The 113,239-nt window shown below is 72.5% G+C and carries 102 protein-coding genes, 1 other RNA gene, 1 pseudogene and 1 riboswitch (2 of these 105 running past the window's edge); of the genes and pseudogenes, 58 read left to right on the forward strand and 46 right to left on the reverse strand.

The features are described 5' to 3' along the window. The 3 genes from C4J65_RS07955 to C4J65_RS07965 all read left to right on the forward strand — a co-directional run. A protein-coding gene (locus C4J65_RS07955; protein WP_115741767.1) for a sensor histidine kinase crosses the window boundary here: on the forward strand, positions 1-37 show its end. It extends 1,241 nt beyond the left edge of the window; only the last 37 of its 1,278 coding nucleotides appear in the window; its start codon lies off the left edge, out of view; its stop codon occupies positions 35-37. Then, positions 22-675, forward strand: a complete 654-nt coding sequence (locus C4J65_RS07960) for a response regulator transcription factor (RefSeq protein WP_115741768.1) — start codon at positions 22-24, stop codon at positions 673-675. Before C4J65_RS07955 ends, C4J65_RS07960 begins: the two co-directional genes overlap by 16 nt. Positions 676-834: 159 nt before the next feature. Then, positions 835-2,355 carry a DUF1996 domain-containing protein gene (locus tag C4J65_RS07965; RefSeq protein WP_115741769.1) on the forward strand — a complete coding sequence of 507 codons (1,521 nt, stop codon included), beginning with the start codon at positions 835-837 and terminating at the stop codon, positions 2,353-2,355. A gap of 76 nt (positions 2,356-2,431) precedes the next feature. Here the strand turns inward: C4J65_RS07965 and C4J65_RS07970 are convergent, their stop codons facing one another. Further along, positions 2,432-2,875, reverse strand: coding sequence for a hypothetical protein (locus C4J65_RS07970; RefSeq protein ID WP_115741770.1), 444 nt, complete (start codon positions 2,873-2,875; stop codon positions 2,432-2,434). A 135-nt stretch (positions 2,876-3,010) separates the two neighbouring features. Between C4J65_RS07970 and C4J65_RS07975 the strand changes: the two genes are divergently transcribed. The 5 genes from C4J65_RS07975 (at position 3,011) to C4J65_RS07995 (ending at position 7,887) form a co-directional block, all read left to right on the forward strand. Beyond that, entirely contained in the window at positions 3,011-3,520 is a 510-nt protein-coding gene (locus C4J65_RS07975) for a tetratricopeptide repeat protein (protein WP_205350971.1), read from the forward strand. Positions 3,521-3,588: 68 nt separating this feature from the next. Further along, positions 3,589-5,520: a hypothetical protein gene (locus C4J65_RS07980; RefSeq protein ID WP_115741772.1), complete on the forward strand. Its 1,932-nt coding sequence runs from the start codon at positions 3,589-3,591 to the stop codon at positions 5,518-5,520. Positions 5,521-5,641: 121 nt separating this feature from the next. Next, positions 5,642-6,697 carry a PDR/VanB family oxidoreductase gene (locus C4J65_RS07985; RefSeq protein WP_205351130.1) on the forward strand — a complete coding sequence of 352 codons (1,056 nt, stop codon included), beginning with the start codon at positions 5,642-5,644 and terminating at the stop codon, positions 6,695-6,697. A 66-nt stretch (positions 6,698-6,763) separates the two neighbouring features. Beyond that, on the forward strand, positions 6,764-7,456 hold the full coding sequence (locus C4J65_RS07990) for a TetR/AcrR family transcriptional regulator (RefSeq protein ID WP_115741773.1): 693 nt from the start codon (positions 6,764-6,766) through the stop codon (positions 7,454-7,456). Further along, positions 7,453-7,887, forward strand: coding sequence for a hypothetical protein (locus C4J65_RS07995; protein ID WP_115741774.1), 435 nt, complete (start codon positions 7,453-7,455; stop codon positions 7,885-7,887). Before C4J65_RS07990 ends, C4J65_RS07995 begins: the two co-directional genes overlap by 4 nt. A 36-nt stretch (positions 7,888-7,923) precedes the next feature. On the opposite strand, the gene C4J65_RS08000 is transcribed toward C4J65_RS07995, so the two are convergent. From C4J65_RS08000 to C4J65_RS08025, 6 genes are all read right to left on the reverse strand, one after another. After that, the gene (locus C4J65_RS08000; protein ID WP_115741775.1) at positions 7,924-8,277 is read right to left on the reverse strand and encodes an isomerase; all 354 of its coding nucleotides are present in this window, start codon (positions 8,275-8,277) and stop codon (positions 7,924-7,926) included. 47 nt (positions 8,278-8,324) lie between these two features. Further along, entirely contained in the window at positions 8,325-13,739 is a 5,415-nt protein-coding gene (gene pulA / locus C4J65_RS08005; protein WP_162833075.1) for a pullulanase-type alpha-1,6-glucosidase, read from the reverse strand. Positions 13,740-13,946: 207 nt separating this feature from the next. Further along, on the reverse strand, positions 13,947-15,629 hold the full coding sequence (locus C4J65_RS08010; protein ID WP_115741777.1) for a glycoside hydrolase family 13 protein: 1,683 nt from the start codon (positions 15,627-15,629) through the stop codon (positions 13,947-13,949). Between the two features lie 113 nt (positions 15,630-15,742). Next, positions 15,743-16,654: an ABC transporter permease subunit gene (locus C4J65_RS08015; protein ID WP_115741778.1), complete on the reverse strand. Its 912-nt coding sequence runs from the start codon at positions 16,652-16,654 to the stop codon at positions 15,743-15,745. 13 nt (positions 16,655-16,667) lie between these two features. Continuing rightward, on the reverse strand, positions 16,668-17,672 hold the full coding sequence (locus tag C4J65_RS08020; protein ID WP_115741779.1) for a sugar ABC transporter permease: 1,005 nt from the start codon (positions 17,670-17,672) through the stop codon (positions 16,668-16,670). A 116-nt stretch (positions 17,673-17,788) separates the two neighbouring features. Further along, the gene (locus C4J65_RS08025; protein WP_115741780.1) at positions 17,789-19,060 is read right to left on the reverse strand and encodes an extracellular solute-binding protein; all 1,272 of its coding nucleotides are present in this window, start codon (positions 19,058-19,060) and stop codon (positions 17,789-17,791) included. Positions 19,061-19,451: 391 nt separating this feature from the next. Between C4J65_RS08025 and C4J65_RS08030 the strand changes: the two genes are divergently transcribed. Continuing rightward, positions 19,452-20,486, forward strand: coding sequence for a LacI family DNA-binding transcriptional regulator (locus tag C4J65_RS08030; RefSeq protein ID WP_003976582.1), 1,035 nt, complete (start codon positions 19,452-19,454; stop codon positions 20,484-20,486). 94 nt (positions 20,487-20,580) lie between these two features. Continuing rightward, positions 20,581-21,444: a phosphatase PAP2 family protein gene (locus C4J65_RS08035; RefSeq protein WP_115741781.1), complete on the forward strand. Its 864-nt coding sequence runs from the start codon at positions 20,581-20,583 to the stop codon at positions 21,442-21,444. Between the two features lie 116 nt (positions 21,445-21,560). On the opposite strand, the gene C4J65_RS08040 is transcribed toward C4J65_RS08035, so the two are convergent. Then, positions 21,561-24,557 (reverse strand): bifunctional [glutamine synthetase] adenylyltransferase/[glutamine synthetase]-adenylyl-L-tyrosine phosphorylase, encoded by a 2,997-nt coding sequence (locus C4J65_RS08040; protein ID WP_115741782.1) that lies wholly within the window; start codon positions 24,555-24,557, stop codon positions 21,561-21,563. 174 nt (positions 24,558-24,731) lie between these two features. Here C4J65_RS08040 and C4J65_RS08050 point away from each other — a divergent pair, with 174 nt between their 5' ends. The 3 genes from C4J65_RS08050 (at position 24,732) to C4J65_RS08060 (ending at position 25,777) form a co-directional block, all read left to right on the forward strand. Further along, positions 24,732-24,995, forward strand: coding sequence for a type II toxin-antitoxin system prevent-host-death family antitoxin (locus C4J65_RS08050; protein WP_115741783.1), 264 nt, complete (start codon positions 24,732-24,734; stop codon positions 24,993-24,995). After that, a complete protein-coding gene (locus C4J65_RS08055; RefSeq protein ID WP_115741784.1) occupies positions 24,992-25,246 on the forward strand; it encodes a Txe/YoeB family addiction module toxin in 255 nt (84 codons plus the stop codon). The genes C4J65_RS08050 and C4J65_RS08055 overlap by 4 nt, the downstream gene beginning before the upstream one ends. An 84-nt stretch (positions 25,247-25,330) precedes the next feature. After that, a complete protein-coding gene (locus C4J65_RS08060; RefSeq protein ID WP_115741785.1) occupies positions 25,331-25,777 on the forward strand; it encodes a VOC family protein in 447 nt (148 codons plus the stop codon). Positions 25,778-25,805: 28 nt separating this feature from the next. Here C4J65_RS08060 and C4J65_RS08065 read toward each other — a convergent pair whose 3' ends face one another. The 3 genes from C4J65_RS08065 to C4J65_RS08075 all read right to left on the reverse strand — a co-directional run bounded on the left by C4J65_RS08065 (position 25,806) and on the right by C4J65_RS08075 (position 28,990). After that, on the reverse strand, positions 25,806-27,581 hold the full coding sequence (locus C4J65_RS08065) for an NAD+ synthase (protein ID WP_115741786.1): 1,776 nt from the start codon (positions 27,579-27,581) through the stop codon (positions 25,806-25,808). Between the two features lie 117 nt (positions 27,582-27,698). Continuing rightward, a complete protein-coding gene (locus C4J65_RS08070; RefSeq protein WP_115741787.1) occupies positions 27,699-28,325 on the reverse strand; it encodes a DUF305 domain-containing protein in 627 nt (208 codons plus the stop codon). Then, entirely contained in the window at positions 28,322-28,990 is a 669-nt protein-coding gene (locus C4J65_RS08075; protein ID WP_115741788.1) for a DUF3105 domain-containing protein, read from the reverse strand. Before C4J65_RS08075 ends, C4J65_RS08070 begins: the two co-directional genes overlap by 4 nt. Positions 28,991-29,281: 291 nt before the next feature. Between C4J65_RS08075 and glnA the strand changes: the two genes are divergently transcribed. Then, complete coding sequence (glnA, locus tag C4J65_RS08080) at positions 29,282-30,643, forward strand: type I glutamate--ammonia ligase (protein WP_003976572.1); 1,362 nt, start codon at positions 29,282-29,284, stop codon at positions 30,641-30,643. A gap of 45 nt (positions 30,644-30,688) precedes the next feature. On the opposite strand, the pseudogene C4J65_RS36515 reads toward glnA, so the two are convergent. Beyond that, positions 30,689-30,835: pseudogene (locus C4J65_RS36515) on the reverse strand (DUF1772 domain-containing protein); the annotation flags it as partial. 55 nt (positions 30,836-30,890) lie between these two features. Continuing rightward, positions 30,891-31,817 (reverse strand): LysR family transcriptional regulator, encoded by a 927-nt coding sequence (locus C4J65_RS08090; RefSeq protein WP_115741789.1) that lies wholly within the window; start codon positions 31,815-31,817, stop codon positions 30,891-30,893. A gap of 70 nt (positions 31,818-31,887) precedes the next feature. Between C4J65_RS08090 and C4J65_RS08095 the strand changes: the two genes are divergently transcribed. Then, the gene (locus C4J65_RS08095; protein ID WP_115741790.1) at positions 31,888-32,832 is read left to right on the forward strand and encodes an NAD-dependent epimerase/dehydratase family protein; all 945 of its coding nucleotides are present in this window, start codon (positions 31,888-31,890) and stop codon (positions 32,830-32,832) included. A 15-nt stretch (positions 32,833-32,847) separates the two neighbouring features. Further along, on the forward strand, positions 32,848-33,732 hold the full coding sequence (locus C4J65_RS08100; protein ID WP_115741791.1) for an aldo/keto reductase: 885 nt from the start codon (positions 32,848-32,850) through the stop codon (positions 33,730-33,732). A gap of 47 nt (positions 33,733-33,779) precedes the next feature. Here C4J65_RS08100 and C4J65_RS08105 read toward each other — a convergent pair whose 3' ends face one another. After that, the gene (locus C4J65_RS08105) at positions 33,780-35,870 is read right to left on the reverse strand and encodes a serine/threonine-protein kinase (RefSeq protein ID WP_115741792.1); all 2,091 of its coding nucleotides are present in this window, start codon (positions 35,868-35,870) and stop codon (positions 33,780-33,782) included. A gap of 508 nt (positions 35,871-36,378) precedes the next feature. Between C4J65_RS08105 and C4J65_RS08110 the strand changes: the two genes are divergently transcribed. The 3 genes from C4J65_RS08110 (at position 36,379) to C4J65_RS08120 (ending at position 38,307) form a co-directional block, all read left to right on the forward strand. Further along, on the forward strand, positions 36,379-36,603 hold the full coding sequence (locus C4J65_RS08110) for a hypothetical protein (protein WP_115741793.1): 225 nt from the start codon (positions 36,379-36,381) through the stop codon (positions 36,601-36,603). Positions 36,604-36,758: 155 nt separating this feature from the next. Further along, the gene (locus C4J65_RS08115) at positions 36,759-37,586 is read left to right on the forward strand and encodes an MBL fold metallo-hydrolase (protein WP_115741794.1); all 828 of its coding nucleotides are present in this window, start codon (positions 36,759-36,761) and stop codon (positions 37,584-37,586) included. Further along, positions 37,579-38,307, forward strand: coding sequence for a hypothetical protein (locus tag C4J65_RS08120; protein ID WP_240330384.1), 729 nt, complete (start codon positions 37,579-37,581; stop codon positions 38,305-38,307). Before C4J65_RS08115 ends, C4J65_RS08120 begins: the two co-directional genes overlap by 8 nt. Here C4J65_RS08120 and C4J65_RS08125 read toward each other — a convergent pair. The 5 genes from C4J65_RS08125 to C4J65_RS08145 all read right to left on the reverse strand — a co-directional run bounded on the left by C4J65_RS08125 (position 38,291) and on the right by C4J65_RS08145 (position 42,828). Then, positions 38,291-38,512, reverse strand: a complete 222-nt coding sequence (locus tag C4J65_RS08125; protein WP_115741795.1) for a DUF397 domain-containing protein — start codon at positions 38,510-38,512, stop codon at positions 38,291-38,293. The two genes, C4J65_RS08120 and C4J65_RS08125, sit on opposite strands and share 17 nt — an antisense overlap. Further along, positions 38,509-39,360 (reverse strand): helix-turn-helix transcriptional regulator, encoded by an 852-nt coding sequence (locus C4J65_RS08130; protein WP_115741796.1) that lies wholly within the window; start codon positions 39,358-39,360, stop codon positions 38,509-38,511. Before C4J65_RS08130 ends, C4J65_RS08125 begins: the two co-directional genes overlap by 4 nt. 121 nt (positions 39,361-39,481) lie before the next feature. Then, entirely contained in the window at positions 39,482-40,354 is an 873-nt protein-coding gene (locus tag C4J65_RS08135) for an alpha/beta fold hydrolase (protein ID WP_115741797.1), read from the reverse strand. 73 nt (positions 40,355-40,427) lie between these two features. Beyond that, a complete protein-coding gene (locus tag C4J65_RS08140) occupies positions 40,428-41,654 on the reverse strand; it encodes an MFS transporter (RefSeq protein WP_115741798.1) in 1,227 nt (408 codons plus the stop codon). Between the two features lie 121 nt (positions 41,655-41,775). Beyond that, complete coding sequence (locus tag C4J65_RS08145; RefSeq protein ID WP_115741799.1) at positions 41,776-42,828, reverse strand: endonuclease/exonuclease/phosphatase family protein; 1,053 nt, start codon at positions 42,826-42,828, stop codon at positions 41,776-41,778. A gap of 318 nt (positions 42,829-43,146) precedes the next feature. Here C4J65_RS08145 and panB point away from each other — a divergent pair, with 318 nt between their 5' ends. From panB to C4J65_RS08160, 3 genes are all read left to right on the forward strand, one after another. Further along, positions 43,147-44,022 (forward strand): 3-methyl-2-oxobutanoate hydroxymethyltransferase, encoded by an 876-nt coding sequence (panB, locus tag C4J65_RS08150; RefSeq protein ID WP_115741800.1) that lies wholly within the window; start codon positions 43,147-43,149, stop codon positions 44,020-44,022. A 275-nt stretch (positions 44,023-44,297) separates the two neighbouring features. Further along, a complete protein-coding gene (locus C4J65_RS08155) occupies positions 44,298-45,329 on the forward strand; it encodes an ATP-binding cassette domain-containing protein (RefSeq protein WP_162833076.1) in 1,032 nt (343 codons plus the stop codon). Then, positions 45,326-46,213: an ABC transporter permease gene (locus tag C4J65_RS08160; RefSeq protein WP_240330385.1), complete on the forward strand. Its 888-nt coding sequence runs from the start codon at positions 45,326-45,328 to the stop codon at positions 46,211-46,213. Before C4J65_RS08155 ends, C4J65_RS08160 begins: the two co-directional genes overlap by 4 nt. 21 nt (positions 46,214-46,234) lie before the next feature. Here C4J65_RS08160 and C4J65_RS08165 read toward each other — a convergent pair whose 3' ends face one another. Next, complete coding sequence (locus tag C4J65_RS08165; protein WP_115741802.1) at positions 46,235-49,645, reverse strand: BTAD domain-containing putative transcriptional regulator; 3,411 nt, start codon at positions 49,643-49,645, stop codon at positions 46,235-46,237. A gap of 162 nt (positions 49,646-49,807) precedes the next feature. On the opposite strand from C4J65_RS08165, the gene C4J65_RS08170 reads away from it, so the two are divergent. Next, positions 49,808-50,605, forward strand: a complete 798-nt coding sequence (locus C4J65_RS08170; protein ID WP_115741803.1) for a site-2 protease family protein — start codon at positions 49,808-49,810, stop codon at positions 50,603-50,605. A gap of 6 nt (positions 50,606-50,611) precedes the next feature. Here the strand turns inward: C4J65_RS08170 and C4J65_RS08175 are convergent, their stop codons facing one another. Both C4J65_RS08175 and npdG read right to left on the reverse strand, forming a co-directional pair. Beyond that, a complete protein-coding gene (locus C4J65_RS08175) occupies positions 50,612-50,812 on the reverse strand; it encodes a hypothetical protein (RefSeq protein WP_016326075.1) in 201 nt (66 codons plus the stop codon). 53 nt (positions 50,813-50,865) lie between these two features. Then, positions 50,866-51,585, reverse strand: coding sequence for an NADPH-dependent F420 reductase (npdG, locus tag C4J65_RS08180; protein ID WP_115741804.1), 720 nt, complete (start codon positions 51,583-51,585; stop codon positions 50,866-50,868). A gap of 131 nt (positions 51,586-51,716) precedes the next feature. Between npdG and C4J65_RS08185 the strand changes: the two genes are divergently transcribed. Together C4J65_RS08185 and C4J65_RS08190 are read left to right on the forward strand one after the other, a co-directional pair. Beyond that, positions 51,717-52,331, forward strand: coding sequence for a vWA domain-containing protein (locus tag C4J65_RS08185; protein WP_115741805.1), 615 nt, complete (start codon positions 51,717-51,719; stop codon positions 52,329-52,331). 723 nt (positions 52,332-53,054) lie between these two features. Then, complete coding sequence (locus tag C4J65_RS08190) at positions 53,055-54,350, forward strand: MFS transporter (protein WP_115746347.1); 1,296 nt, start codon at positions 53,055-53,057, stop codon at positions 54,348-54,350. Here the strand turns inward: C4J65_RS08190 and C4J65_RS08195 are convergent, their stop codons facing one another. Next, positions 54,351-54,593, reverse strand: coding sequence for a hypothetical protein (locus C4J65_RS08195; RefSeq protein ID WP_162833077.1), 243 nt, complete (start codon positions 54,591-54,593; stop codon positions 54,351-54,353). 57 nt (positions 54,594-54,650) lie between these two features. Here C4J65_RS08195 and map point away from each other — a divergent pair, with 57 nt between their 5' ends. Then, positions 54,651-55,508 (forward strand): type I methionyl aminopeptidase, encoded by an 858-nt coding sequence (gene map, locus C4J65_RS08200; RefSeq protein ID WP_115741806.1) that lies wholly within the window; start codon positions 54,651-54,653, stop codon positions 55,506-55,508. A 163-nt stretch (positions 55,509-55,671) separates the two neighbouring features. Further along, the gene (locus C4J65_RS08205; protein ID WP_115741807.1) at positions 55,672-56,319 is read left to right on the forward strand and encodes a biliverdin-producing heme oxygenase; all 648 of its coding nucleotides are present in this window, start codon (positions 55,672-55,674) and stop codon (positions 56,317-56,319) included. Position 56,320: 1 nt separating this feature from the next. On the opposite strand, the gene C4J65_RS08210 is transcribed toward C4J65_RS08205, so the two are convergent. After that, complete coding sequence (locus C4J65_RS08210) at positions 56,321-56,965, reverse strand: PhzF family phenazine biosynthesis protein (RefSeq protein ID WP_115741808.1); 645 nt, start codon at positions 56,963-56,965, stop codon at positions 56,321-56,323. A gap of 306 nt (positions 56,966-57,271) precedes the next feature. Here C4J65_RS08210 and efeO point away from each other — a divergent pair, with 306 nt between their 5' ends. Genes efeO through C4J65_RS08230 form a run of 4 tightly spaced genes read left to right on the forward strand, consistent with a single transcriptional unit; the run spans position 57,272 to position 61,533 of the window. Beyond that, entirely contained in the window at positions 57,272-58,426 is a 1,155-nt protein-coding gene (efeO, locus tag C4J65_RS08215) for an iron uptake system protein EfeO (RefSeq protein WP_115741809.1), read from the forward strand. A 14-nt stretch (positions 58,427-58,440) separates the two neighbouring features. After that, positions 58,441-59,709, forward strand: a complete 1,269-nt coding sequence (efeB, locus tag C4J65_RS08220) for an iron uptake transporter deferrochelatase/peroxidase subunit (RefSeq protein ID WP_115746348.1) — start codon at positions 58,441-58,443, stop codon at positions 59,707-59,709. 2 nt (positions 59,710-59,711) lie between these two features. Further along, positions 59,712-60,584, forward strand: a complete 873-nt coding sequence (gene efeU / locus C4J65_RS08225) for an iron uptake transporter permease EfeU (RefSeq protein ID WP_115741810.1) — start codon at positions 59,712-59,714, stop codon at positions 60,582-60,584. Beyond that, positions 60,544-61,533: a hypothetical protein gene (locus C4J65_RS08230; protein WP_162833078.1), complete on the forward strand. Its 990-nt coding sequence runs from the start codon at positions 60,544-60,546 to the stop codon at positions 61,531-61,533. Before efeU ends, C4J65_RS08230 begins: the two co-directional genes overlap by 41 nt. A 15-nt stretch (positions 61,534-61,548) precedes the next feature. Here the strand turns inward: C4J65_RS08230 and C4J65_RS08235 are convergent, their stop codons facing one another. The 6 genes from C4J65_RS08235 to C4J65_RS08265 form a co-directional block, all read right to left on the reverse strand. Next, complete coding sequence (locus tag C4J65_RS08235; protein ID WP_115741811.1) at positions 61,549-62,280, reverse strand: bifunctional DNA primase/polymerase; 732 nt, start codon at positions 62,278-62,280, stop codon at positions 61,549-61,551. Between the two features lie 105 nt (positions 62,281-62,385). Continuing rightward, positions 62,386-63,060, reverse strand: coding sequence for a TetR/AcrR family transcriptional regulator (locus tag C4J65_RS08240; protein WP_115741812.1), 675 nt, complete (start codon positions 63,058-63,060; stop codon positions 62,386-62,388). A gap of 70 nt (positions 63,061-63,130) precedes the next feature. Next, a complete protein-coding gene (locus C4J65_RS08245) occupies positions 63,131-63,793 on the reverse strand; it encodes a response regulator transcription factor (protein ID WP_162833550.1) in 663 nt (220 codons plus the stop codon). Positions 63,794-63,824: 31 nt separating this feature from the next. Continuing rightward, positions 63,825-64,805 (reverse strand): small ribosomal subunit Rsm22 family protein, encoded by a 981-nt coding sequence (locus C4J65_RS08250; RefSeq protein ID WP_115741814.1) that lies wholly within the window; start codon positions 64,803-64,805, stop codon positions 63,825-63,827. Positions 64,806-65,237: 432 nt separating this feature from the next. Beyond that, positions 65,238-66,338, reverse strand: a complete 1,101-nt coding sequence (locus tag C4J65_RS08260; protein WP_240330625.1) for a serine hydrolase domain-containing protein — start codon at positions 66,336-66,338, stop codon at positions 65,238-65,240. Between the two features lie 41 nt (positions 66,339-66,379). Beyond that, entirely contained in the window at positions 66,380-67,666 is a 1,287-nt protein-coding gene (locus C4J65_RS08265) for a multidrug effflux MFS transporter (RefSeq protein WP_115741816.1), read from the reverse strand. 140 nt (positions 67,667-67,806) lie between these two features. On the opposite strand from C4J65_RS08265, the gene C4J65_RS08270 reads away from it, so the two are divergent. Beyond that, positions 67,807-68,856: a Gfo/Idh/MocA family oxidoreductase gene (locus C4J65_RS08270; protein ID WP_162833079.1), complete on the forward strand. Its 1,050-nt coding sequence runs from the start codon at positions 67,807-67,809 to the stop codon at positions 68,854-68,856. On the opposite strand, the gene C4J65_RS08275 is transcribed toward C4J65_RS08270, so the two are convergent. Continuing rightward, positions 68,843-70,525: an alkaline phosphatase D family protein gene (locus tag C4J65_RS08275; RefSeq protein ID WP_115741818.1), complete on the reverse strand. Its 1,683-nt coding sequence runs from the start codon at positions 70,523-70,525 to the stop codon at positions 68,843-68,845. The two genes, C4J65_RS08270 and C4J65_RS08275, sit on opposite strands and share 14 nt — an antisense overlap. A gap of 132 nt (positions 70,526-70,657) precedes the next feature. Here C4J65_RS08275 and C4J65_RS08280 point away from each other — a divergent pair, with 132 nt between their 5' ends. Next, positions 70,658-71,509, forward strand: a complete 852-nt coding sequence (locus C4J65_RS08280) for an SDR family oxidoreductase (protein ID WP_240330386.1) — start codon at positions 70,658-70,660, stop codon at positions 71,507-71,509. A gap of 237 nt (positions 71,510-71,746) precedes the next feature. Here C4J65_RS08280 and C4J65_RS08285 read toward each other — a convergent pair whose 3' ends face one another. Next, a complete protein-coding gene (locus C4J65_RS08285; RefSeq protein WP_115741819.1) occupies positions 71,747-72,073 on the reverse strand; it encodes a nuclear transport factor 2 family protein in 327 nt (108 codons plus the stop codon). A gap of 153 nt (positions 72,074-72,226) precedes the next feature. On the opposite strand from C4J65_RS08285, the gene C4J65_RS08290 reads away from it, so the two are divergent. Further along, a complete protein-coding gene (locus tag C4J65_RS08290; protein WP_115741820.1) occupies positions 72,227-72,769 on the forward strand; it encodes a DoxX family membrane protein in 543 nt (180 codons plus the stop codon). Between the two features lie 30 nt (positions 72,770-72,799). After that, on the forward strand, positions 72,800-73,141 hold the full coding sequence (locus tag C4J65_RS08295) for a MazG-like family protein (protein ID WP_115741821.1): 342 nt from the start codon (positions 72,800-72,802) through the stop codon (positions 73,139-73,141). Between the two features lie 58 nt (positions 73,142-73,199). Here C4J65_RS08295 and C4J65_RS08300 read toward each other — a convergent pair whose 3' ends face one another. Together C4J65_RS08300 and C4J65_RS08305 are read right to left on the reverse strand one after the other, a co-directional pair. Continuing rightward, a complete protein-coding gene (locus tag C4J65_RS08300) occupies positions 73,200-74,207 on the reverse strand; it encodes a polysaccharide deacetylase family protein (protein WP_115741822.1) in 1,008 nt (335 codons plus the stop codon). A 37-nt stretch (positions 74,208-74,244) separates the two neighbouring features. After that, a complete protein-coding gene (locus tag C4J65_RS08305) occupies positions 74,245-75,252 on the reverse strand; it encodes a glycoside hydrolase family 11 protein (RefSeq protein WP_115741823.1) in 1,008 nt (335 codons plus the stop codon). A 314-nt stretch (positions 75,253-75,566) separates the two neighbouring features. Here C4J65_RS08305 and C4J65_RS08310 point away from each other — a divergent pair, with 314 nt between their 5' ends. Further along, positions 75,567-76,616 carry an LLM class flavin-dependent oxidoreductase gene (locus C4J65_RS08310; RefSeq protein ID WP_115741824.1) on the forward strand — a complete coding sequence of 350 codons (1,050 nt, stop codon included), beginning with the start codon at positions 75,567-75,569 and terminating at the stop codon, positions 76,614-76,616. 330 nt (positions 76,617-76,946) lie between these two features. Here the strand turns inward: C4J65_RS08310 and rnpB are convergent. Then, an RNA gene (rnpB, locus tag C4J65_RS08315) (RNase P RNA component class A) lies at positions 76,947-77,349 on the reverse strand. Between the two features lie 223 nt (positions 77,350-77,572). On the opposite strand from rnpB, the gene C4J65_RS08320 reads away from it, so the two are divergent. The 4 genes from C4J65_RS08320 (at position 77,573) to eda (ending at position 80,515) form a co-directional block, all read left to right on the forward strand. Continuing rightward, positions 77,573-78,334, forward strand: coding sequence for a MerR family transcriptional regulator (locus C4J65_RS08320; RefSeq protein WP_115741825.1), 762 nt, complete (start codon positions 77,573-77,575; stop codon positions 78,332-78,334). Then, entirely contained in the window at positions 78,331-78,957 is a 627-nt protein-coding gene (locus tag C4J65_RS08325) for a hypothetical protein (RefSeq protein ID WP_115741826.1), read from the forward strand. The genes C4J65_RS08320 and C4J65_RS08325 overlap by 4 nt, the downstream gene beginning before the upstream one ends. A gap of 39 nt (positions 78,958-78,996) precedes the next feature. Beyond that, positions 78,997-79,779: a peroxide stress protein YaaA gene (gene yaaA, locus C4J65_RS08330; protein WP_115741827.1), complete on the forward strand. Its 783-nt coding sequence runs from the start codon at positions 78,997-78,999 to the stop codon at positions 79,777-79,779. A 73-nt stretch (positions 79,780-79,852) separates the two neighbouring features. Beyond that, positions 79,853-80,515 carry a bifunctional 4-hydroxy-2-oxoglutarate aldolase/2-dehydro-3-deoxy-phosphogluconate aldolase gene (gene eda / locus C4J65_RS08335; protein ID WP_115741828.1) on the forward strand — a complete coding sequence of 221 codons (663 nt, stop codon included), beginning with the start codon at positions 79,853-79,855 and terminating at the stop codon, positions 80,513-80,515. Here eda and C4J65_RS08340 read toward each other — a convergent pair. The 3 genes from C4J65_RS08340 to C4J65_RS08350 are packed head-to-tail and all read right to left on the reverse strand — an operon-like array spanning position 80,490 to position 83,594. Next, positions 80,490-81,974, reverse strand: a complete 1,485-nt coding sequence (locus C4J65_RS08340; protein ID WP_115741829.1) for a bifunctional RNase H/acid phosphatase — start codon at positions 81,972-81,974, stop codon at positions 80,490-80,492. The genes eda and C4J65_RS08340 overlap by 26 nt on opposite strands. Before the next feature lie 10 nt (positions 81,975-81,984). Beyond that, a complete protein-coding gene (locus tag C4J65_RS08345) occupies positions 81,985-82,728 on the reverse strand; it encodes a C4-type zinc ribbon domain-containing protein (RefSeq protein WP_162833551.1) in 744 nt (247 codons plus the stop codon). Beyond that, positions 82,725-83,594 carry a Nif3-like dinuclear metal center hexameric protein gene (locus tag C4J65_RS08350; protein WP_115741831.1) on the reverse strand — a complete coding sequence of 290 codons (870 nt, stop codon included), beginning with the start codon at positions 83,592-83,594 and terminating at the stop codon, positions 82,725-82,727. Before C4J65_RS08350 ends, C4J65_RS08345 begins: the two co-directional genes overlap by 4 nt. Before the next feature lie 232 nt (positions 83,595-83,826). Here C4J65_RS08350 and C4J65_RS08355 point away from each other — a divergent pair, with 232 nt between their 5' ends. Next, on the forward strand, positions 83,827-85,107 hold the full coding sequence (locus C4J65_RS08355) for a hypothetical protein (RefSeq protein ID WP_115741832.1): 1,281 nt from the start codon (positions 83,827-83,829) through the stop codon (positions 85,105-85,107). Between the two features lie 97 nt (positions 85,108-85,204). After that, on the forward strand, positions 85,205-85,372 hold the full coding sequence (locus tag C4J65_RS36300) for a hypothetical protein (protein ID WP_115741833.1): 168 nt from the start codon (positions 85,205-85,207) through the stop codon (positions 85,370-85,372). Positions 85,373-85,495: 123 nt separating this feature from the next. Here C4J65_RS36300 and C4J65_RS08365 read toward each other — a convergent pair whose 3' ends face one another. After that, positions 85,496-86,380: a MaoC/PaaZ C-terminal domain-containing protein gene (locus C4J65_RS08365; RefSeq protein ID WP_115741834.1), complete on the reverse strand. Its 885-nt coding sequence runs from the start codon at positions 86,378-86,380 to the stop codon at positions 85,496-85,498. 207 nt (positions 86,381-86,587) lie between these two features. Here C4J65_RS08365 and C4J65_RS08370 point away from each other — a divergent pair, with 207 nt between their 5' ends. The 4 genes from C4J65_RS08370 to C4J65_RS08385 all read left to right on the forward strand — a co-directional run bounded on the left by C4J65_RS08370 (position 86,588) and on the right by C4J65_RS08385 (position 90,197). Continuing rightward, a complete protein-coding gene (locus C4J65_RS08370) occupies positions 86,588-87,514 on the forward strand; it encodes an ABC transporter ATP-binding protein (protein WP_115741835.1) in 927 nt (308 codons plus the stop codon). Next, on the forward strand, positions 87,511-88,227 hold the full coding sequence (locus tag C4J65_RS08375) for an ABC transporter permease (protein ID WP_115741836.1): 717 nt from the start codon (positions 87,511-87,513) through the stop codon (positions 88,225-88,227). Before C4J65_RS08370 ends, C4J65_RS08375 begins: the two co-directional genes overlap by 4 nt. Positions 88,228-88,264: 37 nt before the next feature. Next, a complete protein-coding gene (locus tag C4J65_RS08380; protein WP_115741837.1) occupies positions 88,265-89,479 on the forward strand; it encodes a sensor histidine kinase in 1,215 nt (404 codons plus the stop codon). Positions 89,480-89,564: 85 nt separating this feature from the next. Continuing rightward, entirely contained in the window at positions 89,565-90,197 is a 633-nt protein-coding gene (locus C4J65_RS08385; protein ID WP_115746351.1) for a response regulator transcription factor, read from the forward strand. A gap of 184 nt (positions 90,198-90,381) precedes the next feature. Here C4J65_RS08385 and C4J65_RS08390 read toward each other — a convergent pair whose 3' ends face one another. Further along, positions 90,382-91,848, reverse strand: coding sequence for an MFS transporter (locus C4J65_RS08390; protein ID WP_162833080.1), 1,467 nt, complete (start codon positions 91,846-91,848; stop codon positions 90,382-90,384). 266 nt (positions 91,849-92,114) lie between these two features. Between C4J65_RS08390 and C4J65_RS08395 the strand changes: the two genes are divergently transcribed. The 5 genes from C4J65_RS08395 (at position 92,115) to C4J65_RS08415 (ending at position 97,116) form a co-directional block, all read left to right on the forward strand. Next, a complete protein-coding gene (locus tag C4J65_RS08395) occupies positions 92,115-93,872 on the forward strand; it encodes an MFS transporter (protein WP_115741839.1) in 1,758 nt (585 codons plus the stop codon). Between the two features lie 129 nt (positions 93,873-94,001). Further along, positions 94,002-94,670 (forward strand): class I SAM-dependent methyltransferase, encoded by a 669-nt coding sequence (locus C4J65_RS08400; protein ID WP_115741840.1) that lies wholly within the window; start codon positions 94,002-94,004, stop codon positions 94,668-94,670. Between the two features lie 22 nt (positions 94,671-94,692). Next, positions 94,693-95,679: an N-acetylmuramoyl-L-alanine amidase gene (locus C4J65_RS08405; protein WP_115741841.1), complete on the forward strand. Its 987-nt coding sequence runs from the start codon at positions 94,693-94,695 to the stop codon at positions 95,677-95,679. Positions 95,680-95,837: 158 nt separating this feature from the next. Continuing rightward, positions 95,838-96,722, forward strand: coding sequence for a DUF5336 domain-containing protein (locus C4J65_RS08410; RefSeq protein ID WP_115741842.1), 885 nt, complete (start codon positions 95,838-95,840; stop codon positions 96,720-96,722). Positions 96,723-96,822: 100 nt separating this feature from the next. Next, on the forward strand, positions 96,823-97,116 hold the full coding sequence (locus tag C4J65_RS08415) for a hypothetical protein (protein WP_115741843.1): 294 nt from the start codon (positions 96,823-96,825) through the stop codon (positions 97,114-97,116). Between the two features lie 13 nt (positions 97,117-97,129). Here C4J65_RS08415 and C4J65_RS08420 read toward each other — a convergent pair whose 3' ends face one another. Genes C4J65_RS08420 through C4J65_RS08430 form a run of 3 tightly spaced genes read right to left on the reverse strand, consistent with a single transcriptional unit; the run spans position 97,130 to position 100,445 of the window. Beyond that, on the reverse strand, positions 97,130-98,227 hold the full coding sequence (locus tag C4J65_RS08420; RefSeq protein WP_115741844.1) for a prenyltransferase: 1,098 nt from the start codon (positions 98,225-98,227) through the stop codon (positions 97,130-97,132). Next, positions 98,224-98,958, reverse strand: coding sequence for a class I SAM-dependent methyltransferase (locus tag C4J65_RS08425; RefSeq protein ID WP_115741845.1), 735 nt, complete (start codon positions 98,956-98,958; stop codon positions 98,224-98,226). Before C4J65_RS08425 ends, C4J65_RS08420 begins: the two co-directional genes overlap by 4 nt. Next, on the reverse strand, positions 98,952-100,445 hold the full coding sequence (locus C4J65_RS08430; protein WP_115741846.1) for a glycosyltransferase family 4 protein: 1,494 nt from the start codon (positions 100,443-100,445) through the stop codon (positions 98,952-98,954). The genes C4J65_RS08425 and C4J65_RS08430 overlap by 7 nt, the downstream gene beginning before the upstream one ends. A gap of 202 nt (positions 100,446-100,647) precedes the next feature. Here C4J65_RS08430 and C4J65_RS08435 point away from each other — a divergent pair, with 202 nt between their 5' ends. After that, complete coding sequence (locus C4J65_RS08435) at positions 100,648-101,310, forward strand: TetR family transcriptional regulator (RefSeq protein WP_115741847.1); 663 nt, start codon at positions 100,648-100,650, stop codon at positions 101,308-101,310. A gap of 12 nt (positions 101,311-101,322) precedes the next feature. Here C4J65_RS08435 and C4J65_RS08440 read toward each other — a convergent pair whose 3' ends face one another. Further along, positions 101,323-101,994 carry a phosphotransferase gene (locus tag C4J65_RS08440; protein ID WP_115741848.1) on the reverse strand — a complete coding sequence of 224 codons (672 nt, stop codon included), beginning with the start codon at positions 101,992-101,994 and terminating at the stop codon, positions 101,323-101,325. A 101-nt stretch (positions 101,995-102,095) separates the two neighbouring features. Further along, positions 102,096-102,187, forward strand: a riboswitch (cobalamin riboswitch). A gap of 129 nt (positions 102,188-102,316) precedes the next feature. Between C4J65_RS08440 and C4J65_RS08445 the strand changes: the two genes are divergently transcribed. The 6 genes from C4J65_RS08445 to C4J65_RS08470 all read left to right on the forward strand — a co-directional run bounded on the left by C4J65_RS08445 (position 102,317) and on the right by C4J65_RS08470 (position 108,612). After that, positions 102,317-103,576, forward strand: coding sequence for a prenyltransferase/squalene oxidase repeat-containing protein (locus tag C4J65_RS08445; protein ID WP_115741849.1), 1,260 nt, complete (start codon positions 102,317-102,319; stop codon positions 103,574-103,576). Next, positions 103,573-104,232, forward strand: coding sequence for an SCO2322 family protein (locus C4J65_RS08450; protein WP_115741850.1), 660 nt, complete (start codon positions 103,573-103,575; stop codon positions 104,230-104,232). Before C4J65_RS08445 ends, C4J65_RS08450 begins: the two co-directional genes overlap by 4 nt. A 34-nt stretch (positions 104,233-104,266) precedes the next feature. Then, a complete protein-coding gene (locus C4J65_RS08455) occupies positions 104,267-105,418 on the forward strand; it encodes an energy-coupling factor transporter transmembrane component T (protein WP_115741851.1) in 1,152 nt (383 codons plus the stop codon). After that, a complete protein-coding gene (locus C4J65_RS08460; protein WP_115741852.1) occupies positions 105,415-107,106 on the forward strand; it encodes an ABC transporter ATP-binding protein in 1,692 nt (563 codons plus the stop codon). Before C4J65_RS08455 ends, C4J65_RS08460 begins: the two co-directional genes overlap by 4 nt. Then, positions 107,103-107,954: an ECF transporter S component gene (locus C4J65_RS08465; protein ID WP_115741853.1), complete on the forward strand. Its 852-nt coding sequence runs from the start codon at positions 107,103-107,105 to the stop codon at positions 107,952-107,954. The genes C4J65_RS08460 and C4J65_RS08465 overlap by 4 nt, the downstream gene beginning before the upstream one ends. A gap of 244 nt (positions 107,955-108,198) precedes the next feature. Beyond that, positions 108,199-108,612, forward strand: a complete 414-nt coding sequence (locus C4J65_RS08470; protein WP_115741854.1) for a lytic transglycosylase domain-containing protein — start codon at positions 108,199-108,201, stop codon at positions 108,610-108,612. Positions 108,613-108,764: 152 nt separating this feature from the next. On the opposite strand, the gene C4J65_RS08475 is transcribed toward C4J65_RS08470, so the two are convergent. Beyond that, entirely contained in the window at positions 108,765-109,187 is a 423-nt protein-coding gene (locus C4J65_RS08475) for a CPCC family cysteine-rich protein (protein WP_115741855.1), read from the reverse strand. Next, positions 109,184-113,239, reverse strand: partial view of an RHS repeat-associated core domain-containing protein gene (locus C4J65_RS08480; RefSeq protein WP_240330387.1) — the 3' portion only. It continues 2,925 nt past the right edge of the window; only the last 4,056 of its 6,981 coding nucleotides appear in the window; the start codon falls outside the window, past its right edge — the gene reads right to left on this strand; the stop codon is at positions 109,184-109,186. Before C4J65_RS08480 ends, C4J65_RS08475 begins: the two co-directional genes overlap by 4 nt.

Consider the following 113,239-nt stretch of genomic DNA (forward strand, 5'->3'; position numbering starts at 1 on the left):
CATGGTCACCATGGAGATCCCTTGCGCGTTGTCCTAGCCGAAGACCTGTTCCTGCTGCGCGACGGACTGGTCCGGCTTTTGGAGGCCCACGACTTCGAGATCGCCGCGGCCGTCGAGACCGGCCCCGAGCTGTCCCGGGCGCTGGCCGAACTGCGGCCGGACGTGGCCGTGGTCGACGTCCGGCTGCCGCCCACGCTCACCGACGAGGGCCTGCAGTGCGCGCTGCAGGCCCGCCGCGACCGGCCCGGGCTGCCGGTGCTGGTCCTCTCCCAGCACGTGGAGCAGTTGTACGCGCGCGAGCTGCTGGCCGACGGGAGCGGCGGTGTGGGGTACCTGCTCAAGGACCGGGTGTTCGACGCGGAGCAGTTCGTGGACGCCGTACGGCGGGTGGCGTCGGGCGGTACCGCGATGGACCCGCAGGTCATCCAGCAGCTGCTCAGCCGGCGCGCGGCGGAGGACCGGCCGCTGGAGCGGCTGACGCCGCGCGAGCTGGAGGTGCTGGAGCTGATGGCGCAGGGCCGGACCAACGCGGCGATCGCCGGCAAGCTCGTCGTCACGGAGCGGGCGATCGCGAAGCACACGGCGAACATCTTCGCGAAGCTGAGCCTGGAGGTCTCGGACGACGACAACCGCCGTGTCCTGGCGGTTCTGGCGTATCTGGACCGCGGCCGCTGACCCTGTGACGCGTCCCGGGGGCCCCACCGGCCCCGGCAATTCCCGAGACGGGTGAACACCTCTGGAGCGGCTTCCGTATGGATGGGAGCCGCTTCACTCCTGTCGGGCGCCCTCGATGCCCCGCAAGCGATGCCCCCGCAAGGAAGTTTGAGGAGTTCCATGGGACGCAACACAAGAAAACGCCGTACGCCGCTGGCCACCAAGATCGTAGCCGGGGCGGCGGCCCTGGCGGTCGGCGGGGGCGGGCTGGTCTGGGCCAACTTCTACGCTTCGGCGCACGAGGATCACGGGGGTCACAACCGGACCAGGTCGGCCGGCGCGCAGGTCGCGACGATCGACTGCCCCGACGTCGGCCAGCAGATCCGTGAAGTGCCGGACCGGGCGCGCGGGGAGGTGGACGGCGAACTGGCCACGATGGACAGCCAGATCACCAACGCCTACCAGCGCCTCGCCACCACCCGGCGGGCGCAGGCCGGTGACGCGCAGTTCGTCCAGAACACCATTCTGGGCCCGCTCAAGGACCGGCGGAAGGCGATCATCGACCGGATCCAGCTGGAGATCAACCGGGCCGGCGGCAAGGCCGACGGCAACCTGGACGAGCTGGCCGGGTGCCAGGGGCGTCCCGCGGACCAGCAGAACGGCGGCGGCCAGAACGGCGGCGGTCAGGACGACGGCCAGGACGGCGGCCAGAACGACGATGGCCAGAACGGTGACGGTCAGGGCCAGGAGGGCAACGACGACAACGGCAACGGCGTCGCGGGTCCGGTCGCCGAGGACTTCGTCGACATCAACGACGTCCAGCCGAACTCCCGCAACAGCCGCAACGGCCTGGCCGCCGACGGCGACGGCGGTTCCACCGGCAGCTTCACCACGGACTGCGGCGTCAACGAGAACAACCTGTTCAACAGCGACAACCTGATCGCCGCCCCGGGTGTCGACAACGGCGCGCACCACACGCACGACTACGTCGGCAACCAGGACAACGACGCCTTCTCCAGCGACGAGGATCTCGCCAACGCGGACACCTCCTGCCAGAACCAGGGCGACAAGTCCACGTACTACTGGCCGGTGCTGCGCCTCCAGGACGGCACGCAGGAGTTCGACGCGAACGACCAGGGCGGTGGCGCCGAGGGCAACGTCGGCAAGATCCTCAAGCCGGCCGAGGCCCAGATCAGGTTCGTCGGCAGCCGGCAGGGCGACGTCGTCGCGATGCCGAAGTTCCTGCGCGTCATCACCGGTGACGCCAAGTCCTTCACCAACGGCGACGCCAACGCCAACACCTCGTGGAGCTGCTCCGGCTTCGAGGACCGTCAGGTGACGGACAAGTACCCGCTGTGCCCCGACGGCAGCCAGGTGCTGCGCACGGTCAACTTCCAGAGCTGCTGGGACGGCCAGAACATCGACAGCGCCAACCACCGGGACCACATGGCGTTCGTCCAGGAGGACGGCAGCTGCGCGAACGGCTTCCAGGCCGTGCCCCAGCTGCAGATACGCCTCGCGTACGACATTCCCACCCCGACCGTCGAGAACGGCCAGGTGCAGAACCCGTACGCCGTGGACAGCTTCCCGGAGCAGCTGCACAAGCCGATCACGGATCACAACGACTTCATCAACGTCATGGACGAGGACCTGATGAACGAGGTGGTCGACTGCATCAACCGCGGCGAGGACTGCCAGTAGCGGTACCGGCCCGGTGGCAAGGAGGGGGCAGGTGACGGATTTCCGTCACCTGCCCCCTTCGCGCGTCCGCGTCCGGTCAGCCGGAATGCCCGGCGTGCTCGCCGTGCCCGGCCGAGTGCCCACCGCCGCCCCCGTGCTGCACACCCTGTTCCAGGGTTCCGCCGAGCGTGCCGCGCAGCTCCGCCACCACGTCCTCGTGGCCGACGGCGACCCATTTGCGGCCGACGAGGTAGAAGCCGCCGTAGTCCTTGGCCGTGTTGATCCACTCGCGCTGGCCCCGGTCGGTGGCGAAGGTGGCCAGGACGTACTTCCCGTCGCCCTTTCCGCACAGGGCCTGGCGGATGGTGTCGGCGTCGGTCTGCATGTTCGGGGTGCACTCGGCCTCGGCGGCCAGGTGTTCCAGGCTGCCGGTCGCCGTCGCGGGCACGGTGTCCGCGCCGTCCCCGCCGGCGCCGCAGCCCGTCAGCGCCAGGACCGCCGCAAGGGCGGCCGGCGCGAGCATCGGTCGGGTCAGCCTCATGTGTTCCTCCGGTCCGCTTCGGCGACATGCCGCACGGAGCCCCGGCGAGGGGCTCCCGCCATCGATACGGGCGCGGGGCGCGAAGTACTCAGGAGTCCGGGTGCCGTTGTGCGGGCGCCGTGCGAGAGTGGGCGCGTGGACCAGGACTGGGAAGAGCGTGTGACGGCCGCCTGGGCGGCGTTCGACGACTACGCCGAGGAGGACGCCGCCGACTTCCGGGCGGTCGTCGACGCCCTCGCCGACGAGTTGCCCGCGGACAGCCCGCTGGGCCTGTTCGAGCGGGCCTGCGCCTGGGACTCGACGGGCCACTCCGACCGGGCGGTGCCGCTGTACCGCGAGGCGCTGGAGCGCGGGCTCGGCGAGGTCAGCCCCTACAAGGGGCGCCGGGCCAAGATCCAGCTCTCCAGCTCGCTGCGGAACACCGGTCACCCGGAGGAAGGCGTGAAGCTGCTCTCGCCGGAACTGGTCGCCCCGTCCGACGAGTTGGACGACGCCGTGCGGGCCACGCTCGCGCTCTGCCTGTCCAGCATGGGCCGCGACCGTGAGGGCCTGTCCCTGGTGCTCGGCGCGCTGGCGCCCCATCTGCCGCGCTACCAGCGCTCGATGGCCACCTACGCGCGGCTCCTGGTGGAGCCGGAGGAGTAGCGCGGCTTCCGTGCCCGGCCGGGGCGGTCGTACGGTGACCATCGCCCCGTTCGCTCGTTCTGCTGAACGTGCAGCCACAGGATGTCGCCCCGCGCCCCGCACCGTCCTCCGCCTCCCCGGCCGACCCGGTCGTCGACGTCGAGCAGGCCGAGGCCGCGCTCGTCGAGCACTATCCGCGCCTGGCGCGGCTGGCCTATCTGGTGCTGCCCCCGGGTCTGGGCCGGGGCCGCCGCGTCCTGACCGCGCACGCCCTCACCCAGCGTGCCCTGCCCCGGAACCGGACGACGACCCCGGTGATCCCGGCCCAGTCCACCGGCCGCGAGGTCGACCCCGGGTACGCACTGGTCCGGCTGCGGGTGGTGCGTACGGCGCTGGAGGCGGGGCTCCCGCTGCGGCGGCGGGCGTGGCCCCGGCGGTCCCAGTTGCCGCCGCTGCTGCCCCACGTCAGGGGCCTCAAGCTCTTCCCGCGCTCGGGCGGCGCGGACGAACTCGCCCTGGACCAGCGGCTGTCCGAGCTCTCCGGGCCGGGCCGGGCGGCGTACGTGCTGCGCGGTCTGGAGCGGCTCCCCGACGACGGGGTACGGCAGGTGCTGCGGGCCGCCGGGGTCGCCGACGCGGACGCCGCGCTGCGCGAGGCCGACGGGGTGCCGGGGCAGTACGGGCTGCTGGGCTCCCCCGAGTTCGACCCCTGCTCGTTGCAGGCCCGGCCGACCGATCTGCTGCGTCGGCGACAGCACACGAAGGCCGCGCTGGTCGCCGCGGCGGCGCTGGTGGTGTGCGGGGCGCTGCTCGGCCTGCCCGGGGACGGCTGGGGCCCGGACGGTGCCGCCGCGCCGCCGTACGCGCAAAACCCGGCGGCCGAGGCCGCGCTCGATCCCGGCAGGCTGACGAAGGCCGCGCCGGCCGCCTGGGAGACGTCCGCACGCACGGACTTCTCGGTATGGCCGGCGCGCGGTGACCTCACCGGCGACACGGAGCTGCTGCGCCGCGCCCTGGCCGTCTGGGCGCGGCCCGGCGAGAGCGTGGGGGTGTCCGCGACGCCGGGGACCCAGACCGGGGGTCCGGCCGGTCCGCCGCAGCTGCTGTACGCGGGGGACGTGGACACCGCGCGGGTGGTGATCCTGCACGACGGTCTGCGCCTGGTCCGGTACGCCGAGCCGAAGGACGGTTCCGCCGGTGCCGCCCTGGACTTCGCGCGGACCGACGGGGCCGGCCGGGCGGCGGCGACCGCGGTGGTACTGGGGCGCACCGACGGCAACGTCCGCTATCTGACGGCGCCCTGGGTGACGAAGGCGGCGGCGCGCGATCTCGTCGAGCCGGAGTCCGGTGCCAAGGAGCTGACGCTCACCGACGGTGTGACGTCCCCGCTGTCCAGCCCGGTACAGCAGGGGGCCGGCGCGTGCACGTCGTGGAACGTGCTGGAGCTGACCGACGGCTCGGACACCCGGGTGGTCACCGACCTCGGCGAGCTGGTGCCCGCGCGTCTCACCACCGGGCGCCCCGGTGCGGCGAAGGACGCCTCGGGCGCGAAGGCGCTGGGCACCTGGGCGCCGTACGCGTGCTCGCTGGGCGCGGTGCGCGGGCAGGGGGTGCGGTCGGTGAACGCCTGGGAGTTCGCGACGCAGCCGCTGCCCGACGGGACGGGGTCGGGCGCCTGGGTGTGCACCCGCGCCGAGACCTGGCGCGGCGAAGGGGCCCGGGTGCTGGCGCAGTTCCGGACGCCGGGCGGCGTGCGGGGCGCGGTGGCGGCCAAGGCGCAGGGCGTGCCGGCCTGCGGCGAGCGCGACCCGCACGTGCTGGCCGGGGTGCTGTGGAAGTCGGCGGGCGGGCACTGGTACCTGCTCGCGGCGGGCGGTCCCGACACCGGGTCGATCGAGGCGACGGGCGGCATCAGCGATTCCGCCGACGGCAACCTGCTGACGGCCAGGGCCGAGCAGGGCGCGCGGGCCGAGCTGACGGGAACGCTGGACGGCGGGCGGACGATCGGCGGCCTGCGCTAGCCGACCGTGCACACCGCCGGAACCCTTGCTGACAGTTGCGTCAACAAGTACCGGCAGAGGGGTTCCTCACGGAACTACCCGCCAGTACATTGACGCCATGTCCAACATGCCCGTCCCCCTCATGGCACGGCTGCGGAAGCCGACGGCCCTGCTCCTCGCGGCCGGTGCCGCGCTCGTCGTCCGCCTGGCGGTGCGGCGCCGTGTCCAGGGCCCGCCGCCGCCCGTGCTGGATCCGCCGGTCTCCGGGCGGCCCCGCTCCCGCGCGCTGACGCTGCTGGTGACCGCGCACGAGCGGCTGGCCGACGGGGTGGTCCGGCTGCGTCTGGAGGGGACCGGCCTGCCGCGCTGGGAGCCGGGCGCCCACCTGGACCTGGTGCTGCCCTCGGGGCTCGTACGGCAGTACTCGCTGTGCGGCGACCCGGAGGACACCTCGTCGTACACCGTGGCCGCGCGGCTGGTGGAGGACGGGCGGGGCGGCTCGCGCGAGGTGCACGAGCAGGTGCAGGAGGGCACCGAACTGGAGGTGCGCGGACCGCGCAACCGCTTCCCGCTGGTCGAGGCGCCCGCCTACGCGTTCGTCGCCGGGGGCATCGGTATCACGCCCGTGCTGCCGATGCTGCGGGCCCTGCCGGAGGGCGCCGACTGGCGGCTGCTGTACGGCGGGCGGACGCGGGCGTCGATGCCGTTCCTGGAGGAGATCGAGAAGCTGGACCCGGACAACGGGACGGTCACCGTCGTCGCCGAGGACGAGGACGGGCGACCCGGTCTCGACGCCTTCCTGGCGGGCCTCCCCGAGGGCGCGGCCGTGTACTGCTGCGGCCCGGAGGGCCTGATGGCGGCCGTCGCCGAACGCCTCCCGGCGGGCGCCGCACTGCACCTGGAGCGGTTCGCGCCGCGTACGACGGCCGACGGCGACGCGGAGTTCGAGGTCGAGCTGCGGCGCAGCGGGCGCACGCTGACCGTGCCCGGCGACTCCTCGGTGCTGGCCGCCGTGCGCACCGAGCTGCCGAACACCCCGTACTCCTGCGAGCAGGGCTGGTGCGGGACCTGCCAACAGAAGGTGCTGGAGGGCGAGATCGACCACCGGGACGAGCTGCTGACCGACTCGGAACGCGGTGACTCGATGCTCATCTGCGTGTCCCGGTGCCTCGGCACCCGGCTCGTGCTCGACATGTGAACGCCGATGAATGCCGATGCCCGGTCCGGCCCGTTCGAGGCCGGATTCGATCGGTAAGGTGTTCGTATGACTACCGGGGTGCGCCGCAGGATGGGCGTCGAGGAGCGGCGGCAGCAGTTGATCGGCGTCGCGCTCGATCTGTTCAGCCGCCGCTCGCCCGACGAGGTCTCCATCGACGAGATAGCCTCGGCGGCGGGCATCTCGCGCCCGCTGGTCTACCACTACTTCCCCGGCAAACTCAGTCTGTACGAGGCCGCGTTGCAGCGTGCCTCGGACGATCTGGCGGCCCGGTTCGCGGAGCCGCGCGAGGGCCCGCTGGGGGCGCGGCTGCTGCGGGTCATGGTCCGCTACTTCGACTTCGTCGACGGGCACGGCCCGGGTTTCTCGGCCCTGATGCGCGGCGGCCCGGCCGTGGGCTCGACCACGACCAACGCGCTGGTGGACTCCGTACGGCAGGCCGCGTATGTCCAGATCCTTTCGCACCTGGACGTCAGCGAACCGCCCGCGCGGCTGGAACTGGTCGTCCGCTCCTGGATCTCGCTCGCCGAGTCGACCGCGCTGCTCTGGCTGGACGGGCGCCGCATCCCGCGCGCCGAACTGGCGGCGCAGCTCGTGCAGGACTTCGGCGCGCTGGTGGCGGTGAGCGCCGCCCACGACGAGGAGATGGGCGCCCTGATGCGCCGCGTCCTGGCGGACGAACCCGCCGACGGCCCCTTCGCGGACCTGGTGGACCGGCTGCTCACGCTGACGGCCCGGTGAGTGCCCTGCCGGAGTGGGGACTGGTCGTGGAGACGACCGTGGGCGCCGGGGAGCGCAAGCACACGGAGGCCCAGGTGGTGGGGCACGTCTCCGGGTCCCGTCAGGAGGCGCTCGGGGAACTGGAACGGCGGGCGCGGAGCTACTCCCCCACCCATCCCCTCAGCCCCCGGCGGCGTCGCCTGCTGCGGGTCGGCGACGGGTTCCTGCTCGTCGTGGACGGGGCCTGGCAGTCGTTCGTCACCCGGTTCACAGTGGCGGAACTGCTGGAGGACTCCGCGGCGCCGAAGGCCCCCGAGCCCGTGGTCGAGGCGTCCACGGAGCCGGTCGCCGAGGCGGCCCCGCCCGCCCCCGTTCTCCCGCCGGAGCCCGAACTGGACGCGGACGGGGTGCCGGTACGGCCGGCCTGGCTGGGCCGCCGCGACCTGCCGTGAGCCCCTAGACCCGCCCCGCGACCCGCCCGGCGGGGCCTACTCCTCGTACTTCCGGTACGACGGGTCCAGGTCGCGGACCTCGGCCGACAGGTGCAGCCGGAGGCCGTCCCTGGGGGGCACGTGCTCGCGCAGGAGTTCCACCACGGCCTCGGTGAGCCGGGCCTTGGTCGCGTCGTCGCGTCCGGCGAGGAGGGCGATCGAGACGTTGACGATGGCGTGCCGCTCGAGTTCCGCGCCGACGGCCTCGTCCTCGGTGCGCGACACCCTGGTCTTGCACGCCTCCAGCCGTGCGGCGGCCGTCTCGACGACCACCGGGTGCAGGGCGAGCGCGAACTCCTCCCAGTCGACGTCGTCGAGATAGGGGGAATGCTCGACACTGATCTGCGGCATGGGTGCTCCTGTTCTGCGGCGGACAGGAGCACCCTAACCGCGGGGCGCTAGCCGGCGCGGGTGAAGACCGCCACCGTGCGGGCCGGCACCGTGAAGGTGCCCGTTTCGTCCGCGTAGGCCGCCTTCTTCACGGCCACGTCCGCTCCGGACGCCTGCACCGGGTGCAGCCGGTAGCCGGTTCCGGCCGCCTCGGTCACCCGTTGCCGCTGCTCCTGCGGGGTCGCGTTGAAGACCACGACCAGGTCACCGAGGCGCATGGTGATCACGCCGGGTGTCTCGTCCCTGCCGGAGAGCGGGAAGGAGAGCCGGGACTGCACCTGCGCGGCCGTGGCGAGGGAGAAGTCCTGCTCGCCGCTGCGGATCCGCAGCAGGTCCCGGTACGCCGCCGAGGCGCCGTTGATCTGCGGGCAGCCGACCTGGACGTCGCTCAGCAGGGGCTTGGCGTACGGCCACTTGTCCTGGTTGTCCGCGGCCGGCGGCAGCCCCCGGCCGAAGCCGTTGCCGTCGGCGCAGTCCCAGTGGAGGGCGTTGAACCAGTCGCCGCTGTCGTAGGAGTTGCGGTCCAGCGACTTGGAGCGCAGCAGGTCGGTGCCCGCCTGGGAGAGCGCCGGGCCCTGCGAGAGGGCGGCGGTCGCCATGGCGAGGACCTGCATGCGGGCCCGGTCGTCGGCGGAGGTGTCCTTCGGCAGCTTGAAGGCGAGCGCGTCGAACAGGGACTCGTTGTCGTGCGCGTCGGCGTAGGCGAGGGCGTCGCCGGGTGCCGCCGCGTATCCGGCGGGGGCGCCGTTGTAGTCGACCTCGGAGCCCTTGACCTCCTTGCCGTCGGTGTCGGTGAAGGCGTAGTCGGCGAGGTTGCCGGTCAGCCCGACCTTGATCAGGTCCTGGTAGTGCAGCAGGCGGGCCTTCTGCTCGGCCTCGGTGCCGTTGTTCTCCGAGCCGTTGGGGTCGGTGTAGAGGCCGGAGGCGAAGCCCTGGACGCCGGGGTCCTCGTCGAAGGGGCCGCCGCCGCGCACGGCGTCGCGGGCCCGGTCGGAGAAGGTGGCGATGCCGGTGCCGGCCATGTTCTTCTGGGTGGCCTGCACGAATCGGGCGTCGTCGGCGACCTCGCCGAAGTTCCAGCCCTCGCCGTACAGGATGATCTTCTTGCCGTCGACGCCGTCCTTCTTGAGGGTCAGCTCGTCCAGCGCCTTCCTGACCGCGAGGATGTTGGCCTTCGGGTGGTGGCCCATGAGGTCGAAGCGGAAGCCGTCGACCTTGTACTCCTTGGCCCAGGTGACGACCGAGTCGACGACGAGCTTGCCCATCATGGCGTTCTCGGTGGCGGTGTTGGAGCAGCAGGTGCTGTTGGCCACCGAGCCGTCGGCGAGCAGCCGCTGGTAGTAGCCGGGCACGATCCGGTCGAGGACGCTGGTCCTCGCCTGCCCGCTCGCGGCCGTGTGGTTGTAGACGACGTCCATGACGACGCGCAGCCCGTCGTCGTTGAGGGCCTTGACCATCTTCCGGAACTCGACGGTGCGCCCGGTGCCGTCCGGGTCGGTGGCGTAGGAGCCCTCGGGGACCGTGTAATGGTACGGGTCGTAGCCCCAGTTGAAGGCGTCCTTGGCGGCGGCCTTCGTCACGCACTCCTGCTGCTTGTCGGAGTCGGCCGGGAGGGCGGCGAGGTCGCAGTCGGGCGTGGTCTGCTCGGACCTCTTCTCGGGGATGGTGGCGATGTCGAAGGCGGGCAGCAGGTGCACGTAGGACGTACCGGCCTCGGCCAGCTCGCGCAGGTGCTTCGAGCCGTCGCTCTTCTCGTCGGTGAAGGCGAGGTAGGTGCCCCGGTGGTCCGCGTCCGCCGTCGGGTCGGCGACGGAGAAGTCGCGGATGTGCAGTTCCTGGATCTGCGCGTCCCGCAACGGGACGGCCTCGGGCTTGCGGTAGTGCTCCCAGCCGCGCGGGGCGAGGGAGCGGTCGTCCAGGTCGACGACGAGACTGCGCTCGGAGTCGGTGGTCAGGGCGAGGGAGTACGGGTCGGTGACCCTGTTGGTGACGACCTCGCCCGCGGTGGGCGCCCACACCTTGACCGCGTACCGGTATTCCTTGCCTTTCCAGGACTTCGGGCCGGTCACGGACCAGACGCCGGAGGCGTCGTTCCGGCGCATCCGCACCGTGCGGTCGCCGATCTCCAGCTTCACGTCCTGCGCGGTCGGCGCCCACACGGAGAGGGTGGGCCTGCCGTGGTGGAAGACCGGGCCGAGGTCGGCTCCGGTCGCCCGGCCCGCGTACAGGTCGTCCAGGACGCCCGCGGTCTGTACGCCCGTCGCCGCGAGCAGGGCGCCGGTGGCGGTGCGCTGGGAGGCGACGACCTGGCCGCGCAGGGCCTCGCGGACCCGGTCGCGGTCGCGCGGGTCGACGGACCAGGCGGTGTACTCCTTCAGGTGCGGGAACTTCGCCTTCTGGGCGTCGGTGAGGGCGCTCTTGGTGAGGCGGAGCCACTGCTGGTCGTCGCCGGTGAGCCTGCCGCCCTCGGCGGTGACGGTGCCGGTGCGGGAGGCGAGCAGCTGGGTGGAGGCGGCGCCTTCCGAGCCGTTCCAGGCGACGGTGTTCCGGTCGATCCAGACGGCCTTGGAGGTGGTGAGGTCGACGGCCGCCGCGGAGCCCGCGGGCTGCGGCAGCAGGTAGTCCTCCTGGCCGCTCAGCAGCCACACCTCGTGGCCGTCGGCCTTGAGGTCCAGGGCCTGGTCGGTGGGCAGGTCCTTCTCGTCGCCCTTGTGGACGATGTAGCTGACGCTGCTCGCGCCCTCGGTGAGGGGCACCTCGAAGACCGCGCCGTAGGGGTCGGTCCGGACCGGCTGGAGCGGCTTGGCCCAGTCGGTGGGGTTCGCGGCGTCGCCCCAGACGTGCAGACCCCAGCCGTCGTAGTCGCCGTCGGCGCGCTGGTAGTGCAGTACGGCCTTGGTGGTGTCCTGGGCCGGGTACTCGGGCCGCTCGGTGGCGACCTGCTCCTTGCCCTGCTCGATCCACACCTCGCCGGTCTCGGTGACGTCGATGGTGCGGTCGGCGGCGACGTCCTTGTTGCCGTCCTTGTCGACGACGAGGAAGCCGACGCTGGAGGCACCGGGCTTGAGCTTGACGTGGGCGAAGGCGCCGTAGGCGTCCCGGCCGGTGAAGGGATGGGTCTCCGGCCAGGTGGTCGCCTCGCCGTCGGCGAGGTCGCCCCAGGCGTACAGGCCCCAGTCGTCGTAGTTCCCGTCCGCGCGCTGGTAGTGCACGACCGCGTAGTCGCGGGAGGCGGCGGTGGGCACCTCCTCGGCGGGCGGAGTGCCGGTGGTGGAGGCGGCCGTGGCGCTCGCGGTGCGGCCGGCCGAGTCGACGACGACCGCCTTGTAGCGCAGGGCCGTACCGGCCGGGGTGTCCGCGTCGATGGCCTGGGTGACCTTGTAGGGGGCGTGGTCGGCGGTGCCGAGGGTGCGCCACTTGCCGTCGCCGGTCTGGGCGGCGAAGACGACGCGGTTGAGCTGTCCGCCCGCGACGTCGGCGGTCAGCTCGACGGTGCCGGTGGCGCCGGGGTCCGGGGCACGCAGGGTGATCGTCGGCTCGGCGGCGGGCGCGGCGAGCCGCCCCGCGGCCTTGAGGACGACGGCCGACCGGGCCGGGACGGTGACGGTGACCTTGGTGTCGGCGCCCGACTTCACGGTGGCGTCGGTGCCGTAGATGCCGCGGAAGGTCATGTCGGCGGAGCCGGTGGCGAAGGTGGCGCTCTTGTCGGTACCGGCGTTGTTGAAGGCGACGACGTACTCGGTGCCGGTCTTGGCGTCGGTGCGGGAGAAGGCGTAGATCCCGGCGCCGTCGGCGGCGTAGCGCTCGGTCTGGACGCCGTCGGCGAGGGCCGGGTTGACCTTGCGCAGCTCGGCGAGGGCGCTGATCTGCCGGTAGAGCGGGGCGCTCGTGTCGTAGGCGGCCTCGGCGTGGGTGCGGTCGGTGCCGAGCTGGTCGTCGTCGAGGTAGTCGGCGGTGCGGGAGGCGAACATCGGCTGGCGGGCGTCCTTGTCGCCGCCCGCGCCGGTGAAGCCCTGCTCGTCGCCGTAGTAGATCACCGGGTTGCCGCGGCTGAGGAACATCAGCTCGTTGGCGAGCCGGTCCTTCTTCAGCAGTTCCGCGTCGGTGGCGTCCGGGTCGTCCTGCTTCAGGAAGGTCCCGATGCGGCCCATGTCGTGGTTGCCGAGGAAGGTGACCTGCTCGTACGCGTTGGCCTTGTCGGTCGTGTACTTGTAGTCGTCGCCGAAGACCGAGGCGAGCTTCTGCGCGCTGCCGCCCTGGGAGGCGTAGGCGCGGGCCGCGTCCTGGAAGGGGAAGTCCAGGGTGGAGTCCAGGCGGCCCTGGGTGACGTAGGGCGCGGTGACGGAGGTGTCGGCGGAGTAGACCTCGCCGAACATGAAGAAGTCGTCGCGGCCCTTCTTGGCGGCGTAGGCGTCCAGCGCGGTCGCCCACTGGGTCCAGAACTCCATGTCGACGTGTTTCACGGTGTCGATCCGGAAGCCGTCGATGGCGAAGTCCTTGACCCACCGCTGGTAGATCTTCTCCATGCCGCTGACGACCTCGGGACGCTCGGTCCACAGGTCGTCGAGGCCGGAGAAGTCGCCGTAGGTGGCCGACTCGCCGGCCCAGGTGGAGTCGCCCCGGTTGTGGTACATCGCCGGGTCGTTGAGCCAGGCGGGGACCTTGAGGTTCTTCTTGGCGGCGGGTACGACGGGGGTGCGCGGGAAGGAGCCGCCGTCCACCCGCGGGAAGCGGTGCTCGCCGTCGGCGTAGTCGGCGTCGTCGAAGGGCTTTCCGTCCTTGGTCAGGTACGGGAAGGCGCCCTTGGAGAGGTAGTCGTAGGACTTCTCCTCGTAGTCGACGACGTCGGCGGTGTGGTTGGTGATGACGTCGAAGAAGACCTTCATGCCCTTGGCGTGGGCCTTGGAGATGAGGTTCTTCAGGTCCTGGTTGGTGCCGAAGTGCGGGTCGACCTGGGTGAAGTCGGTGATCCAGTAGCCGTGGTAGCCGGCCGAGGCGTCCTTGCCGGTGCCCTGGACGGGCTGGTTCCTGAAGATGGGCGCCATCCAGATGGAGGTGGTGCCCAGCCCCTTGATGTAGTCGAGCTTCTGGGTCAGGCCCTTGAGGTCGCCGCCCTGGTAGAAGCCCTTGTCGGTGGGGTCGTAGCCGGTGGTGAGCCGGGTGCCGGTCAGGCCGCCGCGGTCGTTCCCGGCGTCCCCGTTGGCGAAACGGTCCGGCAGGACGAAGTAGAACTGCTCACGCGTCAGGTCGTGGCGTGCGGCGGTCTTCGCCAGCTTCGCGTCGGACGGGGGCGCGGGCGGGGTGTCGGCCCGCGCGGCGAGCGGGGGGAGCAGGGCGGCGGCGAGCGCGGTCACGGTGACGGCCGCGACCCGTCTCACTCGTGCGGTACGGCGCGTGGCGGGCACCGGCCATCTCGGTATCACAGGCGTGAGCTCCTTGCGAGTACGGCTCGTTCGGGTCCGACCCCGGCGAGACCGTAACGCCGCCGCAAGTCTTGCGGCAAGACTTGCGAAAGTAACGGAAAGGATTTTCACAGGACTTGCCCGGGTCACCCGGCGGGCCGGCGGACGCGCGAGGGCCCGCCGCTCCCCCGGGGAAGCAGCGGGCCCTTCAGCGGTCCGGAGGGGGCGTCAGGCGCGGGTCCACCAGACCGTCGTGTCGGCCGGTACCTTCGCCTCGCCGGCCGCCTCGGTGATCTCGCCGCTGGCCAGCAGGACGCGCCCGTGCGCGGGCACCGCCACCGACTCGCCGGTGGTGTTGGCGACGCACACGAAGTCGCCGCGCCGGAAGGCGACGACGCCCTCGGGGGCGCGCAGCCACTCGACCGCGTCGCCCGCGCCGAGGTCGGCGGTGGAGCGGCGGACGGCCAGGGCCTCGCGGTACAGCTCCAGGGTCGAGCCGGGCTCGCCGGTCTGCGCCTCGACGCTCAGTTCGCCCCAGCCCGCGGGCTGCGGCAGCCAGCTGCCGCCGGATCCGAAGCCGTACGAGGAGCCCTCACGGGTCCACGGGATCGGGACGCGGCAGCCGTCGCGGAAGCCGTCCTGGCCGGCGCCGCGGAAGTAGGCCGGGTCCTGGCGGACCTCGTCGGGCAGGTCGACGACGTCCGGGAGGCCCAGTTCCTCGCCCTGGTAGACGTAGGCCGAGCCGGGCAGGGCCAGCATCAGCAGGGTCGCGGCGCGGGCGCGGCGCAGGCCCAGTGCGCGGTCGCCGGCCAGGCGGATCTGGGTGCCGAGGCCCGCCGGGTTGGCGAAGCGCGTGGCGTGCCGGGTGACGTCGTGGTTGGAGAGGACCCAGGTGGCGGGCGCGCCGACCGGGCGCATGGCGTCGAGGGTGCGGTCGATGACCGTGCGCAGTTCCCCGGCGTCCCAGTGGGTGCCCAGGTACTGGAAGTTGAACGCCTGGTGCAGCTCGTCCGGGCGTACGTAGTTGGCGGTGCGCTCGACGGTCGGGGTCCAGGCCTCGGCGACGAAGATGCGCTCGCCGCTGTACTCGTCGAGGATCAGCCGCCACTGGCGGTAGATGTCGTGGACGCCGTCCTGGTCGAAGAACGGCATGACATCGTTGCCCAGCAGCTTCAGCTGCTCGTGGGATCCCAGGTCGGGCAGGCCCTCCGCCTTCACCATGCCGTGGGCGACGTCGATGCGGAAGCCGTCCACACCCATGTCCAGCCAGAACCGCAGGATGGACCGGAACTCGTCGCCGACGGCCGGGTGCTCCCAGTTGAAGTCCGGCTGCTCGGGCGCGAACAGGTGCAGGTACCACTCCCCCGGCGTGCCGTCGGGCTCGGTGACCCGGGTCCAGGCGGGGCCGCCGAAGATGGACTCCCAGTCGTTGGGCGGCAGTTCGCCGTTCTTCCCCTTGCCGGGGCGGAAGTGGTAGCGGTCCCGGGAAGGGGAGCCGGGGCCCTCGGCCAGCGCGCGCCTGAACCACTCGTACTGGTCGGAGGAGTGGTTGGGCACCAGGTCGACGATGATGCGCAGGCCCAGCGCGTGGGCGTCGCGGATCAGCGCGTCGGCGTCCAGGAGGGTGCCGAACATGGGGTCGACGGCCCGGTAGTCGGCGACGTCGTAGCCGGCGTCGGCCTGCGGGGAGGCGTAGAAGGGGCTGAGCCACACGGCGTCCACGCCCAGGTCGCGCAGGTACGGCAGGCGGGTGCGGACACCCTCCAGGTCGCCCATGCCGTCGCCGTTGCTGTCGGCGAAGCTGCGCGGGTACACCTGGTAGATGACCGCGTCCCGCCACCAGTCGTGGCGCTCGGAGACGGTGGCGACGGCGGAGGTGGGGGCCGGTGCGGCGGAAGGCTGCTGGCTCATGACGTCCTTGGTACGTAACGGAGTGGAGGCGTGGGTGGGGAAAGATCGGCCGGCCGCGGTGCTGCGGGGTCGGATGGGCACCGCGGCCGGACGTTTTCCGGGTCGGGCGGCGATCAGCCCTTCGTGCCGCCCGCGGTGAGGCCGGTCACCAGGTTCTTCTGCACCAGGTAGAAGAACGCGGAGACGGGTATCGCGACGAGCACGGCGGTGGCCGCCATCAGGTTGCGCTGGGCGTCGTGCTCGCTGACGAAGCTCTGCAGTCCGACGGCGAAGGTGTACTTCGTGTCGCTCAGCATGAACGTCGAGGCGAAGGCGACCTCGCCGAACGCGGTGATGAAGCTGTAGAAGCCGGCCACGGCCAAGCCCGGCCGGGCCAGCGGCAGGATCAGCCGGAAGAAGGTGCCGAAGGGGCTCAGCCCGTCCACCCGCCCGGCCTCGTCGATCTCGAACGGGATGGTGTCGAAGTAGCCCTTGAGCAGCCAGGCGCAGTACGGCACCGCGGTCGAGCAGTAGACGAGGACCAGGCCGAAGTAGTTGTCGATGAGCTGGAGCTTCGACAGGATCTGGTACATCGGCACGATCAGGACCGCGATGGGGAACATCTGGGTGACCAGCAGGACCCACATCAGCTTCTTGTAGCCCGGGAAGCGCATCCGCGAGACCGCGTAACCGGTCGTCGCGGCGACCAGCACACCGATGACGGTGGTGCCCAGCGAGACGATCAGCGAGCTCTTCAGCCAGTCGAAGAAGTTGGTGTCCTGGAGCACGAACGCGTAGTTGTCGAAGGTCATCTTCGACCAGATGCGTCCAGGGTGCAGGTAGTCGTTCTTGTCCGGGCCGAGGGACAGGTAGACCAGCCAGGCGACCGGGAAGAGCGCGACGAGGCTCGCGAGGGTCAGCACGCCGTGGGAGGCGAGGGACGCGACGCGGCTGCGTTCGCCGCGGCCGCGGACCTTGCGCGGCGGCGCGGTGGACGCGGTGACCTGCTCGGCGGGGGCCTTGGTGGGCGCGGTGCTTGTACTCATGGCGGCTCCTGCCTCAGTTCGCGAGCTGCTGCTCATTGCGGTTCAGCCAGCGGCGGTAGAAGGAGGTGAAGACGATCAGGATGGCCAGCAGCAGGATGCCGTAGGCCGCGGACTGCGCGAAGTCGCGCGGCTGCTGTCCGAAGCCGAGCTGGTACGCCCAGGTGACGAGGATCTGCGCCTCGGGGGCGGTGTTGCCGAACAGCAGGAAGATCACGGCGAACTGGTTGAAGGTCCAGATGATGCCGAGCAGCACGACCGTGGAGCTGACCGACCGCAGCCCGGGCAGGGTGACGTAGCGGAAGCGCTGCCAGGCGTTGGCGCCGTCCATCTCGGAGGCCTCGTAGAGGCTGTTGTCGATGGACTGCAGGCCGCCGAGGAGCGAGACCATCATGAACGGCACACCGCACCAGGTGTTGACCATGATCGCGGAGAAGCGCTGCCAGAAGGTGTCCTCGAGCCACGCGGGCGTCGGCAGGTGCAGCCAGTCCAGGGCGGAGTTGATGATGCCCTGGTCGGCGAGCATGAAGCGCCAGCCGAAGACGGTGACGAAGGTGGGCACGGCCCAGGGCAGGACGAGGATCAGCCGGTAGAAGGTGCGGCCGCGCAGCTTCTGGTTGAGCAGCAGGGCGAGCCCGAGGCCGATGAAGAAGTGCAGGCCGACGCAGACCGCCGTCCACACGATGGTCCAGATGAAGTGCGACCAGAAGCGGTCGTAGGCCGTCGGGCCCCACAGGATGTCGGCGTAGTTGTCCAGGCCGACGAACTTGTACGTGGCCTCGATCTCGTTGACGCCGATGGTGCGCCCCGTGTTGAGGCTGTTGGCGTCGGTGAGGGTGAGGTAGAGGCCGTAGCCCAGCGGGTACAGCACGAGGACGCCGATCACGACGGCCACCGGCGCGATCATGGCGTAGGCGTACCAGTGCTTCTGGTAGCCGTCTTTCAGACGCCGGCCGAGGCCGGGCCGCGGGGTGCGGTCACCGCGGCGCTTGCCGGTCGCGCGGTCGATGGCGACTGTCATGGTTCGACACCTTCGGGAGCATCGGGAAGGTCAGGGGTCTGCGGTCGGAGTGCGGCGCACGGCCGGTGACCGCCGGGCCCCTCCCCCCACGGCGGGGGCCCGGCGGTCGGGTGCTGCTACTTGCTGAAGTCCGGCACCAGCTTGGCGATCGCGGTCTTGGCGTCGCCCAGCCCCTCGTCCAGGGACTTCTTGCCGCCGGCGATCTGCGGCAGTTCGTCGTCCAGCGGCGTCCACAGGGAGCTGTACTCGGGCAGCGCCGGGCGCGGCTGGGCGGCGGGCAGGACCGTCTGGAAGCCGGCGATGCCCGGGTCGGCCTTGACCTTCGCGGTGTAGGCGTCGTCGCGGGTCGGCAGCGTGGAGTTCTTCAGGGCGACGGTCTCCTGGGACTTCGCCGAGGTCATGAAGTTCACGAACTTCAGCGCGGCCTCCTGGTGGGCCTTGTCCGAACCGGCGTAGACCGACAGGTTGTGGCCGCCGGTCGGGGCGCCCGCCTTGCCGGTGGAACCGGCCGGGACGGTGGCGATGCCGAGGTTGTTCTTGTCCTTGAACGCCGAGCCCTTGTAGAAGTTGGTGATCTCCCACGGGCCCTGGATGATCGAGGCGACCTTGCCGCTGACGAACGCCTCCTGGATGTGGGCGTAGGCGTCCGCGGTGGTGTCGGCCTTGTGCAGGCCCTTGCCGTCGAAGAGGCTCAGCCAGGTGCCGTAGCCCTTCTTCGCCTCGGCGGAGTCGACGGTGACCTTCTTGGCGTCGGCGTCGACCGTGTCGGTGCCCTCGCCGTACAGGAACGGCTGCGCGTAGTAGCCGGCCGTGGAGGCCCAGTAGCCGTCGGCGCCGGTCTTGTCCTTGATGGTGGCGGCGGCCTTCTTCAGGTCGTCCCAGGTCTTGGGGGCCTCGACGCCGGCCTTCTTGAACAGTTCCTTGTTGTAGACGAAGGCGAGGGTGTCGGTGACCAGCGGAACGCCGTAGGTCTTGCCCTCGTACTTGGCCTGCTCGATCAGGTTGGGCTGGAACTTGTCCTGCTCGGCGAGGGCCTCGGTGCCGTCCAGCGGCAGGAAGAAGCCCTTCTTGGCGAAGGCGGGCGTCCAGCCGACCTCGGAGCGCAGCACGTCCGGGGCGCCCTTGGAACCTGCGGCGGTGTCGAACTTGTTCTGCGCCTGGTCGAAGGGCACGTTGACGAAGTTGACCTTGACGCCCTTGTTGGCGGCCTCGAACTCCTTGACCAGGGCCTTGTAGGTCGGCGCCTCGTTGGTCGCGTTGGAGGTGTCCCAGTAAGTGATGGTGACCGGTCCGCCCGACTCGCTGTCGCCGCCGTCGTCTCCGCCGCACGCCGTCGCCGCCAGGGCGAGGGACGCCACCAGCGCGGTGGCCGCTATGCCACGCCGCATGAGTTCTCCTTGAGGGTGAAAGCCCGTGCGGTGCAGGGTGCGGGCCCGTCCGCCGCTCCTGCCGACCGCCGACCGCTTCGTTGCTGCCGTCGGGCGACGTGAACGTAACAGCGTTGAAAGCCCGGCGAAAGGTCTTGCTGCAAAAATGTGCAAGAGATCTCCGAAGTTATCCGGGCGTGACCTCTCGGCGACCGTCATGAGACGCTTGTTTACGGGGCCCGAGCGGTATCGGGCGGGTTGTGCAAGACTCTGCAAGCTCTTGCCGCCACTTTCTCGAGGGAGCGCGATGACGCAGCAGCCCGCGCCGGGCCGTCCGACGGGCCGTCCAACCGGCCGCCCACGGCGCCCGATCGGTGTGCAAGGAAGCGGCCGACAGGTACAGTCCACCCCTGTGACCACACGGCTTGCCGACATCGCCGCCCAGGCGGGGGTGAGCGAAGCGACGGTCAGCCGCGTCCTCAACGGGAAGCCGGGCGTCGCCGCCACCACCCGCCAGTCCGTGCTCGCCGCCCTCGACGTGCTGGGCTACGAGCGCCCCGTGCGGCTGCGGCAGCGCAGCGAGGGCCTGGTGGGCCTGATCACCCCGGAGCTGGAGAACCCGATATTCCCCGCGCTGGCCCAGGTCATCGGGCAGGCGCTGACCCGCCAGGGCTACACGCCCGTCCTCGCCACCCAGACGCCGGGCGGCTCGACGGAGGACGAGCTGACCGAGATGCTGGTCGACCGCGGGGTCGCCGGCATCATCTACGTCTCGGGGCTGCACGCCGACACCACCGCCGACATGCAGCGCTACGAGCGGCTGCGCGCGCAGGGCGTGCCCTTCGTCCTCGTCGACGGCTTCTCCTCGCAGGTGCAGGCGCCGTTCATCTCCCCCGACGACCGGGCCGCCATGAGCCTCGCGGTCACCCACCTCGTCTCGCTCGGACACACCCGGATCGGGCTGGCCCTCGGGCCGAAGCGGTTCGTGCCGGTGCAGCGCAAGATCGAGGGCTTCGTCCGGACCGTCCAGGACCAGTTGGGGCTGAGCGCCGAGACGGTGGAGAAGGAGCTGGTCCAGCACTCGCTGTACACCCTGGAGGGCGGCCAGGCGGCGGCCTCCGCGCTCATCGGGCGGGACTGCACGGCGGTGGTCTGCGCCAGCGACATGATGGCGCTGGGCGCGATACGCGCGGCCCGGCAGCTGGGCCTCGACGTGCCCAAGGACGTCTCGGTCGTCGGCTTCGACGACTCGCCGCTGATCGCCTTCACCGACCCGCCGCTCACCACGGTCCGCAAGCCGGTCCCGGCGATGGGTCAGGCGGCGGTGCGCACGCTGCTCGAGGAGATCGGCGGGACGCCCGCGCCGCACAGCGAGTTCGTGTTCATGCCGGAGCTGGTGGTGCGCGGCTCGACGGCGTCGGCGCCGGGCGAGCGCGGCCGCCCCTGATTCCTGTGGGGGTGCCGGCTCCGGGGCGGATGCGGGTCGGTTCCACCTGAGGGATGATCGGTGGAAGAAGGCTTTTCTGGCAGACTTCATGCCTATGGGTGACGCGACCGTGAGGACTCGGGAACGCCTGGAGGACGGCGCTCCGCACCCCGTCACAGAGACGACGGGGAAGAGCCTCCTGTCCCGGCTCCGCACCCCGCGCCGCCCCCGCCTGTGGTTCGAGATCCTGCTGATCGCGCTCAGTTACTGGACGTACTCCCTCGTCCGCAACGCGGTGCCGGAGCAGCGGACCGCGGCCCTGCGCAACGCCGACTGGATCTGGCACGTCGAGCAGCAACTGGGCATCGCCGTCGAGGAGTCCGTCAACCACGCCGTCAACTCGGTGACTTGGCTGGTCGTGGGCATGAACTACTACTACGCCACGCTGCACTTCGTGGTGACTCTGGGTGTCCTGGTGTGGCTCTTCCGCAGCCATCCCGGCCGCTACGCGGCGACCCGGCTGGTGCTCTTCGCGACCACGGGCGTCGCCCTGGCCGGCTACTACCTGTATCCGCTCGCCCCGCCGCGGCTGATGAACGGCGAACACTTCGTCGACACGGTGATGGTCCACCAGACCTGGGGGTCGATGGCGTCGGGGGACCTGAAGAACATGTCCAACCAGTACGCCGCGATGCCGTCGATGCACATCGGGTGGTCGGTGTGGTGCGGGCTGACGATCTTCGTGCTGGCGTCGGTGCCGTGGGTGCGGGTGCTGGGGCTGGTGTATCCGGCGCTCACGCTGGTGGTGATCGTGGCGACGGCGAACCACTTCTGGCTGGACGCGGTGGGGGGTGTGGCGTGTCTGGCGTTCGGGTACGGGGTGGCTTACGTCTGGTACGGGAGCCTGCCGTACCGGTTGCCCAGGGTGGTGCCGGTCGCCGCGCGGCGGCGGAAGGTGTGGTTGCCGGGGCGCGCGTAGCTGCGGGCAGTCGTGCCGCTGGGGCGGCACGGGTGGGCGCAGCGGCACCCCGCAACGCGGGACTGTGCGACCCATAGCCCCAGCAGCAGGGGCGCGTGCGGCCGCGGCGGCAGCCGTTACGCGTAGAACAACTCCTCCACCACCGTGCGAGCCCGGCGGGCCGTGCGGCGGTATTCGTCGAGCATGTCGCCCGCGTGGCCCGAGCCGTGGCCGAGATAGCGGCCCACGGCGGCCAGCTCGCGCGGGTCGGTGGGGAACGTGTCGCCGGCCCGTCCGCGGACCAGCATCACCGCGTTGCGGACCCGTGTCGCCAGCACCCACGCCTCGTCGAGCGTGGCGGTGTTCTCCTCCGAGACCAGCCCGGCGTCCCGCGCGGCGGCCAGCGCCGCGCGCGTCCCGGTGGTCCGCAGCGCGGCGATCTCGTGCCCGTGCCGCAGCTGGAGCAGCTGCACGGTCCACTCCACGTCGGACAGGCCGCCCGGACCCAGTTTGGCGTGCAGCTTGGGGTCGGCCCCGCGCGGCAGCCGCTCGGACTCCATCCGGGCCTTGAGCCGCCGGATCTCCCGTACGGCGTCCTCCCCGAGCCCGCCCGCCGGGTACCGCAGGGGGTCGATCAGCTCGATGAAGCGCCGCCCCAGCTCCTCGTCCCCGGCGACGAACTCGGCCCGCAGCAGGGCGTGCGACTCCCACCCCAGTGACCAGCGCCGGTAGTAGGCCTCGTACGACTTGAGGGTCCGCGCCAGGGGCCCCGACCTGCCCTCGGGCCGCAGGTCGGCGTCGATCAGCAGCGGCGGGTCGGCGCTCGGCACCTGGAGCAGGCGGCGCATCTCGGAGACGACCTTGTTGGCGGCGTCGCCCGCCTCCCGCTCGCCCACCCCGTCGCGGGGCTCGTGCACGAACAGCACGTCGGCGTCCGAGCCGTAGCCCAGCTCGTGTCCGCCGAAGCGGCCCATGCCGATGATCGCGAACCGGGTCGGCAGGACGTCGCCCCACTTGTCCCGCACGACCGCCCGCAGCGTACCCGCGAGCGTCGCCGACGTCAGGTCGGACACGGCGCCGCCGACCAGGTCCACCAGGGCGCCCTGGTCGGCCTCGACGGGCTGGGCCTCGGTGCCGTAGGAGCCGACGATGTCCGCGGCGGCCGTGCGGAACAGCTCCCGGCGCCGTACGCCGCGCACCGCGGTGACGGCCTGTACGGCGTCGTCGGCGCGACGGACCGCGGCGAGGGTCTCCTGCTCCAGCTGGGCGCGGCCGCGCGGCCGCAGTCCCCCGGCGACGCCGTCGCCGAGCAGTGCGACGGCCTCCGGGGCCCGCATCAGCAGGTCGGGGGCGAGCCGTCCGGCGGACAGGACGCGGGCGAGGTTCTCGGCGGCGGCGCCCTCGTCGCGCAGCAGCCTGAGGTACCAGGGTGTGGTGCCGAGCGCGTCGGAGACCTTGCGGAAGTTGAGCAGCCCGGTGTCCGGGTCGGCGGAGTCGGCGAACCAGCCGAGCAGCACGGGCAGCAGGGTGCGCTGGATGGCCGCCTTGCGGGTGACGCCGGACGCCAGCGCCTCCAGGTGCCGCAGGGCGGCGGCCGGGTCGGCGTAGCCGAGGGCGACCAGGCGCTCCCGGGCGGCCTCGGGGCTGAGCCGGGCCTCGCCGGGGGCGAGCTGGGCGACGGCGTCGAGCAGCGGCCGGTAGAACAGCTTCTCGTGCAGCCTGCGGACGACGGCCGCGTGCCGCTTCCACGCCCGCAGCAGCCCGGTCACCGGGTCGTTGCGCAAGCCCAGGGAGCGCCCCATGCGGCGCAGGTCGGCCTCTTCCTCGGGCACGAGATGGGTGCGGCGCAGCCGGTGCAGCTGGATGCGGTGCTCCATGGAGCGCAGGAAGCGGTACGCCTCGTCGAGCTGGGCGGCGTCGGTCCGGCCGACGTAGCCGCCGGCGGCGAGGGCCTCCAGCGCGTCCAGCGTCGTGCCGCTGTGCAGGGAGGTGTCGGCGCGTCCGTGCACCAGCTGGAGGAGCTGCACGGCGAACTCGACGTCCCTGAGGCCGCCGGGCCCGAGCTTGAGCTGCCGGTCCACCTCGGTGACGGGGATGTTCTCCACCACCCGGCGGCGCATCTTCTGCACGTCCGGGACGAAGTTCTCGCGGTCGGCGGCCTGCCACACCAGGGGCTGGAGGGCGGCGACGTACTCGGCGCCGAGCCCGGGGTCGCCGGCCACCGGGCGGGCCTTGAGCAGCGCCTGGAACTCCCAGGTCTTGGCCCAGCGCTGGTAGTAGGCGACGTGGCTGCTGAGGGTGCGCACCAGGGGGCCGTTGCGGCCCTCGGGGCGGAGATTGGCGTCGACGGGCCAGATGGAGCCCTCGACGGTGGTCTCGGAGCAGATCCGCATCATGTGCGAGGCCAGCGAGGTGGCGGCCCGCAGTGCCTTGGTCTCGTCGGCGTCGGCGTCGGCGGGCTCGCCCACGAAGATGACGTCGACGTCGGAGACGTAGTTCAGCTCGTGTCCGCCGCACTTGCCCATCGCGATCACCGCGAGCCGGCACCGGGCGGCGTCCTCGGGCGCGGCGGCCTCGGCGAGGGCCAGGGCGGCGCGCAGGGTGGCGGTGGCGAGGTCGGCCAGCTCGGCGGCGGTCTCGGCGACGTCGATGGTGCCGCAGACGTCGCGGGCGGCGATGGACAGCAGGCAGCGCCGGTAGGCGACGCGCAGGGTCACCGGGTCGGTGGCCTCGGCGAGCCCCCGCTCGAACTCCTCGACGCCGCGGTGCAGGTCGCGCGGCTCGTACGTCACCAGGGCCTGCCAGTCCCCGGCGTGCCGGGCGAGGTGGTCGGCGAGCGCCTCGGAGGCGCCGAGCACACCGAGGAGACGGTCGCGCAGCGGCTTGGCCGCTATCAGGGTGTCCAGCAGCTCCTGACGGGCGGTGGGGTCGGGCTGCGCCTCCAGGAGCCGTACCAGTCCGTGCAGGGCGAGGTCCGGGTCGGCGGTGGCGCCCAGCGCCTCCAGCAGGACGGGATCGGCGCGCAGCTCGGCCAGCTCGGCCCCGTCCAGCAGCCGTTCGGCGGCCGAGGGATCGGTGAAACCGTGCCGCAGCAGCCGCGTGAAGGTACTGCTCCTGCGCCCCGGCGCCGTCATCTCGGCCTCCTGTCGGACAGTGGGGCACATGGGCCCGGGTGGGATCAAGGTCGTACGGGCTGAGCGTAGCCGGGGAACGGCGTGCGGGCGCCGGGACGTACCGCTCCCGCTCTCCGGTGGACCGCCCCGGACTCGTACGATATCTTGTACAAGCCGAGGAAGGGAGGCACTGGTATGTCCATCACCGCCAGCGAAGCCCGTCAGAATCTGTTCCCGCTGATAGAGCAGGTCAACGAGGACCATGCCCCGGTGCACATCACCTCCCGCAAGGGGAACGCCGTGCTCATGTCCGAGGAGGACTTCACGGCGTGGACGGAGACGGTGCATCTCCTGCGCTCGCCGCGGAACGCCCGCCGGCTGCTCGACTCCATCGCGGAGGCCGAGTCGGGCGACGCACGCCGGCGTGAGCTGATCGACCCGGACGCGGAGCGGGCGTGAGGATCACTTTCACGTCCCACGGCTGGGAGGACTACGTCCACTGGGCCGAGAGCGACCGGAAGGTGACCAAGCGGATCAACAGACTGATCGCCGACATCGCCCGTGACCCGTTCAAGGGCGTCGGCAAGCCGGAGCCGCTCAAGGGCGACCTGTCCGGCTACTGGTCACGGCGCATCGACGACACGCACCGTCTTGTGTACAAGCCCACCGATGACCTGCTGGTCATCGTCCAGGCGCGCTACCACTACTGACACCCGCCCAGTACTGGCGCCCGCCAGTACTGGCGCCCGCCGGTACCGACACCCGCGACCGACGAAAGCCGAAGGAGTCACGCCATGGACTTCACGCTCGAAGTCATCCCGCTCCCCGTCACCGACATCGACCGCGCCCGGGACTTCTACCGCGACAAGGTCGGCTTCCACGTCGACATCGACCAGGAGGTCATGCCGGGCATGCGGATCGTCCAGCTGACGCCCCCGGGCTCCGGCTGTTCGGTCGCCCTCGGCGACGCCATCTGGGACATGGCCCAGGGGCAGACCCGGCCCGAACCGGGCTCGTACCAGGGCCTCCAGCTCTGCGTCGCCGACATCAAGGCGGCGCACGCGGAGCTGACCGCCCGTGGTCTGGAGGTCTCGGAGCCGGTGCAGTACGCCCCGGACGACGGTGCCACCTTCATGTACTTCAAGGACCCGGACGGCAACGGCTGGGCGGTCCAGGAGTACCGGCGCCGGGTGGCGGAGCCGCTGCACAAGGCGCTGGCCGACCTCAAGCGCGAGGGCTGACCGGCCCCGCCGCCCCGAGCCGGCCGCCTCAGCCGCTCTCCCGCCAGCGGTTGGTGACCGGCAGGCGGCGGTCCTTGCCGAAGCCCTTGGCCGAGATCTTGGTGCCCGGCGGGTACTGCCGTCGCTTGTACTCCGCGGCGTCCACCATGCGCAGCGTCCGCGTCACCAGCTCCCGGTCGTACCCGGCGGCGACGATCTCGTCCGCGCCCCGGTCCTCGTCGACGTACCGGGCGAGGATGGCGTCCAGCACCGGGTAGTCCGGCAGCGAGTCCGTGTCGACCTGGCCCGGGCGCAGCTCCGCGCTCGGCGGCTTGGTGATCGAGTTCTCCGGGATCGGCGGGGTCCGGCCGCGGTCCCGGGCCGCGCGGTTGCGCCACTCGGCGAGACGGAAGACCGAGGTCTTGTACACGTCCTTGACGGGTCCGTACGCGCCCACCGAGTCGCCGTACAGCGTCGAGTAGCCGACCGCCAGCTCCGACTTGTTGCCGGGGGCCAGCACGAGGTGGCCCTCCTGGTTGGAGAGCGCCATCAGCAGCGTGCCGCGCAGCCGGGACTGGAGGTTCTCCTCCGCCAGGCCGGTGAGCTCCAGCGCGCCCGTGTACGCGTCGAACATCGGCTCGATGGGCATGGTGCGGTAGTTGAGGCCGGTGCGCCGGGCCAGCTCGGCCGCGTCGTCCCTGGAGTGCCCGGAGGAGTACCTGGACGGCATCGAGACGCCGTACACGTGCTCGGCGCCGAGCGCGTCGCAGGCGATCGACGCGACCAGCGCGGAGTCGATGCCGCCGGACAGCCCGATCAGCACCGAGCGGAAGCCGTTCTTCGCGACGTACGCGCGCAGGCCGGTGACGAGCGCCGAGTAGACCTCCTCGTCGTCGTCCAGCGGCTCGGCGTGCCCGCCGGACCGCCACGGCTCCCCGGCGGGCAGCGGCTGCTCCCGCCCGGCCTCCCCGGAGAGCACCACCCGGTCGATGCGCAGTCCGTCGTCCACGACGCCCGTGGGCGCCTCGGCCTCCGTCCCGGCGGCGGGCAGGTCGAGGTCCAGCACCACGCAGCCCTCGGTGAACTGCGGCGCCCGGGCCAGCACCGTCCCGTCCCGGTCGACGACGATCGAGTCGCCGTCGAAGACCAGCTCGTCCTGCCCGCCGGTCATGGCGAGGTAGGCGGTGGTGCACCCGGCCTCCTGCGCGCGCTTGCGCACCAGCTCCAGGCGGGTGTCGTCCTTGTCCCGCTCGTAGGGGGAGGCGTTGACGGAGAGCAGCAGGCCGGCCCGCGCCGAGCGGGCGGCCGGCACCCGGCCGCCGTCCTGCCACAGGTCCTCGCAGACGGCCAGCGCCACGTCCACGCCGCGTACCCGCACCACGGGCAGGGTGTCGCCGGGCACGAAGTAGCGGAACTCGTCGAAGACGCCGTAGTTCGGCAGGTGGTGCTTGGCGAAGCTCAGCGCCACCTCGCCGCCGTACAGCACGGCCGCCGCGTTCTGCGGGGCACCGGCTGGCTGGCCGTACCTCGGCCGGGCCGTCGCCGAACGGTCGAGGTAACCGACCACCACGGGGACTCCGCCGAGGCCCTCGTCCGCCAGCCGCGCCGCCAGGGAGCGCAGGGCGGTGCGGGAGGCCTCGACGAAGGACGGCCTGAGGGCCAGGTCCTCCACCGGGTAACCGGTCAGCATCATCTCCGGGAACGCCACCAGGTGCGCTCCCTGCCCGGCCGAGTGCCGGGTCCAGCGCAGGACCGACTCGGCGTTGCCGTCGATGTCGCCGACGGTGGAGTCGATCTGGTTGAGGGCGAGTCGTAGTCGAGGCACGCGTCCACTGTAATCGTCAGAACGACACTATGGGGCGGCGGACGTGTTACCGGATCATGTCCAAAACCTCACGCCCGGCGCCTCACGCCCGTCGCCCTGCGCCCTACGCCCGCCGCTTCACGCCCGCGGCTTCGCGCCCCGCTCGGCGAGCAGGTCGGCCATCAGCCGGATCTCCGACTCCTGGGACTCCACCATCCCGCGGGCCAGCCGCTTCTCCACGCCGACGGTGCACCTTTCGACGCACCCCTTCGCCATGTGGACGCCGCCCTTGTGGTGCTCGGTCATCAGCTGGAGGTAGTAGACCTCGGCCTGCTTGCCGTCCAGCGTCCCGAGCTTCTCCATCTCGGCGTCGGTGGCCATCCCCGGCATCAGCGAGCCCTCACCGGCGGAGGGCGCGTCGCCCATGCCCATCCAGGTCATCGGCGGGTCGGACGACACCTTGGGCAGCGCCCACAGGTCGAGCCAGCCGATCATCATGCCGCGCTGGTTGGCCTGGGTCTGCGCGATGTCGTACGCGAGCCGCCGCACCTCCTCGTCGTCGGTGCGGTCGCGCACGATGTACGACATCTCCACGGCCTGCTGGTGGTGGACCGACATGTCCCGCGCGAACCCGGCGTCCGCGGAGTCGGCGGCCGGGACCTTGCCGCCGCCGTCGTCCCCGGCGACCGCGTAGGTGATCCCCCCGGCCGCGACGAGCACGGCGGCCGCGGCGCCCGCGATCCAGCCGGCCCGTTTCGTGGTCACTGGGACAGTCCGTTGGTGCACGCGGCCCCCGGCTCGGGGGTCTGCTGACCCTGCACGAACTTCTCGAAGAACTTGTCCACGTTCGGGTCGTCGGCGCCGGTCACCGTGCGCTGGTGCCCCCACGCGGACAGCACGATCGGGTCCTTCTGCTTGTCGTCGGGGCTCATCAGCGAGTACGGCGTCTTCTTGACCTTGGCGGCCAGCTTGTCGACGTCGGCCTCGGGGGCGTCGTCGGTGTACGTCACCCAGACGGCGCCGTGCTCCAGGGAGTGCACGGCGTTCTCGTTGTTCAGCGGCTTGGTGTAGACGTCGCCGTTGCAGTTCATCCAGACCTGGTTGTGGTCGCCGCCGACGGGGGGCTCGACGGGGTAGGTCACCTTCTTGGTGACGTGGTTGCGCCCCAGGTCGCCCTTCCAGGTCCGAACGCCGTCCGCGCCGGTCTCGAACTTGCCGGAGGTCTTGCCGTCGGACGCCGTGTCGCCGGAGGAGTCGTCGGACTGCGACCGGACGAGGAAGACGCCGCCGACGACGAGACCGGCGACGACCACGGTGCTGAGCGTGATCGTGAGGATCCGGTTCCGGCGGTCGCGGGCCTCCTCGGCACGCCGCATCTCGGCTATGCGGGCCTGTCGCGCCGTGTTGCTGCTCTTCTTGGCGGAACCCATGGGGTGTTGCCCTTCTGGGAAGGAATCTGGGGAACGGACGACCGTGAGGTCCGCTGATCGTAATGGCGCGGGGCCCGTCCTTCGTAGGGCGGGCACAGGTTCCGTCCCGGCCGGATCCCCGGAATGGCCCGATCGAACAGGTGGCCTCTACGCTGCGGTCACGGGGTGGGCCGGCCGACGGAGGTCCGCAACGCACACGTAACGGCGCTGTGGTGTGATGCTCAAGTGCCCGACCGCCTCCCGCCGTACCGGAGACAGGCGGCCTGACCAGCAAGGATGGGGAAGCGGAAGATGGACAAGCAGCAGGAGTTCGTGATCCGGACGCTGGAGGAGCGCGACATCCGGTTCGTACGCCTGTGGTTCACGGACGTGCTGGGCTTCCTCAAGTCCGTCGCCGTGGCCCCGGCCGAGCTGGAGCAGGCCTTCGACGAGGGCATCGGCTTCGACGGCTCCGCGATCGAGGGCTTCGCCCGGGTCTACGAGTCCGACATGATCGCCAAGCCGGACCCGTCGACGTTCCAGGTCCTGCCCTGGCGGGCGGAGGCCCCCGGCACGGCCCGCATGTTCTGCGACATCCTCATGCCGGACGGCTCGCCGTCCTTCGCGGACCCGCGCTACGTCCTCAAGCGCGCCCTGGCCCGCACCTCCGACCTGGGCTTCACCTTCTACACCCACCCGGAGATCGAGTTCTTCCTGCTGAAGGACAAGCCGGTCGACGGCTCGGTCCCGACCCCCGCCGACAACTCCGGCTACTTCGACCACACCCCGCAGAACATCGGCATGGACTTCCGCCGCCAGGCGATCACCATGCTGGAGTCGATGGGCATCTCGGTGGAGTTCTCCCACCACGAGGGCGCCCCCGGCCAGCAGGAGATCGACCTGCGCTACGCGGACGCGCTCTCCACGGCCGACAACGTCATGACGTTCCGCCTGGTCATGAAGCAGGTCGCCCTCGAGCAGGGCCTCCAGGCCACCTTCATGCCGAAGCCGTTCTCGGAGTACCCGGGCTCGGGCATGCACACCCACCTCTCCCTCTTCGAGGGCGACCGCAACGCGTTCTACGAGTCCGGCGCGGAGTACCAGCTCTCCAAGGTGGGGCGCTCCTTCATCGCGGGCCTGCTCCGCCACGCCGCCGAGATCTCCGCGGTCACCAACCAGTGGGTGAACTCCTACAAGCGCATCTGGGGCGGCACCGAGCGCACCGCCGGCGCGGGCGGCGAGGCCCCCTCCTACATCTGCTGGGGCCACAACAACCGCTCGGCCCTGGTCCGGGTCCCGATGTACAAGCCCGGCAAGACCGGCTCGGCCCGCGTCGAGGTCCGCTCCATCGACTCCGGCGCCAACCCTTACCTGACCTACGCCGTCCTCCTCGCCGCCGGCCTCAAGGGCATCGAGGAGGGCTACGAACTCCCGCCGGGCGCCGAGGACGACGTCTGGGCCCTGTCCGACGCGGAGCGCCGCGCCCTGGGCATCGAGCCCCTCCCCCAGAACCTGGGCGAGGCCCTCGCCCTGATGGAACGCAGCGACCTGGTCGCCGAGACCCTGGGCGAACACGTCTTCGACTTCTTCCTCCGCAACAAGCGGCAGGAGTGGGAGGAGTACCGGTCGCAGGTGACGGCGTTCGAGCTGCGGAAGTCGTTGCCGGTGCTGTAGGGCGGGCTTCGGCGACCCGGTGGAGCAGCCCCCCGGGCTCATCCGCTCCCTCCCGTCATCGGGCCGGTTCTCGGGGGTCCACGTCTTGTTCGGGCTGTTGATCGGGACGAGCAGCAGCGACATGGCCACGCTGAGGATCAGCGGCGCGCCGGCGGTGACGACGAGGCCGGCGCCGTGATGGTGCCACCCGGCGGCGGTCTCCCTCGGCCGAATGAGGACCAATGAGAACCAATGGGAACGAATGGGGTCATGCCGTGGGGTGCGGGTCGGTCCGGTCCAGTACCGCTGCCTGTCGCTGGAGGGCTCCCACCATTGTCACGACCTGGGGAAGACCGCGGCGGTGGATGGTGGCAACGCCGACGTGCCGGGTCGGGGCCGGCGGCACGACGGGGACGGTGCGTACTCCCGCCACCGGCGGGGTCTGCGCGATGGAGGGGATCAGTGAGATTCCCAGGCCCGCGGCGACGAGCGAGCGGGCGAAGAAGTAGTCGGTGGTCGTGCTGCGCACCTCGGGGTCGAAACCGGCACGTTCGGCGTAACGGCGCAGGTACGCCTCGGTCTTGAGGCAGCCGAGCACCCAGGGCTCGGCGGCCAGCTCCGCGATGTCGAGCGACTCCCGGCCTGCCAGGGGATGGGCGTCGGGCAGGACGACGTGCAGGGGGTCGTCGAAGAGTGGCGTCCACACCAGGCTGGAGGTCGGGCCGAGCCGGCCGGGCAGCGGGCCGTCGAAGTGGTAGGCGAGTGCGAGATCCACCGCTCCCTGACGGACCAGCGGGAGGCTGTCTTCGGGCTCGGCCTCCCTGACGTGGACGACGGTGCCGGGGTGGGCGGTGGCCAGGTGAGTGAGCGCGCGGGGCAGGAGGAGCCTGCCCCCGCTGGTGAACGTGGCGATGGTGATCTGGGTGCGGCCGGTGCCGAGTCGATCGACCTGCCGCTGGGCGTGGACGAGCTCCGCGGCCACCGACTCGGCGGCCCCGACCATGATCCGGCCGGCCGGGGTCAGGGTGACTCCGCGGGTACTGCGCGCGACGACCTGGGCTCCGAGACTGCGCTCGAGTGCGGCGACCTGCTGGGAAACGGCCGAGGGCGTGAGGCGGAGCGCTGCCGCCGCCCGGTTGAAGCTGCCGTGTTCGGCCACCGTCCGCAGGACACGGAGCCGCTGCACATCGATCAACAGTAATCCTTAATACGTAGCCAGTAATTGAGCACTTCTGCTGTCGACTGTAGGTGTTCAGGATGGGGGCATGAAGAGGATCTGCGTGATCGGCGGAAGCCGCTATTTCGGCAAGGTTCTGGTGGGGCGCCTGCAGACGGCGGGCCATCGGGTCACGGTGCTCAACCGCGGCTCCGCCCCGCCGCCGGAAGGGACCGAGCACCTCCTTGCCGACCGTGACGACGAGGCCGGTCTGATCGCCGCACTGGGGTCGCGCACCTTCGACGCGGTCGTGGACCAGGTCTGCTACACCCCGGTGCAGGCCGCGATCGCCGCCCGGGCCTTCAGCGGCCGCACCCGGCGCTACGTCATGACCTCCACCATCGAGGTCTACGATCCGGCAACCGCCGCGCTGCCCGCGGTCCCGCCCGGAACACCGGTACCCGAGGAGACGGTCGATCCGGCCGCCTGGCTGGTCCGGACGGACCTGCCCTGGCACGACCCGGCCTACCTCCAGGAGCACTACGCCGAAGGCAAGCGCCAGGCCGAGGCCGTACTGGCCCGGCACAGCGGTTTCGCTTTCGCCACCGTACGCAGCGCCCACGTCCTCGGTGGCGGCGCGGCGGAGTTCACCGGGCGGCTCGCGCACTACACCGAGCACATCAGCCGCGGCACACCGGTCACCGTGCACGCCGGGGCGCTGCCCACGGTCTTCATCCACTACGAGGAACTGGCGGAGCTGCTGCGGTGGGCGGCGACGCTCACCGATGCCACGGGCCCGGTCAACGCCTGCTCCGACGGCCTGCTCGACGTCTACGGCCTCGGTGCCGTCGTGGCGGCGCGGGCCGGCCGGGAGGCCCGGTACCGCAGCGTCGCCGTGGGCGAGCCGGCCTCGCCGTTCTCGTTCGACCGGCACTACGCCATGAGCAACGCCCGCGCGAAAGAACTGGGCTTCTCCTTCTCCCGCACCACCGACTGGCTCCCCGACGCCGTGACCGAAGCCCTGGCCGCCGCCGACGGCGCCTTCGCCTCCTGAGGAACGGACCCCTCCATGCAGAGCCGTACCATCGGCGACACCGTCGTGAGCGCCATCGGCCTGGGCGCCATGCCCCTGTCCATCGAGCACCGACCGGACGAACGGCGGGCCGTCGCCACCGTCCACGCCGCCCTGGACGCCGGTGTCACGCTCATCGACACCGCCGACAGCTACCACTGGCACGCCGGCGAATCCGGCCACAACGAGCTGCTCATCTCCCGGGCCCTGGCCCGCTACGGCGGCGACACCTCCCGCCTGCTCGTCGCCACGAAGGGCGGCCGCGGCCGCCCCGGCGACGGCAGCTGGACCGTGGACGCCGGCCCCGAACACCTCAAACGCGCCGCGGAGGCGTCCTTGAAGCGGCTGGGCGTGGAGTCCATCGGCCTCTACCAACTGCACAAGCCGGACCCGGCCGTGCCCTGGGCGGAGTCCGTGGGCGCGCTGCGGGAGCTGCTCGACGCCGGCACCATCCGGGCCGCCGGGATCTCCAACGTCACCGTCGGCCAGATCCGGGAAGCGCACACGATCCTCGGCCACGGCCTCGTGTCCGTGCAGAACCAGTACTCACCGGCCGTCCGCGACAGTGAGCCCGAGCTGCGGCTGAGCACCCGGTTGGGGCTGGCCTTCCTGCCCTGGAGCCCACTGGGCGGCATCTCACCCAGCTCCCTCGACGGCACTCGCGGCCCGACTGCCGCGGGCACGGCCTTCCACCGCGTCGCGGCCGCGCACGGCGTCAGCCCGCAGCAGGTCGCCCTGGCGTGGCTGCTGACCCGCTCCCCGGCAGTGATCCCGGTACCGGGTGCCAGCCGCCCGGCGTCGATCCTGGACTCCGTCGGGGCCACCGAGCTCGAGCTGAGCGAGGCGGAGCGAAACCGCCTGGACGAGCCTCTGCCCGGCTGAACCGGCACCACGCACGGACGGGGCGGTTTCCGTCACGGTGGACCCGCTCAGTGAGCGGTCGTGGCCGGGACCTTCCACAGCCGTACGCCGTGGTTCGCCCTCGGGTCGTTCGCGGGGCCGTACTGGTCCGGGGCGTCGGAGTCCTCGTCGGGTTCGTCGACGCCCCCGAGGGTGGTGCCGGCGAGGAGGCGTCCGTCGGGGCTGAACGCCAGCTCCTGGATCTTGTCGTAGCCGTAGCCGCTGTCGTCGTCCGACAGGACGGCGCTCGGTTTGCGGTCGGCCAGGTTCCACAGCAGCACCCCGCCGTCGGCGGTGACGGCGAGGCTCCGGCCGTCGGGGCTGAACGCCAGGTCCCGGGCCTGGACGCGGTCGTTGGCGAGGGTGGCCTTCAGGCGGCCGGTGGCCACGTCCCACAGCCGGACGTCGCTGTGCGGCCCGCCGGTGGCGAGGGTCTTGCCGTCGGGGCTGAAGGCGACGGCGTAGGTGACGTCGTCGACGGCGAGGGTGAGGCGGGGGTCGCCCTGTCCGTAGGGCTTCGGGTCGATCCGGGTCACGTCCCACAGCTTGACCGGCTCGTGGTCCGGGAACCTGCGCTTGTCGGAGGGGTCGCCGACGGTCGCGAGGGTCTTCCCGTCGGGGCTGAACGCCACGTCCATCGTGCGCACCTCCTGGGTGAAGTGGGCGCGCGCGTCCTCGCTGCGGCTGTCGACGTCCCACAGCTCGGAGCCGACGATGTTGCCGAAGGCGATCCGCTTGCCGTCGGGGCTGAGGGCGAGGGCGTAGGTGTGTTCCTTGATGCGGCGGATCTCCCGTCGCCCCGCCACGTCCCAGACGCCGACCAGGTTGTTGTAGGTCCTCGCGGCCAGCGTCTTCCCGTCGGCGCTGAAGGTCACGTTGAGGATGCTCATCGGCTCCCCCCGCCAGTCCTTCTCGGTGAGGGTGGCGCGCACCTTGCGCGTGGTGACGTCCCAGAGCCTGATCCTGCCGTCCTCGCCGCCGGTGGCGAGCGTCCTGCCGTCCCGGTCGAACGCGATGCCGGTGCTCCCCTTGGCGAAGATGTCGGTCGCCGCGACCACGGGGTAGGGCTGTTTGCTCTTCGGGGGCTTCCCGGACGAGGGCAGCAGCGTCACGACCAGGACGACGACCAGCGCGATGGCAGCGACGACGCCGAGCAGGGCGGCGTACGGCGGCGTGGACGGGGGCGCGGGATCGGTGTCCGGGGCCGGGGTACGCGCCGGGGCGGTGGCGGTGGGCGCGTCCGGGCCGGTCGCCGGGGGCGTGGAGACGACGGTGGGGGTACGGCCGTCATCGAACTCCCCGTTCGCGGCCCGGCCGCAGAGCCGGATCACCTCGGCGGGCGTCGGCCGCCGGGCCGGGTCCTTCTCCAGGCAGAGCGCGACGACGCCGCGCACGGACTCGGGGCAGCCTTCGAGGTCCGGCGCCGCCTCCAGGATCCGGTACGCCACCGCGGGGTCGCTGCCGCCGCCGAACGCGAGCCGTCCGGTGGCGGCGAAGTGGGCGACGAGACCGAGCGCGAAGACGTCACCGGCCTCGGTCACCTCCTGCCCCCGGATGTACTCGGGCGCCATGTAGGCCGGGGTTCCGGCGCGCATGCCGGTGGCGGTCAGGGCGGTGTGGTCGGCGGCGCGGGCGATGCCGAAGTCGATGACCTTGGGTCCGTCGGCGGTGAGGACGATGTTGGAGGGCTTCAGGTCGCGGTGGATCACTCCGGCGGCGTGGATCGTCTCCAGCGCCTCGGCGACCCCGGCCGTCAGCGCGAGCACCTCGGCGGCGGGCAGCGGCCCCCGTTCACCGACGGCCTGCTGGAGGGAGGGCCCGGGGGCGTAGGCCGTGGCGAGCCAGGGTTCGTCGGCCTCCAGGTCGGCCGCGACCACGGGCACGGTGTAGAGCCCCTGGACGCGCCGGGCCGCCGCGACCTCCAGCGCGAACCGCCTGCGGAACTCCGGGTCGGCGGCGTACGCACGGTGGACGACCTTGACGGCCACGGCACTCCCGGCGGGCGTACGTCCGAGGTAGACGCGGCCCATCCCGCCCTCGCCCAGCAGCCGCTCCAGCCGGTAGGGACCGATCTCCGCCGGTATGTCACCAGCGGCAGGGTCCGACCTACGGTCCGTCATCCCGCGAGCGCTTCGGTGGATGCGGTGCAGCGGATCATGACTCTCCCCAGCCTCTGCTCGACGAAGGCTCGCGGCCCTGGGCGGCGAACCTGCGCCCGGATCATTCCACAACCGATGTGTCACACCCCAGGGCCGGGGTCCGGCCCCCGGATCGGTCCCGGAAAACCCGTGAATCTCCACAGAGATCATCAGCCGGCCGCACCGCCGGGGTGCGTCCGCCGCCCACCTGGCGGGCCGAGCGAGTCATGCTCGCCGGGAGCCTCCGCGCCTCGGGGGGCGGTGTGAAGATCGGGACGCTTTCCCTGACCGCATTCACACACTCGTGCATGCGGCGACGCCGTGCGGCGGAGGCCGACGACTCGACGATGGTGGACCGTTCGGCCCCGTGCTTTGATCGGTGCGCGGCACGCCGGTGGCCCGTGCCGGAGGCCCCCAACTCCGGACCCGGGCATGCGCACCGCACCGCTCTCCCTTCCCCAGACTTCCCCCAGAAAGGAACAGACCTGCCATGAACACTGTCCCCCAGGTCGAAACCGCCGAGATCTCCGACGCCGACCTGGACCGGGTCTCCGGCGGCATCGGCCTCACCGCGGGCACGGCCCTCGTCGCGGGCGACGGCGCGTTCGCCGCCGGCCTCCACGCGGAGTCCGGCCCGTTCGCCCTCACCGGCGGCCTCGGCGTCTCGGCTCCCTTCGGCGGTGCGGCGGCCCACGCCCACACGACGAGCGTCTGAGCTGACCGCAGCCCCGCACCACACCGGGCCCCGGACCACCGCGTCCGGGGCCCGGTTCGCGTGCCAGGCAACCGGGTTGTCCAAAGGGCTGCGTTGCCCGAGTGTCCGGAACTACCGTCTCGGCAGGAGTTTGCGGGCTGATGTGAGGAGACCTCATGCTGACGCCGGTCGCGGACGGTGTGCTGGTACACCAGAGCGAGTTGCTGCGGAACAACACCGTGGTCGTGCAGGGCGAGGCCGGTGTGCTGGTCGTCGATCCCGGGTTGACGACCAGCGAGATGGGCTGCCTGGCGGAGGACCTTCGCCGGTTGGGCCAGCCCGTCGTGGCAGGTTTTGCGACGCATCCGGATTGGGATCACGCGTTGTGGCACGCCGAACTCGGGCAGGTGCCGCGTTACGGCACGGCCCGCTGTTCGGCGTACCTGCGAGAGCTCCGCTCGGAAGAGGGGTGGAAGGCTCGCGTCGCAGAAGGGCTGCCGCCGGAAATCGCCGAAGAGACACCGTTGGAACTGTTCGGTCTCATCGTGGGGTTGCCCGCTGGAGCGGAGCTGATTCCGTGGAACGGGCCTGAGGTACGGGTGATCGAACATCCGGCTCATGCTCCGGGCCATGCGGCGCTGTTGGTCGAGGATCGCGGGGTGCTTGTCGCCGGCGACATGCTGTCCGATCTCTTCGTTCCGATGCTCGACGACACGGAGCATCCGGTTGAGGACTATCTCACCGGGCTACGACTCCTGGAGAAGGTGGCGGACGACGTCGAAGTGCTCGTGCCGGGGCACGGAGCCGTCGCCCTCGCCGATCAGGTCCGGGTGCGGATCGGTCAGGACCGGGAGTATCTGCACGCGCTGAGGGACGGCCGCGCTCCGGACGACCCGAGGCTCGGGCCTTCGGTCGAGCCCGGCTGGGAGTGGGTGAACGACATCCACGAAGGCCAGGCCGCGAGGATGGCGCGACGAGGCGAACAGAACGGCGCCGATGGCTAGTCGGCAGGGGCCGTTCGGCGCGGCGGCCGGGGGGAGGGAACGCGTGGTGCGGGAGTGCTGGTTCTGCGGGGAGGAGACTCCACCGTCGTGGCACGACCACGTCCTGGGGTTGCACAAGGACACGGACACCACCATGACCCCGTTCATCATCGTCCTGCGCTCCACCTGGCGGATGGAAATCGTGTCCGTGCCACGCTGCGCCCGCTGCCACACCGGACACCAGTTGGAACGGACCGCGGCGGTACTCTCCGTCGCCGCGTTGATCGCCTACGCCGCCAGTGGCCAGCTGGACCGGCTGCTGGGCATCCTGTCGCCCTCGACCGGGGAGCGGGTGGTCGCGGCGATCTGGGCGGCCGTCGCCTGCCTGCCGGGGCTCGTCTGGATCGCGATCCGCCTGGGCCGGCTGCCGTGGCAGCGCCTGGCGCCCCGCCGCATGGGCTACGCCCGCCACCACCCGGAGTACCTGGAACTCCGGGCGGACGGCTGGAAGCCCAGGGCGGGACCTCTCCACTACTGGCGAAGCCCGCCCAACCCCCATCACCCTCCGCCCGCGAATCGCCCCCGGCGGCTGATCGGGGGCTCCTTCGAGCTGCTCGGAGCAGCCTGCGGACTCGCCGTCCCCGTCGCCTATTTCCAGGGCTACGAAGAACTGGCCGGAGTCCTCATCGCGGCAACGGCCGGGCTGCTCTTCGTGGCCTCGAAGGTCAAACCCGAGGACTGACCGCGCCCGGCCAGGCCACGAACATCGTCCACGTCGCCGATTCGACGGCGAGGCGGGGGCCGTCGGGGCGCTTGGAGTCGCGGATGTGGATGGTGGCGGGGGCTATCGCGACCTCGACGCAGTCGCTGGGATTGCTGGTATCGCTGTAACTGCTCTTGAACCAGGCCAGGTCGGCGAGGTGTGCAGGTGTGTCCTTACCGGTCATGTCTCCCCCAGCAGTTGTTCGATGAAGGCCGCTGATTCCCGGGCGGGCAGCGCCTCGGCTCGGATACTGCCATAGCGCAGTTCGAGGATGCGCAGCTGCCGGGGGTCCGCGACAGGCCGACCGCCGAACTCGTCGTCGGCCCGGCCGACCGCCGTGCCGTCTTCAAACTTGAGTACCTGCATGCGTCCTCCTCCCGGATGGTCGCCGCGGGACGTAGGCATCACCTGGATCTCCACGTGCCGCATTTGCTGCACTTCCAGCAGGTGTTCGAGCTGGCGCCGCAGAACCATCATGCCTCCCACGGGACGCCTGAGGGTCGCCTCCTCCTGGACAAAACTGAGTTCCGGGGCCGGATCCCGTTCGAGCATCGCCCTGCGCCCCATCCGTGCGGCGAGGGCGCTCTCCATCTCGTCGTCGGTGAGGGCAGGTCGCCGCCTGCCGAGCAGTGCGCGCGCGTACTCCTCGGTCTGGAGAAGCCCGTGCAGGCTGTAGCTGCCGTACGAAAGCGACTCGACGGCTCGCGACTCCATCTTCGCCAGGTCCCGCACCTGCTTGGGATACCGGACCCTCTTCACGTCCTCCCACGCCGCAGCGATGAGGCCGCCCGCGTCGAGGACCTGGTCCGCCTTCTCCAGGTACTCCCGCCGGGGGATCCGCTTCCCGCCCTCGACCTTGTAGACCAGGTCCTCCCCGTAACCGACCGCCACCCCGAAGTCGCCCGCCCGCATGCCCACCGCCTCGCGGCGCAGTTTCAGCTGCCTCCCCACGGTGGTGAGGACGGCCACGCCCCACTCGTCGTCCGGGTCGACCTCCCAACCCAGCTCGTCCGCCTCGCCGTTCACCGGCATCCGCACCCCTCCGTCGTACGCGTCCTATCGCGATGGGCGTCACGTTAGACGCAGAGGCAACGCAGGGTGACGGGATACGGGCACCCTGTCACTCGGACGTGCGGCACCGTTCCCGGCGGCGTCAGCGGGCCGCGCCGTGCGTCAGCGAGGTCAGGATCTCCTCGGCGTGCGTCCACAGCAGGGCCCCGCCGATGCCGGGGACGACGTTGCGGCGGGCGCCGGGGATGCGGGAGGCGAGCAGGGCGCCGTTGTCGGGCGAGTGTGCGGTGTCGTGCTCGCCGTACCAGATGTCGACGGGCAGGGCGAGGGAGCCGAGGGCGAAGGGCCACCGTCCCAGGGCCAGGACCGTGTCGCGGGCGTAGCCGGCCGCCGCGCCCCGGGCGAATCCCTCGGCGAGGGCGCGGCGGTAGGCGGCGGAGAAGCCGGGGTCCCGGTACACGGCGAGGTCGGAGTCCGGGCTGCCGTCCATGACCAGGTCCCACATCCTCTCGGCGTCGAAAGCCGCGAAGAACTCCTCGGCGCCCGAGGGGTCGTGCACCGCGCGTTCGGTCAACGCACGCAGTTCGGCGGGCAGTACGGCGGCGAACTCGGGGGCCGCCACCTCGTCGGCGGCCGACACCAGGGCCAGCGCGGAGGCGAGGCCCGCCTCCGCGCAGGCGAGGGCGAACGGAGCGCCCTGCGAGTTGCCGACCACGGCGGGACGGTCGAAGCCGCGCCGGGCGCACAACTCCCGCACGTCGGCGGCGAAGTCGGCGAAGGTTCGGCCGGGTGCGGGCGTGGACGCGCCCAGGCCGGGCCGGTCGACGGAGACGAGTCGGATGCCGAGGGCGGCCACGGCACCGGGGCCGAAGCCGAGGCGTCGGCTGGTGGCCGCGCCGGGGCACAGCAGAACCGGCGTGCCTTCCTGCGGGCCCCACTCGGCCCAGCCGAGCAGGCGTCCGTCCGGCAGCCGCGTCTCACCGAGGCGGGCGGGGGTGGCGGTGTGGACGATCATGGTCCCCATCATGCTGCGGGGGCGGGCCGCTCCGCACCGCCCTTTCCGCCGACGCGCGCCGGGCGGGCGCCCGTCACCGCCGTACCGCCTCCACCGCCTCCGGCACGTGCCCCGCGACCACGCGCTCACGGCTGGGCGCCGGTGCGGTGGCGGTGCGGCGGCGGTCCACCGCCCGTGCCGTGCCCGCGACCGCGAGACCGAGGACCGCCAGGGCCGCGCCCGCCGTCGCCGGGGAGGTGACCCCGAATCCGGCGGCCAGGGCGAGGCCGCCGATCCAGGCGCCGCCGGCGTTGGCGAGGTTGAAGGCGGCCTGGTTGGCGGAGGAGGCCAGGGAGGGGGCCGCGGCGGCCTTCTCCATCACCATGAGCTGGAGGGGCGAGCCGGTGACGAAGGCGGCCATCCCGAGCAGGGCCACCGACACCGCGGCCGTGACCGGCGTGCGCATCAGCAGGGGGAAGGACGCCAGCACGACGACCAGGGAGGCGAGGCCGCCGAAGAGGGTGCCGCGCAGGGAGTGGTCGGCCAGGCGTCCGCCGAGCAGGTTGCCCGCGGTGGCGCCGACGCCGAAGAGGGCCAGCAGCAGCGTCACGCTGGTCTCGGCGAACCCGGCGGCGTCGGTCAGCATCGGCGTGATGTAGCTGTACGCGGCGAAGAGCGCGCCGAAGCCCGCGACCGTCGTGCCGAGCGCCAGCCAGACCGGCAGGGAGCGCAGGGCGGCCAGTTCGCCGCGCAGGCCGGTGGTGGGAGCGGGGGCGCTGTCTCGCGGGATCAGGAGGGCCAGCGCCGCGATCGCCGCCACGCCGATCACGCTCACGCCGAGGAAGGTGGCCCGCCAGCCGAGCTGCTGGCCCATCGCGGTGGCGGCGGGGACGCCGACGATGTTCGCGACGGTGAGACCGAGGAACATCAGGGAGACGGAGCGGGCCCTGCGTTCCGGCCCGACCATGCCGGTGGCGACGACCGCGCCGACGCCGAAGAAGGCGCCGTGCGGCAGGCCGCTGACGAAGCGGGCGGCCAGGAGGGAGACCTCGCCGGGGGCGACGGCCGACAGGGCGTTGCCGAGGACGAAGAGCGCCATGAGGGCGATCAGGACGGTGCGGCGGGACATCCGGGCCGTGGCCGCCGCGAGCAGCGGGGCGCCGACGACGACGCCGAGCGCGTAGGCGGAGACGAGGTGACCGGCGGTGGGGATGGAGATGCCCAGGTCGTCCGCGACGTCGGGCAGCAGGCCCATCATCACGAACTCGGTGGTACCGATGCCGAAGGCGCCCACGGCAAGGGCGAGCAGGGCCAGGGGCATGAGGGGGTCTCGCCTTTCGAGAGCGGGGTCGCGTACGGGAGGCCGGGAGGGCCCGGCGGGGACGACTGTATGTTCCCGTACGGAACAAAGACTCTCAGGGCGGGTATTCCGCAGGCGAATTCTAGGAAGCCGTTGTGTCGACCTTCACACGCGCGGCGATCGGCAGGTGGTCGCTGCCGGTCGCCGGGAGGGTCCAGCTGGTCATCGGCTCCACGCCGGTGACCAGGATCTGGTCGATGCGGGCCATCGGGAAGGACGCCGGCCAGCTGAAGCCGAAGCCGCTGCCCACGGCGCCCTGCGGGGAGCGCAGCTGGGAGGTGATCGCGGTGAGCGCACGGTCGTTCATGGTGCCGTTGAGGTCACCGAGGAGGATCTTGCGGGGCAGCTTCTCGTTCTCGATGGCCTCGCCCAGGGCGGCGGCGCTCTTGTCCCGCTGCCGGGCGGTGAATCCGGCCTCCAGCTTCACCCGTACGGAGGGCAGGTGGGCGACGTACACCGCGATCGGTCCGGACGGGGTGGCGACGGTGGCGCGCATCGCGCGCTTCCAGCCCAGCTCGATGTCGACCGGCTTCACGTCGCTGACCGGGTACTTGCTCCACAGCCCGACGGTGCCGACGACCTCGTGGTGCGGGTACTTCGCCGCCAGCGCCTTCTCGTACGTCGGTACGGCGGACGCCTTCAGTTCCTCCAGGGCCATCACGTCCGCACCGGCGGCGGCGACGGCACGGGCGGTGCCCGCCGGGTCGGCGTTGTCGGCGTTGACGTTGTGCGTGGCCACGGTGAGGTCGCCGCCGGAGCCGGTCTTGTCGAAGAGCAGGCCGCCGAAGAGGTTCAGCCACACGCTCACCGGCAGCACCAGCGCGATCAGCGCCGTCACCGACTTGCGGACCAGGGCGATCACCAGCAGGACCGGGATCAGCAGGCCGAACCACGGCAGGAAGGTCTCGGTGAGGCTGCCGAGGTTGCCGATGGCGTTCGGGATGTGCGAGTGGGCCGCCATGACCGCCGACAGGAGCAGTGCGACCACGGCCGTGACCAGGCCACGGCTCCAGATCCGGCGGTCCCCGCGCCAGCCGCTGACCGCCCGGTCGAACAGGCGCCGAATCCGGTTCTCCCGGCGCTCGGGGTCCGAGCCGCCGCTGTCCGTCTCCGTCATGTACGCCTGCTGCGCCATACCGTTGCCTCACTGCCTGCTGTGCACACCGTCGCCCCCTGTGACTCAGCACCATAGGGGATGATCGGTTCCGATCCCGCCGCCCCTGGACGGCCGTACGGCACGAGGACGTACGGGTCGCCCCGCCGAGTTCCACGCTGTGCCGGGACGGGCCGCTCTGTGACAGAACGGGCACATTTGACCCCATGGGCCGTACTCTGCCCCTCGGCGGGTACGTGACCGGGGTCCCCTAGCCGTCGGGGCGCCACAAGTGCCACCATGGAAGGGATCCGGGGACGCCGTCAGGGCGCCTCGAGATGACATGAAGGAGCCGTTGCCATGACGCAGCTTCCGGCTGCCCAGACGCCGCAGCGCAAGCCCGCCGAGGGGAACAGGGCGCTGTACGGCGGCAAGATCAACCGCCGTATCACCGTCCGGGACATCACCGCCGCCAAGGAGCGCGGCGAGAAGTGGCCCATGCTCACCGCGTACGACGCGATGACCGCCTCCGTCTTCGACGAGTCCGGCATCCCGGTGATGCTGGTCGGCGACTCCGCGGGCAACTGCCACCTCGGCTACGAGACCACGGTGCCCGTCACGCTGGACGAGATGACGATGCTCTCGGCCGCGGTCGTCCGGGGCACCGGCCGCGCCCTGATCGTGGGCGACCTGCCCTTCGGTTCCTATCAGGAGGGCCCGGTGCAGGCGCTGCGCTCGGCGACCCGGCTGGTCAAGGAGGCCGGGGTCGGCGCGGTCAAGCTGGAGGGCGGCGAGCGCTCGCACCGGCAGATCGAGCTGCTGGTGGAGTCCGGCATCCCGGTGATGGCGCACATCGGCCTCACCCCGCAGTCCGTCAACTCCATGGGCTACCGGGTGCAGGGCCGCGGCGAGGAGGCGGCCCAGCAGCTGCTGCGCGACGCCAAGGCGGTGCAGGACGCGGGCGCCTTCGCGGTCGTCCTGGAGCTGGTGCCGGCCGAGCTGGCCGCCGAGGTGACCCGGACGCTGCACATCCCGACGGTCGGCATCGGCGCGGGCCCGGACACCGACGCCCAGGTGCTGGTGTGGACCGACATGCTCGGGCTGACCGGCGGCCGGGTGCCCAAGTTCGTCAAGCAGTACGCCGACCTGCGCAAGGTCATGGGCGACGCGGCGAAGGCGTACGCCGAGGACGTCGTCGGCGGCACGTTCCCCGCGGACGAGCACTCGGTCCACTAGCTCCCGTCCACTAGCTCCCGTCCACCCAGCTCCGCCCACCAGCTCCGTCCACCAGCTCCGTCCACCAGTAGGCCATCGCGGTACGGCCACCGGCCCCGCCGATCTTCCCCCGTCGGCGGGGCCCCTCTTTGCGCCTAAACCGGCGCCGCTCTCGCGGACCTGGTTGCTCACCGTAGTGGTTGCTCAATTGATGGTTGCGGTGGTTGTCGGTGGGATATCGGGGCTGTCGGCGGACTGTCGGCGGTTTGTCGGTGGCCCCTGCCATCGTCTGGGGCATGAAGCGAATCGACGACATCCCCCGGGCCGCGGACAGCGCGGTCACCGTGCGGGGGCTGGTCAAGCACTACGGCGAGACCAAGGCGCTGGACGGCGTCGACCTGGATGTGCGCGAGGGCACCGTGATGGGCGTGCTCGGTCCGAACGGCGCGGGCAAGACCACCCTCGTACGCATCCTGTCCACCCTCATCACCCCCGACTCGGGCCGGGCGCACGTCGTCGGGTACGACGTCGTACGGCAGCCGCGGCAGCTGCGCCGCGTCATAGGGCTGACCGGGCAGTACGCCTCCGTGGACGAGAAGCTCCCCGGCTGGGAGAACCTCTACATGATCGGCCGGCTGCTCGACCTGTCCCGCCGGGACGCGCGCAGCCGCGCCGACGAGCTGCTGGAGCGGTTCTCGCTCACCGAGGCCGGCAAGCGGCCCGCGTCCACCTACTCCGGCGGCATGCGGCGCCGGCTCGACCTGGCCGCCTCCATGATCGGGCGCCCGGCCGTGCTGTTCCTGGACGAGCCCACCACCGGTCTGGACCCGCGCACCCGCAACGAGGTGTGGGACGAGGTCAAGCGCATGGTCGGCGACGGCGTCACCGTGCTGCTCACCACCCAGTACATGGAGGAGGCCGAACAGCTCGCCTCCGAGCTGACCGTCGTGGACCGTGGCAAGGTCATCGCGAACGGCGGCATCGAGGAGCTGAAGGCCAAGGTCGGCGGCCGCACCCTGCGGGTCCGCCCGGCCGACCCGCTGCAACTGCGCCCGCTCGCCGCCTACCTGGACGAGCTGGGCATCACCGGGCTCGCCAGTTCCACGGTGGACACCGAGCGCGGTGCCGTGCTGGTGCCGATCCTCAGCGACGAGCAGCTGACGGCCGTGGTCGGCGCGGTCACCGCGCGCGGCATCACCGTCTCCGCCGTCACCACCGAACTCCCCAGTCTGGACGAGGTCTTCCTGTCCCTCACCGGCCACCGCGCCAGTGCCCCGCAGGACCCCGCCCCGGCCACCGACGACACCCGCGAGGAGGTCGCCGTATGAGCGCCCGCCCGTCTCCCACCGCCACCCCGCCCGAGGCGCTTCGCGCCGCCCCCTCGGCCGCCACCGCTCCGGCCGCCACCACCCCTGCCGCGCTCGCTCCCGACGCTCGCATCTCGCTGCGCGCGCACGTGCGGCACACCGGCGCGCTGGTCCGCCGCAACCTGCTGTGGATCCGGCAGGACCCGGAGTCGATGTTCGACGCGCTGCTGATGCCGATCGTCTTCACCCTGCTGTTCGTGTACGTCTTCGGCGGCTCGATCGGCCAGGCCCTGGGCGGCGGGCAGGACGGCTATGTGCAGTACGTGATCCCCGGCATGATCGCGATGATGAGCATGACGCTGTCCCAGGGCGTCGGCACCGGCTTCAGCCAGGACTTCAACTCCGGTGTCATGGACCGCTTCCGGTCGCTGCCGATCGGGCGCGGCTCGGTGCTCTTCGCGAAGATCGCGGTCGAGATGGCCCGGATGCTGTTCGCCACCACGGTGCTGATGATCGTCGCCGTCCTGGTCGGCTTCGACATCGACCACTGGGCCGGGCTGTTCGCGGCGGTGGGCCTGTCCGCGGTGTTCGCCTCGTCGATCATGTGGGTGTTCCTCACCCTGGGCGTGGTCCTGAAGAACGCGCAGTCCGTGCAGGCGATGGGCTTCATGGTGCTGTTCCCGCTGCAGTTCGGCTCCTCGATCTTCGCGCCGACGCAGTCGATGCCGGGCTGGCTGCAGTCCTTCACCGACTACAACCCGCTGTCCACGCTCGCCGACGCGGCACGCGGACTGATGGTGGGCGGCCCGGTCGCGCACGACCTGTGGATCACGCTCGGCTGGTCGGCGGCGATCACCGCGGTGATGGCGCCGATCGCCGTCCACAAGTTCCGTACGAAGACCTGACCCGCGCACCTGCGGCACGCGTCAGACGAGGGCGACGGCCTCCTCGGGGGAGAGCCGGCCGCCCTCGGCGTACGCGGCGTCGTACGCCTCGGTGCCGAGCGCCCCGCGGACGCGTTCGACGGCCCGCCCGCGCGCGTCCCGCTCCATGCCCGTCGACACGTGCCCCGGCGGGAGCATCGCCTCGGCGGCACCGAGGCACCGGGCGCCGTCCGCGGCCCGGCCGCCGCCGTCCAGGCGGGCCAGGGCCATCGCGGCGATGGTCAGGTACGCGGAGCGCATGTGCGGGGCGATGGCCGCGGACAGCGGGTCCTCGGCCCGTGCCAGCGACTTGCGGATCCCGGTCAGGCACTCCTCGTGCCGGTCCTCAAGCGTGGCGAGCCAGGCCTCGGCGGCGAGGATGAAGGCGTCGAAGACCACGAAGTGCGCGATGGAGAACTCCTCGCGCAGCAGCCGCAGTTGCTCGCCCGCCTCGGCCGTACGCCCGGTCATGCCCAGGTGTCCGGCGAGGAACAGCCGGGCGGCGGGCATCGCGCCGTTGTGCCCCGTCCCGGTCGTGCGGCCGATCACCCCGCGCAGCACCCGCTCGCCGTGCTCCGTGTCGCCCGCCTCGAGCAGCACGCTGCCGAGCCGGGCGTCGAGGATGTCCACCTGGGCGTGGGCACCGAGCCGCTCCGCGTGCTCCGCGGCGGCCCGGTAGTCGGCGGCGGCGCGCCGGTAGTCGCCGACGCGCTCGCGGGCCTCGGCCCGCCCGGAGAGCGCCTCGGCCATGCCCCAGGCGTCGCCGAGCCGGTGGTAGATCTCCAGCGACTCGTCGGCGTCGCGGACCGCGTCGCCCGCCCAGTCGGTGCGGTTGGCGAGCATGTTGGCGCGCATCTGCAGGCCGCCGGCCAGCTCCCACTCGTAGCCCGGGGTCTCGCGGGAGGTGCGCACGGTGGCGTCCATGATCTTGCGCAGCCGTTCCATGTCACCGGTGAGCATCACGGAGTAGAACCAGAGCAGGCCGGGGCTGGAGCAGGTCTGCGGCATCCCCGGCTCGTAGGTGTCCGCGATGACGCGCAGCTTGCGCTGGGCCGCCGGGTTCTGCCACGCGTCCAGCTCCGTGTCCATGCAGGCCAGATGGGCCAGGTGCACCCCGCGCCGGGCCTCGGCGAGGACCTCGCCGGTCATCGGGGGCGGGGCGGACGTGCACCGCTCCCACACCGGCCGGGCGGGGGTGCCCGGTTCGGCGAAGGGGTCCGGGCCGAGTGCCATCACCTCGACGAACCAGTTCCGGGCCTCCACCCGCAGGTCGCGCATCTGCCAGTACCAGACCAGCGACAGCGCCAGGCACAGCGCCTCCTGCTCGTCGCGCTCGGCGATCGCGTGGCGCAGGGCGGTGCGCAGGTTCTCGTACTCGCGCTCCAGCCGCTCGATGGCGGCGAGCTGCTGCGCACCGCGCAGCAACGGGTCGGTGGTGCGGGCGAGTTCGCGGTAGTACGTCAGGTGGGCACGGGCGGCGGCGGCGCGTCCGCCGGCCTCGTCGAGGCGCTCGCCCGCGTATTCGGCGACGGTCTCCAGGAGCCGGTAGCGCATGCCGTCACCGGTCAGGCGGTCGGTCACCGGCGCGGCCACCACGAGGGACTTGTCGACCAGGGAGCCGAGGGCGTCCAGCGCGGCGGGCCCGCACACGGCCTCGGCGGCGGCGAGGTCGCAGCCGCCCGCGAAGACGGACAGCCGCCCCAGCACGTCGCGTTCCTCGGCGTCGAGGAGGTCCCAGGACCAGTCGACGACCGCGCGCAGTGTCTGCTGGCGGGGCAGGACGGTGCGGCTGCCCGAGGTGAGCAGGCGGAAGCGGTCGTCGAGCCGCTCGGCGATCTGGCGCGGGGTGAGCATCCGCAGCCGGGCGGCGGCCAGTTCGATGGCCAGCGGCAGGCCGTCCAGTCGGCGGCAGATCTCGGCGCAGGCGGCGGCGGTCTCCTCGTCGGCGTCGACGCGGAAGCCGGGGCGGGCGGCGGCGCCGCGGTCGGCGAGCAGCCGCAGCGCGGCGGGCTCGGGCAGCGGCTCCACGGGGCGCAGCGACTCTCCCGGCACGCCGAGGGGTTCGCGGCTGGTGGCGAGGACGGTCAGGTGGGGGCAGCGGGCGAGGAGTTCCTCGGTGAGGCGGGCGGCGGCGTCGACGACGTGCTCGCAGTTGTCGAGGACGATCAGCATGCGGCGCCGGCCGCAGTGCTCGACGAGCCGCTCGACGGCGGTGTCCTGCCCCTCGGAGGCGGTGACGGCCCGCATCTCCTCGGCACCGGCGCGGTAGAGCACCGTCTCGCGGGCACCGACGGCGGTCAGCACGGCCTCCGGTACGTCGACGGGGTCGTCCACGGGGGCCAGCTCGGCCAGCCACACCCCGTCGCGGGCCGCGTCCCCCACCCCTTCGGCGGCCTCCTGCGACAGCCGGGTCTTCCCGGCGCCGCCGGGTCCGAGGAGGGTGACGAGCCGGGTGGTCGCCAGGTCGGCACGGAGTGTCTCCACGTCACCGTCCCGGCCGACGAAGGAGGTGAGCCGGGCGCGCAGGTTGCCGCGGGGGCGGGAGCCGGTGGCGGGTGTGCGGGGTGCTTCGGCGGACTCGGACACCTCGGCCGACCTGGGCATCCCGGGCTTTTGGCGTCCCGGCGGGGCGTCGGCGGGCACGGGCCTCGCCGGGTCCGCGGGCGCCAGCAACCCGCCGTGCAGGGCCCGCAGCTCGGGCCCCGGGTCGGTGCCGAGGCGGTCGGCGAGGAGGCGGCGTACGGCCTCGTAGGCGGCCAGTGCCTCGGCGGTGCGGCCGGTGTCGCGCAGGGCGCGCAGGCGCAGCGCCTGGAGGGGCTCGTCCAGGGGGTGGCCGTCGCACAGGGCGGTCAGCTCGGGCAGGGCGTGCTCGGCCTGCCCGAGGTCCAGGGCGGCGGTGTGCCGGGCGCGCAGGGCGTCGAAGTGCCGGGTCTCCCAGCGCGCCGACTCGGCGGTGCGGTCGGGCAGGTCGGCGAGGACGGGGCCGTGCCACAGCGCGAGCGCGTCGTCGAGCACGACGGCCGCCTTGGCGGGGTCGCCGTCGGCGAGGGCGCGGGAGCCCTCACCGGCGAGCCGGTCGAAGCGGTGCAGGTCGACGTCGTCGGCGGCGGCGGCGAGCCGGTACCCGCCGTCGGCCGAGGCGACCGAATCGGCGCCCAGCGCCCGCCGCAGCCGCCCGACCAGGGCCTGCAGGGCACCCGTCGCGTCGGCGGGCGGGTCGCCGTCCCAGACCTCCTCCACCAGCAGTCCCGCGGGGACGGCCCGGCCTGCCCTGAGGGCGAGCACGGTCAGCAGGGCGCGCAGCCGCGCCCCGCCGAGCGGGACGGCCGTGCCGTCGGGACGGAGTACCTGTGTGGTGCCGAGGATGCGATAGCGCACGGGACCATTGTCCCCGCTGCCGTCGGAGCCGGTCACGGGGTTTTGCCCGCACGGCGTGCCCGGCCCCCGCCGCCCCGCTCGTCCCGGGCGCGGAACCGTCCGCCCCGCACGAGACGTTCTCCCCGTGCGCCCGGTACGGTCGGGCAGTCCCGCACCCCGCGGGTGCCCGTCACGCGTGCCCGACAGTCAGGGAGTTCCATGTCCACCGCCACCGCCCGCCCCAGCGACCGGAGGATCAGTCCCGTCTTCCTCGGGATCGTCGCCGTCGCCGCGGTCACGGGCTGGGCCACCTGGACCGGCTTCGCCGAGCAGCCGGGTCTCGCCGTGTTCCTCTTCGTCACGGCGGCGTGGGTCGTGTCGCTGTGCCTGCACGAGTACGCGCACGCCCGCACCGCGCTGCACAGCGGGGACATCTCGGTCGGCGCGAAGGGCTACCTCACGCTCAACCCGGTGAAGTACACGCATGCCCTGCTCAGCATCGTCCTCCCCGTCCTCTTCGTGATCATGGGCGGGATCGGGCTGCCCGGCGGCGCCGTCTTCATCGAGCGCGGGCGGATCCGGGGGCGCTGGCGGCACAGTCTGATCTCGGCGGCGGGCCCGCTGACGAACGTGCTGTTCGCCGTCGTGTGCACGGCGCCGTTCTGGCTGGACGCGCTGGACGGCGTGCCGCGCGACTTCCGGCTGGCGCTGGCGTTCCTGGCGCTGCTCCAGGTCACGGCCGCGATCCTGAACTTCCTGCCGGTGCCGGGCCTGGACGGCTACGGCGTGATCGAGCCCTGGCTGTCGTACAACGTGCGGCGGCAGGTGGAGCCGCTCGCGCCGTTCGGGCTGCTGATCGTGTTCGCGCTGCTGTGGATCCCGGCGCTCAACGGCGTGTTCTTCGACGTGATCGACGCGTTGCTGCGGGGCCTGGGGATCGGCGAGGTCGACACGTACTGCGGCTTCGAGCTGTACCGCTTCTGGCAGACCGACCCGCTGTGCACGCCGGGCGGATGAGGCCGCTCAGCCGGTGACGGACGTGGACGAGGCGGCGCGGCGGGCGTCCCGGCCGCGCTTGGCGTAGTACCAGCACATGTTCGACGACAGCCCCGACAGCAGCACCCACACGACGCCGATCACGACGCTGCCCTGCACGAAGGAGACGACGGCGGCGGCCACCGCGAGTACGCAGACGACCAGGGCGTAGAGGGCGAGGCGGGGCATGGGAACGGCTCCTGTCGGGGGGACACTGGTACCGACCAGTGTCCCCCATCGCCTCATACGTCCGTGACGCGGAGCCCGGCGTGTGCCTTGTAGCGGCGGTTGACGGAGATCAGGTTGGCGACCAGCGACTCGACCTGGTGGGCGTTGCGCAGCCGCCCGGCGAAGACGCCGCGCATGCCGGGGATGCGCCCGGCGAGGGCCTGCACGATCTCCACGTCGGCGCGCTCCTCGCCGAGCACCATCACGTCGGTGTCGATCTCGTCGGTCTCCGGGTCCTGGAGGAGGACCGCCGAGAGGTGGTGGAAGGCGGCGGCGACCCGGCTGTCCGGCAGCAGGGCGGCGGCCTGCTCGGCGGCGCTGCCCTCCTCGGGCTTGAGCGCGTAGGCGCCCTTCTTGTCGAAGCCGAGCGGGTTGACGCAGTCGACGACGAGCTTGCCGGACAGTTCCCCGCGCAGGGATTCGAGGGTCTTGCCGTGGCCGTCCCACGGTACGGCGACGATCACGACGTCGCTGCGGCGGGCGGTCTCGGCGTTGTCGGCACCCTCGACGCCGTGCCCGATCTCCTCGGCGGCGGCCGCGGCGCGCTCGGCGGCGCGGGAGCCGACGATCACCTTCTGGCCGGCCTTGGCGAGGCGGTACGCGAGGCCCTTGCCCTGCGGGCCGGTGCCGCCGAGCACGCCGACGACCAGCCCGGAGACGTCGGGCAGGTCCCAGGGGTCCTTGGCCGGAGCCTTGGCGGGGGCCTTGTGTGCAGCACTGTCGGTAGAGGTCATGGGCCGACCCTACGTCCGCGACGGCCGCCGCAGGGGTACGGGTCCCAGGCGGTGGGAGGCGGTCCCCGGGCCGGGTGAATCCGGGGCGAACGCCGGACCGCGCGCGGGGGGTTGCGGCAGGATGCGACCGCATGGACGCCGTACGGGTCGCGCTGCTGCGGGAAGTGCTCGCCGGGACCGAGTGGCTGGGGGCCACCCGGCGGTTCGCGGGGGCGCTGCGGGGGTCGGTGGTCCCGCACGGGGGCGGTCTGCTGCTGGTGGGCACCCCCGAGTACGAGCCCTGGCACCTGGCGGCGCACCTGGTGGACGAGGCCGCCTGGTCGGGGACGCCGGAGCTGGCACCGACGCTGGTCCGGCACGGCGCGCGCCCCTCGGACCCGGCGCATCTCGCGGTCGGTCTCGGACGGCTGGCGGCGGTCCGGCGCGGGGAGACGCTGCTGGTGGTCACGCCCGAGGACCCCGGTGCCCGGCTCCTGGAGCGGGTGCACGACGCCCGCCGGGCCGGTGCGACGGTGCTGGCGCTGGGTACCGGCCGCGCACCGGGCGAGCGGGAGCTGACGGCGATGGCGCACGAGACGCTGTCCGTCCCGGACGGTGCCGAGCTGGACCTGGACACGGTGCAGCACCTGGTCAGCGCGTCGGCCGGGGAGAACGCGGTGCCGCCGCCCCGGGGCCGCCGCCGCTTCCGCGACCGCCTGTCCCGCCTCGCCGACCACCTGACGGCACCGCCCCCGTCCGGCTGGTGACGACTGCTGACCGCCCCCGTTCAACCGGCGACGCCACACCCCGGCCCGACCCCCCGGCCAGCCATCGGCCGCGGCCCCGTCCGGCTCGTGACAACTGCTGACCGCCCCCGTTCAACCGGCGACGCCACACCCCGGCCCGACCCCCCGGCCAGCCATCGGCCGCGGCCCCGTCCGGCTCGTGACAACTGCTGACCGCCCCCGTTCAACCGGCGACGCCACCCCCCGGCCCGACCCCCCGTCCAGCCATCGGCCGCGGCCCCCGACGGACCAGCCGCGCCTTCCGCCCGGCGCCCTCCACACAGACCGCACCCCAACGACCAGCCGCGCCTTCCGCCCGGCGCCCTCCGCACGGACCGCACCCCAACGACCAGCCACGCCCTCCGCACGGCGCCCTCCGCACGGACCGCGCCCCGACGACCAACCACGCCCTCCACCCGGCGCCCTCCCCACGGACCGCGCCTCGACGCCTGCCGCCGCCGTCCGGCCGCCGTAACCGCCGCGCCCCGACACCCGACCGACCCGAGCCCGGCCCATGACGGCCACAGTCCCGCCCGCGGCTGCCGCCCCCCCCTGCCGACCACAACCCGGCCGGACGGGATCGGCGTGGGCCGGTCGTCCGTCGCCGTCGGAAAACCGGTTGCCCGTGCTCGTCCCGCCGACGGACGATGACCCTTCGTGACCGACACCTCCCCCTCCGACGCTCCCGTCGGCAAGGGCGCCGACGTGCCCGACGAGCCACCCGGCGGCCTGCGTGCCCTGCTGCCCGACCTGTCCCCCTGGCGGGCCTCCCCGGACTTCCGGCGGCTCTGGGTTTCGGGTCTGATCACGAACTTCGGCAGCTTCCTGACCTTCGTCGCGCTGCCGGTGCAGATCAAGGAGCTGACGGGCTCGGCGGCCGCGGTGGGCGCGATCGGTGCCGTGGAGCTGGTGCCGCTGGTGGTGTTCGGGCTGTACGGCGGGGCGCTGGCCGACGCCTGGGACAAACGGCGGCTGATCCTGTGGACGGAGGCCGGTCAGGGCGTGGCGTGCGTGGCGCTGCTGGTCAACGCGCTGATGCCGAGCCCGGCCGTGTGGCCGCTGTATGTGATCGCCGCGTTCACCTCGGCGCTGGGGGCGGTGCAGCGCCCGGCCCTGGACTCGCTGATCCCGCGGATAGTGGCCCACGAGCACCTGCCGGCGGCCGCCTCGCTGAACGCGCTGCGCTGGCAGGTCGGCGGAGTCGCCGGACCGGCGCTGGCGGGCGTGGTGGTGGCGTACGCGGGTCTCGGCTGGGCGTACGCGGTGGACCTGGTCACCTTCGCCGCCTCGGTGGCGCTGGTGGCGGGGCTCGCCTCCTCGCCCGCCTCGCACGAGGCGCGCAGGCCGTCGTGGGCGGCGATCGCCGAGGGCGCCCGGTACGCGTGGAGCCGCAAGGAGTTGCTGGGCACCTACGCGGTCGACCTCGCGGCGATGCTCCTGGCGATGCCGCTCGCGGTGCTGCCGTTCCTGGCCGACGAGTTGGACGCGGAGTGGTCGCTCGGGCTGATGTACGCGGCGATTCCGGCGGGCTCGCTGCTGGTGAGCGTGAGCAGCGGGTGGACGTCGCGGGTGCACCGGCACGGGCGGATGGTGGTGCTCGCGGCGGCCGGGTGGGGCGCGGCGATCGCCGCCGCGGGCTTCGCCGGGAACGTGTGGCTGGTGCTGCTGTGCTTCGTGTTCGCCGGTGCCTGTGACATGGTCAGCGGCGTCTTCCGCAGCGCGATGTGGAACCAGACCATCCCGGACGAGCTGCGCGGCCGGCTCGCCGGGATCGAGCTGCTGTCGTACTCGGTGGGTCCGCAGCTCGGCCAGGTCCGGGCGGGCGGCACGGCCGCGCTCGTCGGGGTGCGGGCGTCGGTGTGGTCGGGCGGGTTGCTGTGCGCGGGCGCGGTGGGGGTGCTGGCGCTGTGCCTGCCGACGATGATGACGTACGACGCGCGGACGAACGAGCACGCGGTGCGGCTGCGCGAGAAGCGCGCAGCCGACGCCGCGGGCGGCTGATCAGTCGTCCCGGTCGCCGTCGGAGCTTCCCGGGGCGGCGGCGTCGTGCCACCTGGGGTCGTTCTCCCACTCCAGGTTGCGCTCGCGGGCGGTCTGCATCGCGTGCTCGGCCTCGGCCCGGGTGGCATACGGTCCGAAGCGGTCCCTGCCCGGGCAGTCCGGGCCCTCCTCGACCTTCTGATGCTCCAGGCAGTAGTACCACTCGCCCGGTTTGCCGACCGTGCGCTTCTTGAACAGGGCCATGGGCAGCTCCTCTCGCCACCGACATGTTCCCCCACGGCCGCTGGTTAGACTCGCTGCATGTCTGGCCAGTCGCTGCTCGTACCAGGGGAGCTGTCTCCCACCCGTTCCGTGCCCGGAAACATCCGCCGGCCCGAGTACGTCGGCAAACCCGCGCCGACGCCGTACACCGGCCCCGAGGTGCAGACGCCCGAGACGGTCGAGGCGATGCGCGTGGCCGGGCGGATCGCGGCGCGGGCGATGGAGGAGGCCGCGAAGCACATCGCGCCCGGCGTGACGACGGACGAGCTGGACCGGGTGGCGCACGCGTACATGTGCGACCACGGCGCCTACCCCTCGACGCTCGGCTACCGGGGCTACCCCAAGTCCCTGTGCAGCTCGGTCAACGAGGTCATCTGCCACGGCATCCCCGACTCCACGGTGCTGCACGACGGCGACATCGTGAACCTGGACGTGACGGCGTACATCGGCGGGGTGCACGGCGACAACAACGCGACCTACCTGGTCGGCGACGTGGACGAGGAGAGCCGGCTGCTGGTCGAGCGGACCCGGGAGTCGCTGGCCCGCGCGATCAAGGCGGTCAGGCCGGGCCGGCAGATCAACATCATCGGCCGCGTCATCGAGTCGTACGCGAAGCGGTTCGGCTACGGGGTGGTGCGGGACTTCACCGGCCACGGCATCAACTCGTCCTTCCACTCGGGGCTCATCGTCCCGCACTACGACAGCCCGCACGCGACGACCGTCATCCAGCCCGGGATGACCTTCACGATCGAGCCGATGCTGACGCTCGGCACCCACGAGTACGACATGTGGGACGACGGCTGGACGGTCGTGACGAAGGACCGCAGGCGGACCGCGCAGTTCGAGCACACGCTGGTGGTGACGGACTCGGGCGCGGAGATCCTCACGCTGCCCTGACCCCTGACCCCTGACCCCTGGCCCCTGCCTCTGATCCGCGTCGCTCGACGGCCCGCTCTCCCCGGAGGGCGGGCCGTTTCGCGTCGGGGTGGGTACGCTTTTACCGACAGCCCGTCGGTAAACCTATTGACTTAGGTAAGCCTAACCACAGAAACTCGTGCCCATGGACTCCTTCTCGACGCTCATCCGCACCGCCTCCCACGAGCAGCACGTGGAGGCGGAGACCTCGACGTTCATGAGCGACCTGCTGGGCGGACGGCTCGGTGTCGACGCCTACGCGCGCTACACCGAGCAGCTGTGGTTCGTCTACGAAGCCCTGGAGGCGGCCGCCGGACGGCTGGCGGCGGACCCGGTGGCCGGGCCGTTCGTCCGGCCAGAGCTGCTGCGGCTGGCCTCCCTGGAGCGGGACCTGGCACACCTGCGCGGCGCCGACTGGCGCGCGGGCCTGACCGCCCTGCCCGCGACCGAGGCGTACGCGGCCCGGGTGCGCGAGTGCGCCGAGGAGTGGCCGGCCGGCTACATCGCCCACCACTACACGCGCTACCTGGGCGACCTGTCGGGCGGGCAGATCATCCGGGACAAGGCCGAGCGGACGTGGGGCTTCGCCAGGAAGGGCGACGGGGTCCGCTTCTACGTCTTCGAGGAGATCTCCAACCCGGCCGCGTTCAAGCGGGAGTACCGCGAACTGCTGGACGGCATCCGTGCGGACGACCTGGAGAAGCAGCGGGTCGTCGCCGAGTGCAAGCGTGCCTTCGCCCTGAACACGGCGGTGTTCCGGGCCCTGGGCGAGGAGTTCCCCCTGTCCGCCTGAGTCACCGCTCCAGGCGTACCCGCCCGCCGATCTCCACCCAGCCCTCGGGCTGCGGCGCGGTGAGGATCTGGGAGCCGGTTCCCTGCGTGATGTTGAGGGCGCGGCCCAGCCGTTCGGTGAGCAGCAGGGCCGCCGCCCCCGTCGCCTCGTCCTCGTCGATGCCGTCGTCGCGACCGGGGAAGGCGCGGGCCCGCACCCGTCCCGCCGCCTCGTCCTCCCACGCCCAGGCGTAGAGCCACTCGCCCTTCGGGGGCACCGCGAGGCCCTCGACCTCGGCGACGGTGGCGTACTGGCGCAGGGTGCGCGGCGGCGCCCACTCGGGGCGGGCCTCGATCCAGCTGAACTCCCCGTCCAGCCGGGCACCCACCACCCCGGCCGGCATGACGAGTTCGGGCACGTCGAGGAGCCAGGCGGTGCCGACGCAGGGGTGCCCGGCGAAGGGCAGGCGCAGGGTGGGCGTGTAGATGTCGACGACGCCGCGCTCCGGATCGTCGACGAACACGGTCTCGCTGAAGCCGAGTTTCGCGGCCAGCTCCTGCCGCCGCTCGGGCTCCGGCAGTACGGATCCGTCCCGGACGACGCCCAGTTCGTTGCCGTATCCACCGTTGGGCGCGCAGAAGACGCGGAGCACGTCGTAGTCGGTCACCGGGGCATTCAAGCATCACCGACGGGCTGTCCGGTCGTCCTCCCGCTCCGCTCACCATGACGTGCTCCGCCATCCGCCATCCGCCGGGCGCCGGGCGGATGGCGCCGATCGTCTTTGACGCACCTTTGACCTCCCCATGGGCACCTCATTGAGCCACCGTGACCGGCCCGTGCTCATACACCGTCCATGAGATTCGGATCACCGTATGGACGGGTCGTACTTAGGAAATCCTTAGATACGTTAGGGCAGCCTCACCTTCCCCGTGAGGCCCGTCACGCGCACTTTCGGCCACCCTTGGAGCCCCGCATGCGAGCCGCCAGACTCACCGCCGTCACCGCCGTCGCCACCGCCGCGGCCCTGGCCGCCGTCACGGGATGCACGGAGAAGAGCGGCGCCGAGGACGGCGAGCACGTCATCACGGTGACGGCGACGGACGACAAGTGCGAGGTGTCGAAGGCCGAGTTCCCGGCCGGTCACGTCGAACTCGCCGTCGAGAACAAGGGCTCCAAGGTCACCGAGGTCTACCTTCTCTTCCCCGACGACCGGGTGGTCACCGAGCGGGAGAACATCGGCCCCGGCACCAAGCAGCGGGTCACCGCCGAGGTGAAGGCGGGCGACTACCGGATCGCCTGCAAGCCCGGCATGAAGGGCAAGGGCATCCGCCAGGACGTGAAGGCCACCGGCGGCAAGGCCGCCGCCCGCGACCCGCGCCTCGACGAGGCCGTGGCCGCCTACCGCCAGTACGTGCAGCAGCAGGCCGACGAGACCCTGCCGAAGGCGGAGGCGTTCGCGAAGGCCGTCCGGGCCGGTGACCTTCAGGCCGCGAAGAAGGCGTACGCCCCCTCCCGTATCGGCTGGGAGCGCACCGAGCCGGTCGCGGAGTCCTTCGGCGACATCGACCCGAAGGTCGACGTCCGCGAGGACGGCCTGGAGGACGGCCAGGACCCGGCGACCGACTGGACCGGCTGGCACCGCCTGGAGAAGGCGCTGTGGCAGGACGGGAAGATCGGCGACCGGGAGAAGGAGCTGGCCGCCACCCTGGTCACCGACCTGAAGGACTGGCAGAACCGGGTCGGCAAGGCCGAGATCACCCCCACCTCCATGGCCAACGGCGCCAAGGAGCTGCTCGACGAGGTCGCCACCGGCAAGGTCACCGGCGAGGAGGAGCGCTACTCGCACACCGACCTGGTCGACTTCAAGGCCAACGTGGAGGGCGCGCAGCAGTCGTACGCGCTGCTGAAGCCGGTCGCGAAGGAGAACGACGCGGCGCTGACGAAGGAACTGGACCGCCAGTTCGCGGGGCTGGACAAGCTGCTCGACCAGTACCGCCCGAACACCTCCTCCTACGAGTTCACCTCCTACGACAAGGTCGGCAAGGCGGACCGCAAGGAGCTGTCGGACGCGGTCAACGCGCTCGCGGAGCCGCTGTCCAAGCTGGCCGCGGCCGTGGTCACGAAGTAGGAGTGGAGGGCGAGATGACGGACACCGAGTCCCCCGCACCGGCCCCCGCCCCCTCCCCCTCCCGGCGGTCGCTGATCGGCTGGGGCGGCGCGGGCCTCGCGCTCGGCGCCGCCGCGGCGGCCGGCGGGGCGGTGGCGGTGGACCGCACCGGCGACGACGTGGACCCGGCCGGCGCCGACGCGGGCTCCGCCGTGCCCTTCCACGGGGCGCATCAGGCGGGCATCGCCACGCCGGTGCAGGACCGCCTGCACTTCGCGGCGTTCGACGTGACGACCGAGGACCGTGCCGCCTTCGTGGCACTGCTCAAGGAGTGGACGGCGGCGGCCCGCCGGATGACCGCCGGTCACGCGGTGGGCGAGGGCGCCTACGGCGGCCTGCCCGAGGCCCCGCCGGACGACACCGGCGAGGCGCTGGGCCTCAGACCGTCCCGGCTGACCCTCACCATCGGCTTCGGGCCGTCCCTCTTCGCGAGGTTCGGCCTCGCCGGCCGGCGCCCCGAGGCCCTGGCCGACCTGCCCAAGTTCCCCGGGGACAACCTCGACAAGGCCCGCAGCGGCGGCGACCTGTGCGTCCAGGCCTGCGCCGACGACCCCCAGGTCGCCGTGCACGCGATCCGCAACCTCGCCCGCATCGGCTTCGGCAAGGTCGTCGTGCGCTGGTCGCAGCTCGGCTTCGGCAAGACCTCGTCCACGACGCCCGACGAACAGACCCCGCGCAACCTGCTCGGCTTCAAGGACGGCACCCGCAACATCGCGGGCACGGAGAAGGACCGCCTGGAGAAGTTCGTCTGGGCCGCCGAGAAGGACGGACCGGCCTGGATGGCAGGCGGTTCGTACCTCGTCGCCCGGCGCATCCGCATGCACATCGAGACCTGGGACCGTACCTCCCTCCAGGAGCAGGAGGACGTGTTCGGCCGGGACAAGGGCGAGGGCGCGCCGGTCGGCAAGGCCGAGGAACGCGACGAGCCGTTCCTGAAGGCGATGAAGCCCGACGCGCACGTCCGGCTCGCGCACCCCGACTCCAACGGCGGGGCGACGCTGCTGCGCCGCGGCTACTCCTTCACCGACGGCACGGACGGCCTGGGCCGCCTGGACGCCGGCCTGTTCTTCCTCGCCTACCAGCGCGACATCCGCACGGGCTTCGTCCCCGTGCAGCGCAGTCTGGCGACGGACGCGCTCAACGAGTACATCCAGCACGTGGGTTCGGCGGTCTTCGCCGTGCCGCCCGGGGTCCGCGACGCGGACGACTGGTGGGGCAGCACGCTGTTCGGCAAGGAGGCGTAACCGTGTTCTCGAACTACCTGATCGGCCTGCGCGAGGGCCTGGAGGCTTCCCTCGTCGTCTGCATCCTCATCGCCTACCTGGTCAAGACGGACCGCCGGGACGCCCTGAAACCGATCTGGGCGGGCATCGGCGTCGCGATCGCCATCGCGCTCGGCTTCGGCTGCGCGCTGGAGTTCGGCTCGCAGGAGCTGACGTTCAAGGCGCAGGAGGCGCTGGGCGGTTCGCTCTCCGTCCTGGCCGTGGTCCTGGTGACGTGGATGGTCTTCTGGATGCGCCGCACCGCCCGCCACCTCAAGACGGAGCTGCACGGCAGGCTGGACGCGGCCCTCGCCATGGGCACCGGGGCGCTGGTGGCCACCGCGTTCCTGGCGGTGGGCCGGGAGGGCCTGGAGACGGCGCTGTTCGTGTGGGCGTCGGTGCACGCGGCGAGCGACGGCACCCCGCGCCCGCTGATCGGCGTGGCCCTGGGACTGGCCACGGCGGTGCTGCTCGGCTGGCTGTTCTACCGGGGCGCGCTGCGTATCAACCTGGCCCGGTTCTTCACCTGGACCGGCGGCATGCTGGTGGTCGTGGCGGCGGGCGTCCTGGCCTACGGCGTGCACGACCTCCAGGAGGCCGACCTGGTGCCGGGCCTGACGAACCTGGCCTTCGACATCAGCAACACGGTCGACCCGGCCAGCTGGTACGGCACCCTGCTCAAGGGCGTGTTCAACTTCCAGCCCGACCCGACCGTCCTCCAGGTCACGGTGTGGCTGCTGTACCTGGTCCCGACGCTCGCGCTCTTCCTCGCCCCGGTAGGGTTCGCCTCCGGGAAGGGGAAGGTGAAGGAACCTGATGAGCCAGGATCGCGGCCCTCGAAGGCCCCGCAGGCTTGAGAAGTACGCGCTCATATCCGCCTCGGCGACCGCTTTGTCGCTGACGGCGAGCGGCTGCGTGGTGGTGCACGGTGAGCGCGAGGTACTCCCCTCGGCAACCCGGGCGGAGGCCGCGAAGGCGCTGGAGCAGTTCACCACCGCCTACAACGCGGCCGACAAGGCGTACGACGCCTCCCTGGACGCCGACCACACCACCGGCGCCCTCGCCGCGATCGACTCGGCGCGGCTGAAGGCGGGGGCGGCCAACCACCCGGACGGCAATGCGGCGCACGAGCCGCTGGAGCTGACCGACGCGAAGTTCACGATCCCGAAGAAGGCGGGCTGGCCGCGCTGGTTCGTCGCGGACACCGAGGCCAACAAGGGCGGCAAGGCACGCTGGTTGCTGGTCTTCACCCGGGGCGGCCTGGAGGAGACCTGGGAGGCGGCGTACCTGACGCTGGTGGCCCCCGGCAGGGTGCCCGAGTTCAAGACCGACCAGGACGGCTGGGCCGAGGCCGTGCCCGCGAACGCCACCGACGTGAGCGTCCCGCCGGCCGGCCTGAGCAAGGGCTACACGACGTATCTGCAGGACGGCGGGAAGACCTTCGCGGACGGTGTGCACACCAGCTCCTGGCGCGGGCTGCGCGAGAAGCGCTCGACCCGCCCCGGTCTGGTCACCCAGTACATCGACGAGCCGCTGACGAACGGCGACTACGCGCCGCTGGCACTGCGCACCAAGGACGGCGGCGCGCTGGTGTTCTTCACCTCGCGCCACTTCGAGAAGCAGACCGCGGCGCGGGGCGCGTCCGTGCCGACGCCGAACAAGGACGTGCTGGCGCTGACGGACGGCGAGATCAAGCAGTCGCTGACGATGGAGTTCGTCTCCAACGAGGTCGCGCTCGATCCGGCGGACGGGCAGGTGTCGGTGCTGGGCCGGGTCCAGGGCCTCACCTCGGGCAAGGGCGAATAGGAGAGCCCGGGGCACTCAGCGGCGCAGCGGCCAGGAGGCTCCCTCGTGGTCGCCCTCCGCACCGGCGTGCCGGGCACAGGCGTCGGTGAGGGTCTCCAGCAGGGTCAGCGGGTCCGGCAGCGGATGCTCGGGGCCGCGCACCCAGTGCACCGTGCGGTGTTCCCCGGGCAGCCGGGCGGGCGGTACCAGCACGTAGGAACCGCGGCAGTGCCAGCGCAGTCCCGGGTGCTCGTCCATGGTCTCGGGGTGGCAGTCCAGCTCGCAGGGCCACCACTCGTCCTCGTCCTCGGGCGTGCCCCGGGTGAGGGTGAACAGCAGCAGGCGCCCGTCGTCGCTCTCGGCGACCGGCCCGACCTCGACACCGGCGGCGAGCAACCGCTCCACCGCCTCCCGACCGGCCTCCAGCGGCACGTCGAGCACATCGTGCACCATGCCGGTGGCGGTGATGAAGTTGGCCTCGGGCTGGTGCCGGGCCCAGCGCTCGATCTGACCACGGTCGGTGGTGGACTGCGTCTGCCAGGCGAACGACACCGGGTGCCGGGCGGGGGTGGGACAGCCCACGCGGTCGCAGGAGCAACGGTATCCGGCGGGGTGCGCGGCGGGCGCCAGGGGCAGTCCGGCACCGGCGGCGGCGAGCAGCAGATCCTCCCGGCCACCGTCTCCGGCGGCCTCCTTGGGGCGGCGTCCGCGCAGCCACGAGGAGAGTTTGCCCTGCAGACCGCTCCGACCGCCGAACTCCGCGCTCATCTATCCCCTTGCCTCGCCGTCGTGCGCACCAGCATGCCCTATCGTCGCACCATTGCGCGCTTCGGGGTCGTGAAGGGACAAACTTCCCTGGTCAGGCGTCTTCGGTCACCGTGGGGCGAGCCCGTGCAGCGCGTAGTCGACGAGGGTGTCGGTGTAGGCGTAGGAGATCGGCGCGGTGTGCTGGAGCCAGCGCTGGGCGAGCGGCGAGACGAAGAGTTCCAGCGCGATGCGCGGGTCGATCTCCGGCCGCACCTGTCCGGCCGCCTGTGCGGCCCGCAGACGGTCGACGTGGAGCTGGAGCGAGGGCTCCAGCAGCTTGGCGACGAACTCCCGGCCGAGCTGTTCGTTGACGAGCCCCTCGGCGGCCAGGGCACGGGACGGCGCCTCGAACTTCGGGTCGTACAGCTGGTCGACGGTGGCGCGCAGTACGGCCTTGAGGTCGGCGGCGATGTCACCCGTGTCCGGAATCGCGTAGGGCTCGCCCTGCCCCTGCCCCTGCCCCTGCCCCTGCCCCTGTACGGCCTGTTCACCGAGATCGAGGAAGGCCTCCAGCAGGACCTGCGCCTTCGAGGACCACCACCGGTAGATCGTCTGCTTGCCGACACCGGCGCGGGCCGCGATGCCCTCGATCGTGGTTTTGGGGTAGCCGACCTCGCCGACCAGGGCGAGGGCGGCGTCGTAGATGGCCTGGCGGGACCGCTGGCTGCGCCGGGTGGCGTCGGGGTGCGGCCGCTCGGCGGCGGAGGTCGTGGTGCGGGCGGATTTCCGGGTGGTGGCCATGTCCCGAAGCTACCAGGCCGACAAGACGGAACGTCTCGCGCCGACCGTGGGCGCCGTCCCCTCCCTCCGCTCAGTGGCGTGGCGCCCGCGCGTTCTCCAGGTAGTGCAGAACGGCCGCCACCCGCCGGTCGACCTGGTCGGCCGGGGACAGGTCGAGCTTGGCGAAGATGCTGCGGATGTGCTTGTGGACGGCTCCGTCGGTGACCACGAGCCGTCCGGCGATGGCACTGTTGCCCAGGCCCTCGGCCATCAGACCGAGCACCTCCCGCTCCCGCGGACTGAGACGCTCCAGACGCGTGTCCTGGCGCGTCCGGGTGAACAACTGGGCGACGACCTCGGGGTCGATGGCGGTGCCGCCGCCCGCGACCCGCCCGAGCGCGTCCATGAACTCCTCGACCCGCCCCACGCGTTCCTTGAGCAGGTAGCCGAGGCCGCCCACTCCCCCGGTCAGCAGGTCGGTGGCGAAGGACTGCTCCACGTACGCGGACAGCACCAGAACGGCGAGTCCGGGGCGCCGCCGCCGTGCCTCGACGGCCGCGCGGACGCCTTCGTCGGTGTGGGTGGGCGGCATCCGCACATCGAGGATGGCCACGTCGGGCTCGTGCTCGCCGATGGCCGCGAGCACCGACTCGGCGGTGTCCGCGGTGGCGACCACGTCCAGGCCCTCGGCCCGCAGCAGCAGGGCGAGACCCTCGCGCAGCAGCGGATCGTCCTCGGCGATCACGATCCGCAGGGCGCGGTGCACGTCACGTTCCACTTCTTCGTCAGTCCTCCCCGGGCGGCCAGGAGTCGCCCCAGGCGGCGTCGCGGGCCGCCTTGTACAGGTCGCCGCGCCGCTTGGTGACCGTGCGCCGCCGCAACTGCTCGTCGGACTCGCAGAGGTCGAGCAGCACCTGTCCCTTGCGGATCTGCGGGCGCCGGACCACCCGGGAAGGGGCGGGCTCGGCAGGGATCCGGGTGGCGGCGACATAGCTGAACTTCTCGTCCTCGTAGGCGAGGGATCCGCTCTTGACCTGCCGGTGCAGGCTGGACCGGCTGACGCGGGCCGCGAAGTGGCACCAGTCCGTGCCGGGCACGATGGGGCAGGCGGCACTGTGCGGGCAGGGCGCGGCGACCCGGAACCCGGCGGCGACCAGCCGGTCGCGGGCCTCGATGACGCGGGCGTAACCGGCGGGGGTCCCGGCCTCGACGATCACGACGGCCCGCGCGGCGCCGACGGCGGTGTCGACGAGGGCGGCGCGGTCGGCCGGGGCCAGCTCGTTGAGTACGTAGGACACCGTGACGAGGTCGGCGCTGTCGATGTCGAGCGCCGCTCCGATCCGCGAACGCCGCCAGTGGACCTCGCGCAGGGCGGGGAGCGAGGCGGCGATCTCCCGGCCGAGAGCAAGCGCGGGCTCGGCCCAGTCGAGCACGGTCACCGGTCGCGCCCCGCCCCAGGTGTCGCTGACGGCCCAGGTGGCGGCGCCGGTCCCGCCGCCGACGTCCACGTGGCTGCCGGGCACCCAGCCCGGCACGGCCGCGGCGAACGCGGCGAGCGCGGAGCGCACGGCGGCGAAGGTGGCGGGCATGCGGTAGGCGGCGTAGGCGACGACGTCGGCGCGGTCGCGCAGGATGGGGGCGTCGGTCGGCGTGTCCCCGCGGTAGTTGGCGATCAGCCGCTCCACGGCCTGGGCGGCCTGTCGGGGCGGCAGCCCGTCGACGAGGTCGGCGAGGGCGGCGCGCAGGGTGTCGGCGGGGTCGTTCACCCGGAGATTGTACGAGGCACTCCGTGGGTTGCGGGGTGGGTGGGGCGGGGGCCCGGCGTTGTCCGTGCCCGGCGTGGCGCGGGGTGGGCCACGCGGCCCGGCGTGGTCTCGGCACCCGGGGTGGGTGCGGGCGCGAGGGGGACGCGGCCCGGCGTTGCGGGGTGCCGCTGCGCCCACCCGTGCCGCCCCAGCGGCACGACTGCCCGCAGCGGCGGCGGGGCGGCGGGGGGCAGCTGCGGCGGCGTGGCGGCGCGCAGCTGGCGGCGGCGTGGGGCGAGTGACGCGGCGGCGGAGGCGACGCGGCAGGAGAGCCGTGTACGGCGGGACGGGGCGCCGGAGGACGGCGGGAGAGCCGTGTACGGCGGGGTGGGGCGCAACGCGCACCCCCACCGCACCCGCGCGGGCCGCCGCAGGCATCCACCCCTCGGACGATCAGGCCCGCACCGCCCGCGCCACCCGCGTGCACAGCGCCGCGCGGGCCCGGTTGTCCGGGGCGCGGCGGCGCGGGTGGACCGTGTTGGCGAGGAGGATCGCGAAGGTGTCCGTCGCCCGGTCGAGGACCAGCATCGTGCCGGTGAAACCGGTGTGCCCCGCCGCCCCGCGCCCCGCCAGCTCCCCCATGAACCACGGCTGGTCCAGGGCGAACCCGAGCCCCGGTTCGGCCAGGAGCAGTTCCACGAAGTCGGGCCCGAGGATGCGCGCGGGCCCGTGGGAGCCGCCCGCGAGCAGTGTCCGGCAGAAGACCGCCAGGTCCCGCCCCGTGGAGAACAGCCCCGCGTGACCGGCCACCCCGCCCAGCGCCCACGCGTTCTCGTCGTGGACGACCCCGCGCAGCATCCCCCGGTCCGCCTTGGCCCACGGCCGCCGCTGGTCCTCCGTGGCCGCGGCGCCCGGACACGGTCCGAAGCCCGTCGACGTCATGCCCAGCGGCCGGGTGATCCCGTCCCGGACGAGAACGTCGAGCCCCCGCCCGGTGATGCGCTCCAGCACCTGTTGCAGGAGCAGCATGTTCAGGTCCGAGTAGCAGTACGTGCCCGGCACCCCCACCGGCGGCTCCGCCCGCAGCCGCCGCAGCCGTTCGTCCTTGTCGGCGGAGTCGGCGGAGTCGGCGCAGTCGTACAGCGGGAGTTCGGGCCGCAGCCCGGAGGTGTGGGTGAGCAGCTGCCGTACGGTGATGCGGTGCTCGGCCGCGGCCCGGAAGTCCGGCAGGTAGGCGCCGACCTCCGCGTCGATGCCGAGCGTGCCCCGCTCGATCTGCTGCACGGCGGCCACCGCGGTGAACAGCTTCGTCAGCGAGGCGAGGTCGAAGGGCGTGTCCACGCTCATCGGCACCCGCGAGCGCTCCGGCAGCTCCACGCCCGTGTCGGTGTGCGGGTCGTAGGAGGCGTAGCGCACCGCCCAGCCCGCCGCGGCCTCGGCGGCGAGCACGGGCCCGCGTCCGACGGCCACGACGGCGCCCGCCGCCCAGGGTCGTTCGCCGGTGGTGAGGTCGTGCACCTGGGCGACCGCACGCCGGAGCTGCCCGGGGTCCAGTCCGGCCCGCTCGGGGCTGTCGCTGCGCAGTCTCGGAGCGCTCAGTTGTCTTCTCCCTTGCCTGCTCTCCGCCCGCGGCACATGGTCACGAGGAAGCCGAGCGCCACCACCGCGGCCACCAACTGGACCACGGCCATCGGTACGGCGGTGTCGTCCCCCGCGATTCCGACCAGCGGCGAGGCGATCGCGCCGATGAGGAAGGAGGAGGTGCCGAGCAGCGCGGAGGCGGAACCGGCGGACTTCTTGACCCGCATCAGGGCCAGCGCCTGGGTGTTGGGCAGGCTGAGACCCATCGCCGACATCAGCACGAACAGCGCGGCGGCGACCGGCCCGAGCCCGACCTCGCCGAAGACGCCCAGGGACATCAGCAGCAGTACGGTCGCGGCGGCGATCACGACGACGAGGCCGAGACCGAGTACCCGGTCCAGTCTGACCCGCCCGACGAGAATCTTGCCGTTGATCTGCCCGACCACGACGAGCCCGACGGAGTTGAGGCCGAACAGCAGGCTGAACGTCTGCGCGGAGGCTCCGTAGATCTCCTGCATGACGAACGGCGACGCCGCGACGTAGGCGAACAGCGAGGCGAAGGCGAAGCCGCCCGCGAGCATGTACCCGGTGAAGGCCCGGTCGGCGAGCAGGCCGCGCATCGCGCGCAGGGTGTCGCCGACACCGCCCGCGTGCCGCTCCTCGACGGGCAGCGTCTCCGGCAGCCGGGCCCACACGACGACGCCCAGCACCACCCCGACCACCACGAGGACGACGAACACGCCCCGCCAGTCCGTCACCCGCAGGATCTGCCCGCCGATGAGCGGCGCGACGACCGGCGCGACGCCGGAGATCAGCATGAGGGTGGAGAAGAAGCGGGCCATGGCCACGCCGTCGTACAGGTCGCGCACGACGGCCCGGGCGATGACGATCCCGGCGGCGCCCGCGAGACCCTGGACCAGCCGGAAGGCGACGAGGAGTTCCACGTTCGGCGCGACGGCGCACAGCGCGGTGGCGACGACGTAGACGGCGAGCCCGGCCAGCAGCGGACGCCGGCGCCCCCACTTGTCGCTCATCGGGCCGACCACGATCTGACCGAGGGCCATGCCGGCCAGGCAGGCGGTGAGCGTGAGCTGGACGGTCGCGGCCGGTGCGCCCAGGGACCGGGTGACCTCCGGGAGCGCGGGGAGGTACATGTCCATGGCCAGCGGCGGCGTGGCGGTCAGGCTGCCGAGGATGAGGGTGACGAGAAGACTGACGCGCCGGACGGCGGGCAGCTTTTGCGATATTTGCGATGAATGAGACGTTTGCGGCATGTGCGTGGACGGCCCGCGCTCGGGCATGTGATGTGCCCCTCCCTCTTCTGCAGATCCGCCACCTATGCTCTCAGCTCGTACGGACTTGAACGAACAATCTCGAACGACGCACGAACGACGCACGAGCGACGAACGAGCCTGAACGAGGGTGGGGCAGGGTGTCAGCGGTGACCGGACAGAAGGTGCGCTGGGGGATTCTCGCGACCGGCGGAATGGCGGCGCGATTCACGGCGGATCTGGTCGATCTGCCGGACGCGGAGGTCGTGGCGGTGGCGTCGCGGACCGAGGCGTCGGCGAAGGCGTTCGCCGAGCGGTTCGGCATACCGCGGGCGTACGGCGGCTGGGAGACGCTGGCGCGGGACGAGGACGTCGACGTGGTGTACGTCGCGACCCCGCACTCGGCGCACCGGACCGCGGCCGGCCTGTGCCTGGAGGCGGGCCGGAACGTGCTGTGCGAGAAGCCGTTCACGCTGAACGCGCGCGAGGCCGGGGAACTGGTCGCGCTCGCCCGTGAACGGGGCGTCTTCCTCATGGAAGCGATGTGGATGTACTGCAACCCGCTGGTGCGGCGCCTGAAAGAACTGGTCGGCAGCGGCGCGATCGGCGAAGTCCGCAGCCTCCAGGCCGACTTCGGCCTCGCGGGCCCCTTCCCGCCCGCGCACCGGCTGCGCGACCCCGCGCAGGGCGGCGGCGCGCTGCTGGACCTGGGCGTGTACCCGGTGTCGTTCGCGCAGCTGCTGCTCGGTGAGCCCTCGGACGTCGCCGCGCGAGCGGTGCTCTCCGAGGAGGGCGTCGATCTCCAGACGGGCGCGCTGCTGTCCTACGAGAGCGGCGCGCTCGCCTCGGTGCACTGCTCCATCACCGGCGGTACGCCCAACTCGGCGTCGATCACCGGCTCCGAGGGCCGCATCGACGTCCCGAACGGCTTCTTCTTCCCGGACCACTTCGTGCTGCACCGGACCGGCCAGGACCCGCAGGAGTTCCGCGCCGACCCGGCCGACGGCCCCCGCGAGAGCCTGCGGCACGAGGCCGAGGAGGTGATGCGGGCCCTGCGCGCCGGGGAGACCGAGTCACCGCTGGTCCCCCTGGACGGCACGCTGGCCGTGATGCGGACGCTCGACGCGATCCGGGACCGCGTCGGCGTCCGCTACCCGGGAGAACCGGCAGGAACGGGAGAGACAGGAGACGCGGCGGAGCCGGTCGTCACGCCGGCGTGAGCCCCGGCTCCCCCGCCCGGGTCACGAACGACCCGGCGGTCGTGAGCGGCGCGCCCTCGGTGCTGACGTGGGACACCGTCTTGAAGTCGGCGCGCGCCGACTCGCGGCCCAGGGACACCGTGGCGTAGCCGCGCCGGCCGTTGAAGAACTTCAGGTGCGGGTTGGCGGTCATGAGGGTGTCCCAGTTGGACGGCTTCTCCGCGCCGTCGCCGCCGCTGGTGACGGACGTGGTGACGATCTCCGTACCCAGGGTCCGGGAGTCCGGGTCGTCGAAGTCGCGCTTGATGTCGAAGCCGTAGGAGACGTGCACGTCGCCGGTGAGGACCATGAGGTTCTCGATCCCGGCGGCCTGCGCGCCGGCCAGCACCCGTTCGCGGGAGGCCGGGTAGCCGTCCCAGGAGTCCATGGAGACCTTGGACGGCGTACTCGTGGAGTTGTACCGCTGCGAGAAGGTGACCTGCTGGGGCAGCACGTTCCACAGGGCGTTCGACCGGTGCCAGCCGTTGATCAGCCAGCGCTCCTGGGCGTCGCCGGTGAGCGTGCGGCTCGGGTCCTCGGAGTCGGGGCCGGGGAACTGCCAGCCGTCGCCGTAGGCCTGGTTGGAGCGGTACTGCCGGGTGTCGAGGACGTCGAACTGGGCGAGCCGCCCCCAGTGCAGGCGGCGGTAGAGCTTCAGGTCCGGGCCGTCGGGCAGCTGCGGGCGCCGCAGCGGCATGTTCTCCCAGTAGGCGCGGTAGGCGGCGGCCCGGCGGATGAGGAACTCCTCGGGCGGGACGCTGTTCTCCGGTGTGTCGTCGGCGTAGTTGTTCTCGGTCTCGTGGTCGTCCCAGGTGACGACGAAGGGGTGCGCGGCGTGCGCGGCCCGCAGGTCGGGGTCCGACTTGTAGAGGGCGTACCGCAGCCGGTAGTCCTCCAGCGTCACCGTCTCGTGGTTGAAGTGGGCGGGCAGGGTGCCCGCGGGGTAGGCGCGGGAGCCGCCGGTGGCGTTGACGGCGTACTCGTAGAGGTAGTCGCCGAGGTGGAAGACGACGTCCACGTCCTCCTGGGCCAGGTGCTTGTAGGCGGTGTAGTACCCCTGGTCGTACTTCTGGCAGGAGACGAGGCCGAAGGTGAGGCCGGCGACCCGGCTGTGCTGCGCGGGCGCGGTGCGGGTGCGTCCGACGGGGCTGACGTACCGGCCGGCGCGGAAGCGGTAGTGGTAGACGTGGCCGGGCGCGAGGTGGTCGACCTCGACGTGCACGGCGTGGTGGAACTCGGGGTGGCCGGTGGTCCGGCCCCTTCTGACGACGCGGCGGAACCGTTCGTCCAGGGCCAGCTCCCAGCTCACCTCGACGCGTTTGGCGGGCAGTCCGCTGTCGGCCTGGTACGGCACCGGGGCAAGACGGGTCCACAGCAGCACCGAGCCGGGCTGCGGGTCGCCCGAGGCGACGCCGAGCGTGAAGGGGTCGGCGGTCAGCTGCGCGGCGTCCAGCTCGGCGGCGCTCGCGGTGCCGGCGGCCGGCAGGTTGACGGAGAAGGCGAGCGCGGCGGCGGCGCCGGTGACGGTCAGGAAGCGACGGCGGCCCAGGCTGCGGGCGGCGGCGCGGAGTTCGGGCGCGTGCGAGGACTGCGACTGGGCCGGGACCCGGGTGGGGGCCGGGGTCGGGGCCTGGTGGTTCGCGGGTGTCATCCGTTCCTCCCCTTGCGGTGGTTGCAAGGGGCATTCGAAGCGCCGGGAACGACCCCGGTTTGGCACGGACATGGCGATCGCGTGTCGGACGGATGAGTTCCGCATGTTCCCCGACCCGTACGCTGCCGAGTCATGAACACCGCGAGAACCCCCGACGTGGAAAACACCGCCGAGGAAGGCGCCGCCGAGGAACGCACCAGCGAAGAACACACCGGCGAAGAGCGCGCCGTCGTGCGGAAGGTCGCCGTCGTCACGGGCGCCGGATCCGGCATCGGCCGGGCGGTCGCCGTCGAACTGCTCACCGCCGGCTGGTCGGTGGCCCTGGCAGGCCGCCGTCCCGAGCCCCTGGCCGAGACCGCCGCGGCGGCGCCGGCGGGTGGCGGCACGGCACTCACCGTGCGCGCCGACGTGTCGCGCCCGGAGGACGTGGCGGCTCTGTTCGGCGCCGTGCGCGACCGGTTCGGGCGACTGGACCTGCTGTTCAACAACGCCGGGACGTTCGGTCCGGGCGGCGTGCCGGTCGAGGACCTTCCCTACGAGGCCTGGCGGCACGTGGTGGACACCAACCTCAACGGGGCGTTCCTGTGCGCGCAGGCGGCGTACCGGCAGATGAAGGAACAGGCCCCCCGCGGCGGCCGGATCATCAACAACGGCTCGATCTCGGCACACACGCCGCGTCCGCACTCGGTGGCGTACACCGCGACCAAGCACGCGCTGACGGGCCTGACCAAGTCGCTGTCGCTGGACGGCCGTCCCTACGGCATCGCGGTCGGCCAGATCGACATCGGCAACGCGGCGACCGACATGACGGCCGGCATGCGGACCGGCGCGCTCCAGGCCAACGGGGAGACGGCACCCGAGCCCGTGATGGACGTCGCCGACGTGGCGCGCACGGTGCGGCACATGGCCGAACTGCCCCTGGAGGCCAACGTGCAGTTCGTGACGGTCATGGCGACGGCGATGCCGTACGTGGGGCGCGGCTGAGCGCAGGCCGCCGACACACACGCGGATTCATACAATCGGAATTTCAAGGTCCGCCATATTGCGGCCGGTGGAGGACGTATGCTCCAATCTCCTTCACCAGAACTTCACACTTGAAGCGTTGGTCTTCCACAACGCTCCACGGGCCACACCGAGGGGGGAGGCGGCAGCCGTTCCACCACACCGGTCACACCGGTGGGCGGAACGGCTGCCGCACCATTGCCCGGTTACGTCTGCCCGTTACGCCTGTCCGGTCTCGAAGCGGGCGATCCGCCCGTCCTCGTCGACGGTGAAGTCCCACCGGGTGCGCATCTCGCCCCAGGTGTCGTTGCGGTAGCGGGCGATGAGGGCGCGACCGTTGTTCGACTCGTTGTCGACCTCCATGTGGCCGTTGGAGGAGAAGATCTCCTGGTCGACCCACTGGTCGAGGTTCCGGTCGTCTCCGTCGTCGGCCATGGTGGCGTCCGGCGCGAGCAGCGCGCGGAAGGCCTCGCGGTCGTGGGCGTTGACGGCGGCGACGAAGGCGCGGACGGCCGGGTCGCTGAGTCGCGTGGTCTGAATGGTCATGGCGGCAGCGTCACACCGGCTCCGCACCCCCGCCACCGGGCGTACCGCCCGCCGTGGCCCGCCACCACCCGAACGGCGCCCGGTGACGGGCCCGGACCCCGCGGACGGGCGACGGTGGGCAGATGAGCCCACACCGTCCCCGAGGGAGTCGACGTGAAGCGCTGTGACCGGCGGGATCTAGGACTGCTGCTGCTCCGCCTGGGGACCGGCGGGGTCCTGGCGGCGCACGGCACGCAGAAGCTGCTCGGCTGGTTCGGCGGCGGCGGCCTCGGAGAGACCGGTCGGGCCATGGAGGCCATGGGCTACGCGCCGGGCCGGGCCAGCGCCACCGCGGCGGGTCTCGCGGAGGCGGGTGGCGGGACGCTGCTGGCGCTGGGACTGGCCACTCCGGCGGCGGGCGCGGCCGCGGTCGGCGCGATGACGGGTGCCGCGGCGGTGCACGCCCCGAACGGCTTCTTCGCGCAGGCGGGCGGCTACGAGCACGCCGTCTCCCTCGGCCTGACGGCCGCGGGCCTCGCGGTCTCGGGCCCCGGCCGGCTCTCCCTCGACCACGCCCTCGGTCACGCGGTCAACCGGAACTGGATGGTCCCGGCCGCCTTCGCGGTGACCGCGGCGGTCACGACGGTGGTCGTGGGGGCACGGAACAGGCGGCTGCGCAGGGCGGCCGAGGGGCGGCAGGAGACACTGTTCGACTGACGCCCGCGGGAACGTGGCACGCTGCTCCACATGAGCGACAACCCGGACGGCGCGCGGGCCGACGACCTCTGGAACACCGTCGACGCCCTGTGGACGTGGCTGGAGGCGGACCAGCCCGTCGGCGGCAGGGAGGGCCTGCTGCTGCGCATGCTGAAGCTGTCGGAGGAGGTCGGCGAGGTCGCCGAGGCGGTCATCGGGGCGACCGACCAGAACCCGAGGAAGGGTGTCACGCACACCTGGGACGACGTGGAGGCGGAGCTGTGCGACGTCGTGATCACGGCGATGGTGGCCCTGCGGACGCTGACGCCCGAGGCGCGCGAGGTGTTCGGGCGGCATCTGGCGCGGGTCGCGGGGCGGTCGCTGGGTGAGTGACCGAGGAGGTCCGTACCCGTGAGCTTCGGTCACGGGTACGGACCGGGGTGCGGGTCGGTCAGCCCGCGCTGCAGGACACGCTGGGCCAGGTCCAGTTGCCGTTGGCCTGGATGGTGGCGCCCCAGTTGTTGCCGCTGCCGTTCGACTTGGCGGTCAGCGTCTGCGCGCCGGGATAGCTCGCGTTGACGTTCCAGGTCGACATGACCTTGGCCGGGGACGGCACGTTCATCGTCACCGTCCAGTCGTCGGTCCCGCTCACCGAGACGTTGAGGTTGTAGCGGTCACCCCAGCGCTGCCCGGCGGACAGCGTCGCGGTACAGGCGCCGCCGCCCCCGCCGCCGTCTCCGCCCCCGCCGCCGCTGCCGTCGGGAGCGACCGCGCGGCCGGTCTGCGGCGAGATCATGCCGGAGCACAGCCCCTTGTTCGCCAGGGTCTGGGCGATGCGCGGTATGGCGGCGAGCGTGTTGGCGGGCCAGTCGTGCATGAGGATGACCTGGCCGTTGCCGAGCCGTGAGACGGCCTGCACGATCGCGTCGGTACTGGCGTTGTTCCAGTCCTGGGAGTCGACGTCCCAGATCACCTCGGTCAGTCCGTACCTGGCCTCGACCGACCGGAGCGTCGCGTTGGTCTCGCCGTACGGCGGCCGGAACAGCTTGGGCGTCCCGCCGCCCGCGCCCGCGATCGCCTGCTGGGTCCGGGAGATCTCCGAGTCCATCTGGGCCTGGCTGAGCTGGGTCATGTGCGGGTGGGTGTAGCTGTGGTTGGCGACCCACATGCCCGCGTCGACCTGGGCCCGGACCAGGGACGGGTTCTGGGCGGCGTACTGGCCCTGGTTGAACATGGTGGCCCGCAGCCCGTTCTGCCTGAGCGCGTTGAGCAGGGACTGGGTGGTGCCGGAGGGGCCGTCGTCGAAGGTGAGCCCGACGTAGCCGTTGCAGGCCGCGGCCTGGGACGGGGCGGCGCCGGCCGCCACCGTGCCCGCGGCGGCGAGCGCGGTGACGGCGACGCCGGAAGCCAGGGTGCGCAGGGTGCGCGAGGAAGCGCGTGGTCCGGTACTGGTGCGCATACGAGTGATTCCTCCTCTCCGCTGGTGGGGTGGTGGGTCAGCCCGCGCTGCAGGACACGCTGGGCCAGGTCCAGTTGCCGTTGGCCTGGATGGTGGCGCCCCAGTTGTTGCCGCTGCCGTTCGACCTGGCGGTCAGCGTCTGCGCGCTGGGGTAGGTCGCGTTGACGTTCCAGGTCGACATGACCTTCGCCGGGGACGGCACGTTCATCGTCACCGTCCAGTTGCTGGCGCCGCTGACGGAGACGTCGAGGTTATACCGGTCCCCCCACTTCTGCCCGGCGGACAGGGTGGCGGTGCACCCGCCGCCACCGCCGCCGTTGTCACCGCCCCCGTTGTCGCCGCCGCCGGTCCCGCCGACGTTGATGTTGGAGCTGCCGCTGCTCTGGTAGCCCTCGGTGGCCATGATCATGTAGTAGCTGAAGTTGCCGAGCGGCATCCCGGCCCGTGACCACGCGTCGAAGTGGTTGCCCGTGGTGATGGTGCCGCCGGTCCGCTTCGACTGCCTGACGCTCCAGTACTGGTCGAAGGTGCGGGTGCCCTCGACGGAGGGCTTGTTGACGCGGGTCGTCTTGTAGATGTCGTAGGTGCCGCCGTCACTGGTAACGGTGCCCTTGTACTCGCCCGTGGGCCGGAAGGTGCCCCAGTTGTCGACGATGTAGTACTCGACGAGCGGGTTGGACGTCCATCCGTAGAGCGCCAGGTACGCGTTGCCGGACGGGTTGAAGGTGCCCGAGTACTGCACGGTCCGGCGGCCGCCGTTGGCCCAGCCCTTGCCGGCGACGAAGTTGCCGGTGTTGCGCCACGAGGTGCTGTACTGACCGCCGGATCCCATGTTCATGGAGACGGTGCCCTGGCTGTCGGTCCAGAACGAGTAGTAGTAGCCGTTGTTGGTGCCCTCCTGGTTGGTCGTGACGACCGTGTCGGCCTGGGCGGTGCCCGGCAGCATCAGCGCGGCGAGCGCGGCCAGCGCGACGGCCCACGCGCTCCTGACGAGCAGGGTGACGGCGCCGCGTCTGCGGCGCCTCGGCTGGACGAGCAGGTTCATGGGGGGTGTTCCTCTCCTGCGGGTTCGGACAACGGCGACAGTGTTGACCTGCACCCATCAAGCGTCAACAGTTTCGGTAGAAGTTTCGAAACCTTCGACGCGTCGGACGGCGACTCCGGTGTGTCGAACCCGCAGATCAACCCGCACTCACCCCAGGTATGCGTGCGGCAAGCAGGACCCCCTCACCAGGTCCTTCAGAAAGAGGGATGCACACCACCGAAAATTTCGACGTATCGCTCCCTGGACAGACCCGCCCTGGGCTCACATCCTCGGTGGAGGCAGAGCACCGTTCCCCGCAACGGAGGTTGGCGCTCGTGAAGTTCAGTTACGCGATGCTCCCCGACTACCCCCTGGCCGAGTCCCTGGAGTCGATCCGGCTCGCCGACGAACTCGGCTTCCACGCCTGTTACGCCGCCGACGAGACCTGGCACAAGGACCTCTGGCTCCTCTTCGCGGCGGCCGCGGGCCGTACCGACCGCATCCGCCTCGGCCCCAGCGTCTCCCCGGTGACGCTGCGCGAGCCGACTCTGATCGCCCAGGCCCTCGCCACCCTCGACGAACTCTCGGGTGGTCGCGCCGAAGGCGTCCTGTCCAGCGGCAACTTCGGCCTGCTGGCCCAGTACCGCATCGACTGGACGCGCACCAGGCCGCTGTCCCGCGTCAAGGAAGCCCTGCACGTGATGCGCACCTTCCTCGACGAGGGCGCCCTCACGTACGAGGGCGAGTTCTTCTCGTACGACGGTCTGTTCACGTTCGCCCGGCCCGTCCAGGACCGGCTGCCGCTGAAGCTCGGCGCGATGCGCGGGCCCAAGTCCTTCGAGGTGGCCGGGGAGTTGTCGGACGGCTGCCACCACGCCCTGAGCTACACGCGCGAGGCCTACGACTACGCGGTGCGGCACATCAGGGCGGGCGCGGAGCGGGCCGGCAAGGACTGGCGCTCGCTGGACATCGGGGCCTGGGTGGTCTTCGCCACGGGCCCCGACTCGGCGGCCGCCAAGGAGGCCGCGCGCAGCATGGTCGGCATCTACGCCTCCTCGATGCCCGAGGAGCAGCTGCGCCGCAACGGCGTCGACCCGGCGGAACTGAAGCCGGTCATCGACGCGATCGGCGCCGGCGACCTGGCCCGCGGCATCGAACTGACCTCCCCGGAGGTCACCGACCGCCTCTCGGTCGCGGGCACGCCCGAGGAGTGCCGCGAGAAGATCGAACGGGACATCGCACCCAGCGGCGTCAACCACATGATCTGCGCGATCACCGACCGCACCCTGGTGAGGACGTTCACGGGCCGAGACCTCGCAGAGGCGGCGGACGTGGACACCCAGCTGCGGCTGATCGCGGAGCGGGTGATGCCGGGGTTCGGGTGAGGGCGCGTGCCGAGGCAACGGTGGCTGAGAACGGTCCCGCGGCAGGGACGCGCCTTGTGGCCGCCGTGCACGCCGAGGCGGCTTCCCGGTACCGCGCCGACGGATTCCCGGTGGGCCTTTCGGACCAGGGCCGTTGCACAACCGCTCGACCATCGGACTCTGCCGGTCAGCCACCGTCAAACGTTGCGGGAGCCTTGTCGGAACGGGTGGTCAAACACTCCAGGGCCCCCACGGCCGCCGCGGTCACCGTACCCGCGGGGTCGGCGTTGCGCGGGTACCCGAGCGTCCGCATAGGCCGTGGGTGCAACCTGGCAAAGCCGGGGATGGCGGCAGACGAGTCGGGCTGTACGCCGGGTTCTGTTCCGACGGGGCCTCGCGGTCCCGTCGGTGACGGCCATCCATCTAGGACCGGCGTTGCCACCGGCCTCCAGCGGTCTACCCGCGGACTCGGGCGGGCAGCCCTCGATCGTCCGCGCAGAAGCACCGGGGTGCTTCCTTCTTGACCTTGCTCCGGGTGGGGTTTACCTAGCTGCCCAGGTCGCCCTGGGCACTGGTGGTCTCTTACACCACCGTTTCACCCTTACCGGGGGCCGAGGCCTCCGGCGGTCTGTTTTCTGTGGCACTGTCCCGCGGGTCACCCCGGGTGGCCGTTAGCCATCACCCTGCCCTGTGGAGCCCGGACGTTCCTCGGGAAGTCCCGTGAAGGACTCCACGCGGCCGCCCGCCCGGCTCGTCTGCCGTGTGGACCATGGTACCCGGCGGGCCTCCCGCCCCGGACCGTCGGCCGCCGTCGCGAGGACCGGGCCGGCCAGGATCAGGGTGAAGGCGACGCCTGGAAACAGCGGGCGCGAAGGTGCCGTCAGGGATCACATGGTCTGCCAGGAGCGCCGTCGCTGTCCGGAAGGCGAACCCGTCGCGCTTGACCCTGTCGCAACGTCAACGTTTCTACTGGGGCCATGCGGATCGGAGAACTCGCCGACGCCGTCGGCGTCACCACGCGGACGGTGCGGCACTACCACCATCAGGGCCTGCTGCCCGAGCCGGAGCGGCTGGCCAACGGGTACCGGACGTACACCCTGCGGCACGTCGTCGTACTGGCCCGGATCAGGCGGCTGACCGAGCTGGGACTCGGGCTCGCGGAGGTGCGGGACGTGCTGGCTGACGACGCCGGGAAGGATCTCGCCGAGGTGCTGGAGGAGCTGGACGCGGATCTCGCGCGGCAGGAGGCGGCGATCCGGGACCGCCGGGCGCGGTTGCGGGCGCTGCTGGAGGCGGAGGGCGGGGTGCCGGCCGAGGGGCCGGTGTCGCCGGAGCTGGCGGGGCTGTTCGCCGGGATGGGGGACGTGTCCGGTTCGCCGATGGCGCTGCGGGACCGGGAGATGCTGGCGTTCATGGAGGGCGCGGTGGGACCGGAGGAGCGGGAGGGGATGCTGACCACGCTGCGCGGTGCGTTCGAGTCGCCGGAGGCGGTGGCACGCGCCCACCAGGCGTACGCCCTGCTGGACGAGCTGGCGGACGCCGGAGCCGACGATCCCCGGGTGGCCGGGGCCGCGCGGGCGCTCGCCGACTGCATCCCGGCGGAGCTGCTGCCCGCGGAGGGCGTCGATCTCGATTCCGACCACGGCGTCCTGCGCGCCATGTACGCCGACTTCGCGCCGGGGCAGGCGGAGGCGGTGCGGCAGGCGCTCGCCATCGTGTCGCAGGAGCGGCGGTCATGACGGGCCCGGGTCCTGGCCCCTCCCTCGTCGCGCTCCCGCACCTCCTGATCCGGCACGAGCTGCGGCTGCTGGCCAGCCTGTGGCTGTGGGCGGTCCGGCGGACCCACGGCGCGGTGGCCGGCGGGACCGTCTTCGGGTACGCGCGGGGGCAGGGCGCGATGATGTCCGGGTTCGCGTTCGTGTGTGCCGTCGAGTCCGTGATGATGTCGGTGCTGCTGCGGGACTGGCCCACGGTGCACCACGTGGTGCTGGTCCTGGACGTGTACACGGTCGTGATCGTGGTCGGACTGCACGCCGCCTCCGTGGTCCGCCCGCACGTCCTGGACCCGGCCGCCGGCACGCTGCGGATCCGCCGTGCCGTCCACGTCGACGTACGGATACCGCTGGAGCGGATCGCCTCCGTCCGGCGCGAGCTGCGCACGACGCACGAGCCTGCCGACGGGGAACTCGCCCTCGCCGTGGGGTCCCAGACCTCCGTCACCGTCGAGCTCGCCGAGCCCGTCACCCACGTCTCCTTCTTCGGGCGCCGGCGCGAGGTGCGCGTGGTGCGGTGTCACGCCGACGATCCCGGGGCGCTGGTACGGGCCGTCGAGCGGGCGCGGGCGGGGGACGCCGTACCCTGACCGGGGGCTGGGGAGCCGGCTCGATGCGAAGGAGTACGTGTGCTTGTCCTGCTGCCGCCGTCCGAGGGGAAGGCCGCGTCCGGCCGGGGTGCCCCGCTGAAGACCGGGTCGCTGTCCCTGCCGGGGCTCACCGCGGCCCGGGAGGCCGTCCTCGGCGAGCTGGTGGAGCTGTGCGCGGGCGACGCGGAGAAGGCGCGCGAGGTGCTCGGGCTGAGCGAGGGGCTGCGCGGCGAGGTCGCCAAGAACGTGGAGCTGCTGACGGCGGGTGCGCGTCCGGCCGGGGAGATCTACACCGGTGTGCTGTACGACGCGCTGGACCTGGCCTCGCTGGACGCCGCCGCCAAGCGGCGGGCGGCCAGGTCGCTGCTGGTGTTCTCGGGACTGTGGGGTGCCGTGCGGGTGACCGACCGGATCCCGTCCTACCGGTGCTCGATGGGCGTGAGGCTGCCCGGTCTCGGGGCGCTGGGCGCGCACTGGCGGGCGCCGATGGCCGAGGTGCTGCCGGAGGCGGCCGGGGGCGGGCTGGTGCTCGACCTGCGGTCGGCGGCGTACGCGGCGGCGTGGAAGCCGACGGGCGAGGTCGCCCCGCGGACGGCGACCGTGCGGGTGCTGCACGCGCCGACCCGGAAGGTGGTCAGCCACTTCAACAAGGCGACCAAGGGGCGCATCGTACGGAGTCTGCTGGCGTCCGGGACCGCGCCCGAGGGCCCGGCGGAGCTGGTGGAGGCGCTGCGGGACCTGGGGTACGAGGTGGAGGCGGAGGCGCCCGCGAGGGCCGGGCGGCCGTGGTCGCTGGACGTACTCGTGCACGAGGTCCACTGAACCGTCGCCCACAGTCGTTGCGTCTGCTGCAACGATGATTGCAGGGAGTGCGTTTCGGCGGCACGATGAGGGCATGAGTTCTCCGCTGCCCTCCTCCCCCGCCGCCGCCTCGGTGCTGGATCTCGCGCCCGTCGTGCCCGTCGTGGTCGTCGACGACCTCGCCGACGCCGTGCCGCTCGCCAAGGCGCTCGTCGCCGGCGGGCTGCCCGCGATCGAGGTGACGCTGCGGACGCCGGTCGCCCTCGACGCGATCCGGGCGATCGCCGCCGAGGTGCCCGGCGCGGTGGTCGGGGCGGGCACGGTCGTCACGGCGGGGCAGGTCGCGGAGGTGGTGGCGGCCGGAGCACGGTTCCTGGTCAGCCCGGGGTGGACGGACGCGCTGCTGGAGGCGATGCGGACGTCCGGGGTGCCGTTCCTGCCGGGGGTGTCGACCACGTCCGAGGTGGTGGCGCTGCTGGAGCGCGGGGTGCGGGAGATGAAGTTCTTCCCGGCCGAGGCCGCGGGCGGCACCGCCTATCTCAAGGCGCTCGCCGCGCCGTTGCCCCAGGCGCGCTTCTGCCCGACCGGCGGCATCACCCCGGCCTCCGCGCCGAAGTACCTGGCGCTGCCCAACGTCGGCTGCGTCGGGGGCAGTTGGATGCTGCCCAAGGACGCGGTGAGCGGCCGGGACTGGGGGCGCGTGGCGGCGCTGGCCCGCGAGGCGGCCGGACTCAGCGCAGGTGGGACGTCTCGTTGAACAGGCGCACGCTGGCGCCGCCGTCCGCGTAGTACGCCACCGCCGACAGCGACGCCGCCGACAGTTCCATCCGGAACAGCGACTCGGGCGGGGCGCCCAGGGCGAGGCGCACGAACGTCTTGATCGGCGTGACGTGGGAGACCAGCAGCACCGTGCGGCCCGCATACGCCGCGACGAGCCTGTCGCGGGTGGCGGCGATCCGGGCGCCGGTGGCCGCGAAACTCTCGCCGCCGCCGGTCGGTTCCGCGTCCGGGGAGGCCAGCCAGGCGTCCAGGTCCGCGGGGTGGCGCTCGCGCACCTCGCCGAAGGTGAGTCCCTCCCACGCGCCGAAGTCGGTCTCGCGCAGCCCCTCCTCGACCGTCACCTCCAGACCCAGGCGGGCGGCGACGATGCCGGCGGTCTCCCGGGTGCGGGCCAGGGGCGAGGCGACGATCGCCTCGATCGTGCCGCGCCGGGCCAGGCTCTCGGCGACCCGCTCGGCCTGCTCGCGGCCGACGGGCGACAGGGCCGGATCGCTGCCGCCGCTCCCGGAGAACCGCTTCTGCGGGGTGAGCGGCGTCTCCCCGTGCCGCAGGAGGACGAAGGTGGCTGGGGCACCCATGTCGGGCGCTCCCCAGCCGGGCGAGGCCACGGTCTTCGCCGCCCGCACGTCGGCCGCCGCCGAGGCCTCGGCGGCACGGGACACCGCGCTCGCGCCCCCGGCCCGGGCCGCCCGCGCGACCCGCTCACCCGCGGCCGCAGGCTCATCGCCGGCGGCGGCCTCCCCACGGCCACCGTCTTCGGTACCGGCAGGCGCGACGATCGCCCCGCCCCCACGGCGGGCCCCTGCCGCACGACCGGTGCCGGCGGCCCGCCCCGGCACGACTGACTCCGACCCGGCCCCGGCCGCCCGCGCCAGACGCTCACCCGCGGCCGCAGGCGCATCGCCGGCGGCGGCCTGCGTCCCGGTGCCGGGACCGGCGGTGCGGCCGTCCGCGGCGGCCGCGTCCAGCTCCGCCGTCGACTCGGACGGCGACCAGCGTTCGCCGCGGGCGCCCGCGTCCATCGCCTCGTTGGCCAGGCGGTCGGCGTGCTTGTTCTGCGCGCGGGGGATCCACTCGTAGGTCACGCGGCCGGGCGGGAAGACGCGGGCCGCCTCCGCCGCCAGCGGCTTCATGTCGGGGTGCTTGATCTTCCAGCGCCCCGACATCTGCTCGACGACGAGTTTGGAGTCCATGCGGACGTGCACGGTGGCGTCCGGGTCCAGTGCCGCGGCCGCGCGCAGGCCGGCCAGCAGACCCCGGTACTCGGCCACGTTGTTCGTGACGACGCCGAGGTACTCGGCGGCCTCCACCAGGGCCTCTCCCGTCGCCGGGTCGAGGACCACCGCGCCGTAGCCCGCGGGCCCCGGGTTGCCCCGCGACCCGCCGTCGGCCTCGACGACGAACTCCCGCGCGGAACGCGGCGCCTGGTCAGCCACCGGACCGCCCCTACAGCCCGGAGTCGGCCGTACGCACCAGGATGCGGCGGCAGTTCTCGCAGCGTACGACCGTGTCGGGCGCCGAGGAGCGGATCTCGCTCAGCTCGGTGATGGCCAGCTCCTGGCGGCACCCCTGGCAGCTGCGCTGGTACAGCTTGGCCGCGCCGACGCCGCCCTGCTGCTCGCGCAGCTTGTCGTAGAGCTTCAGCAGGTCCTCGGGGACGGAGCCCGCGATGACCTCGCGCTCCTTGGTCACCGAGGACACCTCGCCGTCCAGCTCCTCGACGGCCGCGTCCCGGCGCGCGGTGGCGTCGTCGATCTTGCCCTGGACCGCGCCGACCCGCTCGGTCAGCTCGGCGACCCGCTCCTGCGCGGACTCGCGGCGCTCCATCACCTCCAGGACGACGTCCTCGAGGTCGCCCTGGCGCTTGGCGAGGGAGGCGATCTCGCGCTGGAGGTTCTCCAGGTCCTTCGGGGAGGTGACGGCGCCGGAGTCCAGGCGCTGCTGGTCGCGGCCGGCGCGCTGGCGCACCTGGTCGACGTCCTGCTCGGCCTTCGTCTGCTCGCGGGCGCAGTCGCTCTCCTCGGTCTGCGCGGCCACGAGCAGGTCGCGCAGCTGGGTGTGGTCCTTGGTCAGCGACTCGATCTCGGCGTGCTCGGGCAGGGACCGGCGCTTGTGCGCGAGCTGCTGGAGCCGCGTGTCGAGGCCCTGGACGTCGAGGAGTCGGATCTGGTCGGCGGGCGCGGCTTTCAGTTGGGGGCTCCCATTGCGCTAGAGGTCGGGGCGGACGCCACGTGGGCGGTCCAGGGGTCGGTGACCGTCTTCGAGACGTGGACCCTGAGGTCCCAGCCGTTGCGGTCGGAGATCTCGTCGAGCTGGGCGGCGCCCAGCTCGCACCAGGGCCACTCGGTGGCCCAGTGCGCCGCGTCGAGCAGCGCGAGGGGACGACGGGCCGCGCGGTCCGCGGAGAACTCGGAGGCGGGGTGGTGGCGCAGGTCCGCGGTGAGGAAGGCGTCGACACCGGCCGCCCGCACGTGGTCGAAGAGGCTGTCGCCGGAGCCGCCGCTGACGGCGACGGTGCGCACGGTCGCCTCCGGGTCGCCGGCGACGCGGATGCCCTGCGCCGTGGCGGGCAGCCGCTCGGCGGCGCGGGCGGCCAGCTCGCGGACGGTCAGGGGGTGCGTCAGCTCGCACACCCGGCCCAGGCCCCGGCGCCCCTCGGGGTCGCCCGGGTCCGGTACCAGGGGCCCTACGACGTTCAGGTCGAGGGCACCGGCCAGCGCGTCGGAGACGCCCGGGTCGGCGGTGTCGGCATTGGTGTGGGCGACGTGCAGGGCGATGTCGTTCTTGATGAGCGTGTGCACCACGCGGCCCTTGAAGGTGGACGCCGCGACCGTCGTCGTCCCGCGCAGATACAGCGGGTGGTGGGTGACGAGCAGGTCGGCGCCGAGCTTCACGGCCTCGTCGACGGTCTCCTGGACGGGGTCCACCGCGAACAGGACGCGGGAGACGTCCTGGTCGGGCTCGCCCACGACGGTGCCGACCGCGTCCCAGGCCTCGGCCCGCTCGGCGGGCCACAGGTTGTCCAGCGCGGCGATGACTTCTGACAGACGGGGCACGCGTGCAAGGCTACCTGGAGGTTCTGCGCCGTTGTACCCGCGGACACCCTCCCCGCCGCCCTCCCCGCCGCCCTCCCCGCCCGCGGCTCCGACCGGCCGGTCCGGCGCAGCACACACCGTGCCCTTCCCTCAGGCGAATCGTTCCTGTGACACACGTATGTGTGATGAGGGCCGCTCCGGTCCCCCGCCCGTGCGTACGAAAACTAGCTTCGTCGCCGGAGGTGACCGAACGATGACGGCCTGTGCGATCGAGCCCTCGGCGGACCCCGGTAACAGTGGGGCCCCGCGGGCGGGCTGCAGCATCACCGCGGCGGGTGCCTACGGCGCGCGTCTCGCCCGGAGCGGGCAGGACGGCGACTCCTGGTACCCGGAGCGCTGGACCCTGGACGGCCCCGAGCCGTACGCGGTGCCGCTGCCGGGCAACCAGCCCGAGGAGGCGGGCACCGAGGTGCAGCCGATGGGCGACGGGCGGGTCCTGGTCCATCGCGTCGCCGCCGGCCGGCACGTCTTCGCGCTGCTGTACCCGACCGGGCCCGGCACCGGCGAGCTGCCGCTCGGCGCGGTCGAGAACCCGCCGGACGGCGCCGGGCTGCGGTTGCTGCCGCCGGCCCCGGGCGGCGAGCGGGCGTACGCCCTCGCGGCCGGTCCGCGTTCGACGGTGCTCTGGGAGGTGGCGGGCGGCGCCTTCGGCCCGGAGCGGGTGGTGGAGATCCCCGGCCGCTGCTCGGGCGGGGTCTGGCTGGACCGCGCCGGCCGGATGCTGGCGGTGGACCGGGAGACCGGCGGGCGCACCAAGGCGGTCGTGCTGGACCTGGAGCGGGGCGGCGAGGTCTCGCCGCTGCTGCAGATCGCCGCCGACAGCGACGACCGGCTCCTGCTGGCCGACCCCGACAGCGGGCTGGTGCTGATCGGCTCGGACGCCCCCTCGCCGGGGCGGGAGCGGCTCGGCTGGGGTGTCCTCGGCAGCACGCTGCCGGTGCGCTTCCCGGAGTGCCTGCGCATGCCGGACTGCGTCGTGACGCCGTTCGCGATCCAGCCGGGGCAGGTGCTGACCCCGGAACGCTGCGCGGTGGCCCTGCGGGTGGACGGCGCGTTCGGCAGCTGGGTCGGAGTGTGGCGGCCCGCCGAACGGCAGGTGCGGCATCTCCCCGCGCCCGAGGGCTGGTTGACGGGCGCCGGGCTGTGGACCCCGGACGGGGAACTGCGGCTGCCCTGCTCCACACCGCAGTCGCCGTGCGGCGTGGCCCGGCTGGCCGTACCCGACGCGGGGGACACGGGAACCAGGGCGACCGTGGAGGACCCCGAGGGCCCCGAGGGCCCTGAGGACGCGGAGGACGCGGAGGACGCGGAGGACGCGGAGGACGCGGAGGGCCCGGGGAATGCGGAGGAATCGGCTCCGGACGAGTCCGGCGGCCCCGGCGGGACGGACCCGTCGACGCGCGCTTCCACACCCGCTCGGCCTTGCCCCGTACCCCTGCAACAGGCCCCGCTGGCACGGCTTGTAACGAAGTAGTGCCGGTTGGCGTGGCCGCCTGGATTCGGACCGAGGTGTGCCGGTTAAACTCGCCCGGTTGTAGGAAAGATCATGTTGACGGGGTGAATTCCTTCCGATGAACGACGCCAGCACGACCCAGCCGATGCAGGCCGCCGGTGCCGACGTTTCCGAGACCGACACCGGCCACGGCAAGCACCGTGGACCGTTCTCCAGCCAGGAGGGCGTGGCGACTCCACAGGGCCGCCACCGCAAGCCGGCCGAGGAGTCCGAGACGGCCGCCTGACGGCCCGCGCAGGACAAGCACGGGCACAGCCAAAGCCAGAGGCACAGGCACACACGAAAGCAAGCGGCTCCGGCCCCGTTCGTCGCATCCGGCGGACGGGGCCTTGTCGTCATCCGGTTGCCGTCACCCGTACCGGACGACCGTGTCGGCGAGGACGGGCACGTCGTCACGCTCCACGGCGCTCACCGCCACCCGAACCTCCCCCGTCCCGGCACCGCCGGTCCCGGCGGTCCGCCACATCCGCACCCGCAGCGTCTCCCCCGGGTACACCACTCCGGCGAACCGCGTGCGGTAGTCGCGCACCCGGGTCACGTCGCCGTCCAGCAGCGTGTCGACGACCGCCTTGAGCGTGGCGCCGTAGGTGCACAGGCCGTGCAGCACGGGCCGTTCGAAGCCGGCCCGCGCCGCGAACTCCGGGTCGGCGTGCAGGGGGTTCCAGTCGCCGGAGAGCCGGTAGAGCAGCGCCTGGTCCTCGCGCAGGGCCCGTTCGACGACCTGGTCCGGCGGGTGGTCGGCGGGCGGTGGCGAGGGGCGTCCGGACGGGCCCCGGTCGCCGCCCCAGCCGCCTTCCCCGCGTACGAAGACCTCGGCCTCGTCGGTCCACAGCGGCCCGTCCGCGTCGGTGACCTCGGTGCGCAGTACGAGGACGGCCGCCGTTCCCTTGTCGTGCACGGCGACGACGCGTGAGGCCGCGCTCGCCCGGCCCCGCACCGGGACGGGCCGGTGCAGGCGCAGCTGCTGCCCGCCGTGCAGGACGCGGGCGAGGTCGACGTCGACGCCGGGCGCGGACAGGGTGCCGATCACCCCGGGGGCGCCGCCGCCGGCCACCGTCGCGAAGCTCGGCAGGACGTGCAGCCGGGACTCCAGGGTGTAGCGCAGCTCGCGCGGGTCGGTGGCGGGCCGTCCGGCGCCGATGCCCAGGTGGTAGAGCTGGACGTCCTTGTGGTCCCAGGCGATCTCACGGACCCGGGGTGCGGCGGCGAGCGCCCCGGCTGCGTCGATGGGCATGGCCCTCCTGCTCCTCCCGGGCACGACGGCCCGGGCACTAGGACCCGGGTACGACCACCCGGGTACGACCACCCGGTCGCGCCGACGATCACGGACAGCCCGACCGTACGGGACGGCGGGACGACGGTCACCCATGACATTTGTCATCAGCAACTCCGGACAACCGCATCTGCCGCCCGTCCGGGCCGGCTCCGTAGCGTCACCGGTATGAGACCGACAGAGGGCACCACCCCCGCCGTAGCCTTCACGGGCGCGGCCAAGGCCTACGGCGACGTCCGCGCCGTCGACGGCGTGGACCTGCGCATCGAGGGCGGCGAGACGGTCGCGCTGCTCGGCCGCAACGGAGCGGGCAAGTCGACGACGATCGCACTGCTGCTCGGGCTGTGCCCGCCGGACGCGGGCACCGTGGAGCTGTTCGGCGGGTCTCCGGAGCACGCCGTGCGCGCCGGCCGGGTGGGCGCCATGCTCCAGGAGGCGCGGGCGGTGCCCCGGGTCACCGTGGGCGAGCTGGTCGCCTTCGTCGCCGGCCGCTACCCGGCGCCGATGCCGGTCGGGCAGGTCCTGGAGCTGGCCGGGATCGAGCGGTTGGCCGGGCGGCGCGTGGACCGGCTGTCCGGCGGGCAGACCCAGCGGGTGCGGTTCGCGCTCGCCCTGGCCGGCCGCCCCGACCTGCTGGTCCTGGACGAACCGACGGCGGCCCTGGACGTGGAGGCCCGGCACGCCTTCTGGCAGTCGATGCGGGCGTACGCCCGGCGCGGCAGCACGGTCCTGTTCTCCACCCACTACCTGGAGGAGGCCGAGGCGCACGCCGACCGGATCCTGGTCGTCGACCGGGGCCGGATCGTCGCGGACGGCACCGGTGACGAGCTGCGCCGGGCGGCGGGCGGCAGCCGCGTCTCCTTCGACCTGGCCGGGCGGGCCACCGAGGACCTGACGCTGCTGCCCGGGGTCCGCTCGCTGGAGGTCCGCGGGGACCGCGCGCTGCTGCGCACCGAGGACTCCGACGCGACCGTGATCGCCCTCGCGCGGCTCGGCGCGATACGCGGCCTGGAGGTCGCCCCCGCGTCCCTGGACGACGCGTTCCTGGCCCTGACGACGGCGGCACCGGTGCCGGAGAAGGAGAGTGTGCGATGAGGGACTACCTGATCCTGGAAACGCGCCGCACCCTGCGCGACCCCGGCTTCGTCGTCGGCGGGGTCGCCATGCCGGTGCTGATGTACCTGCTGTTCACCAACCTCGGGGGCGACGCGGGCGAGTGGAAGACGGGCGCGATGGTCGGCATGGCCGCGTACGGCGCGGTCGGCTCCGCCCTCAACACCGGCGGCGGGGTCGCCGAGGACCGTGCCATCGGCTGGCTGCGGCAGTTGCGGGTGACTCCGATGCGTCCGCACCAGGTGGTCGTGGGCCGCGCCCTGACCGCCTCGGTCACCGTACTGCCCGCGATCACGGCCGTGCTCGCCGCGGGCGGTCTGCTCAACGGTGTGCGGCTGGACGCCTGGCAGTGGGCGGCGCTGGCGCTGCTGCTGTGGCTCGGGTCGGTGCCGTTCACGCTGCTGGGGCTCGGCAACGGCTACCGGCTGACCGGGCAGACCACGGGCGTGGCGAACATGGTGGCCAACCTGGGTCTGGCGGTGCTCGGCGGGCTGTGGTTCCCGCTGGTGCTGTTCCCGGAGTGGCTGCGCACGGTGTCGGCGTACACCCCGACCAACCGCTTCGCGCAGCTGGGCACCTCGGTCGCCACGGGCCACGCGCCTCCCGCGGGTGCCATTCTCGTCCTGACGGGGTGGCTGCTGGCCTTCGGCGCGTACGCCGTCCTGTCCTACCGCCGCGGCGCGGCGAACGGTTGAGCGCCCCCGGCGCACGAGTGGAAGGGAGCCGACACCCATGACCGGGACCCGAGGGCGCCTGCGCAGGATGTCGTACCGTCTGGACGCGTGGCAGCTGGCACGGCAGTCCGATCCGGGCGAGGCGGGCGAGCGGTCGGAGCGGATGGGGCCGCCGCCCTCCGGTTTCACGCTGTTGCCGTGGCTGCTGATGGGCTTGGGCAGCCTGGCGAACATCTTCCAGGGGAACAGCTCGAACCCCTGGGTCGGTGGCCTCGGTCTCTTCGTCTTCAACTCGCTCTACATCTACGTGGCCTTCCGCTCCTTCGACAAGGAGTTGCGCGAGTCGCCGTCCACGCGGCTGGCGCTGGCCGCCATGGCGCTGGTGACCTGTGGTCTGGCGCTGGCCTACGGGGGCAGTTGGCTGCTCTTCTTCCCGCTGCTCGGCCTGGCCGCGGGGGCGGCGCTGCGCGGTCGGTGGCTGGGCCGGTGGGGCTGGTCGCTCGCGGTGGTGGCCGGTGCGGTGGCGGGCGTCAAGGACGGCTGGACGGGCCTGAACATCGCCTACGGGACCTTCCTGTCGACGATGGTGACGGCCGCGATCCTGAGCCTGTCCGACGCCGTACGGCAGTTGCGGGCCGCCCGGGAGGAACTGGCCACGCGGGCAGTGGCGGAGGAGCGGCTGCGGTTCTCGCGGGACCTGCACGACCTGCTGGGACACACGCTGTCGGTGATCGTGGTCAAGTCGGAGGCCGCCCGCCGGCTGGCGCCCCGCGACCTGGACGCGGCGCTGACCCAGATCACGGACATCGAGTCGGTCGGCCGCCAGGCGCTGACCGAGGTCCGCGAGGCGGTCACCGGCTACCGGGAGGGCAGCCTCGGCACCGAGCTGGACCGGGCGCGCTCCGCGCTGAGCGCGGCGGACGTGGCCCCGGTGGTGCGCCGCTCCGGCCCACCGCTGCCCCCGCAGGCGGAGGCGCTGCTGGGGTGGGTGGTGCGGGAGGCGGTCACCAACGTCGTACGGCACAGCGGGGCGAGCCGGTGCGAGATCGCGGTCGCGGGCAGCGCGGACCGGGTCCGGCTGACGGTCACGGACAACGGCACGGGCGCCGCCCCCTCCACCCAGGGGCCGGGCACCGGTCTGACCGGGCTCAGGGAACGCCTCGCCACGGCGGGCGGGTCGCTGACGGCGGGGGTGGACCCGCGGGGCGGGTTCTCGGTGACGGCGGAGCTGCCGGTTTTGGCGGAGGGGAAACCGGTGGGCGCACCGGCGTAGCACGCGTGCCGGGCGAGCCCTCGACTCTCCGGTGCGCCTGCCCTCCGACGCCTGCTCCTCGGCGCCTGCCCTCTACCCTTTCCCCGTGACCGACGAGACGCCCCGCGCCCACCCCGTTCGCGTCCTCCTCGCCGAGGACCAGGGCATGATGCGGGGCGCGCTCGCGCTGCTGCTCGGGATGGAGGACGACATCGAGGTCGTCGCGCAGGTGGCGGCCGGGGACGAGATCGTCGCCGCCGCGCTCACGCACCGCCCCGACGTCGCCCTCCTCGACATCGAACTGCCGGGCCTGAGCGGCCTGGACGCCGCCGCCGAGCTGCGGGAGCGGATGCCCGGCTGCCGGGTGCTGATCCTGACCACGTTCGGCCGCCCCGGGTACCTCCGGCGGGCCATGGAGGCGGGCGCCGCCGGTTTCCTGGTCAAGGACGGCCCGGTGGAGGAGCTGGCCGGGGCGATCCGCCGGGTGCTGGACGGCGAGACGGTGGTCGACCCGGCGCTCGCCGCCGCCGCGCTCAGCGCCGGTCCGAGCCCGCTCACCGCGCGGGAGTGCGACGTCCTGCGGGCGTCGGCGGACGGCGCGACGGTCGCCGACATCGCCGCGGCCCTGCACCTGTCCGAGTCCACGGTCCGCAACTACCTCTCCGCCGCCATCGGCAAGACCGCCACCCGCAACCGCACGGAGGCGCTCCGCGCGGCGCGGGGACAGGGGTGGCTCTGACCGCCCCCGGTGCGGCTTGTCGGCCCCGGGCCAGTTCGTCGGCCGCGGCCGGGGCCGTTCGTCGGGGAACGGGGATGACGCAAGCTGCTCGCGCCCCCGCGGCGGAGCCGCGCATGGACACCGCCCCGCGCCCTTTTGGGGCGCTGCACCGACCCGGTGACAGAGAAGTGTGCCCTTGGGGCGCTCAGTCCGTGCTGTGGGCCTTCGGCTCGGGCTTCGGGCGGCCTGCCGGGAGCCAGGTCCACATCAGGAGGGCGGCGGCGACCAGGACCACCGCCGCCGTGCGGAAGACCAGCGCGTAGCCGTCCGTCAGGGCCACCGGGCCCGCGTCCTCGCCCCCGGCCCGGGTGGCCGCGATCGTCGACATCACCGCGAGTCCCAGTGAACCGCCCATCGTCCGGGAGGTGTTGATCAGTCCGGAGACCAGTCCGGCGTCCCCGGGCGCCGCGCCCGAGATGGCCAGCGAGGCCAGCGGGGTCGCCGCGATGCCCGCGCCCAGCATCATCAGCACGCCGGGAATCATGATCGCGGTCAGATAGCCGCCGTCCGCGGTCATCGTCGACTGCCAGCCGAAGCCGACCGCCGCGACGAGCGTGCCGAGCGCGGCAACGTTCCGGGCCCCGAGCACCGGCAGGAACCGCGGGGCCGCCTTCGAGCCGAGGATCACCGCGAGGGAGCTGGGCACCAGGGCCACCCCGGCCTCCAGCGGCGAGTAGCCCAGCACGTTCTGCGCGTACAGGGTCATGAAGAACCACATCGAGAACATCGACGAGCCGGACACCAGCATCGCCACGTTCGCCGACGCCACCGACCGCAGCCGCAGCAGGCCGAGCGGCATCAGCGGCGCCGCCGTCCGCGCCTCGACGAGGAGGAAGAGCCCGAGCAGCGCGAGTCCGGCCGACAGCGGCACCAGGGCCGCCGACGCCGCCCACCCCTCGGACTCGGTCTGCGAGATGCCGTAGGCCAGCGTGGCGAGACCGGCCGTCACCAGCAGCGCGCCCGGCAGGTCGAGCCGGCGCCGCGGGCCGCCCCTGCTCTCGGCCAGCCACAGCGCGGCACCCGCCAGTACGACCGCGCCCACCGGCACGTTGATCAGCAGTACCCAGCGCCAGGACAGCCCGTCCACCAGGGCGCCACCCACCAGACCGCCCGCGGCACCGCCACCCGCGCCCACGGCCGTCCAGGTCGCGATCGCGCGGGCCCGCGCCGCGCCCTCCGGCACCGCGGCGGTGAGGATCGTCAGCGTCGAGGGGGCGAGTACGGCCGCGCCGAGCCCCTGGAGGGCGCGGGCGAGCAGCAGCTGCCAGCCCTCCTGGGCGAGGCCGCCGCCCAGCGAGGCCAGCGTGAAGAGACCGAGCCCGACCAGGAACATCCGCTTGCGCCCGTAGAGGTCGCCGGTCCGCCCGCCGAGCAGCATGAACCCGGCGAAGGCGATGGCGTAGGCGTTGACCACCCACTGGAGCCCCTGGGCGCTCAGGCCGAGGTCGGCCCGCATCGAGGGCAGGGCGACGTTGACGACGGACACGTCGAGCACGACCAGGAACTGTCCGGCGCAGGCGAGCGCCACGACCAGCCAGGTGGGCGGGGTACGGCGCGGGGATATCCGCACGGCGGCGGAGGCGGAGGCGGCGGAACCGGTGGCTTCGAGCATGGGTGTCATGGTCTCAACGCGGGCCTGCCCCTTGCATCGGTATTTCGGCCCCGGACCGGCCTAGGTCTCGCGACCTAGCCTTCCCGCCTCCTCTCCCCTTCCTGCCTCCTCTCCCTCCGGCCCCTCTCTCCTGAACGCCAAGAGAAGGTCAAGAATTAGTTAGGGACTCGAAGCAACGGAATAGTTGCCCGGGCGCACGAGGTTCAGCCTGCACGTATCACGATCACGCACCGCACCCGCCATCTCCGGCCTGGAGGCCCCACCCCATGTCCCACACGACGACCGACGAGCCCGCGCGGCGAGCGAGCGGGGCCACCGTCCCGGTGCTGGCGTTCGCGGGCATCGTCGTCGCGGTGATGCAGACCCTGCTGGTCCCGGTCATCAAGGACCTGCCCCGACTTCTGGACACCTCACCCAGCAACGCCAGCTGGGTCCTGACCTCCACGCTCCTGTCCGGAGCCGTGGCCACGCCGATCATGGGCCGGCTCGGCGACCTGTTCGGCAAGCGCCGCATGCTGATCGCCAGCCTGTCGGTGATGGTCGTCGGCGCGCTGCTCAGCGCGCTCACCGACGCCCTGATCCCGATGATCGTCGGCCGTACGCTCCAGGGCGTCGCGATGGGCGCGATACCCCTCGGCATCGGCCTGATGCGCGACATGCTGCCCCGCGAGCGGCTCGGCTCGGCGATGGCCCTGATGAGTTCCTCGATCGGCGTCGGCGGCGGCCTCGCGCTGCCCGCCGCGGCCCTGGTCGCACAGAACACCGACTGGCACGCCCTGTACTACGGCGCCGCCGGCCTCGGTGTCGTCTCCATCGTCCTGACCCTGCTGGTCGTACCCGAGTCCCCGCTGCGCGCCAAGGGCTCGTTCGACGTACCGGGCGCGATCGGCCTGACCGCCGGTCTGATCCTCTTCCTGCTGCCGATCAGCAAGGGCAGCGACTGGGGCTGGTCGTCACCCACCACGCTCGGCCTGTTCGCCGCCGCCGTCGTGGTGCTGCTCCTGTGGGGCCTGATGGAGCTGCGCGTCGCCGCCCCGCTGGTCGACCTGCGCACCACGGCCCGCCGCGAGGTGCTGCTCACCAACCTCGCCTCGATCATGGTCGGTGTCTCCTTCTTCGTCATCTCCCTCGTCCTGCCGCAGCTCCTCCAGCTGCCCTCGGAGACCGGCTACGGCCTCGGTCAGTCGATGGTCGTCGCGGGTCTGTGCGTGGCCCCGCTGGGCCTGACGATGATGTTCACCGCGCCGGTCTACGCCCGCCTGTCCGCCCGCTACGGCCCGCGCACCACCCTCATCATCGGCCTGGTGATCATCGGGATCGGTTACGCCGGCGGCCTCGGCCTGATGAGCGCCGCCTGGCAGACCGTCGTCACCTCGGTGCTGATCGGCGCGGGCATCGGCCTGGCCTACTCCTCCCTGCCCGCCCTGATCATCGGTGCGGTCCCGGCCTCCGAGACGGGCGCCGCCAACGGCCTCAACACGCTGATGCGGTCCATCGGTACGTCGGTGTCGAGCGCCGTCATCGGCATGGTGCTGGCCAACACGGCGAACGACGTGGGCGGCGTCGCCGTACCCACCCTGCACGGCTTCCGCGTCTCCTTCATGATCGCGGCGGGCGCCGTCGCCGTCGGCCTGGTCCTGGCCTTCTTCCTCCCCCGCCGCACTCCGGCGACGGTCTCGCAGCTGCGCGCGAGCAGCGAGGAGGACGCGAACCTGGCCCGCGCCGAGCAGGCGCTCGCCGGGACCGGGCAGCCGCCGCACGGCTTCCGGGGCCGGGTGCTGGCCGCCGACGGCGCCCCCGTCGCCCGCGCCAAGGTCACCCTGATCGACCGGCACGGACGGCAGGCGGGCGCGACCCTCTCCGCGGGCGACGGCAGCTACGCGCTCGCCGTCCCCGCCCAGGGCCCGTACGTCCTGGCCGCCCGTGCCGCGGGCCACGCCCCGCTGGCCCACGCGGCCACCCACGGCGGTGACCGCCCGGTCGACCTGGACCTGTCCCTGCCGGGCGAGACGGTCCCCGCCTGACCTTCGCCCCGTCCTCCCGGCCCCCGTACCCCCTGTCGCGGCACGCGGCAGGGGGTACGGCAGCATGGGCGCCGGCACACCCCCCGCACCACCCCCGCACCACCCCCGCACGACCACCGAAAGGCCCCCATGACCGCGGCCCCCGCCTCCGCCCCCAGCCCCTCCCCCGAAGTCCTGGCCGCCTTCGAGGCCGCGAAGGGGTTCATGCCCGCGCACGAGGGCCGCGCGCTGTACGCCGCCGCCGTGGAGGCGGGCGGGCTCGGGCTGCCGCTGCTGGAGGTCGGCACGTACTGCGGGCGCTCCACCCTCCTGCTCGCCGACGCGGCCCGCCGGGCCGGGGTCACCGCGCTCACCGTCGACCACCACCGGGGCAGCGAGGAGCAGCAGCCGGGCTGGGACTACCACGACCCCGAGACGGTCGACCCGGAACTGGGCGTGATGGACACCCTGCCCACCTTCCGCCGCACCCTGCACCGGGCCGGTCTGGAAGAGCGGGTGATCGCGCTCGTCGGCCGCTCCCCCCAGGTCGCCGCGGTCTGGAACTCGCCCCTCGGCCTGGTCTTCGTCGACGGCGGCCACACCGACGAGCACGCGAACGCCGACTACGAGGGCTGGGCCCCGCACGTGGCCGACGGCGGCCTGCTGGTCATCCACGACGTCTTCCCGGACCCGGCCGACGAGTTCACCGGCCAGGCCCCGTACCGCGTCCACCTGAGGGCGCTGGCGTCCGGCGCGTTCACCGAGGTCTCCGCGACCGACTCGCTGCGCGTCCTGCGGCGAACCGGCACGGGGATCTGAGGCCCCGGTTAGAGTCGCTGACGTGTCGTACACAGGCCCGGACTTCGAACCTCCCCAGCCCCGCCGCTCCCCGCTGCGCCGCCCGCTGACCGTGGCGGTCGCCGCGCTGGTGCCGGGGGCGCTGCTCGGGTGGGGGGTGTACGCGGCGGTGGGCGGCCCGGACGACGGAGGCGGGAGCGGCGCCGACCGGGCGGGCGCCGTAGGGACGTCGGCGGCACCGTCGTCCTCCGGTGCTCGCGCGTCCGAGGGCGGCGAGGCCAGGAAGCCCGCGGGTTCGTCACCGGCCCCCACGTCGAAGGCGCCGTCGGCGTCCGCCTCCGGACTCCCCGCCTCCGGGCCTCTCAAGGGCAAGGTCGTCGTCATCGACCCCGGCCACAACCCCGCCAACTTCCAGCACGCGTCCGAGATCAACCGCAAGGTGAACGTCGGCACGCACTGGAAGGAGTGCGACACGACGGGCACGGCCACCAACGCGGGCTGGCCCGAGGCGAAGTTCACCCTCGACGTGGCCCACCGGCTGCGCACCCTCCTGGAGGAGCGGGGCGCGACCGTGCGGCTGACGCAGGACGGCGACCGTTCGTTCGGTCCCTGCGTGGACGAGCGGGCCCGGATCGGCAACGAGGCGAAGGCCGACGCCGCGATCTCGATCCACGCCGACGGGTCGGGGGCGGGCAACCGGGGCTTCCACGTGATCATGCCCGGCCCGGTGCACGACGGGGCGGCCGACACCCGCGCGATCGTGGCGCCCTCCGCCGAACTGGGCGAGCGCGTCGCGGGCGCCTTCGTGCGCGTCACGGGCACCGCGCCCTCGAACTACCTCGGCGACGGCACCGGTCTGGTCACGCGCACCGACCTGGGCGGTCTCAATCTGTCAACGGTTCCCAAGGTGTTCATCGAGTGCGGCAACATGCGCGACAGCAAGGACGCGGCCCTGCTGACCAGCGGCAGTTGGCGGCAGAAGGCGGCGCAAGGGATGTCTGAGGGAATCGTGAGTTTCCTGCGCGGGTAGTGATCGGCGTCCCGATCCCTGCGGACAGCCCCGAGGTCCGGACGATAGTGTCGTCCGTACGATGAGGGGCCACCCCCGCGCTTCACACCGGAACCTTTCGGCGCCATCGTGACAGCGACGCCTCTACCGACGACGAGACGACCTACGAAGGACCTGAAGTGAATATCCGCTCGCTCACTCGAGGCGACGGCGTGGTGATCGGAGCAGCGGTGTTGCTGTTGATCGCGTCGTTCCTCGACATCTACTCGATCGACGGTGCGCCGGACAGCGCCGACATTCCCAGCCTGTGGGGCAGCGGCTCGGTCGTGCTCGGTGTCGTCCTGGCGGGCGTCATCGGCGCCGCGCTCGTCGTCGTGAATCGCGCCATGCCGCAGCCCAGGAAGGTGGCCGGTCTCGACCTCGGCCAGTTCGGCATCGCGTTCACGGTCTTCGCCGCGTGGTCCGCGCTCGGCAACATCTTCGACCCGGCGGGCGCCTTCGACAACGACGGGGGTGCGAGCGGCATCGGTGCCGGGACGGGCCTGATCCTCGCTCTCGTCGCCACGCTGGTCATGGCCGCCGCGGCCGTGGCCACACCGCTGCTCCCGGCCCTCAAGGGCACCCTGATCCCGGCCGCCCGTCCGGCCGCGCCGCAGCCCTACGGCGGCCAGCCCCAGGGTGGTTACGGCTACCCGGGCGCCCAGCAGCAGCCGTACGGCGGTCAGCCGGGCCAGCCCGGACAGCCGGGTCAGCCCGGTCCGTCCTTCGGCGGCCAGCCGCAGCCGGGGCAGCCGCAGCCCGGCCAGCCCCAGCCCGGCCAGCCGCAGGCCCCGCAGCAGGCGCAGGCACAGGCGCAGCCGGCCGGGGACTTCTCCCCGTTCTGGTTCGCCGTGCCGGTGCCGCGTCCGCTGTTCGCGGAGGACGGCTCCCCGACGCCGATCGCCGAGCTGGCGCCGGGTACCTGGTACCTGGCCGTCGAGCAGCGCGGCGCCAACCTGGTCGCGCAGACCCAGGACGGGCGCCGCGGCGTCCTCCAGGACACCTCGGGCATCCAGCGCGGCTGACCGGCCCCGCTCGCCTTCACCTCAACGGCCCCTCGCCCACCGGTACTTCCGGGCGAGGGGCCGTAGGTTTCGAACGCGCATTCCGGGCCAGACGGAAGGCATGTCCCCTCGAACGCGCAGTGGCTCCCACTCCGCAGGAACGGCCGTCGCGGTGATCGCGGACATCATGGCCTTCATCCTCGGACTGTGGATCCTGATGTATCTGCTGGACGCCAACCGGGCCAACGACCTGGTGCGGTTCGTCCATGACGCGGCCGACTGGCTGGCCGGCTGGTCGCACGACCTCTTCACCTTCGACGAGGCCTGGGCCCGCGTGGTCGCCGGGTACGGACTCGCGGCGGTCGTCTACCTCTTCGTCGGCCACGCCGTCGCCAACCGCCTCCACCGGGGCTGACGCCGGGCGGCCCTCAGACGCAGCAGTCGGGGTCCAGGCCCCGGGGCAGCCGCTCGCCCGCGAAGACCTGGCAGGTGGCCTCGTGGCCGCCGAGCGCGGCGACGGCCAGGAGCAGGGAACCGGCCGTCCACGCGGTCAGTTCGCGGGGCCAGACCGTCTCGTCCTCGAAGACGTAGCCCGTCCAGTACAGGCCGCTGTCCGGATCCCGCAGGTGCTGGATGGACTGGAGGATCTCCAGGGCGTGGTCGGACTCGCCCACCGCCCACAGGGCGAGCGCGAGTTCGGCCGACTCGCCGCCCGTCACCCACGGGTTGGGGACGACGCAGCGCACGCCGAGGCCCGGGACCACGAAACGGTCCCAGCTCTCCTGGATGCGGGACCTGGCCTCCGTGCCGGTCAGCGCGCCGCCGAGCACCGGGTAGTACCAGTCCATCGAATAGCGGCCCTTGTCCAGGAAGCGCTCCGGGTGGCGGCGGATGGCATGCCGCAGCGCGCCCGCCGCCAACTCCCAGTCGGGCTGCGGCTCTTCGCGCTGCTCGGCGATGGCGAGCGCACAGCGCAGGGCGTGGTGGACGGAGGAACTGCCGGTCAGCAGCGCGTCGGTGGTGTCGGTGCCGTCGTCGCCCCGGCGCCAGCCGATCTGCCCGCCGGGCTGCTGGAGGCGCAGCACGAACTCGACGGCCGCGTGGACGACGGGCCACATCCTGTCCAGGAACACGTCGTCGCCGGTGGCGAGGTAGTGGTGCCAGACGCCGACCGCGACGTACGCGACGAAGTTGGTCTCCCGCCCTCGGTCGGTGACGTCGGCGAAGTCCCCGTCGGCGTAGGCGGCGTACCAGGAGCCGTCCTGGTTCTGGTGCCGGGCCAGCCACGCGTAGGCCCGCTCGGCGGCCTCGTGCTCGTCGGCCGTGTCCAGGGCCATCGCGGCCTCGACGTGGTCCCACGGGTCGAGGTGGTGCCCGCGGAACCACGGGATGGCGCCGTCCTCGCGCTGGACGGCGAGGATGCCCCGGACGGTCGCGGCGGCCTCGTCGGCGGTGAGGACGCCGGGCAGGACGAGGTGTTCGGTACGCGGGGTGCGGGGTGTGCCGGGGGTGCGGGGCGCGGTCACGCGGCGTCCACCGTCGGCAGGTGCGGCTTGGTCGCGTAGGCGACGAAGCTCTTGCCGATCAGCGGGTTCAGCGCCTGCTCGGCGACCCGCGTCGCCAGCGGCTTCTTCATGATGTCCCACACCAGCAGCTTGTGGTACGCCCGCACCGGCAGCGCCTTGTCGTTGTCGACACCGAACGCGCACTTCAGCCACCAGTACGGCGAGTGCAGCGCGTGCGCGTGGTGGGTGCCGTACGGCTTGAGTCCGGCCTCGCGGATGCGGGCGAGGAGCTGGTCGGCCCGGTAGATGCGGATGTGGCCGCCCTCGACCTCGTGGTAGGCGTCGGAGAGGGTCCAGCAGACCTTCTCGGGGCCGTAGCGCGGCACGGTGATCGCGATGCGTCCGCCGGGCTTGAGGACGCGGACCATCTCGGCGAGGACGCCCTTGTCGTCGGGGATGTGCTCCATCACCTCGGAGATGATGACGACGTCGAAGGACTCGTCGGGGAAGGGCAGGGCGAGCGCGTCGCCCTCCATGGCGGTGGCGGTGGCGCCGGCCGGGGCCTCACCGGCCTCCTCCATCGCCGCGAACCACTTGGCGACCTCGCGGATTTCCTCCGCGTTCTGGTCCAGCGCGACGACCTGGGCCCCGCGCCGGTAGCACTCGAACGCGTGCCGGCCGGCGCCGCAGCCGAGGTCCAGGACGCGATCGCCGGGGGCGAGCGGGAACCGGGAGAAGTCGACGGTCAGCACGTGGCCCTGCTTTCGGGATAGACGCCGGTGTCACTGGTGGTCGGGGCCGGGGCTGGGGCCGGGGTCGGTTTCTGGCCCGCGGGCACGGCCCCCGGGGCACTCGCGACGCTCGGCGCACTCCCGGCGCTGGGGGTGCTCGTACTCGTGTCCGTTCTCGTGCTCGTGCTCGTGCCGGGGGGACGGTGGCCGATGGCCTCGCGGTAGCGGGCGACGGTGCCCTCGGCGGCGCGGGCCCAGGTGAAGTGGCGCAGCACACGCTCCCGTCCGGCGGCGCCGAGCCTGGCCCGCAGTTCGCGGTCGCCGAGCAGCCGGTTCAGCCCGGCGGCCAGCGCGTCCGCGTCGCCCGGCGGCACCGCGAGGCAGGTCTCCCCGTCGGGTCCGGCGACCTCGGGGACGGCCCCGCCGGTGGTGGCGAGCAGTGCCGTGCCGGTCGCCATGGCCTCGGCGGCGGGCAGCGAGAACCCCTCGTACAGCGAGGGCACGCACGCGACCTCGGCGGACCGCACGAGGTCGACCAGTTCGGCGTCCGAGATGCCCTTGACGAACTCGACGGCGTCTTCGAGGCCGTACCGCTCGACCGCCTGGGCGACGGGCCCCTCGGCGGGCCGCTTGCCGACGACGACGAGGTGGGCCCGCGGATGTTCCGTACGCGCCTTGGCCAGCGCCTCGACGAGGAAGACGAGGCCCTTGAGCGGTACGTCCGCGCTGGACGTCGTCACGATCCGGCCCGGCACCCGCGGCACCGACGGGTCGGGCGAGAACAGGTCGGTGTCGGCACCGATGTGGACGACGTGGATGCGGTCGCCCCCTACGCCGAGGTGGTCGACGATCTCCTGGCGGGAGGTGCCGGAGACGGTGAGCACGGCGGGCAGGCGGCGGGCGACGCGCTTCTGCATCCGGGTGAAGGCGTACCAGCGGCGCACGGAGTAACGGCGCTTGCGGCTGTCGGCGGCGTCCAGCTCCAGCTGCCGGTCGACGGTGATGGGGTGGTGGATGGTGGTGACAAGCGGCGCGCCCACGTCGCCCAAAAGCCCGTACCCGAGGGTCTGGTTGTCGTGCACGACGTCGAAGTCGCCGCGGCGGGCCCGCAGATGGCGGCGGGCGCGCAGCGAGAAGGTGAGGGGCTCGGGGAAGCCGCCGGTCCACATCGTGCCGACCTCGAGCGCGTCGATCCAGTCCCGGTACTCGCCTCCCTTCGGGGTGCGGAAGGGGTCGGGCTGGCGGTAGAGGTCGAGGCTGGGCAGCTCGGTGAGCGAGAGCCGGTCGCCGACGAGGGGCCCGTCGTCCAGGACGGGGTACGGCTGGGAGCCGATGACCTCGACGCGGTGGCCGAGGCGGGCCAGTTCGCGGGAGAGGTGGCGGACGTAGACGCCCTGGCCGCCGCAGAACGGGTTCCCCTTGTAGGTGAGGAGGGCGATGCGCAGCGGTGGCAAGCCGTCGGCGGCTGGCTCCGGACGGGGACCCGTCTGACTGGCCTCGGCGGTCACTCTGGGCCCCCTCCTCACTGCGCTGTCCCGCGACACTACGTCGGGAGGTTAATCTAGAACAAGTTTCAGACTTGATCGTCAGAGGCTCCGAATCTACCGGCAGGTAGAGACCCTGTGCCGAGTGGATCAGGTGATTCACGCCACGGCGCGGCACACGGTCGCACGGGCTCGGGGGATCCGGACGCGGGACCCGGGGAGGTAGGTGACCAAGGTGGACAACCCGGTGGCGAAGGCGCCCGGTTCGGCGCACCGCTCCACCGCCCCGCCCCTCACCGAGCGCCAGCGGGAGCGCCGCCGCCGCATCCTGCACGCGACCGCCCAGCTGGCCTGCCGGGGCGGCTTCGAGGCGGTGCAGATGCGGGAGGTCGCGGAGTCCTCGCAGGTGGCCCTCGGCACGCTGTACCGGTACTTCCCGTCCAAGGTGCATCTGCTGGTCGCGACGATGCACGACCAGCTGGAGCGGTTGCACGGCACCCTGCGCAAGAGCCCGCCCACCGGCGAGACGGCCGCGGACCGGGTGGCGCAGACCCTGATGCGGGCCTTCGGCGCGTTGCAGCGCGAGCCGCGGCTGGCCGAGGCGATGGCCCGCGCCCTGACCTTCGCCGACCGCAGCGTCTCCCCGGAGGTCGACCAGGTCTCCCGGCAGACCACGGCGATCATCCTGGACGCGATGGGCGGCCTGGCGAACCCGACGCCCGCGCAGCTGTCGGCGGTCCGGGTCGTCGAGCACACCTGGCTCTCGACCCTGATCACCTGGCTGGCCGGCCGCACCTCCCTCGCCCAGGTGCGGGTGGACATCGAGACGGTGTGCCGGCTGATCGACCTGACGGAGGCCGGGACCGGAGAGGCGGCGGAGCGCCCCTGAGCGCCCCGCCGTTCAGTCCAGGCGGGAGCGGATCAGCGCCTCCGCGACGGGCAGCAGCTCCACCTCGTCCCGGCTCATGGTCGGGTTGGCCGCCCGGCGCCGCAGCGCCTCGGCGAGACCGTCCGGCGTGAGCGCACGGGGATCGGCGAGCAGCGCGGCCAGCGCGCCCTGGACGGGCCCGGACGTCGGTCCGCCGGCGGCCGCCACCTGGGCGAGGATCACCGCGGACATGCCCCAGTCCAGTCCGGGATCGCCCTCCTCGGTGTTCGACCAGTCGATCACCCGGGGCCCGTCCGCCGTGAGGATCACGTTGTCCGGGTGCAGGTCCAGGTGGAGAACGCGCGCGCCCGGGTCGGCGGAGCGGTACGCGGGTACCCGGTGCAGGCGTCGCAGCAGCCCGGCGAGCATGCCGCCCACCTCCTGGGGCGTCAACGCCCCGTCCTGCCAAGCCCGCAGCATCGTCGGCCCGGTCAGTCGCTCCATGACCAGGTCCGTGCGCGGGGACTCCGTGGTCCCGGGCCACACCCGTGGCACGGGGTAGCCGTGCCTCCGCACGTGTTCCATCACCGCGCCCTCGGCCACCGCGTCCCCGACGCCCTCCCGGTCGCGCCGCAGCACCCGTCCCGCGTCCGCCTCGTACACGTCGGCCGAACGCCCCGCCCCGATCAGTCTCCCCGTCCGCATGCCCGGGAACGTATCGCCCGGCCGCCGCTCCCGTCCCCGGCCGCCCCTCGGCCCGGACCCCGGGGACGGGTAAAGTGGCGGCGTCGTCATCACCCGTACGGGGGGAAGCCGGTGCAATTCCGGCGCTGACCCGCAACCGTGAGCCGCCCGCCGAGCCTCCCCCGAGGCTCCCGGACGGTGAGCCGGACTGCCCCGCACGGATGTGACCGGCTCACGTGCCCGGCGCCCGCCGGCGCACGGGCACCGTCGAGGCATACGGGGCCGAGCCGCCGGGGGTGCCCCGTGCTGCCGGACCCCGCACAGGGAAAGGCACCCGCCGATCATGAACGTCCGCCGTCGCAGCAGCGCCGCGGCTCTGGCCGCCATAGCCGTGATCGGCGCCGCCACCGCGCCCGCGGTCGCCGCCGATCCGTCGCCGTCCTCCGCCCCGTCCAAGACCGCACCCGCCGGGCTGTACGGGAGCACCGACCCCCAGTACGACGGTGTCTGGCGCCAGTCCCTCGCGCTGCTCGCGCAGGACACGGCGGGCGTGGTCCCGTCCTCGACGGCCGTGAAGTGGCTCACGGACCAGCAGTGCGCGAACGGCGCCTTCGCCCCGTTCCGCGCCGACCCGGCCAAGGCCTGCGACGCCAAGACGCCGGTCGACACCAACAACACGGCCGCCGCCGTCCAGGCCCTGTGGGCCGTCGGCGGGCACGGCGACGTGATCGAGGAAGCCCTCGGCTGGCTGAAGTCCGTACAGAACGAGGACGGCGGCTGGGGCTACGTCCCCGGCACCCCCAGCGACGCCAACTCCACCTCCGTCGTCATCGGGGCGCTGGCGGCCACGGAGACGAACCCCGAGGACGTCGAGAAGGGCGGCAAGTCCCCCTACGACGCCCTGCTGACGTTCGCCCTGCCCTGCGCGAAGGACAAGGGCGCGGGCGCCTTCGCCTTCCAGCCGGACAAGGACGGCAAGCTGCTCCCCAACGCGGACGCGACCGCCGCGGGTGTCCTCGGCGCGCTCGGCGAGGGCCTGGTCGCCGAGGCGGGCAAGAAGACCGGTGCCGCGTCCTGTGCCGACGCGGACCAGCCCGACCGCGGGCGCGCCGCCGCCAACGCCGCCGCGTATCTCACCGACACGCTCGCCAAGGACGGCCACCTCGTCTCCGCCCTCGGCGGCTCCGCCGACCAGCCCGACTACGGCAACACCGCCGACGCGGTCGTCGCCCTCGCCGCACAGGGCGGCGCGGACAAGGTGGCCGAGCCGCTGGCCTGGCTGAAGAAGAACGCCGCGAAGTGGGCCGGGGAGAGCGGTCCGGCCGCCTACGCCCAGCTGATCTTCGCCGCCCACGCCACGGGCACCGACCCGCGTGAATTCGGCGGCACGGACCTGGTCGCGAAGCTGAACGCGACGGGACCCGCTCCGCAGGGCACGACGGCCAAGGACACCGCGACCGCGAACGACGACGAGAAGACGAAGGACGAGAAGAACGACGACGACTCCCCCTTCGGCGTCTGGTGGTTCGTCGGCGTCTGCCTGCTCTTCGGCGTCGGCATCGGCTTCCTGCTCAGCAACCGCAACAAGAAGCAGCAGCCGTGACGCCCCGCCGCCTCGTCCCTCTGCTCCTGGCCGCGTTCCTGCTGATCGGGACCGCGGGCCAGGCGCAGGCCGCCGGTTACCGCTACTGGTCCTTCTGGGACCGCGACGGCGCGCAGTGGGTCTACGCCACCCAGGGGCCGTCCATGGCCCACCCCTCCGACGGAGACGTCCAGGGCTTCCGCTTCGCGGTGAGCGAGAACTCGGGCGACGCGGCCCAGCCGCGCGGCACGGCGGACTTCGCGTCGATCTGCGCGAAGACCCCGGCCGAGGACGGCACCAAGCGGGTGGCACTGGTCCTCGACTTCGGCACGGCCCCCGACGCCCCGTCCGGCGAGACCCCGCCCGCCCCGCGCACGGCCTGCGCCCAGGTCTCCCCCGACGCGACCACGGCCGACGCCCTGGCCGCCGTCGCAGACCCCCTCCGCTACAACACCAACGCCCTGCTGTGCGCGATAGCGGGCTACCCGAAGTCGGGCTGCGGCGAACAGGTGTCGCAGCGGGAGAACCGGACGACCACGGCAGCCCCGGAGGCAACGGCTGACCAGGGAGACGAGAACGGCCCGTCGATCGGCCTTTACGCGGGCATAGCGGTGGTGGCAGCCCTGGCAGGCGCGGCAACCTGGCAAGCAAGGCGGCGCAGGAATGCAACCCGCTGAGACTGCGGGCAATCGTGCCGCTGGGGCGGCACGGGTGGGCGCAGGCGGCACCCTGTCAGCGCCGGGAAGCGCCCGCACCCCCGCCCGCCACCAGCGCCGGGGCGCCCTGCACCCCGGCGCCTGGTGGCTCTGGGCGCTAACCCTCGGCACCGCCGCCACCCGCACCACCAACCCCCTCCTCCTCACCCTCCTCATCACCGTCTCCGCGTACGTCGTGGTCACCCGCCGCCCCCACGCCCCCTGGTCCCGCTCCTACGGCGCCTTCGTCAAGCTCGCCCTCGCCGTCCTCCTCATCCGCCTCCTCTTCACCACCCTCCTCGGCTCCCCCATCCCCGGCACCCACACCCTCCTCACCCTCCCCGAAGTCCCCCTCCCCGACTGGGCGCAGGGCATCCGCCTCGGCGGCCGGGTCACCGCGGAGGGCCTCACCTTCGCGCTGTACGACGCGATGAAGCTGGCCACCCTGCTCATCTGCGTCGGCGCCGCGAACGCCCTCGCCAACCCCTCCCGCCTCCTCAAGTCCCTCCCCGGCGCCCTGTACGAGATGGGCGTCGCCGTCGTCGTGGCCCTCACCTTCGCGCCAAACCTCATCGCCGACGTCCAGCGCCTGCGCGCCGCCCGCCGCCTGCGCGGCCGCCCGGACCGCGGCATACGGGGCCTGCTCCAGGTGGGGCTCCCCGTCCTGGAGGGCGCCCTGGAGCGCTCCGTCGCCCTCGCCGCCGCGATGGACGCCCGCGGCTACGGCCGTACCGCACACGTACCGGCCCCCGTCCGCCGTACCACCGCCGCCCTCACGCTCGGCGGCCTGCTCGGCGTCTGCGCGGGGACGTACGGGCTGCTGACCGCCGCGGGCGGCACGTACGGCATCCCCGTACTCCTGGCCGGTGTCGCCGCCGCGGTCGCGGGCCTGTGGCTCGGCGGCCGTCGCACGGTCCGCACCCGGTACCGCCCCGACCGCTGGGACGCCCGCGCCTGGCTGGTCACCGCGTCCGGCGCGACGGTCGCCGCGCTGCTCTTCCTCGCCGCCGCCCGCGACCCGGCGGCGCTGCACCCGGGCGTGGTCCCGCTGGAGGCTCCGACCCTCCCCCTATGGCCGGCGGCGGCCGTACTCGTCGGCCTGCTCCCGGCGTTCATCACCCCCGCACCCGAGCCCACCGTGAAGACCGCCGTGAAGGAGCCGTCGTGATCCGCTTCGAGGACGTGTCGGTCACGTACGACGGCGCCACCGAACCCTCCGTCCGGGCCGTGGACTTCGAGGTCCCGGAGGGCGAACTGGTCCTGCTCGCCGGCCCCTCCGGCGTCGGCAAGTCCACCGTCCTCGGCGCGGTCGGCGGCCTGGTCCCGCACTTCACCGGCGGCACCCTGCGCGGCCGGGTCACCGTGGCCGGGCGGGACACCCGCACCCACAAGCCGCGCGAACTCGCCGACGTGGTGGGCACGGTCGGCCAGGACCCGCTCTCCCACTTCGTGACGGACACCGTCGAGGACGAACTGGCCTACGGCATGGAGTCGTTGGGACTGCCCCCCGACGTGATGCGCCGCCGCGTCGAAGAGACCCTCGACCTGCTGGGCCTCTCCGACCTGCGCTCCCGCCCCATCGCGACCCTCTCCGGCGGCCAGCAGCAGCGGGTCGCCATCGGCTCGGTCCTCACCCCGCACCCGGAGGTCCTGGTCCTGGACGAGCCGACCTCCGCGCTGGACCCGGCCGCCGCCGAGGAGGTGCTGGCGGTCCTCCAGCGCCTGGTCCACGACCTCGGTACGACGGTCCTGATGGCCGAGCACCGTCTGGAGCGGGTGATCCAGTACGCCGACCAGGTCGTCCTGCTCCCGGCCCCCGGCGAGGCGCCCGTCATCGGCGCCCCGGCGGAGGTGATGGCGGCGTCCCCCGTGTATCCGCCGGTGGTGGGCCTGGGCAGGCTGGCGGGCTGGTCCCCGCTGCCGCTGACGATCCGGGACGCCCGCCGCCGGGCCGCGCCCCTGCGCGAGCGCCTGGCCGACCGGGAGATCCCGGACCACACCGCGTCACCGTCCGCCACGCTTCCCGCGCCACCCGCCCCGCGCCCCGTCACCTCCCGTTGGCGCCGCCGCGGGAAGCACCCGGAGACTCCCCCGGCGCCCACCCCGTACGCCGCCGAGGTCCGCTCCCTCGCCGTGCGCCGCGACCGCGTCCAGGCGCTGCGCCACGTCGATCTGACGGTCTCCCCCGGCGAGACGGTCGCCCTGATGGGCCGCAACGGCGCCGGGAAGTCGACCCTGCTGTCGGCGCTCGTCGGCCTGGTCGAGCCGTCGGCCGGTTCGGTCCGGGCCGGGGACGCGGTACCGCACCGCACGGCCCCCCGCGACCTCGTACGCCGGGTCGGCCTGGTCCCGCAGGAGCCGCGCGACCTGCTGTACGCCGACACGGTCGCCGCCGAGTGCGCGGCCGCCGACCGGGACGCGGACGCGGCCCCCGGCACCTGCCGCGCGCTGCTGTCGGAGCTGCTCCCCGGCATCACGGACGACACCCACCCCCGCGACCTCTCGGAGGGCCAGCGCCTCACCCTCGCCCTGTCCGTCGTCCTGACCGCCCGCCCTCCCCTCCTCCTCCTGGACGAGCCGACCCGCGGCCTGGACTACGCGGCGAAGGCCCGGCTGGCCGGCATCCTGCGCGGTCTGGCCGCCGAGGGCCACGCGATCGTGCTGGCCACACACGACGTGGAACTGGCCGCCGAGCTGGCCCACCGCGTCGTACTCCTCGCCGAGGGCGAGGTGATCGCCGACGGCCCGGCGGCGGACGTGGTGGTGGCCTCCCCGTCCTACGCCCCGCAGGTCGCGAAGGTACTGGCGCCGCGCAAGTGGCTGACGGTGGCCCAGGTACGGGAGGCCCTGGCATGACCGGCCGCACCCCTCCCCAACGCCAGGCCCGCGCCGTGCGCCTCGGCCCCCGCTCGGTCGCCGCCCTCGTGCTGGTCAGCGCGGTGGGCGTGGCGGGCTTCGGCTGGCCCTTCCTGGCCCCGCCGGACGCGTCGCTGAACGCGCACACCCAGGACGCGCCGTGGCTGTTCGCGGGCCTGCTGGTCCTGCTGGTGGCGGTGGTGGCGGCGACGATCTCGGAATCGGGTCTCGGCCCCAAGGCGGTGGCCATGCTCGGCGTCCTGGCGGCGGCGGGCGCGGCATTGCGCCCCATCGGCGCGGGGACGGCCGGCCTGGAGCCGATGTTCTTCCTCATGGTCCTCAGCGGCCGGGTCCTGGGCCCTGGCTTCGGCTTCGTCCTCGGCTCGGTCACGATGTTCGCGTCCGCGCTGCTCACGGGCGGGGTCGGTCCGTGGATGCCGTTCCAGATGCTGGCGATGGGCTGGTTCACGATGGGCGCGGGCCTGCTGCCGGGCCCCGACCGCCTGCGCGGCCGCGCGGAGCTCCTCATGCTGGCGGCCTACGGCTTCCTGGCGGCCTTCGCCTACGGCACGGTGATGAACCTGGCGGGCTGGACCTTCATGAACACCCTCGCCTCGAACATCGCCTTCGACCCGGACGCGTCGATCGCGGACAACCTGGCCCGCTTCCTCGCCTACTGCCTGGCGACGTCGCTGGGCTGGGACGGGGGCCGCGCCGCCATGACGGTCGTCCTGACCCTCGCCCTCGGCACCCCGGTCCTGAAGGCACTGCGCCGCGCGACCCGCAGGGCGGCCTTCGAGACACCGGTCACGTTCGAGAAGGGCGACGGGGTGAGCCGCCCCACGTGAGCCGCTTCACCCACGAAGCGGCTTCGTAGGTGCGGGCGGCCCGGCGGACGGGCCGTACGGCCCGCGGCTGGGGCACCCCCTCCCGCATCTACGACCACGCTTAGCAAAGCGACGATTACGGACGACTGCCCCGCCTGCTTCTCTGAACCGGTCGCCAGGCGCCGAAGCCCTCCCGGGCAGCGGCGCCGACGCATGCCGGGCCGGTGTGCGCCGACGCCCCTGTCCCCGAAGAAAGGGCCCTCCGTTGACCGCCGCTTCCCTCCTCCGTTCCGTCGCCACCCCGAAGAAGGCCCTCGCGGGCGCCGCCGTGGCCGCGGCCACCTGCGGCTCGCTGATCGCCGCCGGCCCCGCCCAGGCCGCGACGCCGGCCTCCTGGGCGCAGGCGACCGCGAAGAAGATGATCGGCGACTCGGCCGAGTTCCAGTGCTTCTCGAAGATCGTCGACCACGAGAGCGACTGGGACATCCACGCCAGCAACGCCTCCAGCGGCGCGTACAGCCTGGTCCAGGCCCTGCCGGGCTCGAAGATGGCCTCGGCGGGCGACGACTGGAAGACCAACGCGGCGACCCAGATCGAGTGGGGCCTGGACTACATGAAGTACCGCTACGGCAGCGCCTGCGACGCGTGGAGCTTCTGGCAGTCCAACGGCTGGTACTGACCCGACCCGCTCTCTCACGCCGAAGGCGGCGACCCCCTGATCCCTGGGGGCCGCCGCCTTCTGGTGTGCGGTTGTGTCTCCTGTCATGTGCCCGGCGTCAGGGGGCCAGGCCCAACACATTCAGACCGCGGCACCTTCACTCAAAGGCGTGCTCAACCCCCTTGGCGATTCTCGCCGGACCGGCAGGCGTCGCCCCTCGACCGCCTCCAAAACGTCGGCCGCCACCAATAGAGCACGCTCCGATCCTCGGGCCACGGTTCGTCCTGTACGGCCACTTCCTCAAAGCGGTCGACAGCAAGGTCGATTGGCCGGAAACCCTCGTCCACCGGCTCGTCCACCGCCGGCTCGCGAACTTTGTTCGTGAAGCGCTCTTCGCTTGCCCGGACCGTCATGTACGCCCGCTGGGAATCGACGAGGGAGAACTTGTTCGCTCCACCGGTAAGCAGCGGCCATCGAAGTTGCGTCACATCGTCTTCCCAGAAGCAGACGGGACAGACGAGAGACGATCCAGTCGGACCCTCGTGCACGAGGTGCCCGCAGCAGGGGCATGGCGATCGATCAGCGGACGAGATCATGGGATCAGAGCTCCGGGCTGATTATTGAAGTGGGCCATTGGGTTCTCCGGCCTGTAGTAGGTGACGATCCCCTTGTCGCTCGCAATCCCGAATTCACCCGATCCCGGATCCAGGAAGTACCGCGTGTTCCCGTCCCGCTTGATCAGTACACCCGGCCTGCGACCGTCACATACGCACATCAGATCCTCTGCCGCATAACCATATTCCGCCTGACTGTCGAATCCCATTTCTTCGCCGTGCCGCTCGAAGTGGTCATCCAGGTTCCTCTTGCTCGTCCACTTCTCCACCCCGCAACCGACATTGTGCACGAGCACCGGCGCCTTGCCGGCCAGCACGTAGTAGGTGTGCAGATCGGCGACGCTGAGGTTGTACATGTCGGCCGAGCCGGGGCGGTTCCTGACATCGGTGACCGAGACGTGGGCGTCCGCGGCGGTGCTGAGCAGATGCCCCGCCTTCAGGTCGGCGGCTCGGACCCAGGCGTGGAGGGTGTCGTCCCAGAAGGGGTGGCGCGAGGTCGCCTGAATCGTCGACGTCTCACCGTCGGCGGTGCGCACGGTGACGTCGACGAGGTCGTTGTCGCGGTGCACGATGAGCGCCGTGACCGTTCTCGAACCCTCGCGGTCACCGGTGCGGGGGTCGCCCGTGGCGACCTTGTCGCCCTCCTCGATCTCCCCGATGGGCTTGGTCTCTCCCGATTCCAGCAGCACCGGCGTGGCGGGGTCGAAGCTGCAGGCCTCTCTCAGCAGCAGAGCGACCGCGCTCTCCTCCGCTTCGGCGGCGACGGAGCGTGAAGCCCCCCGGGCCAACAGGGACTTGCCGGTGGATCCGAAGGCCATGGTGGCCACGGTGATGATGTCGGAGACGATCGCTTCACCACAGTCGCCTCGACCCGTCAGGCAGTGCCAGGTGGCTTTCACGCCCCACGGGTCGTTCGCGCTGCTGTGCGGGTCGCTCAGCACACCTGCGCGTGCCGCCGTGTCACAGAAGCCCTGTACCGTGGGTGTGGACGTCCTGTTCTCGCACTTGCGATCCGCCCACTTGGTCAGCATCTGGTTGTACGTGGCGGATTTGGGGTAGCCGCCGGCGAGCCCCATGGCTCGGAGTTCCTTCTCCGGAGGAATCCGGATGCCGTCGACGACCGGCTGCCCGTCAGGGGCGTACGTCGTCGCCGTGGTGTTGGTCCCGCCCGTGCCTCCCGTCCCGCTGTCGCTGTCCGGGACTTGGTGCTGGTCGGTGATACCGCCGTTTCCGCCGGGCCCGCACTCGTTCCAACCGCCCACGCAGTCGGCCAACCTGGTGCCGGTGGGGTCGGACAGGGTGGTGGGGTTGTTCGCGGCGTAGCTGTAGCCGTTGAGCGTCTGGGCCTTGCCGGCTTCGAGCAGGGGATCGACGCTGACGAACTGACCGATGCTCGGGTCGTATTCACGGGCGTCGACGTGGGTGAGGCCGGTGTTGGTGTCCCGGGTCTTGCCGAGGAAGCCCTTGTCGTTGGGCCAGGGCCCGTACTGCGTCGTTCCCCGGTCCTCGCCGAAGGGTGTGGTGTAGCGCTTGCTGAGCCGCTGGTCGGCTCGGTCGACACTCAGGTTCGAAGTGCCGTGGTGGTCGCTGACGAGGAAGGTGACCTTGTCCGTGCCGGTCTGGTTGGAGCGCATGGCCACGGTGAGGTCGACGGCCGCATAGTTGCGCTGTGCCCAGGTGGTGCCGTTGGCGCGGAGGTGCAGTTCCGTCGCGCCGGCGTAAAGGACGCGTTCTCCGTCCTCGGTGGCGCGGATGAGAAGGGTACCGTCGGCACCGTAGACGTAGTCGGTGGACTGGTCGTCCTCGGTGAGGCGGGTGAGCCTGCCCTCCTCGGACCAGGTCAGGTTCTGCCGTGCGTCCACGGCGACGCCCGGACGTCCGGTGGTGTTGCCGAGGCTGTCGTAGGTGTAGATGCGCTCGGGCGCGGCGCAGTCGGTCTTGGTGGTGGTGCCGGACAGCGTGTGGGGCTGATCCGTGTTGGTGTAACAGTAGATGGTCTTGCTCGCCGTGCCGTCGGTGTGCCCCGTCTCCGTGGTGCGCTGACCGGCGGTGTTGTAGGTGTAGCTGGTCCAGTACGGGGCCGGTCCCGACTGCGAGCCGGCGCCGGGGACGTCGGCACACTTCTGGGAGGCGGGGGTCCAGGCCTCGGTCAGACGCCGGTGGGCGTCGTAGGTGAAGCACTGGGTCTCGGCGCTGCTGGTGCCACCGAGGGTGGTGGGGTCGGCGATGGACGTGACGTTGCCGGCCTGGTCGTAGCCGTAGTGCAGGTCCTGCAGCTGGTAGGGATGGGTCTCGTCCTGGGTGTAACTGCGGGTCAGACGCCCCGTACCCGCCTCAAAGGTGTTGGCCACGTAGACACTGTCCTCGCCGGTGCCCAGCGTCAGCATCTGCGGTTCGGCCAGGGCCGAGTAGTCGACATCGGTCAGGTAGGTACCGATGTCGGTGAGGTTGCCCAGGGGGTTGTAGTTGTAGCCGATGGTTTCGGCGGCCAGGCCGCCGAGCGCGGGGTCCTTGGTCTGCTTCAGCGTGCCGTCGGTGTTGAAGTGGGACTCGAACGCCAGCGTCGCGGGCTGGCCGGCCTCGACGAACGGGTCGCTGTCCGGCAACCGCAGTTCGGTACCGGTGGGGCGGCCCATGGTGTCGTACGCCGTTACCGCCTGGGTGTAGGCGGCGCCGGCCTTGCCGCCGAGGTAGCGGGTGGAGTCGGTGGGCAGGCCCTTGAGGAGGGTGTCGTAGGTGTAGCCGGTGAGCTGATTGCCGTCCGTCTTCGAGCCCGCCCAGGTACCGGTGGGACGACCCAGTTCGTCGTAGGCGTTCAGGACCGACTTCCCTCGGGAGTCGATGACCTTGACGATCTGGTCGAGTGCGTTGTACTCGGTGGTCGTCCGACCCTTGTCCGGGTCGTCGGCACTGGTCTGACGGCCGAAGAGGTCGTAGCCGTACGACCACTTCGCACCGTCCGGGCCGGTGATCGTCCGCTGCTTGCCGCCCGCCGTGTAAGTGAACTTCGTCGAGGTGTAGGAGGTGTCGGGGCCGGTGCCGAAGTCCGCGTCGGCCGGACTCTCACCGGCGTAGTCACGGGACTCGATCGTAAGACCGCGGACATCTGTGATCGTGCGCTGCGCCGAACCGCCGTCCAAAGCGGTCGTGGCCGTGGAGTCACCGGTGTAGCTCGCGCTGGTGGCCCACTTCTTCACGCCACCGACGTACAACGTACTGGTGGTCGGGCGACCCGCGCCGTCGAAGACGACCTCCGTCTGGGTGGGGGCACGGCCGAACTCGGCGCGCGTGTAGGTGCCGTTGGGAGCGCTGGCGCTGTCGAACATGTCGGCGAAGGTTTCGTAGGCCAGACCGCGGGTGTCGTAGTGCGTGTCCGTCAGCAGCCGACCGCCCTGCGGTGTCGGCGCCTGCTTCTGCAGAGGGCGCAGCAGGGAGTCGTACACGGTGTAACTGGTGCTGTAGCTACCGTCGTTGGTGAGAGTGGCGGTGGACACCCAGGACGGTTTGGCCTTGTCGATGTGGTAGGTGAACTTGACGTTCGCACTCTGGCTGGCGCTGGAGCGGTTGGGCAGCCATACCTCGGTGAGCCGGCCGAGCGCGTCGTAGTGCTGCTCGGTCTTCTTGAGATTGATGTCGTAGCTGCGCTCCACCTGCCCACGACGCGGGTCGAGGAAGTTGACCGCTCGATACCCCTTCGGGTCGGTCGAGGTCGTCTTGGTCAGGGGCCCCGTGTCGGCGGGCGTGTAGGCGGTGGAAGTCTTGTGCCCTGCAGTATCCGTGACGGTGAGGGAACGGCCCAGGGCGTCGTACGTCGTGGTGGTGCTGGTTTGCCAGCCGGACGTCAGACGCTCTCCGTCGCTCCCGGCCGTCGCGGCGTAGCCGGTGGCGCGGCCGGTCCAGGTGGGCTCGCCCTTGGTGGGCTTCTGCGTGGCCTGCCAGGTAGTGGTTCCCGCCTTGTCATAGACGGTGGCGATGTCGGCGAGGACGTCACCAGGAGTGGCGCTGGTCGCGGGCAGGTTCAGGGCCGAATCCGT

It is taken from the genome of Streptomyces sp. CB09001, from assembly GCF_003369795.1.
Classification (GTDB): Bacteria; Actinomycetota; Actinomycetes; order Streptomycetales; family Streptomycetaceae; genus Streptomyces.

Coding starts and splice junctions, on each gene's coding strand:
- C4J65_RS07965 (WP_115741769.1), top strand. CDS start 835: ATGGGACGCAACACAAGAAAACGCCGTACGCCGCTGGCCACCAAGATC.
- C4J65_RS07970 (WP_115741770.1), bottom strand. CDS start 2,875: ATGAGGCTGACCCGACCGATGCTCGCGCCGGCCGCCCTTGCGGCGGTC.
- C4J65_RS07985 (WP_205351130.1), top strand. CDS start 5,642: ATGGCACGGCTGCGGAAGCCGACGGCCCTGCTCCTCGCGGCCGGTGCC.
- C4J65_RS07990 (WP_115741773.1), top strand. CDS start 6,764: ATGACTACCGGGGTGCGCCGCAGGATGGGCGTCGAGGAGCGGCGGCAG.
- C4J65_RS08000 (WP_115741775.1), bottom strand. CDS start 8,277: ATGCCGCAGATCAGTGTCGAGCATTCCCCCTATCTCGACGACGTCGAC.
- C4J65_RS08010 (WP_115741777.1), bottom strand. CDS start 15,629: ATGAGCCAGCAGCCTTCCGCCGCACCGGCCCCCACCTCCGCCGTCGCC.
- C4J65_RS08015 (WP_115741778.1), bottom strand. CDS start 16,654: ATGAGTACAAGCACCGCGCCCACCAAGGCCCCCGCCGAGCAGGTCACC.
- C4J65_RS08020 (WP_115741779.1), bottom strand. CDS start 17,672: ATGACAGTCGCCATCGACCGCGCGACCGGCAAGCGCCGCGGTGACCGC.
- C4J65_RS08025 (WP_115741780.1), bottom strand. CDS start 19,060: ATGCGGCGTGGCATAGCGGCCACCGCGCTGGTGGCGTCCCTCGCCCTG.
- C4J65_RS08035 (WP_115741781.1), top strand. CDS start 20,581: ATGGGTGACGCGACCGTGAGGACTCGGGAACGCCTGGAGGACGGCGCT.
- C4J65_RS08040 (WP_115741782.1), bottom strand. CDS start 24,557: ATGACGGCGCCGGGGCGCAGGAGCAGTACCTTCACGCGGCTGCTGCGG.
- C4J65_RS08050 (WP_115741783.1), top strand. CDS start 24,732: ATGTCCATCACCGCCAGCGAAGCCCGTCAGAATCTGTTCCCGCTGATA.
- C4J65_RS08060 (WP_115741785.1), top strand. CDS start 25,331: ATGGACTTCACGCTCGAAGTCATCCCGCTCCCCGTCACCGACATCGAC.
- C4J65_RS08075 (WP_115741788.1), bottom strand. CDS start 28,990: ATGGGTTCCGCCAAGAAGAGCAGCAACACGGCGCGACAGGCCCGCATA.
- glnA (WP_003976572.1), top strand. CDS start 29,282: ATGGACAAGCAGCAGGAGTTCGTGATCCGGACGCTGGAGGAGCGCGAC.
- C4J65_RS08095 (WP_115741790.1), top strand. CDS start 31,888: ATGAAGAGGATCTGCGTGATCGGCGGAAGCCGCTATTTCGGCAAGGTT.
- C4J65_RS08100 (WP_115741791.1), top strand. CDS start 32,848: ATGCAGAGCCGTACCATCGGCGACACCGTCGTGAGCGCCATCGGCCTG.
- C4J65_RS08105 (WP_115741792.1), bottom strand. CDS start 35,870: ATGACGGACCGTAGGTCGGACCCTGCCGCTGGTGACATACCGGCGGAG.
- C4J65_RS08110 (WP_115741793.1), top strand. CDS start 36,379: ATGAACACTGTCCCCCAGGTCGAAACCGCCGAGATCTCCGACGCCGAC.
- C4J65_RS08115 (WP_115741794.1), top strand. CDS start 36,759: ATGCTGACGCCGGTCGCGGACGGTGTGCTGGTACACCAGAGCGAGTTG.
- C4J65_RS08120 (WP_240330384.1), top strand. CDS start 37,579: ATGGCTAGTCGGCAGGGGCCGTTCGGCGCGGCGGCCGGGGGGAGGGAA.
- C4J65_RS08125 (WP_115741795.1), bottom strand. CDS start 38,512: ATGACCGGTAAGGACACACCTGCACACCTCGCCGACCTGGCCTGGTTC.
- C4J65_RS08130 (WP_115741796.1), bottom strand. CDS start 39,360: ATGCCGGTGAACGGCGAGGCGGACGAGCTGGGTTGGGAGGTCGACCCG.
- C4J65_RS08135 (WP_115741797.1), bottom strand. CDS start 40,354: ATGATCGTCCACACCGCCACCCCCGCCCGCCTCGGTGAGACGCGGCTG.
- C4J65_RS08140 (WP_115741798.1), bottom strand. CDS start 41,654: ATGCCCCTGGCCCTGCTCGCCCTTGCCGTGGGCGCCTTCGGCATCGGT.
- C4J65_RS08145 (WP_115741799.1), bottom strand. CDS start 42,828: ATGGCGCAGCAGGCGTACATGACGGAGACGGACAGCGGCGGCTCGGAC.
- panB (WP_115741800.1), top strand. CDS start 43,147: ATGACGCAGCTTCCGGCTGCCCAGACGCCGCAGCGCAAGCCCGCCGAG.
- C4J65_RS08155 (WP_162833076.1), top strand. CDS start 44,298: ATGAAGCGAATCGACGACATCCCCCGGGCCGCGGACAGCGCGGTCACC.
- C4J65_RS08160 (WP_240330385.1), top strand. CDS start 45,326: ATGAGCGCCCGCCCGTCTCCCACCGCCACCCCGCCCGAGGCGCTTCGC.
- C4J65_RS08170 (WP_115741803.1), top strand. CDS start 49,808: ATGTCCACCGCCACCGCCCGCCCCAGCGACCGGAGGATCAGTCCCGTC.
- C4J65_RS08175 (WP_016326075.1), bottom strand. CDS start 50,812: ATGCCCCGCCTCGCCCTCTACGCCCTGGTCGTCTGCGTACTCGCGGTG.
- npdG (WP_115741804.1), bottom strand. CDS start 51,585: ATGACCTCTACCGACAGTGCTGCACACAAGGCCCCCGCCAAGGCTCCG.
- C4J65_RS08185 (WP_115741805.1), top strand. CDS start 51,717: ATGGACGCCGTACGGGTCGCGCTGCTGCGGGAAGTGCTCGCCGGGACC.
- C4J65_RS08195 (WP_162833077.1), bottom strand. CDS start 54,593: ATGGCCCTGTTCAAGAAGCGCACGGTCGGCAAACCGGGCGAGTGGTAC.
- map (WP_115741806.1), top strand. CDS start 54,651: ATGTCTGGCCAGTCGCTGCTCGTACCAGGGGAGCTGTCTCCCACCCGT.
- C4J65_RS08205 (WP_115741807.1), top strand. CDS start 55,672: ATGGACTCCTTCTCGACGCTCATCCGCACCGCCTCCCACGAGCAGCAC.
- efeO (WP_115741809.1), top strand. CDS start 57,272: ATGCGAGCCGCCAGACTCACCGCCGTCACCGCCGTCGCCACCGCCGCG.
- efeB (WP_115746348.1), top strand. CDS start 58,441: ATGACGGACACCGAGTCCCCCGCACCGGCCCCCGCCCCCTCCCCCTCC.
- C4J65_RS08230 (WP_162833078.1), top strand. CDS start 60,544: ATGAGCCAGGATCGCGGCCCTCGAAGGCCCCGCAGGCTTGAGAAGTAC.
- C4J65_RS08235 (WP_115741811.1), bottom strand. CDS start 62,280: ATGAGCGCGGAGTTCGGCGGTCGGAGCGGTCTGCAGGGCAAACTCTCC.
- C4J65_RS08240 (WP_115741812.1), bottom strand. CDS start 63,060: ATGGCCACCACCCGGAAATCCGCCCGCACCACGACCTCCGCCGCCGAG.
- C4J65_RS08265 (WP_115741816.1), bottom strand. CDS start 67,666: ATGCCCGAGCGCGGGCCGTCCACGCACATGCCGCAAACGTCTCATTCA.
- C4J65_RS08275 (WP_115741818.1), bottom strand. CDS start 70,525: ATGACACCCGCGAACCACCAGGCCCCGACCCCGGCCCCCACCCGGGTC.
- C4J65_RS08280 (WP_240330386.1), top strand. CDS start 70,658: ATGAACACCGCGAGAACCCCCGACGTGGAAAACACCGCCGAGGAAGGC.
- C4J65_RS08285 (WP_115741819.1), bottom strand. CDS start 72,073: ATGACCATTCAGACCACGCGACTCAGCGACCCGGCCGTCCGCGCCTTC.
- C4J65_RS08295 (WP_115741821.1), top strand. CDS start 72,800: ATGAGCGACAACCCGGACGGCGCGCGGGCCGACGACCTCTGGAACACC.
- C4J65_RS08300 (WP_115741822.1), bottom strand. CDS start 74,207: ATGCGCACCAGTACCGGACCACGCGCTTCCTCGCGCACCCTGCGCACC.
- C4J65_RS08305 (WP_115741823.1), bottom strand. CDS start 75,252: ATGAACCTGCTCGTCCAGCCGAGGCGCCGCAGACGCGGCGCCGTCACC.
- C4J65_RS08320 (WP_115741825.1), top strand. CDS start 77,573: ATGCGGATCGGAGAACTCGCCGACGCCGTCGGCGTCACCACGCGGACG.
- C4J65_RS08325 (WP_115741826.1), top strand. CDS start 78,331: ATGACGGGCCCGGGTCCTGGCCCCTCCCTCGTCGCGCTCCCGCACCTC.
- eda (WP_115741828.1), top strand. CDS start 79,853: ATGAGTTCTCCGCTGCCCTCCTCCCCCGCCGCCGCCTCGGTGCTGGAT.
- C4J65_RS08355 (WP_115741832.1), top strand. CDS start 83,827: ATGACGGCCTGTGCGATCGAGCCCTCGGCGGACCCCGGTAACAGTGGG.
- C4J65_RS36300 (WP_115741833.1), top strand. CDS start 85,205: ATGAACGACGCCAGCACGACCCAGCCGATGCAGGCCGCCGGTGCCGAC.
- C4J65_RS08365 (WP_115741834.1), bottom strand. CDS start 86,380: ATGCCCATCGACGCAGCCGGGGCGCTCGCCGCCGCACCCCGGGTCCGT.
- C4J65_RS08370 (WP_115741835.1), top strand. CDS start 86,588: ATGAGACCGACAGAGGGCACCACCCCCGCCGTAGCCTTCACGGGCGCG.
- C4J65_RS08375 (WP_115741836.1), top strand. CDS start 87,511: ATGAGGGACTACCTGATCCTGGAAACGCGCCGCACCCTGCGCGACCCC.
- C4J65_RS08380 (WP_115741837.1), top strand. CDS start 88,265: ATGACCGGGACCCGAGGGCGCCTGCGCAGGATGTCGTACCGTCTGGAC.
- C4J65_RS08390 (WP_162833080.1), bottom strand. CDS start 91,848: ATGCTCGAAGCCACCGGTTCCGCCGCCTCCGCCTCCGCCGCCGTGCGG.
- C4J65_RS08395 (WP_115741839.1), top strand. CDS start 92,115: ATGTCCCACACGACGACCGACGAGCCCGCGCGGCGAGCGAGCGGGGCC.
- C4J65_RS08400 (WP_115741840.1), top strand. CDS start 94,002: ATGACCGCGGCCCCCGCCTCCGCCCCCAGCCCCTCCCCCGAAGTCCTG.
- C4J65_RS08415 (WP_115741843.1), top strand. CDS start 96,823: ATGTCCCCTCGAACGCGCAGTGGCTCCCACTCCGCAGGAACGGCCGTC.
- C4J65_RS08440 (WP_115741848.1), bottom strand. CDS start 101,994: ATGCGGACGGGGAGACTGATCGGGGCGGGGCGTTCGGCCGACGTGTAC.
- C4J65_RS08445 (WP_115741849.1), top strand. CDS start 102,317: ATGAACGTCCGCCGTCGCAGCAGCGCCGCGGCTCTGGCCGCCATAGCC.
- C4J65_RS08465 (WP_115741853.1), top strand. CDS start 107,103: ATGACCGGCCGCACCCCTCCCCAACGCCAGGCCCGCGCCGTGCGCCTC.
- C4J65_RS08475 (WP_115741855.1), bottom strand. CDS start 109,187: ATGATCTCGTCCGCTGATCGATCGCCATGCCCCTGCTGCGGGCACCTC.